At 71.2% G+C, this 86689-nt stretch carries 85 protein-coding genes, 1 tRNA gene, 2 pseudogenes and 1 riboswitch; of the genes and pseudogenes, 39 read left to right on the top strand and 49 right to left on the bottom strand.

What is annotated here, in order from left to right:
• From Q5762_RS26320 to Q5762_RS26260, 13 genes are all read right to left on the bottom strand, one after another.
• Nucleotides 1–108: adenosylhomocysteinase (locus Q5762_RS26320; protein ID WP_315894724.1), on the bottom strand; the 108-nt coding region annotated here is incomplete at its 3' end.
• 36 nt (nt 109–144) lie between these two features.
• Nucleotides 145–3615 carry a methionine synthase gene (gene metH / locus Q5762_RS26315; RefSeq protein WP_315894716.1) on the bottom strand — a complete coding sequence of 1157 codons (3471 nt, stop codon included), beginning with the start codon at nt 3613–3615 and terminating at the stop codon, nt 145–147.
• A complete protein-coding gene (locus Q5762_RS26310) occupies nt 3612–4595 on the bottom strand; it encodes a carbohydrate kinase family protein (protein WP_315894715.1) in 984 nt (327 codons plus the stop codon). Before Q5762_RS26310 ends, metH begins: the two co-directional genes overlap by 4 nt.
• A gap of 5 nt (nt 4596–4600) precedes the next feature.
• On the bottom strand, nt 4601–5767 hold the full coding sequence (gene metK / locus Q5762_RS26305) for a methionine adenosyltransferase (RefSeq protein ID WP_315894714.1): 1167 nt from the start codon (nt 5765–5767) through the stop codon (nt 4601–4603).
• Nucleotides 5764–6015, bottom strand: a complete 252-nt coding sequence (locus Q5762_RS26300) for a phosphopantetheine-binding protein (protein ID WP_315894713.1) — start codon at nt 6013–6015, stop codon at nt 5764–5766. Before Q5762_RS26300 ends, metK begins: the two co-directional genes overlap by 4 nt.
• Nucleotides 6016–6028: 13 nt before the next feature.
• Nucleotides 6029–6463 (bottom strand): holo-ACP synthase, encoded by a 435-nt coding sequence (gene acpS, locus Q5762_RS26295; protein WP_315894712.1) that lies wholly within the window; start codon nt 6461–6463, stop codon nt 6029–6031.
• Nucleotide 6464: 1 nt separating this feature from the next.
• The gene (locus Q5762_RS26290) at nt 6465–7352 is read right to left on the bottom strand and encodes a hypothetical protein (RefSeq protein WP_315894711.1); all 888 of its coding nucleotides are present in this window, start codon (nt 7350–7352) and stop codon (nt 6465–6467) included.
• Nucleotides 7353–7388: 36 nt separating this feature from the next.
• Nucleotides 7389–8282 (bottom strand): diiron oxygenase, encoded by an 894-nt coding sequence (locus Q5762_RS26285; protein ID WP_315894710.1) that lies wholly within the window; start codon nt 8280–8282, stop codon nt 7389–7391.
• Nucleotides 8283–8341: 59 nt separating this feature from the next.
• Complete coding sequence (locus Q5762_RS26280) at nt 8342–9385, bottom strand: class I SAM-dependent methyltransferase (RefSeq protein WP_315894709.1); 1044 nt, start codon at nt 9383–9385, stop codon at nt 8342–8344.
• Entirely contained in the window at nt 9382–10239 is an 858-nt protein-coding gene (locus tag Q5762_RS26275) for an SAM-dependent methyltransferase (RefSeq protein ID WP_315894708.1), read from the bottom strand. Before Q5762_RS26275 ends, Q5762_RS26280 begins: the two co-directional genes overlap by 4 nt.
• 120 nt (nt 10240–10359) lie before the next feature.
• A complete protein-coding gene (locus Q5762_RS26270) occupies nt 10360–10875 on the bottom strand; it encodes a MaoC/PaaZ C-terminal domain-containing protein (RefSeq protein WP_315894707.1) in 516 nt (171 codons plus the stop codon).
• Between the two features lie 95 nt (nt 10876–10970).
• Complete coding sequence (locus tag Q5762_RS26265; RefSeq protein WP_399495268.1) at nt 10971–12158, bottom strand: trans-sulfuration enzyme family protein; 1188 nt, start codon at nt 12156–12158, stop codon at nt 10971–10973.
• A gap of 80 nt (nt 12159–12238) precedes the next feature.
• On the bottom strand, nt 12239–13675 hold the full coding sequence (locus Q5762_RS26260; protein ID WP_315894706.1) for an MFS transporter: 1437 nt from the start codon (nt 13673–13675) through the stop codon (nt 12239–12241).
• Between the two features lie 99 nt (nt 13676–13774).
• Between Q5762_RS26260 and Q5762_RS26255 the strand changes: the two genes are divergently transcribed.
• The 3 genes from Q5762_RS26255 to Q5762_RS26245 all read left to right on the top strand — a co-directional run bounded on the left by Q5762_RS26255 (nt 13775) and on the right by Q5762_RS26245 (nt 18188).
• Complete coding sequence (locus tag Q5762_RS26255; protein ID WP_315894705.1) at nt 13775–14461, top strand: hypothetical protein; 687 nt, start codon at nt 13775–13777, stop codon at nt 14459–14461.
• 107 nt (nt 14462–14568) lie between these two features.
• Complete coding sequence (locus Q5762_RS26250) at nt 14569–16770, top strand: VCBS repeat-containing protein (RefSeq protein WP_315894704.1); 2202 nt, start codon at nt 14569–14571, stop codon at nt 16768–16770.
• 185 nt (nt 16771–16955) lie between these two features.
• Nucleotides 16956–18188 (top strand): Cmx/CmrA family chloramphenicol efflux MFS transporter, encoded by a 1233-nt coding sequence (locus tag Q5762_RS26245; protein WP_315894722.1) that lies wholly within the window; start codon nt 16956–16958, stop codon nt 18186–18188.
• Here the strand turns inward: Q5762_RS26245 and Q5762_RS26240 are convergent.
• Both Q5762_RS26240 and Q5762_RS26235 read right to left on the bottom strand, forming a co-directional pair.
• Nucleotides 18142–18411, bottom strand: a complete 270-nt coding sequence (locus tag Q5762_RS26240; protein ID WP_315894703.1) for a DUF4031 domain-containing protein — start codon at nt 18409–18411, stop codon at nt 18142–18144. The two genes, Q5762_RS26245 and Q5762_RS26240, sit on opposite strands and share 47 nt — an antisense overlap.
• Nucleotides 18408–18764 (bottom strand): hypothetical protein, encoded by a 357-nt coding sequence (locus Q5762_RS26235; protein ID WP_315894702.1) that lies wholly within the window; start codon nt 18762–18764, stop codon nt 18408–18410. Before Q5762_RS26235 ends, Q5762_RS26240 begins: the two co-directional genes overlap by 4 nt.
• A 312-nt stretch (nt 18765–19076) precedes the next feature.
• Between Q5762_RS26235 and Q5762_RS26230 the strand changes: the two genes are divergently transcribed.
• From Q5762_RS26230 to Q5762_RS26215, 4 genes are all read left to right on the top strand, one after another.
• Complete coding sequence (locus tag Q5762_RS26230) at nt 19077–19925, top strand: MurR/RpiR family transcriptional regulator (protein WP_315894721.1); 849 nt, start codon at nt 19077–19079, stop codon at nt 19923–19925.
• A gap of 26 nt (nt 19926–19951) precedes the next feature.
• Complete coding sequence (gene murQ, locus Q5762_RS26225; protein WP_315894701.1) at nt 19952–20908, top strand: N-acetylmuramic acid 6-phosphate etherase; 957 nt, start codon at nt 19952–19954, stop codon at nt 20906–20908.
• A 53-nt stretch (nt 20909–20961) separates the two neighbouring features.
• On the top strand, nt 20962–22437 hold the full coding sequence (locus Q5762_RS26220) for a PTS transporter subunit EIIC (RefSeq protein ID WP_315894700.1): 1476 nt from the start codon (nt 20962–20964) through the stop codon (nt 22435–22437).
• A gap of 130 nt (nt 22438–22567) precedes the next feature.
• Nucleotides 22568–22891: a deoxyxylulose-5-phosphate synthase gene (locus Q5762_RS26215; RefSeq protein WP_315894699.1), complete on the top strand. Its 324-nt coding sequence runs from the start codon at nt 22568–22570 to the stop codon at nt 22889–22891.
• Between the two features lie 7 nt (nt 22892–22898).
• On the opposite strand, the gene Q5762_RS26210 is transcribed toward Q5762_RS26215, so the two are convergent.
• A complete protein-coding gene (locus Q5762_RS26210) occupies nt 22899–24371 on the bottom strand; it encodes an alpha/beta hydrolase (RefSeq protein WP_315894698.1) in 1473 nt (490 codons plus the stop codon).
• Nucleotides 24372–24675: 304 nt separating this feature from the next.
• Nucleotides 24676–24891 (bottom strand): hypothetical protein, encoded by a 216-nt coding sequence (locus Q5762_RS26205; protein WP_315894697.1) that lies wholly within the window; start codon nt 24889–24891, stop codon nt 24676–24678.
• A gap of 120 nt (nt 24892–25011) precedes the next feature.
• Between Q5762_RS26205 and Q5762_RS26200 the strand changes: the two genes are divergently transcribed.
• From Q5762_RS26200 to Q5762_RS26185, 4 genes and pseudogenes are all read left to right on the top strand, one after another.
• Nucleotides 25012–25854: a helix-turn-helix transcriptional regulator gene (locus tag Q5762_RS26200; RefSeq protein ID WP_315894696.1), complete on the top strand. Its 843-nt coding sequence runs from the start codon at nt 25012–25014 to the stop codon at nt 25852–25854.
• Nucleotides 25835–26104 carry a DUF397 domain-containing protein gene (locus tag Q5762_RS26195; protein WP_315894695.1) on the top strand — a complete coding sequence of 90 codons (270 nt, stop codon included), beginning with the start codon at nt 25835–25837 and terminating at the stop codon, nt 26102–26104. Before Q5762_RS26200 ends, Q5762_RS26195 begins: the two co-directional genes overlap by 20 nt.
• A 242-nt stretch (nt 26105–26346) precedes the next feature.
• A pseudogene (locus tag Q5762_RS26190) lies at nt 26347–27169 on the top strand (hypothetical protein).
• A gap of 56 nt (nt 27170–27225) precedes the next feature.
• Nucleotides 27226–27903, top strand: coding sequence for a Uma2 family endonuclease (locus Q5762_RS26185; RefSeq protein ID WP_315894694.1), 678 nt, complete (start codon nt 27226–27228; stop codon nt 27901–27903).
• A gap of 32 nt (nt 27904–27935) precedes the next feature.
• Here Q5762_RS26185 and Q5762_RS26180 read toward each other — a convergent pair whose 3' ends face one another.
• Nucleotides 27936–28547 (bottom strand): cysteine hydrolase family protein, encoded by a 612-nt coding sequence (locus Q5762_RS26180; RefSeq protein WP_315894693.1) that lies wholly within the window; start codon nt 28545–28547, stop codon nt 27936–27938.
• A gap of 128 nt (nt 28548–28675) precedes the next feature.
• Between Q5762_RS26180 and Q5762_RS26175 the strand changes: the two genes are divergently transcribed.
• Together Q5762_RS26175 and Q5762_RS26170 are read left to right on the top strand one after the other, a co-directional pair.
• A complete protein-coding gene (locus Q5762_RS26175) occupies nt 28676–29680 on the top strand; it encodes a helix-turn-helix domain-containing protein (RefSeq protein WP_315894720.1) in 1005 nt (334 codons plus the stop codon).
• 169 nt (nt 29681–29849) lie between these two features.
• Nucleotides 29850–30161, top strand: a complete 312-nt coding sequence (locus Q5762_RS26170; protein WP_315894692.1) for a hypothetical protein — start codon at nt 29850–29852, stop codon at nt 30159–30161.
• A gap of 10 nt (nt 30162–30171) precedes the next feature.
• Here Q5762_RS26170 and Q5762_RS26165 read toward each other — a convergent pair whose 3' ends face one another.
• Complete coding sequence (locus tag Q5762_RS26165) at nt 30172–30675, bottom strand: DUF2000 domain-containing protein (protein WP_315894691.1); 504 nt, start codon at nt 30673–30675, stop codon at nt 30172–30174.
• Nucleotides 30676–30724: 49 nt separating this feature from the next.
• On the opposite strand from Q5762_RS26165, the gene Q5762_RS26160 reads away from it, so the two are divergent.
• Nucleotides 30725–31630 (top strand): AraC family transcriptional regulator, encoded by a 906-nt coding sequence (locus tag Q5762_RS26160; protein ID WP_315894690.1) that lies wholly within the window; start codon nt 30725–30727, stop codon nt 31628–31630.
• Here Q5762_RS26160 and Q5762_RS26155 read toward each other — a convergent pair.
• From Q5762_RS26155 to thrC, 7 genes are all read right to left on the bottom strand, one after another.
• Nucleotides 31594–32523, bottom strand: coding sequence for a hypothetical protein (locus Q5762_RS26155; RefSeq protein ID WP_315894689.1), 930 nt, complete (start codon nt 32521–32523; stop codon nt 31594–31596). The two genes, Q5762_RS26160 and Q5762_RS26155, sit on opposite strands and share 37 nt — an antisense overlap.
• 79 nt (nt 32524–32602) lie before the next feature.
• Nucleotides 32603–33157 (bottom strand): GNAT family N-acetyltransferase, encoded by a 555-nt coding sequence (locus Q5762_RS26150; protein ID WP_315894688.1) that lies wholly within the window; start codon nt 33155–33157, stop codon nt 32603–32605.
• Nucleotides 33154–33621, bottom strand: a complete 468-nt coding sequence (locus Q5762_RS26145; RefSeq protein ID WP_315894687.1) for an SRPBCC family protein — start codon at nt 33619–33621, stop codon at nt 33154–33156. Before Q5762_RS26145 ends, Q5762_RS26150 begins: the two co-directional genes overlap by 4 nt.
• 163 nt (nt 33622–33784) lie before the next feature.
• Entirely contained in the window at nt 33785–35413 is a 1629-nt protein-coding gene (groL, locus tag Q5762_RS26140) for a chaperonin GroEL (protein ID WP_315894686.1), read from the bottom strand.
• Nucleotides 35414–35735: 322 nt separating this feature from the next.
• Complete coding sequence (locus tag Q5762_RS26135; RefSeq protein WP_005315736.1) at nt 35736–35939, bottom strand: cold-shock protein; 204 nt, start codon at nt 35937–35939, stop codon at nt 35736–35738.
• A 432-nt stretch (nt 35940–36371) separates the two neighbouring features.
• Nucleotides 36372–36650 (bottom strand): MoaD/ThiS family protein, encoded by a 279-nt coding sequence (locus Q5762_RS26130; RefSeq protein WP_315894685.1) that lies wholly within the window; start codon nt 36648–36650, stop codon nt 36372–36374.
• A gap of 29 nt (nt 36651–36679) precedes the next feature.
• Entirely contained in the window at nt 36680–38002 is a 1323-nt protein-coding gene (gene thrC / locus Q5762_RS26125; protein WP_315894719.1) for a threonine synthase, read from the bottom strand.
• Nucleotides 37996–38153, bottom strand: a riboswitch (SAM riboswitch). It overlaps the preceding gene by 7 nt.
• 121 nt (nt 38154–38274) lie before the next feature.
• On the opposite strand from thrC, the gene Q5762_RS26120 reads away from it, so the two are divergent.
• From Q5762_RS26120 to Q5762_RS26110, 3 genes are read left to right on the top strand one after another with little or no spacing between them, the layout of a single operon-like run.
• Nucleotides 38275–39240, top strand: a complete 966-nt coding sequence (locus Q5762_RS26120) for a glucosyl-3-phosphoglycerate synthase (RefSeq protein ID WP_315894684.1) — start codon at nt 38275–38277, stop codon at nt 39238–39240.
• A 56-nt stretch (nt 39241–39296) separates the two neighbouring features.
• On the top strand, nt 39297–40355 hold the full coding sequence (locus tag Q5762_RS26115; protein WP_315894683.1) for a hypothetical protein: 1059 nt from the start codon (nt 39297–39299) through the stop codon (nt 40353–40355).
• Nucleotides 40356–40364: 9 nt separating this feature from the next.
• On the top strand, nt 40365–41810 hold the full coding sequence (locus Q5762_RS26110; protein WP_315894682.1) for a trehalose-6-phosphate synthase: 1446 nt from the start codon (nt 40365–40367) through the stop codon (nt 41808–41810).
• Here Q5762_RS26110 and otsB read toward each other — a convergent pair.
• The 3 genes from otsB to Q5762_RS26095 form a co-directional block, all read right to left on the bottom strand.
• The gene (gene otsB, locus Q5762_RS26105) at nt 41807–42655 is read right to left on the bottom strand and encodes a trehalose-phosphatase (protein WP_315894681.1); all 849 of its coding nucleotides are present in this window, start codon (nt 42653–42655) and stop codon (nt 41807–41809) included. The two genes, Q5762_RS26110 and otsB, sit on opposite strands and share 4 nt — an antisense overlap.
• A 78-nt stretch (nt 42656–42733) precedes the next feature.
• The gene (locus tag Q5762_RS26100) at nt 42734–42976 is read right to left on the bottom strand and encodes a DUF3263 domain-containing protein (RefSeq protein ID WP_315894680.1); all 243 of its coding nucleotides are present in this window, start codon (nt 42974–42976) and stop codon (nt 42734–42736) included.
• 12 nt (nt 42977–42988) lie between these two features.
• Nucleotides 42989–44260: an extracellular solute-binding protein gene (locus Q5762_RS26095; protein ID WP_315894679.1), complete on the bottom strand. Its 1272-nt coding sequence runs from the start codon at nt 44258–44260 to the stop codon at nt 42989–42991.
• 252 nt (nt 44261–44512) lie between these two features.
• Between Q5762_RS26095 and Q5762_RS26090 the strand changes: the two genes are divergently transcribed.
• The 5 genes from Q5762_RS26090 to Q5762_RS26070 all read left to right on the top strand — a co-directional run bounded on the left by Q5762_RS26090 (nt 44513) and on the right by Q5762_RS26070 (nt 50710).
• Nucleotides 44513–45451, top strand: a complete 939-nt coding sequence (locus tag Q5762_RS26090) for an ROK family protein (protein WP_315894678.1) — start codon at nt 44513–44515, stop codon at nt 45449–45451.
• A complete protein-coding gene (gene nagA / locus Q5762_RS26085; protein WP_315894677.1) occupies nt 45451–46596 on the top strand; it encodes an N-acetylglucosamine-6-phosphate deacetylase in 1146 nt (381 codons plus the stop codon). The genes Q5762_RS26090 and nagA overlap by 1 nt, the downstream gene beginning before the upstream one ends.
• A 125-nt stretch (nt 46597–46721) precedes the next feature.
• Nucleotides 46722–47648 (top strand): 1-phosphofructokinase family hexose kinase, encoded by a 927-nt coding sequence (locus tag Q5762_RS26080; RefSeq protein ID WP_315894676.1) that lies wholly within the window; start codon nt 46722–46724, stop codon nt 47646–47648.
• Between the two features lie 162 nt (nt 47649–47810).
• On the top strand, nt 47811–48947 hold the full coding sequence (locus Q5762_RS26075; RefSeq protein WP_315894675.1) for a hypothetical protein: 1137 nt from the start codon (nt 47811–47813) through the stop codon (nt 48945–48947).
• Between the two features lie 47 nt (nt 48948–48994).
• On the top strand, nt 48995–50710 hold the full coding sequence (locus tag Q5762_RS26070; RefSeq protein WP_315894674.1) for a glycosyltransferase: 1716 nt from the start codon (nt 48995–48997) through the stop codon (nt 50708–50710).
• Nucleotides 50711–50761: 51 nt separating this feature from the next.
• Here the strand turns inward: Q5762_RS26070 and Q5762_RS26065 are convergent, their stop codons facing one another.
• Both Q5762_RS26065 and cdgB read right to left on the bottom strand, forming a co-directional pair.
• Nucleotides 50762–51772, bottom strand: a complete 1011-nt coding sequence (locus Q5762_RS26065; RefSeq protein ID WP_315894673.1) for a CBM35 domain-containing protein — start codon at nt 51770–51772, stop codon at nt 50762–50764.
• A gap of 106 nt (nt 51773–51878) precedes the next feature.
• Nucleotides 51879–53510, bottom strand: coding sequence for a diguanylate cyclase CdgB (gene cdgB / locus Q5762_RS26060; protein ID WP_315894672.1), 1632 nt, complete (start codon nt 53508–53510; stop codon nt 51879–51881).
• Between the two features lie 326 nt (nt 53511–53836).
• Here cdgB and Q5762_RS26055 point away from each other — a divergent pair, with 326 nt between their 5' ends.
• Nucleotides 53837–54400, top strand: coding sequence for a flavin reductase family protein (locus Q5762_RS26055; RefSeq protein WP_315894671.1), 564 nt, complete (start codon nt 53837–53839; stop codon nt 54398–54400).
• A gap of 22 nt (nt 54401–54422) precedes the next feature.
• On the opposite strand, the gene arfB is transcribed toward Q5762_RS26055, so the two are convergent.
• Complete coding sequence (gene arfB, locus Q5762_RS26050; protein ID WP_315894670.1) at nt 54423–54851, bottom strand: alternative ribosome rescue aminoacyl-tRNA hydrolase ArfB; 429 nt, start codon at nt 54849–54851, stop codon at nt 54423–54425.
• A 145-nt stretch (nt 54852–54996) separates the two neighbouring features.
• Between arfB and Q5762_RS26045 the strand changes: the two genes are divergently transcribed.
• A complete protein-coding gene (locus tag Q5762_RS26045; protein ID WP_315894669.1) occupies nt 54997–55572 on the top strand; it encodes a TerD family protein in 576 nt (191 codons plus the stop codon).
• A 72-nt stretch (nt 55573–55644) separates the two neighbouring features.
• Nucleotides 55645–55980: an FG-GAP repeat domain-containing protein gene (locus Q5762_RS26040; protein ID WP_399495269.1), complete on the top strand. Its 336-nt coding sequence runs from the start codon at nt 55645–55647 to the stop codon at nt 55978–55980.
• Nucleotides 55981–56011: 31 nt separating this feature from the next.
• Here the strand turns inward: Q5762_RS26040 and Q5762_RS26035 are convergent, their stop codons facing one another.
• Both Q5762_RS26035 and Q5762_RS26030 read right to left on the bottom strand, forming a co-directional pair.
• Nucleotides 56012–57436 carry a M1 family metallopeptidase gene (locus tag Q5762_RS26035; RefSeq protein WP_399495267.1) on the bottom strand — a complete coding sequence of 475 codons (1425 nt, stop codon included), beginning with the start codon at nt 57434–57436 and terminating at the stop codon, nt 56012–56014.
• Between the two features lie 117 nt (nt 57437–57553).
• Nucleotides 57554–58096: a heme-binding protein gene (locus tag Q5762_RS26030; protein ID WP_315894668.1), complete on the bottom strand. Its 543-nt coding sequence runs from the start codon at nt 58094–58096 to the stop codon at nt 57554–57556.
• Between the two features lie 422 nt (nt 58097–58518).
• Between Q5762_RS26030 and Q5762_RS26025 the strand changes: the two genes are divergently transcribed.
• From Q5762_RS26025 to Q5762_RS26010, 4 genes are all read left to right on the top strand, one after another.
• Complete coding sequence (locus Q5762_RS26025) at nt 58519–59643, top strand: sensor histidine kinase (protein ID WP_315894717.1); 1125 nt, start codon at nt 58519–58521, stop codon at nt 59641–59643.
• Nucleotides 59640–60278 carry a response regulator transcription factor gene (locus Q5762_RS26020; protein ID WP_315894667.1) on the top strand — a complete coding sequence of 213 codons (639 nt, stop codon included), beginning with the start codon at nt 59640–59642 and terminating at the stop codon, nt 60276–60278. Before Q5762_RS26025 ends, Q5762_RS26020 begins: the two co-directional genes overlap by 4 nt.
• A 64-nt stretch (nt 60279–60342) precedes the next feature.
• Nucleotides 60343–61608, top strand: a complete 1266-nt coding sequence (locus Q5762_RS26015) for an FAD-dependent monooxygenase (RefSeq protein WP_315894666.1) — start codon at nt 60343–60345, stop codon at nt 61606–61608.
• 328 nt (nt 61609–61936) lie between these two features.
• Entirely contained in the window at nt 61937–62437 is a 501-nt protein-coding gene (locus Q5762_RS26010) for a hypothetical protein (RefSeq protein ID WP_315894665.1), read from the top strand.
• A 16-nt stretch (nt 62438–62453) separates the two neighbouring features.
• Here the strand turns inward: Q5762_RS26010 and Q5762_RS26005 are convergent.
• Nucleotides 62454–63187, bottom strand: a pseudogene (locus Q5762_RS26005) (pentapeptide repeat-containing protein).
• Nucleotides 63188–63315: 128 nt separating this feature from the next.
• Here Q5762_RS26005 and Q5762_RS26000 point away from each other — a divergent pair.
• On the top strand, nt 63316–64314 hold the full coding sequence (locus Q5762_RS26000) for a zinc-binding dehydrogenase (RefSeq protein WP_315894664.1): 999 nt from the start codon (nt 63316–63318) through the stop codon (nt 64312–64314).
• Nucleotides 64315–64833: 519 nt separating this feature from the next.
• On the opposite strand, the gene Q5762_RS25995 is transcribed toward Q5762_RS26000, so the two are convergent.
• Both Q5762_RS25995 and Q5762_RS25990 read right to left on the bottom strand, forming a co-directional pair.
• Nucleotides 64834–65313: a GNAT family N-acetyltransferase gene (locus Q5762_RS25995; RefSeq protein ID WP_315894663.1), complete on the bottom strand. Its 480-nt coding sequence runs from the start codon at nt 65311–65313 to the stop codon at nt 64834–64836.
• A 40-nt stretch (nt 65314–65353) separates the two neighbouring features.
• Entirely contained in the window at nt 65354–66265 is a 912-nt protein-coding gene (locus Q5762_RS25990; protein ID WP_315894662.1) for an aminoglycoside phosphotransferase family protein, read from the bottom strand.
• A 396-nt stretch (nt 66266–66661) separates the two neighbouring features.
• On the opposite strand from Q5762_RS25990, the gene Q5762_RS25985 reads away from it, so the two are divergent.
• The 3 genes from Q5762_RS25985 to Q5762_RS25975 all read left to right on the top strand — a co-directional run bounded on the left by Q5762_RS25985 (nt 66662) and on the right by Q5762_RS25975 (nt 69610).
• Nucleotides 66662–68080 (top strand): FAD-dependent oxidoreductase, encoded by a 1419-nt coding sequence (locus Q5762_RS25985; protein WP_315894661.1) that lies wholly within the window; start codon nt 66662–66664, stop codon nt 68078–68080.
• 113 nt (nt 68081–68193) lie between these two features.
• Nucleotides 68194–69174 (top strand): GNAT family N-acetyltransferase, encoded by a 981-nt coding sequence (locus tag Q5762_RS25980; RefSeq protein ID WP_315894660.1) that lies wholly within the window; start codon nt 68194–68196, stop codon nt 69172–69174.
• Nucleotides 69175–69223: 49 nt separating this feature from the next.
• On the top strand, nt 69224–69610 hold the full coding sequence (locus Q5762_RS25975) for a hypothetical protein (RefSeq protein ID WP_315894659.1): 387 nt from the start codon (nt 69224–69226) through the stop codon (nt 69608–69610).
• Between the two features lie 125 nt (nt 69611–69735).
• On the opposite strand, the gene Q5762_RS25970 is transcribed toward Q5762_RS25975, so the two are convergent.
• Nucleotides 69736–69812: transfer RNA gene (locus Q5762_RS25970), tRNA-Thr, on the bottom strand.
• Between the two features lie 184 nt (nt 69813–69996).
• Here Q5762_RS25970 and Q5762_RS25965 point away from each other — a divergent pair.
• The 3 genes from Q5762_RS25965 (at nt 69997) to Q5762_RS25955 (ending at nt 72512) form a co-directional block, all read left to right on the top strand.
• Entirely contained in the window at nt 69997–71094 is a 1098-nt protein-coding gene (locus tag Q5762_RS25965; RefSeq protein WP_315894658.1) for a sn-glycerol-3-phosphate ABC transporter ATP-binding protein UgpC, read from the top strand.
• A 205-nt stretch (nt 71095–71299) separates the two neighbouring features.
• On the top strand, nt 71300–71713 hold the full coding sequence (locus Q5762_RS25960; RefSeq protein ID WP_315894657.1) for a hypothetical protein: 414 nt from the start codon (nt 71300–71302) through the stop codon (nt 71711–71713).
• A gap of 82 nt (nt 71714–71795) precedes the next feature.
• A complete protein-coding gene (locus Q5762_RS25955) occupies nt 71796–72512 on the top strand; it encodes a nucleotidyltransferase family protein (protein WP_315894656.1) in 717 nt (238 codons plus the stop codon).
• 80 nt (nt 72513–72592) lie between these two features.
• Here the strand turns inward: Q5762_RS25955 and Q5762_RS25950 are convergent, their stop codons facing one another.
• From Q5762_RS25950 to Q5762_RS25925, 6 genes are all read right to left on the bottom strand, one after another.
• Entirely contained in the window at nt 72593–74182 is a 1590-nt protein-coding gene (locus Q5762_RS25950; RefSeq protein ID WP_315894655.1) for a DoxX family membrane protein, read from the bottom strand.
• Between the two features lie 154 nt (nt 74183–74336).
• Entirely contained in the window at nt 74337–75296 is a 960-nt protein-coding gene (gene rlmB / locus Q5762_RS25945; RefSeq protein WP_315894654.1) for a 23S rRNA (guanosine(2251)-2'-O)-methyltransferase RlmB, read from the bottom strand.
• A gap of 76 nt (nt 75297–75372) precedes the next feature.
• Complete coding sequence (gene cysS, locus Q5762_RS25940; protein WP_315894653.1) at nt 75373–76773, bottom strand: cysteine--tRNA ligase; 1401 nt, start codon at nt 76771–76773, stop codon at nt 75373–75375.
• A gap of 127 nt (nt 76774–76900) precedes the next feature.
• Entirely contained in the window at nt 76901–77404 is a 504-nt protein-coding gene (gene ispF / locus Q5762_RS25935) for a 2-C-methyl-D-erythritol 2,4-cyclodiphosphate synthase (protein ID WP_315894652.1), read from the bottom strand.
• Nucleotides 77394–78143, bottom strand: coding sequence for a 2-C-methyl-D-erythritol 4-phosphate cytidylyltransferase (gene ispD / locus Q5762_RS25930; protein WP_315894651.1), 750 nt, complete (start codon nt 78141–78143; stop codon nt 77394–77396). Before ispD ends, ispF begins: the two co-directional genes overlap by 11 nt.
• 346 nt (nt 78144–78489) lie before the next feature.
• A complete protein-coding gene (locus Q5762_RS25925; RefSeq protein WP_003953493.1) occupies nt 78490–78972 on the bottom strand; it encodes a CarD family transcriptional regulator in 483 nt (160 codons plus the stop codon).
• A 698-nt stretch (nt 78973–79670) separates the two neighbouring features.
• Between Q5762_RS25925 and Q5762_RS25920 the strand changes: the two genes are divergently transcribed.
• The gene (locus tag Q5762_RS25920; RefSeq protein ID WP_315894650.1) at nt 79671–80351 is read left to right on the top strand and encodes a DUF461 domain-containing protein; all 681 of its coding nucleotides are present in this window, start codon (nt 79671–79673) and stop codon (nt 80349–80351) included.
• A 207-nt stretch (nt 80352–80558) separates the two neighbouring features.
• Here the strand turns inward: Q5762_RS25920 and Q5762_RS25915 are convergent, their stop codons facing one another.
• Nucleotides 80559–81239, bottom strand: coding sequence for a response regulator transcription factor (locus tag Q5762_RS25915; protein WP_017242433.1), 681 nt, complete (start codon nt 81237–81239; stop codon nt 80559–80561).
• Complete coding sequence (locus Q5762_RS25910) at nt 81236–82465, bottom strand: ATP-binding protein (protein ID WP_315894649.1); 1230 nt, start codon at nt 82463–82465, stop codon at nt 81236–81238. The genes Q5762_RS25915 and Q5762_RS25910 overlap by 4 nt, the downstream gene beginning before the upstream one ends.
• 273 nt (nt 82466–82738) lie before the next feature.
• On the opposite strand from Q5762_RS25910, the gene phoU reads away from it, so the two are divergent.
• Both phoU and Q5762_RS25900 read left to right on the top strand, forming a co-directional pair.
• On the top strand, nt 82739–83419 hold the full coding sequence (gene phoU / locus Q5762_RS25905) for a phosphate signaling complex protein PhoU (protein ID WP_315894648.1): 681 nt from the start codon (nt 82739–82741) through the stop codon (nt 83417–83419).
• A gap of 112 nt (nt 83420–83531) precedes the next feature.
• Entirely contained in the window at nt 83532–83684 is a 153-nt protein-coding gene (locus tag Q5762_RS25900; protein ID WP_315894647.1) for a hypothetical protein, read from the top strand.
• A 77-nt stretch (nt 83685–83761) separates the two neighbouring features.
• Here Q5762_RS25900 and Q5762_RS25895 read toward each other — a convergent pair whose 3' ends face one another.
• From Q5762_RS25895 to Q5762_RS25885, 3 genes are all read right to left on the bottom strand, one after another.
• Nucleotides 83762–84232, bottom strand: coding sequence for a GNAT family N-acetyltransferase (locus Q5762_RS25895; protein ID WP_315894646.1), 471 nt, complete (start codon nt 84230–84232; stop codon nt 83762–83764).
• Between the two features lie 36 nt (nt 84233–84268).
• Nucleotides 84269–84643 (bottom strand): VOC family protein, encoded by a 375-nt coding sequence (locus Q5762_RS25890; RefSeq protein ID WP_315894645.1) that lies wholly within the window; start codon nt 84641–84643, stop codon nt 84269–84271.
• Nucleotides 84644–84971: 328 nt separating this feature from the next.
• Nucleotides 84972–86246, bottom strand: coding sequence for a VCBS repeat-containing protein (locus Q5762_RS25885; protein ID WP_315894644.1), 1275 nt, complete (start codon nt 86244–86246; stop codon nt 84972–84974).
• Nucleotides 86247–86689 lie beyond the last annotated feature (443 nt).

Genomic DNA, 86689 nt, shown 5'->3' with positions numbered 1-86689 from the left:
GTACTCGCGGCGGATCGACATCAGACCGGGCATCTCGTGCTCGGCCAGCGTGATCTCCTTGCGGCCGAACTCCGCCAACGACAGATCGGCGACCTTGAAGTCAGACATGTACAACGCTCCTTGAGATGATCGAAATGGTCAACGTCATCGCCTGCCGCCCGCGTTGAAGTAGCTCGCCTCCGGGTGGTGCACCACGAACGCGTCCGTCGACTGCTCCGGATGCAGCTGGTACTCCTCCGACAGCTCGACCCCGATCCGTTCCGGCCGCAGCAGCTCGGCGATCTTCGCCCGGTCCTCCAGGTCGGGGCAGGCGGGGTAGCCCAGGGAGTAGCGGCAGCCCTGGTACTCCGTACGGAACATGCCGGCCATCGACGCCGGCTCCGCACCGCCGATCCCCCACTCCCCACGCACCCGCGCGTGCCAGTGCTCGGCCAGCGCCTCCGCCAACTGCACCGACAGGCCGTGCAGTTCGAGGTAGTCGCGGTAGTGGTCGGCGGCGAAGAGCCTGGCCGTCTCCTCGCCGATCCGCGAGCCGACCGTGACGACCTGGAGCGCCACGACATCGACCTCCCGCGCGTCCTCGGCGCGGAAGAAGTCGGCCAGGCAGAGGCGGCGGCCCCGCTGTTGGCGGGGGAAGGAGAAGCGGGTCCGCTCGCCTCCGTCCTCGTCCAGGACGATCAGGTCGTCACCCTTGGACACACAGGGGAAGTAGCCGTACACGACGGCCGCTTCGGTCAGGGACTCACGCTCGACCCGGTCCAGCAAGGCACGCAGCCGGGCCCGGCCCTCCGACTCGATCGTCGCGGGGTCCTTCAGTCCCCACTGGCCCTTGAAGAGGGCGCCCTCGTCCAGCCACGACGCGTAGTCGGCGAGCGGGATGTCCTTGACCACCCGCGTGCCGAGGAACGGCGGCTCCGGTACGGGGTTGTCCGCGGCCACGTCCGAACGGCCGGCCGGCTCGGGCTCCCGTGCCTCGGGCCCCCGTACCTCCAGGACCGCCGTCTCCCGCTTCGGCACCCGCCGCTGCTTCAGCTCCGGGAGTACGGCCCCGGGCACGCCCCGCTTGACCGCCATCAGCGCGTCCATCAGCCGCAGGCCCTCGAAGGCGTCGCGGGCGTAGCGCACCTCGCCCTCGTACAGCTCGTGCAGGTCCTGTTCGACGTACGCCCTGGTCAGCGCCGCGCCACCGAGGATCACCGGGAACCTCGCAGCGAGCCCCCGGCCGTTCAGCTCCTCCAGGTTCTCCTTCATGATCACCGTGGACTTGACCAGCAGACCGGACATCCCGATGACGTCCGCCCGATGCTCCTCGGCCGCCTCCAGGATCGCCGAGACCGGCTGCTTGATCCCCAGATTCACCACGTCGTAGCCGTTGTTGGAGAGGATGATGTCGACCAGGTTCTTTCCGATGTCGTGCACATCGCCCCGGACCGTGGCGAGGACGATCCTTCCCTTCCCGTCCGCCTCCGACCGCTCCATGTGCGGTTCGAGGTACGCCACCGCCGTCTTCATCACCTCCGCCGACTGGAGCACGAAGGGCAGCTGCATCTGCCCCGAGCCGAACAGCTCGCCGACCGTCTTCATGCCGTCGAGCAGCACCTCGTTGACGATCTCAAGGGCGGGCCGGCCGGCCAGGGCCGCGTCCAGGTCCGCCTCCAGGCCGTTCTTCTCGCCGTCCACGATCCGGCGCTTCAACCGCTCTCCCAGCGGCAGCGCGAGCAGCTCGTCGGCCTTCCCCGCCCTCAGGGACTTCGCCGTCGCGCCCTCGAAGAGTTCCAGGAGGCGCTGCAGCGGGTCGTACCCCTCCCGCCGCCGGTCGTACACGAGGTCCAGCGCGACCTCGACCTGTTCCGGCTCCAGGCGGGCGATCGGCAGGATCTTCGAGGCGTGCACGATCGCCGAGTCGAGCCCGGCCTTCACGCACTCGTCGAGGAAGACCGAGTTCAGGACGATCCGGGCCGCCGGGTTGAGTCCGAAGGAGATGTTCGACAGACCCAGCGTGGTCTGCACGTCCGGGTGCCGGCGCTTCAGCTCGCGGATCGCCTCGATCGTGTGGATGCCGTCGCGCCGGGATTCCTCCTGACCGGTGCAGATCGTGAACGTCAGACAGTCGATCAGCAGATCCGACTCCCTGAACCCCCACTTCTCCGTCAGCTCCGTGATGATCCGCTCGGCGATCGCGACCTTCGCCCCGACCGTCCTGGCCTGCCCCTCCTCGTCGATCGTCAGCGCCATCAGCGCCGCGCCGTGCTCCCTCGCGAGCGCCGTGACCTGCGCGAACCGCGACTCGGGCCCGTCACCGTCCTCGAAGTTGACCGAGTTGATCACGGCCCGCCCGCCGAGCTTCTCCAGGCCCGCGCGGAGCACCGGCACCTCGGTGGAGTCGAGCACGATCGGGAGGGTCGAGGCGGTGGCGAACCGCCCCGCCAGCTCCGCCATGTCGGCGACGCCGTCCCGGCCCACGTAGTCCACGCACAGATCGAGCATGTGCGCGCCCTCGCGGATCTGGTCCCGCGCCATCTCGACGCAGTCGTCCCAGCGGCCCTCCAGCATCGCCTCGCGGAACTTCTTCGAACCGTTGGCGTTGGTCCGCTCCCCGATCGCCAGGTACGCGGTGTCCTGCCGGAACGGGACGTGCCCGTAGAGCGAGGAGGCGCCCGGATCGGCGACCGGCGTACGGTCCCGCACGGCCGCGCCGCGGACCCGGTCCACGATCGCGCGCAGATGCTCCGGGGTCGTACCGCAGCAGCCGCCGACCAGCACGGCGCCGTACTCCCGTACGAACCGCTCCTGCGCGTCCGCCAGTTCGCCGGGCGACAGCGGATAGTGGGCGCCGTCGGAGGTGAGCACCGGCAGGCCCGCGTTCGGCATCACGGAGAGGGGGATCCCCGCGTGCCGCGCCAGGTAGCGCAGGTGCTCGGTCATCTCGGCCGGTCCTGTGGCGCAGTTCAGACCGATCATGTCGATGCCGAGCGGCTCCAGGGCGGTCAGCGCCGCCCCGATCTCCGAGCCGAGCAGCATCGTCCCGGTGGTCTCCACCGTGACCTGCACGATCAGCGGCAGATCGAGCGCGCACCACTCCAGGGCCCGGCGGGCGCCGACGACGGCCGCCTTCGTCTGGAGGAGGTCCTGCGAGGTCTCGATCAGCAGGGCGTCGGCGCCGCCCCGGAGCAGCCCTTCGGCGTTCTGCTGGTACGCGTCCCGCAGCGGCTCGTACGTGATGTGGCCGAGGGTCGGCAGCTTCGTCCCCGGCCCCATCGAGCCGAGGACCCAGCGGGGCCGGCCGTCGGTGGCGGTGTGGGCGTCGGCGGCGGTACGGGCGATCCGGGCGCCGGCCTCGGACAGTTCGTACACCCGGTCCTCGACGCCGTACTCCGCGAGCGCCGCCAGGTTCGCGCCGAAGGTGTTGGTCTCCACGCAGTCCACGCCGACGGAGAAGTACGCGTCGTGGACGGAGGCGACGATGTCCGGGCGGGTCACGTTCAGGACCTCGTTGCAGCCCTCCAGACCGGTGAAGTCGTCCATCGTCGGATCGGCGTCCTGGAGCATGGTGCCCATCGCGCCGTCGGCCACGACGACGCGGCGCGCGAGCTCCTCCCGCAGGGCAGGTCTCATGACAACCCCCTGAGATGGACGAGGAGTTCGGCCGTGCAGCCGAGCCCGTACGTCGTCCTGATCCGGTCGAGGAGCGGCTCCCGGTGCAGCCGGTACTCCTGCGTCCCCACGTAGTCGAGGACGGTCGCGGCCACCGCGCAGCCCAGCTGCGCCGCGCACCGCTCGGGCACGCCCCACGCCGTCCCGGCGAGGAACCCGGCCCGGAAGGCGTCCCCGACGCCGGTCGGGTCGACGACCCCCGGCACCTCCACCGCCGGCACGGAGAGGGTGTCCCCGCCCGCGCGGCGGATCCGGACGCCGGACGCGCCGTGCGTGGTGACCCAGGCGCCGACCCGGCGCAGGATCTCCGCCTCCGACCAGCCCGACTTCTCGCCGAGCAGGGCCGTCTCGTACTCGTTGGAGAACAGCCACCGTGCACCGTCCACCAGCTCCCGCACCTCGTCCCTGCCGAGCCGCGCCAGCTGCTGCGACGGGTCGGCGGCGAACGGGATGCCGAGCTCGCGGCACGTACGGGTGTGCCGGACCATGGCCTCGGGGTCGTCCGGGGAGACCAGGACGAGATCCAGCCGGCCCGCCCGGGCGACGACCTCCCGCAGATCGATCTCGCGGGCCTCGGCCATCGCCCCGGCGTAGAAGGTGGCGATCTGGTTCTGCGCCCGGTCGGTGGTACAGACGAACCGGGCGGTGTGGAGCGACGCGCTCACGCGCACCGCGTCGGTGTCCACACCGTGGTCCTTCAGCCAGATCCGGTACGGCTCGAAGTCGGCACCGACCGCGCCCACCAGAACCGGGCGCAGCCCGAGGACACCGAGCCCGAAGGCGATGTTCGCTGCCACTCCGCCGCGTCTGACCTCCAGGTTGTCGGCGAGGAACGACAGGGAGACCCGGTCGAGCCGGTCGGCGAGCAGCTGCTCGCTGAACCAGCCGGGGAAGGTCATCAGATGGTCGGTCGCGATGGACCCCGTGACAGCGATCCGCATCTCCCCTACACCCCCGCTGCCTTCTTCAGCGCGTCCACCCGGTCCGTGCGCTCCCAGGTGAACTCCGGGAGCTCGCGGCCGAAGTGGCCGTACGCCGAGGTCGACGCGTAGATCGGCCGCTTCAGGTCCAGGTCGCGGATGATCGCGGCCGGCCGCAGGTCGAAGACCTTGCTGACCGCGTCCTGGATCGCCTCGTCCGGGAGCGTGCCCGTGCCGAAGGTCTCCACGAAGAGGCCGACCGGCTCCGCCTTGCCGATCGCGTACGCGACCTGCACCTCGCAGCGCCGCGCGAGCCCGGCCGCGACGACGTTCTTGGCGACCCAGCGCATCGCGTACGCGGCCGAGCGGTCCACCTTCGACGGGTCCTTGCCCGAGAAGGCGCCGCCGCCGTGCCGGGCCATGCCGCCGTACGTGTCGATGATGATCTTGCGGCCGGTCAGACCCGCGTCACCCATCGGGCCGCCGACCTCGAAGCGGCCGGTCGGGTTCACGAGGAGTCGGAAGCCGTCGGACTCCAGGTTGACGCCCTCCTCGGCGAGCGCCTTCAGCTCGGCCTCGACCACGAACTCCCGGATGTCCGGGGTCAGCAGCCCGTCCACGCTGATGTCGGCCGCGTGCTGCGAGGAGACGACGACGGTGTCGAGCCGGACCGGGCGGTCCCCGTCGTACTCGATGGTGACCTGCGTCTTGCCGTCCGGGCGCAGATACGGCACGGTCCCGTCCTTGCGGACCGCCGTGAGGCGGCGCGCGAGCCGGTGGGCGAGCGCGATCGGCAGCGGCATCAGCTCGGCCGTGTCGTCGCAGGCGTACCCGAACATCAGGCCCTGGTCGCCGGCGCCGCCGGTGTCCACGCCCTGCGCGATGTCCGGGGACTGGGCGCCGATGGAGACCGAGACCCCGCAGGAGGCGCCGTCGAAGCCCTTCATCGAGGAGTCGTAGCCGATGTCGAGGATCGCCTCGCGCACCAGCTTGGCTATCGGCGCGTACGCGGTGGTGGTCACCTCGCCCGCGATATGGACGAGACCCGTGGTGAGCAGGGTCTCCACCGCGACCCGGGAGTCCGGGTCCTCGGCGAGGAGCGCGTCGAGGATGGTGTCGCTGATCCGGTCGGCGATCTTGTCCGGATGCCCCTCGGTCACCGACTCCGAGGTGAAGAGACGGCGGCTGCTCATGCCTCGACCTCCATCTGGGCCTTGAAGAAGTGCTCCTCGATCGCGGCGAGGGTACGGATGGTCTCGACCTCCAGCGTCTCCATCTGGATCGCCTTCCCACACTGCTGCTCCAGCAGGAAGACGAACTCGACGAAGGACAGCGAGTCGATGAGCCGGTTCTCGATCAGGTCGAGGTCGTCGGCGATGTCGGACCGCTCGGGGTGCCGGTCCAGGATCCAGTTCTTCACCTGCTGCAGGCCGTCGGCCATGGTGCTTCTCCTTTTATGTCTGTAGGGGGGCGGCGATGATCGGGGCGGCGACCGCCACCGCGTAGTCCACGTCGTGGCTGATGGAGACGGTGATCTGGGTGATGCCGGACGCGGCGGCCATCTCGGCCGCGCTCCGGTGCAGCTCCACCAGCGGCCAGCCGCCTTCGGAGCGCCGTACGACGATCTCCGTCCAGGGCAGGAACCTGCCCCGGACCCGCAGGGTCTTGAAGGCGGCCTCCTTGGCCGCGATCCGCCCGCACAGGGACAGGACGTCGAGGCCGGTGGAGGTGCGGCAGTCGGCGAGTTCGCCGGGGGTGAGCATCCGCTCGAAGAACGTCTCGCCGTACTCGGCGAGCAGCCGGCGGACACGGGTGACGGACACGATGTCCATGCCGAGGCTCGCCCAGCCCAGACCGCCCGCCGGCGGGGCGACGGGACGGGCCGGCACGTCAGCTCACCGGCCCGGCCGCGAGACTCGCATCGGCCCGCAGGGGGGCGTTCGCGGCCAGGACCGCGCGGGTCGCCGCATCCCAGCCGCCGTGGCGGCGGGTCAGCGCGGACAGCCAGCGTTCGAGGCCGAAGGCGACGCAGCTGGTGAAGGCCGGTCCGCCGGTCGACTCCAGGGTGATGGCGCACCGGTCGCCGAAGAAGTTGCGGTGCGTGTTGACGGAGGCGATCGCCAGGTCCTCGTACAGGAACTCGTGCTTCACCGGGGTGAGGCGCTGGAGCACCGCCTTGGAGCCGCCCTTGTCGAAGAACGGGTCGCAGGCGGCCTCCTTGCGCAGCGGCAGGTCGAGCGCCGCCGCGAAGGAGTGGATCCGCTCGGTGAAGTCGCACAGGTGGGTCTCGGCGTGCTCGCGGCTGCCGATGGCGACGATCTCCCGCATACGGAAGCCGAGTTGGCGCCGCATGCCCTCGTAATGCGTCTCCTTGCGGAAGCACCACGAGCAGACGGTCACCAGGGTGTCGTCGGCGACCTGCCGGCCCTGGTGGTCGAGGTAGACGGCGTAACAGGACGCCGAGGGCAGTCCGAGCGCGGCGGGTTCGAGCGCGTCGCACGGAAAGCAGCCGGTGTCACGGCAGAGGGCGGAGGTCTCGCGGCGCTCCAGATCGAGCGGGGCGGCGACGACGGCCTGGTGGGGGAAGTTGTCGTAGTAGTCGAGCCGGGCCAGGTCGGCGACCGGCAGCAGGGGGGGCATGGTCATCGGGCGGGCGCCCGCGGTCACGCCCCAGCTCTCGAAGGTGTCGTCGAGGAGCCGCAGCAGGGCGGTCGCCTCGGGGCCGAGGGAGGGGAGCCCCCGGGTCTCCCCGGCGGCTGACGGGGTCGTCACGGTCATGATCGGTGCACCTCTCGGGTGGGAGGTTCCTGGGGCTCAGACGACGGGCAGGGTGTCGTCGGAGAAGATCCCGGTCTTCAGGAAGAAGGCGAGCGGCTTGCGGATGGCCTTGCGCTCGTACGGACGGCGGCGCTCGTCGGCGACCAGCGCGTTGCGCAGGGCCAGCGGGTCGGCGATGCCGGCGTCGCGGTAGACGTGCGGGTTGTAGAGGGAGTTGACGCTGTAGACGACGTACCGCTTGAGGTACGCCTCCACCTCCGCGACCCGCGCGGCGGGCACCGCCTCGCGCATCCGGGCGAAGAGCAGCGAGACGAGCTCGCGGCCGAAGGCGATGTGGCGGGACTCGTCCTGGTGGTGGATGCGGTTGACCTCGCGGATGGTGTGGCAGAGGGAGTCGTCCTGCGCCATCCGCATGTTGTAGTGGTCGACCAGCTCCTCGAAGAACAGGATCCGGGCGAAGACGAGGAAGTTCTCGACCTCCGGCTCCCAGGCGGAGTCGGCGCGCATGGCGGTGGAACCGTAGATCTTGTGGCCGTAGCGCCGGCAGAACTCGGCGAAGAACCACATGTGCTCGTTCTCCTCACCGATGAAGTGGTGGAAGAAGTCCGAGGGGACCTCGAAGCCGGGCATGTGGATCCGGCCGACGACCTCGATGAGCAGCTCGCGGATGCCGTGCACGTTGAGGCTGTAGAAGTTGATCGACTCCCACTTCGACAGCTTCTGGATCGTCTCCTCACCGAGCTCGTCGTAGTGGGGGGTGCCGTAGACGGTGAGCAGCTCGGGCGTCATCCACAGCTGCCTCTCCTCCAGCCGGTCCGGCCAGTCGAACTGCTGGTAGGGGTTGTAGTACTCCTCGATGGAGCGGGAGCTGAGCCGCTCAAGGACTTCCATGAACCGGTCGGTTACGGGCAGGGGGGCGCTGACGCCCATGACTACTCCTCGATGACTGTCGTCGGGACGCGGGACCTTGTCCGGGACCTCGTCCGGCGTTACGGCCGGACTTCGTAGACCGCGTTGACCGGGGTCTCGGTGGCGCGCCGCCAGCGGGTGAAGCCCGCCTCCTCGGCGATGGCGCGGAAGGCGGTCTCGCCGGAGTGGTTGCCGAGCGCGTGCGGGCCGCGCTGGGCGACGGCCACGGGCAGGCACATCACGGCGGACAGCGCCATGAACATGCGCGCGGCGGGGGTACGGGTGTCGATGTCGGCGGGCGAGACGTTCGACTCGACGAGCATCCACGTACCGTCCGCGTCCAGGGACTTGAGGACGTGCTGGGCCGCGGCGACCGGGTCGCCCATGTCGTGCAGGGCGTTGAAGAAGCAGACCAGGTCGTAGCCGGTGCCCGGGTAGTCGTCGGCGGAGGCGACCTCGAAGACGACCCGGTCGGAGAGGCCGGCCTCCTCGGCGAGCTGCCGGGCGATCGAGACGGCCTCCTCGGAGTAGTCGAAGCCGTGGACGGTGGCCTCGGGGAACGCCTTGGCGATGAGGAGGGTGGTGTGCCCGACCCCGCAGCCGACGTCGGCGACGGTCCCGCCGCCCGCGAGCCTGCCGGTGACGCCGTGCAGCGCCGGCAGCCAGTCGGGGACGAGCTTGTGCTCGTACGTGGGCTGGAAGAAGGAACCCATGCCGGTGTCGAGGGCCGCGTCGTGCTCGGCCCAGCCGACGCCGTCGCCGGTGCGGTACGCGTCGGCCAGCAGGTCCTCGGTGGCGTACAGGGCCTTGAGGGCGGTGAAGAACCCGGCGGCGAAGGTGACGGCCTTGGGGTCGGCGAGCACGGCGACGTGGTCGGCGGGGAGCGTGTACGTGCCGGCGCTCGGGTGGCGTTCGACGTACCCGGCGGAGAGCTGGGCGTGCAGCCACTCCTCGATGTAGCGGGGGTTGGTGCCGGTCTTCCCGGCGAGCTGCTCGGCGGTGACCGGGCCGTGTGCGGCGAGGGCCTTGTAGAGGCCGAGGCGCTCGCCGAGGGCGACGGTCAGGCCGCGGACGGCGGCGCCGGCGTCGGTGATGACCTGCTGGTGGAAGTCGTGGGCGGTCATGCGGCCTGGCCCTCCTCGGATGCGGGCCGGGTCGTCCCCGGCAGGTCACAGGTGAAGAGGAAGGACCTCGGCACCTGCGGGACGGAGCGCGGCGGGACCGGGTAGGGCCAGCGGCCGAAGTCGGCGCCCTCCTCACCGGGCTGCCTGACCTCCCGTACCTCCCAGCCGCAGTCGGCGAGCAGCGCCTCGGGCTCCTCGGTGCCGAAGAGCCACGGATTGCCGTCCGCCTTCAGGGCGTCGAGGAACTTCCGGGAGAGCGGGTTGTTCAGGGCGGCCCGGGAGATGACGTCGCCGAGGAGTACGGAACCGGGCGCGGCGTGCGCGGAGAGCGTCGAGATGAGGGTCCGTACGGCCTGCTCGGGCAGGAAGAACAGCAGCCCTTCGACCACCCACAGGACGGGCTCGTCGCTCTTCCAGCCCGCCTCCTTCAGGGGCCCAGTCCAGTCCTGCGTCAGGTCGACGGGGACGGTGACGCGGGTACGGCCGGCCGGCGGCGGCTCGTCGGCGAGCATGGCCGCCTTGGCGTCGAGGAGGGCCGGGCGGTCGAGTTCGTAGACGGTGACGCCGTCGGGCCAGGGCAGCCGGAAGAAGCGGGTGTCCATGCCGGCGGCGAGGAAGACGACCTGGCGGATGGAGCGCTCCTCGACCGCCTCGACGATCGCCCGGTCCAGGTAGGTGGTGCGGATGGCGAGGAACGGCACGGTGCCGGCCCCGGCGTAGCGATCGAGCAGCTCGAAGCCGATCAGGTCGGCGACGGTACGCGCGTAGGGATCGGCGAACAGCCGGTCCTCGCGCTCGGTCTCCAGGGCGCGCGCCGCGGCGGTCCACTGGGCGGTGCGGGATACGGCCTCCACAGGAGGTCCCCCTTCACTTGGGTGGGAGAGAGATGTGCCGGAGAGACATGTGCTGGTGAGACATGTGCTGGTGAGACATGCGCTTGAGAGACATGTGCTGGAGAGTGCGGACGGCCGTGCTCAGACGGTGACCCGTGCACAGGCGACCGGGTCCTCGGCCGCGGGCATCGACGACAGATGCGCGGCCTCGGTGCCGGCGGGGCGGCGCCGGAAGATGCTGTGCAGGATCATGCTGAACACGGCCGTCCCGTCGGCGGCCACGAGCGTGCACCGCGGTTTGACGGTGCCGGTGGCGGGGTTGAACGGCGACGGCGTGGCGCCAAGGATCTCCACGCGGGCGGTGAGGACGTCGCCGGGGCGGACGGGCCGCAGATAGCGGACCTCGTCGATGCCGGGCGAGCCCAGGCAGTCGCTGTAGGCGAGCAGTCCGTCCACGTAGCGGCGCATGAACAGCGCCTGGGTGTGGAAGCCGCTGGCGATCAGCCCGCCGAACGACGAGCGGGCGGCGAGCGCCTCGTCCGTGTGGAAGGGCTGCGGGTCGAAGCGGCGGCCGAAGTCCAGCACCTCCTGCGTCGTGACGGTGACGGTGCCCAGCTCGTGGATGTCGCCGGGCCGGAAGTCCTCGAAGTAGCGCATCGGGCGCCCCCCTTGACCTTGGAGTGATCGTTCCCTGGCAACACCCAATCTACGAATGGCTCGTTTCTTTTGTCAACCCAAAAGAACGGCAGAACTCAGGAACGCAGCGCGCTGTCGAAGTCGGCCCACAGGTCCTCGACGTCCTCGATCCCCACGGAGAGCCGTACGAGCCCCGGCGCTATCCCGGCCGCCGCCAACGCCCGTGCGTCCAGCTCGCGGTGGGACGTGGAGGCGGGGTGGGCGACGAGGCTCTCGACCCCGCCGAGGGAGAGCGCGAGCCTGGCGACCCGTACCCCCTCGATGAAGGCCCGGCCCGCCTCCCGGCCGCCGGCCAGCTCGATCGAGAGCAGCCCGCCGCCCCCGGCCAGCACCTTCCGGGCGGTGTCGTACGAGGGGTGGCTTCGGAGCCACGGGTAGTGGACGGCCGTGACCTCGGGGTGGGCCGCGAACCGCTCGGCGAGGACGGCCGCGTTGGCGCAGGTCTCGCGCATCCGCAGCGGCAGCGTCTGGATGCCGCGCAGGGTCAGCCAGGCCGCGAACGGGTCGGCGCAGGCGCCGAGTTCGACGGTACGGGGCCAGATCCGGCGCCGTAGCCCGTCGTCGGCGAAGACGGCGGCCCCGCCCAGGACGTCGGAGTGCCCGGAGAGGTACTTGGTGGTGGAGTGGACGACGACGTCGGCGCCGAGCTCCAGCGGGCGGCACAGGACGGGCGAGGCGAGGGAGTTGTCGACGACGGAGGTGATCCCGAGGCGCCGGGCGGCGGACAGCAGCGAGGGCAGGTCGGGGACGTGGCCGGTGGGGTTGGCGATGGTCTCCAGGACGAGCAGCTCGGGGAGGGTTCCCTCGGCCGCGGCTTCGATCTCGGCCGGGTCGTCACCGTCGACGTACGTGACCTCGATCCCGTACCGCGCGGCGAGGTCGGAGAGGACCGCGTACGTCCCGCCGTACAGACAGCGCTGGGCGAGCACCCGGTCGCCGGGGCACAGGAGGGCGAGGAGCACCCCGCTGACGGCGCCCATGCCGGACGCGAAGGCGAGCGCCCCGGCCCCGCCCTCAAGGCCGGCGAGGGTCTGCTCCAGGGCCCGTACGGTGGGATTGCCGCGCCTGCTGTACACGTACTGCCCGTCGGGGCCCGCCATGGCCTCGGCGAGCGCGTCGGCGGAGTCGAAGGCGAAGGCCGAGGACTGGACGAGCGGCACGGAGAGCGGCGCGGACAGCGGCCGACTGCCGGGCGGGGTCGGGTCGTTGACGACGTGGACGGCGCGGGTGCTGATGTGATGCACGGCGGCTTCCTTCTCGCGACAGAGGAAGGGGCCGCCCGAGGATTCGGACGGCCCCCGGGGGGTGGTGAGGTGACTGCGGGTCAGGCGGAGACCTTGTCGCCCTGCGGGGCGGACTCGGGCGCGCCGGCGCCGAGGGCCTTGTCGCTCTTCATGACGAGCAGGGTGACGACACCGCCGACGGCGGCGACGACCGCGGCGCCGATGAAGGCGGCCGAGAAGCCGTCGGTGAGCGCCGGGAGGTTGCCGAGCTGGTCGGCGCCCTGGGACAGGGCGAGGGCGGTGAGCGCGGCGAGGCCGAGGGCGGAGCCGACGTTGTAGGTGGTGTTGACGATGCCGGAGGCGAGACCGGCCTGCTCCTGCGGGGCGCCGGACATCGCGGCGATCATGGCCGGGATGTAGGCGAGGGACATGCCGAGCGCGGCGACCAGCGAGGCGGGCAGGACGTCGACCAGGAAGGTGCCGGTCGGCGGGACGGCCGCCAGCCAGACGAGCCCGGCCGCGAGGACCAGCAGACCGCCCGCGATCAGCGGCTTCGCACCGTAACGGCCCATGAGGCGGGCGGTGATGGCCGTCATGAAGATCATCAGGAGGACGGTCATCGGAAGCAGGGCCGCGCCGGAGGCGAAGGCGCCGTAGCCGAGGACCTGCTGGAGGTAGAGGTTGAGGAAGTACCACATCGGGATCCACGCGGCGCCGAGCAGCGTCATCGCCAGGTTGGCCGAGCCGAGGCGCGGGATCCGCCACACGCTGAGCGGCATGAGCGGCTCGCGGATCGACCTCTGGATCAGGAAGAAGAGGATGAGCAGGGCGGCGGCGCCGGCCAGCTGGAGGATCGTGCCGGTGGAGCCCCAGCCGACCTCGGGGGCCCGGACGACGGCGAAGACGGCGAGCGCGAGGCCGGCGGTGACGGCGACGGCGCCGAGGACGTCGACGGAGCCGCGGCGGGACTCGACGGACGGGAGGAGCTTGGTGGCGGCGAGGGTGGCGAGGCCGATCGGGATGTAGATGATGAAGACCCACTGCCAGCTCATCCACTCGGTGAAGACACCGCCGAGGAAGACGCCCGCGGTACCGCCGGCCGGGGCGGCGGCACCGTAGAGCGCCATCGCCTTGCCGAGCTCCTTCGGGTCGTGCATGAAGAGCATCATCAGCAGGGTCATGGCGGAGGGCGCGATGAGCGCGCCGCCGACACCCTGGACGGCGCGGCCGGCGATCTCGACCCAGGCGGTCTGCGCGGCGGCGGCGAGGACCGAGCCGGCGATCATCACCACCCAGCCGGTGACGAAGATCTTCCGGGCTCCGACGAGGTCGGAGAGGCGCCCGCCGAGCAGCAGCAGACCGCCGAAGACGATGACGTACGCGTTGAAGATCCACTGGAGCTCGCTCTGCGAGAAGCCCAGGTCCTTCTGCATCTCGGGCAGCGCGACGCCGATGATCGAGGTGTCCATGATGACCATGAACTGGGCGGCGGCGAGCACGACAAGTGCCCACCAGCGCCGGGGATTGACGGTTGACATTGCCCTGCTCCTTCGCTCGACGCATACCCCTAGGGGGTACCTTCGCGGAGCACCGTAGCATACCCATGGGGGGTATGTAAGGGTGAGATGATTCGACGCATGACCGCATTCGTGGACGACAACCTCCTCGCACGCTGGACATCGACTCTGCTGACGGCCCGCGCGGGCCACGCGGGTCCGGGCGGACCGGGCGGACCGGGCCACCCGGACCCGGCGCCGTACGGCCGGAACCTGCTGGCCCGCTGGTCGGAGCCGCACCGCAGGTACCACACGGTCGACCACCTGAAGGCGGTCCTCGACCGGATCGACGAACTGACCGACCAGGGCGGCGAGGGCGGGGAGTTGGAGCTGGTCAGGCTGGCGGCCTGGTTCCACGACGCGGTCTACCGCCCGGACCGCTCGGAGAACGAGGAGCGCTCGGCGACCCTGGCCGAGAAGGCCCTGACGGAGGCGGGCCTGACGGCGCACGAGGTCGCGGAGGTCGCCCGCCTGGTACGGCTGACGGTGACCCACGACCCGGCGGACGGCGACATCAACGGCGAGCTGCTCTGCGACGCGGACCTCGCGATCCTGGCGTCGGACGAGGATACGTACGGGGGGTATGTGCGGGCGGTCCGCGAGGAGTACGCCTTCGTCCCGGACGACGCCTTCCAGCAGGGCCGCGCGGCGATCCTGCGCCAACTCCTCTCCCTGCCCCGCCTGTTCCGGACTCCGTACGGGGCGGCGGTGTGGGAATCGCGGGCACGCCGGAACCTGGAGCGGGAGTTGGCGGGGTTGGGGGCGTGAGGGGTTGAGGGACTGAGGGCGGTTCTCGTACAACCTTTCGCCTGGTCGCTAGTCCCATCGGGTGTGGCGCATGGTGCGCCTGATGCATCTGAGGGAGAACCCGAAACGTGCCCCACTCTCGTTCGACCCGGCGGCGGCTCCTGGCCGCCGCCACCACCGTTCTCGCTGTCACGCTCGGCGCGGGGGCGCTGACGGTCCCGGCGTCCGCCGCCACGGTGGCGGACGGGGAGGCGACGGCGGACGCGGCGAACACCGCCGCGACGCCGATCCCCTTCCCGAAGGACGCCAGGCTGATGGGCGCCGGACTGACCGGCTTCCTCTCCCGTAGCGACGGGACCTCCGACCAGCGCTGGACGCGGTACGCGGACGGCTCCTCGCGTGTCTACGGATGGAGCACCTACCTGCGGTCCTCGCGGACGACGGACTACCTCGTCCTCGACGAGCAGCGCAAGATCACGCTCCGGAACCTGAGCACCCTCTCGGTGCTCGAAGTCCGCGTCGCGGACGCCACCGGCGCCGAGTACGCCGGCTCCGCGGCGAACGCGGTCTTCACCAGGTCCACCACGGACGGCACGACGCTGCGGATGCACCGGCACGCCACGGAGGGCGGCGCGGTGGACGTGACCGGCCTCCCGGCCGGCGCGACCGCCGTCTCCGTCGCCCCGGGCACGCCGGAGGACGCGCTCGTCACCTTCACCGACGGCACGGTGAAGAAGTGGGGCCTGCTCGACCTCGCCACCGGCGCGGTCGACGAGATCCGCAACCGCACGGCGGGCTCGGTCAAGGGCGACGTCGCCGTCTCGGAGACCCACGTCGCGTGGACGGACGGCGACGACCTCGACATGCCCGCGATCTTCGTCCTGGACCGCGCCACGGGCACGGTCCAGCAGATCCCGGTCGAGGACGGGTACGCGAGCGGCCTCCAGATCGGCCTGGTCGGCGGCTGGGTGGTGTACGGCGAGCCGGGCGGCATCTCCAGCATCCGCACGAGCCCGCTGCACGCCCTCACGGCCTACGACCCGGCCACCAAGGCGAAGGTGAAGCTGCTCGACCACCTGACCTCGTCCGTCGCCGCCCCCGACGGCCTGTACGTACGCGGCGGCACCGTCGCCCAGGGCGAGGGCCTGTACAAGATCGCGCCCGGTGAGGCCGGCGCGGCTCCGGTCGTCACCCTGGTGGCGACCACCGGCGAGCCCACCCACGTCGTCATCGGCACCAACGACATCCCCGCCACCGTCGACCTCGACAAGAACGGCGGAAGGGCGAGCCTCACCTGGCAGGTCTCCCGGACCAGCGTCGAGGCGACGATCACCCTGCGCCACGTCCGGACCGGACAGACCCGCGAGTTCGGCCGGAGTCACCCGTACACCCCGAGCGTGACGGTCGACTGGGACGGGCGGATCGGACCGGGCTTCATCAGCGCGTACAACGGCGACTACACGTGGGAGGTGACCGCGCGGCCGCTCAACGGAATCGGCCCGGCCACGTCCGCCTCCGGCACGTTCAAGGTCGTCCGCAAGACCGTGCCGCACGACTTCGACGACAACGGCAGCGCGGACGTACTCAACCGTGACGCCTCCGGCCGGCTGTGGCGGACGGACACCATCTTCTACAAGGAGTTCGGTCAGCTGACGGACACGTCCCGGCAGCTGATCGGTTCGGGCTGGAACATCTACGACCGGATCGAGGCGACGGGGAACCTCGGCGGCTCGGCGGTCGGCGACCTCGTGGCCCGGGACAAGGCCGGCGTGCTCTGGCTGTATCAGGGGAACGGCCGGGGCGGCTTCGCCACCCGTACGAAGGTCGGCGCCGGCTGGCAGACATACGACAAGATCGCGGCAGGCAGCGACCTGAACGGGGACGGGCGTCCCGACCTGCTCGCCACCGACAAGGCGGGCACGCTCTGGCTCCACAAGGGCACCGGCTCCGCCACCGCCCCGTTCGCCGCGCGGACGAAGATCGGCGGCGGTTGGGGGATCTACAACGACCTCACCGCCGTCGGCGACATCGCCGGCGGTACGGCGGGTGACCTGCTCGCCCGGGACAAGACCGGTGTCCTCTGGCTGTACACGGGCAAGGGCGACGGCACGTTCGCGGCGCGGACGAAGGTCGGCTCGGGCTGGGGCACGTACCAGCAGCTCGTCGGCATCGGCGACGGCGACCGTGACGGCCGCCCGGACCTGCTCGCTTTCCACCAGTCGGGCGCCGCGTACCTCTACGGGGGCACGGGCAACTGGCGCACGCCTCTGCGTGGCAAGCAGCTTGCCTCTCTGCCGTACGTCGGCGGCGCGGGTAACCACGTCCTCTGACGGACGGCACCGGACGGCGGCCTGCCCCTGGGGGGCGGGCCGCCGTTTCGTATGTTTCGTATGGCGAGAAACCTCCATCCATGGGAATGTCAGGCACAAACCCCAGGTTGACGCATGTCATGCCGTCAACCTCCGCCGAGCGCACCCCGCCGTCCGACACCACCCGACCCGGTACGCCCACCCGGATGCCACTGGCCGTCTACATCCTCGGCCTCTCGGTCTTCGCCCTCGGTACGAGCGAATTCATGCTGTCGGGCCTGCTCCCGCCGATAGCCGAAGACATGAACGTCTCGATACCGAGCGCGGGCCTCCTCATCTCGGCCTTCGCGATCGGCATGGTCGTCGGCGCCCCGCTGCTGGCGGTCGCGACCCTCCGGCTCCCCCGCAAGACGACGCTGATCGCCCTGATCACGGTCTTCGGCCTGGGCCAGATAGCCGGGGCGCTCGCACCGAACTACGCCGTCCTCTTCGCCTCCCGAGTCCTGAGCGCACTCGCGTGCGCGGGCTTCTGGGCGGTCGGAGCGGCGGTCGCCATCGCCATGGTCCCGGTGAGCTCCCGGGCCCGCGCGATGGCGGTCATGATCGGCGGACTCTCGATCGCCAACGTCCTCGGCGTCCCGGCGGGCGCCTTCCTCGGCGAGCACCTCGGCTGGCGGGCGGCGTTCTGGGCGGTCGGCGCGGCATCCGCGATCGCGCTAGTAGGCGTGGTCACCCGCATCCCCCACATCCCGGTCCCGGAGGAGAAGCCGCGCCTCAAGAAGGAGCTGGTGATCTACCGGGACCGCCAGGTGCTGCTGTCGATCGTCATCACGGCGCTCGCGGCGGGCGGCGTCTTCTGCGCGTTCTCGTACCTGGCCCCGGTCATCACGGACGTCGCCGGGATCGACACCCGCTGGGTCTCCGCGATCCTCGGCCTCTTCGGCATCGGCGCGCTGATCGGTACGACGATCGGCGGCCGGTTCGCGGACGCCCACCTCTTCGGCGTCCTGCTGACCGGCATCACGGCCTCGACGGTCTTCCTGGTCGCCCTGGCCCTCTTCGCTTCGAGCCCGGTCGCCGTGGTGACCCTCTCCTTCCTCCTCGGCGTCTCGGCCTTCTACACGGCCCCCGCCCTCAACGCCCGCATGTTCAACGTGGCCGGCGCCGCCCCCACCCTCGCGGGCGCCACGACGACAGCCGCCTTCAACCTGGGCAACACGGCGGGCCCCTGGTTCGGCGGCACGGTCATCGACGCCGACTTCGGCTTCGCGGCGACGGCCTGGGCGGGCGCGGCGATGACGGTGGTGGCGCTCGGAACGGTGGCACTGGCACTGCGCCTGAACAGGTCCCGTTCCCGGGTGGTGACGTCGTCGGCGGCTGCCGGTCAGCGCGTCACGGCGCCGGACGCCCCTTCGGTCTCCGTAGCCCCGCCTCAGTGATCAGCCGTACGAGTTCCTTCGAGCCGATCTCGATCGCGCCCGCCGACACCGCGTCGGCGTAGCGGTCCGACGGGATGTCGTAGTGGTCGCGCTCGAAGGCGCGGGGTGGGGCGCCGATGGTGGCGGCGAAGGCGTGGAGTTCGTCGTGGGAGACGTCGCTGACCAGGTGCGACCACATGCGGCCGTGGCCGGGCCAGGTCGGCGGGTCGATGTAGAGGGTCACCTCAGGCCGCCCACGGGAGCGACGACCACGCCCGCCTTGCCGCAGACCCAGTGCGGATCCGGGCCCAGTTCCGGTTCGACGTCCAGGGCGTGCGGGTCGCCCGTGGAGCAGACCGGGCACAGCGGCCAGCGGCCGTACTGTTCCAGGAGAGCGTCCTGAACGTCCTGGGCGACCAGGCCGGCGACGTACGTGATGCCCTCGGGCCACTGCTCGACCCACCAGCGCCGGTGGGTGACGGCGTCCTCCACCATCGACACGACCTCGGCGGCCGCCACGTCGCGCGCCGCCAGATCGGCGAGGACCAGGGCACGGGCGGCATGGAGCGCCTGCTCCAGCGGGTCGATGTCGTCCATGAACTCATTGTCACCCGACAAGCCTCAGGGGCGAAGGTCCCGCCCGCATCGGGGACCGAAGGGGGCTGATGGGGTCTTGACGGTCCCCACCTCCGAAAATATCTTTCAGGTGTGACCAATGACGTGAAGGAAAGTTTCAGCGGCCAGGCCGGGACCGCGCCCTCGCCCGGCACCCCGCCCTCCGCCGCGTCCGCGACCGCATCCGCGACCGCCCCCCGGTCCGCGTCCGCCCCCGGCCACCGGCACGGAACCGGCCCCACCCCCGGCCCCGCCGACGCGGCGCCCCCCGCCCCCGCCGCGCTCGCCGCCAAGGTGCGGACGCTCGCGCCGTCCATGACCCGGTCCATGCAGCGCGTCGCCGAGGCCGTCGCCGGGGATCCGGCCGGCTGCGCCGCCCTCACCGTCACCGGACTCGCCGAGCTCACCGGCACCAGCGAGGCGACCGTCGTCCGCACCGCCCGCCTCCTCGGCTACCCCGGCTACCGCGACCTGCGCCTCGCCCTCGCCGGCCTCGCCGCCCAGCAGCAGTCCGGCCGCGCGCCCGCCGTCACCGCCGACATCGCCGTCGACGACCCGATCGCCGACGTCGTCGCCAAGCTCGCCTACGACGAGCAGCAGACCCTCGCCGACACCGCCGCCGGCCTGGACACCGTCCAGCTCGGCGCCGCCGTCGCCGCCCTCGCCGGCGCCCGCCGCATCGACATCTACGGCGTCGGCGCCTCCGGTCTCGTCGCCCAGGACCTCGGCCAGAAGCTCCTCCGTATCGGCCTCCTCGCGCACGCGCACAGCGACCCGCACCTCGCCGTCACCAACGCCGTGCAGCTCCGCTCCGGTGACGTCGCCATCGCCATCACCCACTCGGGTTCGACCGGCGACGTCATAGAACCCCTGCGCGTCGCCTTCGACCACGGCGCGACGACCGTCGCGATCACCGGCCGCCCGGACGGGCCCGTGACGCAGTACGCCGACCACATCCTCACCACCTCCACCGCCCGCGAGAGCGAACTGCGCCCCGCGGCCATGTCGTCCCGTACCAGCCAACTCCTGGTCGTGGACTGCCTGTTCACCTGCGTCACCCAGCGTACGTACGAGACGGCGGCCCCTGCCCTCGCGGCCTCGTACGAAGCCCTCGCCCACCGCCACGCCCCCCGCACCCGCTGACGACCACAGCACCGAAAGAGCCGCACGTGTCTTCTGCTTCCTCCACGTCTTCCGCCACGTACTCCGAGCTCCGCGCCCAGCTCGACACCCTCGCCACCGAGGCGTTCCGGCCCGAGCTCGCGGAGATCGACCAGCTCCCGACGCTCGACATCGCCCGCACCATGAACGCCGAGGACCAGACCGTCCCCGCCGCCGTGGCCGAGCGGCTGCCGCTCATCGCCGCCGCCATCGACGCCACCGCCGCCCGCATGGCGCGCGGCGGCCGGCTGATCTACGCGGGCGCCGGCACCGCGGGGCGGCTCGGCGTCCTCGACGCCAGCGAGTGCCCGCCCACCTTCAACACCGACCCCTCGGAGGTCGTCGGCCTGATCGCGGGCGGCCCGTCGGCGATGGTGAAGGCCGTCGAGGGCGCGGAGGACTCGGCGGAACTCGCCGCCGCCGACCTGGACGCGCTCGGACTCACCGCAGACGACACGGTCGTCGGCATCTCCGCCTCCGGCCGCACCCCGTACGCCATCGGCGCCGTCGAACACGCCCGCGCGCGGGGCGCGTTGACGATCGGCCTGTCCTGCAACGCCGACAGCGCGCTCGCGGCCGCCGCCGAGCACGGCATCGAGGTCGTCACCGGCCCCGAACTCCTCACCGGTTCCACCCGGTTGAAGGCCGGTACGGCGCAGAAGCTGGTCCTCAACATGATCTCGACGATCACCATGATCCGGCTCGGCAAGACGTACGGAAACCTGATGGTCGACGTCCGCGCCTCCAACGACAAGCTCCAGGCCCGCTCCCGCCGGATCGTCTCCCTCGCGACCGGAGCGCCGGACGAGCAGATCGAGTCCGCGCTCGCCGAGGCCGACGGCGAGGTGAAGACCGCGATCCTGATGATCCTGGCCGACATCGATACCAAGACCGCCGACCAGCGACTCCGCGACTCCCAGGGCCACCTCCGCGCCGCCCTGACGCCTGACGCACTGACGCCCTGAGCCCCTGAGCCCCTGAGCTTCCCCCAACGCCCACGTAAAGGCACCACCGCACCATGAGCACAGACGACAAGAACCGCGCCATCGCCGCCGCGATCCTCCCCCTCGTCGGCGGCGCCGAGAACATCGACTCCGTGGCCCACTGCATGACCCGGCTCCGGCTGGGTCTGCGGGACCGCTCGCTCGTCCAGGACGAGGCGCTGAAGGCCCTGCCGGCCGTGATGGGCGTGGTGGAGGACGACACGTACCAGATCGTGCTCGGCCCGGGCACGGTCGCCCGCGTGACGCCGGAGTTCGAAGCGCTGGTGGCGCAGGCCCCGAAGCCGTCCGCCGACGACCTCGCCGCCCAGGGCGCCGCGATCAAGGCGGCGCGGAAGGCGAAGAACCAGACCCCCTTCAAGCTCTTCCTCCGCCGGATCGCGAACATCTTCGTCCCGCTGATCCCCGCCCTCATCGGCTGCGGCATCATCGCCGGCCTCAACGGCCTCCTGATCAACCTGGGTTGGCTGCCGTCCGTCACCCCTGCGCTCGCGGCGATGGCGAGCGGCTTCATGGCGCTGATCGCGGTCTTCGTCGGCTTCAACACGGCGAAGGAGTTCGGCGGTACGCCGATCCTGGGCGGCGCGGTCGCGGCCATCATCGTCTTCCCGGGCGTCGCGAAGATCGACGCGTTCGGCCAGCCGCTCTCGCCCGGCCAGGGCGGTGTGCTCGGCGCGCTGGGCGCGGCGGTGCTCGCGGTGTACGTGGAGAAGTGGTGCCGCCGCTGGGTACCGGAGGCGCTCGACGTCCTGGTCACCCCGACCCTGACGGTCCTGATCTCCGGTCTGGTGACGATCTTCGGCCTGATGTTCGTCGCGGGCGAGATTTCCACCGCGATCGGCGACTTCGCCAACTGGCTGCTCGCGAACGCGGGGGCGGGCGCCGGCTTCGTCCTCGGCGGCCTGTTCCTCCCCCTGGTGATGCTGGGCCTGCACCAGGCCCTGATCCCGATCCACACCACGCTCATCGAGCAGCAGGGCTTCACGGTCCTGCTCCCGATCCTGGCGATGGCGGGCGCGGGCCAGGTCGGCGCGGCGCTGGCCGTCTACTTCAAGCTCCCCCGCAACGGCTCCATCCGCCGCACCATCAAGTCCGCGCTCCCGGCCGGCTTCCTGGGCGTGGGCGAGCCGCTGATCTACGGCGTCTCGCTCCCGCTGGGCCGCCCGTTCATCACGGCCTGCGTCGGCGGCGCGTTCGGCGGCGGCTTCGTCGGCCTCTTCAACATGCTGGGCGACAAGGTCGGCTCCACGGCCATCGGCCCCTCGGGCTGGGCCCTCTTCCCCCTCCTCGACGGCAACAAGGGCCTCGGCGAGACGATCGCGATCTACGCGGCCGGCCTGCTCGCCGGCTACGTGGTGGGCTTCGTGGCCACGTACTTCTGGGGCTTCAGCCCCCGCCTCCTGGAGGAGTTCAACGTGGAGACGGACCCGGAGACCGCGGTGACCGGGGGCGGCCCCACCCCGGTACCCGAGCCCGAGCCCGTCAAGGTCTGACGTACAGCAGTACGTGTACGAGACGTACGAGACGGAGGGCCGCCCCCGGTACGGAACCGGCGGCGGCCCTCCGCCACGTCCGACAGAAACTCCCTGGCAGCACCGACCCCGGTATCCCTACGCTTCCCCCATGGGCCACGCCAAGACCTCCTACGTCTGCCTGCCGTGCCGTGCCTCGTACAAGCAGTCGTACGGAAAGGACCGCGAGCGGCGCTGTCCGCGCTGCACCCGCGTGATGATCCACGCCGGTTCGGCCTTCGCGCCCCCGCCCCGCCGCGACAAGGCCGCCTGGCGAACCCTCACGCTGCTGCTGAACGCCGGCGTCGGTTTCCACAAGAGCTGCTGCGGCGGCCCGGGCTACCGCCCCCGCGAACTCCGCGAGGCCCGCACATGGCTGGCGGAACGCCGCGCCGCTGACGTACGGCTCCGGGCAGCCCGCCTTCGGCAGAGGTGACCGCCGGCTAGCCGCAGTGCACGTCCTCGGCCGGCCGCGCCCCGTCCCGCAGGAACGCCGTCACCGCCGCGTTCCCGCACTCGTTGCCGTTCCCCAGGTACATCCCGTGCCCGCCCTGGCCGACCGAGACCAGGCGGGCGCGGTCGCCCAGGGCCTCGCGCATCTTCAGGCCGCTGGAGTACGGGGTGGCGGGGTCGCGCAGGCTCTGGATCATCAGGATGTTGGAGGGGCCCCGGTCGGTGATCCGGGTCGGCTGCTCGGTCGGGGCCTTCCAGAAGGAGCAGGGCGTCATGTTGGCCGGCAGTCCGGCCGTCAGCGGGTGGCGGGCCCGGTCGGCGGCGACGGCCCGCTCGTGGGCCCGCACCGAGCCGGGCCACTTCACGTCGTTGCAGATCACGCCGACGGCGAGCGCCGCGTCCGTCTCCGGCAGGGGCTCGGTCAGGGCCCCGGGCAGGACGGGCGTGGCCTTCGGATCCTGGGCGGCCACGACGAGCTGGGCGAAGGACACGAACGCGCCGTCGGCGTACAGGGCGTTCTGCAGCGCCTGCCGGAGCATGTTCCCGGTCAGCGGTACGCCGGGGGTCGTCGTCCCCTTCGGCTCCCGGTCCAGTCGGGCGGCGAGGTCGAGCACCGACGGCCGTACGTCCTCGGCCCGTTCGGCCAGCCGCAGCGCGCCGCGGTCGGGGTGAGCCGCCCAGGCCGCGAAGTCCGGGAACCGGTCCTCCGCGCCGATCGCCATGTCCGCGAGCCAGCCGCGCGCGACCCGCTTCGGATCCGGGTCGGCGCTGCTGTCCAGGACCCAACGGTCGGTGCGGTGCGGGTACTTCTGCGCGTACACGGCACCGACGTACGTCCCGTACGACACCCCCCACGCGGAGAGCTTCTCCTCGCCCAGCGCCTGCCGGAACCGGTCCAGGTCGCGGGCCTGGTTCGCCGTGGTGAAGCTGCGCAGCCGCGCGCCGCCGTTGCTCAGACAGGCCTCGGCGGTCCGTCGGGAGCGGGCGACGTTCTCGTCGATGGACCCGTCGGCGGCCGGCCACGACCGCAGGTTCACAAGCCGCCGGTCGTCCGGGTCGAGCCCGCAACTCGCGGTCGAACTCCCGCCGACCCCCCGCGGATCCATCGCCACCAGGTCGTACGCCCCACCCAGCTCCCCGACCAGCGCCGCCCCCTTCTGCGAGAGCCGCTGCACCCCGGAACTCCCGGGCCCACCCGGAATCACCACGAGCGTGCCGCGCCGCGCCTCGGGCCGCTCGCTGCGGATCCGGGAGACAGCCAGGGAGAGCCGCGGCCCGTCGGGGTCGGCGTAGTCCTGCGGCACGGAGAGCGTCGCGCACTCCTGGCTGAGCCCCGCCGGCCCGCACGCCTTCCAGGAGAGGCCGGGCGTGGCGGACGCGGTGGCGCCGGGGGCGACGGTAAGGGTGGCCGCGACGGCGGCGGAGAGGGCGAGAACCAGGCCGGCGCGTCTGTAAGTCGTCATGGGTGCAAGCCTCTTCGGTCAGGCGCCCACGCCCCATCCGGTCGGCAGGTGGATCGGAGGTGGGGTCACCCCCACCTGCCGCCTGGGGACCTTCAGGGCAGCCGACCCTCCCGGTTGACCGCCCGCACCCGGGCCCGGAGCACCTCCCCGGGCAGTGCGGGACTGAGGCACTCGGCCGGACAGTCCCACTCCCGCCCACCACCGGGCGGCCTCAGCTGCACGCAGGGCCCTACGCGCCCCATGACCCGACCGATCCGCCCGTCACGGGCGTCCACGACGTACGCCCCGACGTACGCCCCGGCGTTCACCGACGGACCTCGTTCAGGACGGCCGCGAGCCGCAACGCGGTGTCGAGGTTGCACCGCCCGAGCTCGACGAGCGGGTACGCCTCTCCGGTCCCGGCCATCGTGAGCGGGTCGACACCGAGGGAGGGCAGGGCGACGCCGAGGGCGTCGAACTCACCCTTGAGCTGGGTGACGGCTTCCTGAACGGCTTGCAGACGCTCAAGCGCAGTGGGCATTTTACGGGCCTTTCCACTGTGTGTATCGATTTCGCCTCCACCGAGTGTCCGGATGGAGAAGACTGGGGAACAGTGGTGGAGCCCCAACAACCCCAGATGTGCGAGCGGGAGTTGATGTCCATGGCCGAACAGAGGAAGCCAGACCCGTCGACCTCACCCCGAGCGATAATCGGCGCGGAACTACGCCACGCACGGGAACGGAAGGGCCTGAGCCAGGAGGCGCTGGGCGAGTTGCTCTTCGTGAGCGGCTCGTACATCGGTCAGATGGAGGCGGGTACGAGACGGATCCGGCCGGAGATCGCGTCCCAACTGGACGAGGTGTTGGGTACGGACGGCTTCTTCGCGCGGAACTGCAAGGCGGCGAACAAGTCGAAGTATCCGGACCATTTCGCGGAGGCGGCGGAAGCGGAGGCTGTAGCGGCGGCGATCAAGGAGTTCGAGCCGCTGCTGATCCCGGGCTTGCTGCAGACACCCGCGTACGCAAGGGAGGTGTTCCGGGCGTATCAGCCGACGGCCACCACGGAGGTGATCGACGACTTGGTCGCGGCGAGGCTGGCTCGGGGCCGGTTGCTGGACGACCCAACAAGGCCTTTGTTGTGGGTGGTACTGGGAGAGGCGGTGCTGCATCAGAGAGTGGGCGGGGCCGCAGTGATGGCGGAGGCTCTTGGATATGTGGCGGGCCTGGCGCGGCGGCACAGGGTGATCGTGCAGGTGCTCCCATTCAGGGCGGGAGCCCACGCGTCACTGGACGGTCCGGTCAAACTGATGACCTTCGAAGACGCCCCTCCCCTGGCGTACTTGCAGGGCCACGGATCAGGCCGCCTGGAGGACGATCCGGCGAGCGTGGCGCGCCACATGCTCACCTACGATCTCGTCGGGGCCGCCGCGTTGTCACCCCGTGAGTCCCTGGCCCTGATCGAGTCCGTGGTGGAGGATTACGCGCATGAAGACCAGCACTCCTGAGTACGACCTGAGCACGACAGTCTGGTTCAAGTCGAGCTACAGCGCCGGCGACGGCAGCGACTGCGTCGAGGTCGCCACCTGGCGCAAGTCCTCGTACAGCGGGGGCGATGGCGGCAACTGCCTCGAAGTCTCCGACGACCATCCCGGCATCGTCCCCGTCCGTGACTCCAAGAACCCCGACGGCCCGAAGCTCGCGTTTCGGACCGCCGCATGGGCCGCGTTCATCGAGGGCGTCGCTGAACCCCGTTGAGCGAAGCGACCGTCCAAGGGCCCGAAGCTCAAGTTCCGAGCTTCGAGCGCTGTTCTACGGAATGGGTACGGGTCTGGTTCAACCCACCCACCCACCCTCGGAGTTGACTCTCCGCGAGCGACTTGCCACCCAGCGTCATATGCCTCTACGGTGAGTGAACACGTGAATAAGAACGGCCCCCGCCGGTGCTCCAACACCTGCGAGGGCCTCACCAACCAGATCGAAAGCGAAATTCTCGATCCATGGCTGACGCCGAGTTTAGTGCTGAGCCCCACCCCCTCGCCAACCCCGGCTACGGGAAGCGTTCCGCGCCGCACCAACTCCCTCCCGCCCCCGCCGACTTCGCGCGCCTCCCGCCCCGCGAGGCCGCCGTCGCCGCGTACATCGACCGGCTCGCCGAGGGCAGCGACATCTCCGTGAAGACGCTGGCCAAGCACCTCCCCTACGGCCAGTGCGCGATGCGCACCGCGCTCACCCGCATCGCACGGGCCGGGCATCTACGCCGGGGCCGCGAGTGCGTCGACGGCCGCTGGATCACCCGAACGTGGTGGTCCCGTACGGCCCGTGACGACGCCTGGTGGTCGGCCTTCCAGCGCGGCGACGTCCCGAAGCAGCGGCCCACCCGCTCACGCGCCTACATCCTGCTCGCCGCCCTCGGCCGAGCCGACGCCGCGATGTCCCTTGTCCCACACCGAATGCCAGGCCCTGGCGCCCCTGGTCGACGAGTGGTTCGCCCGGGACGCGACCGAGGACGACGTCACTCGCGCCCTCACCACTGGTCTCCCGACCCCCGTCCACCACCCCGCTGCCCTCGCCCGCAGGCGCCTGACGACGAAGCTTCCGCCGGAACCGATCCGCCGCGACCGACCGCCGCTGCGCCTCCTGGAGTGCGCCAAGTGCGGCGCGCCGGCCTACGCCCACCTCCTCCGGGAGGGCGAGTGCGGCCCCTGCCACGGCGAACCCGCACCCACCCATCGCGACCCCGCCCTCCCAGCCGCCCGCGTCCGCGCCCACGCGGCGGCCATCCGCATCCGCGAAGTCGCCCGCGAAGGGACTCACACATGACCGTTCAGCTCATCCGCGCCGACGGCGGGGCACGATGGAGGGGAGGAGGCGATCCCATGACCCCCAGCACCGCCGACTACCCGGACGACATGTCGATCGAGGACTTCGAGGAGCTCGCCGACCGAGCCCCCGAAGGGGTGAAGCTCGAATTCCTCGGCGGACGGCTCGTCGTCAAGTACGGGCCGATCGACATCGACGACTTCGAGGAGCTCGCCCGCGTGGCACCCGAAGGAGTCACCCTCGAACTCATCAACGGAAAGCTGAGGGTCAAGCCCGTGCCGGACGGCGACCACGGCGAGATCTACATGTGGCTCATGCGCCAGTGCATGCAACACCGCCCCGAACTCGCGCTGTACCCGGAGCAGGGCCTGGCGATCAAGACGTACAGAGGGGGCCGAGCCCGCGCGGACGGATGCCTCGCTCCGGTCGGATACTTCGCCGGTCACGGCGAGTGGGCCGACCCTTCCGGCGTCCTGATGGCCGTCGAGGTCACCTCCCACGATTCCGACACGCACCGCCGCGACCGCGTCGAGAAGCGCGACGGCTACGCCGCCGCCGGCATCCCCGTCTACCTTCTCGTCGACCGCGACCGCGACGCCCTCACCGTCTTCACCGACCCGGAAGACGGCACCTACCACCAGCAGGCGTCCTACCCCTTCGGCGCCACCGTCCCCCTCCCCGGCCCCGTGGACATCACCCTCGACACCGAGAAGCTCAAGGACTACGCCCACTGAGACCAGCGGGACGTCGAGGCCCCTCGGCCCGGTCAGCTCAGCTCAGCCCCCGACGCGACGACGACCCCGTACAGGTCGCCGATGGTGGCCAGCGCGCTGTGGTGGAGCTGCTCGGCGGAGACCTCGGCGACCGCCGACCGCAGCGGCCGGGTCGCGCAGGCGTCGGCGACGACGGTGGGCCGGTTCCCGCGCAGGAAGGCGCCCTCGGAGGTGAACGTGACGCACATGTGCGTCATGAACCCGACCACGATGACGTCCTTGTGCCCGGCGGCGTCGACGTGCTCGCCGAGGTCGGTGCCGACGAAGGCGTTCGGGGCCTGCTTGACGACGACGGTCTCGCCCGCGACGGGCGCGACGCTCGGGTGGATCGCGCCGATCTCGGCCCCGATGTCGTACGGAGTGCCCTCGGCACCGTCGTTCATGACGTGGATGACGGTCGCGCCGGCCTCCCGGGCCCGCCCGAGCAACGCGGCGGCGGAGTCGAGCGCGGCCTGCCAGCCGGTCAGCTCCATCACGCCGCGCGTGTACGTGTTCTGGTAGTCGACCAGGATCAGCGTGGAGTCGGCGAGCGACGCGGGCGTCGCGTCGAGACCACTGACTTCGCGCAGAGTCGCGGACGCGGTCGTGGACGTGCTCGTACCCATGGAAGAACCCCCAACTCGGTGTCTTTCGCTACGCCTGAAACGCTATGGCCGACGACGACACGTCGGCAATGTCAGCCAACTTGCAGATACGGACATGGAGAGTGAGCCCGGTGAGCCCGGTGAGCCCCGTGAGCCCCGTGGAGCGCCTGATCGTCATCGTCCTCTTCGAAGGCGTCGACCTGCTCGACGTCACAGGACCGCCCGAGGTCTTCGCGCTCCTGCGCCACGAGACGGACGACGCCTCCGGCTACCGCGTCGTCCTCGCCGCCGAGACCATGGACCCGGTCACGACGTCCGCCGGGGTACGGATCCTCCCGGACGTCACCTTCGACGACGTGGGCACGGGAAGCATCGACACGCTCCTCGTCCCCGGCGCGGTCGAGGCCGGGACGGAGACCGACGGCCGGCGCCGCGTGCACGCCCTCGCCGACCCGGCGATCGTCGACCGGGTCCGTACCCTCGCCGCCCGGACCCGCCGCATCACCTCCGTCTGCGTCGGCGCGCACATCCTCGCGGCGGCCGGGCTGCTCGACGGCAAGCGCGCCACCACCCACTGGTCGACCGCGCGGCAGCTCGCCGCCGAACATCCGCTGGTCCAGGTCGACGCCGACCCGATCTTCATCCGCGAGGGCGACGTGTGGACCGGCGCGGGCATCAGCGCCTGCCTCGACCTCTCGCTCGCCCTCGTCGCGGAGGACTTCGGCGAGACGGTCGCGCTGCGCGTCGCTCGCCAACTGGTGATGTACCTCAAACGCCCCAGCGGCCAGAGCCAGTTCAGCGTCCCGCTCGAACCCGTCTCCACGACCCGGCGCGTGGAGGACCTCCGCCACCACATCACCCGCCACCTCGCCGAACCCCTCACGGTCGACGACCTCGCCGCCCACGCCCACGTCAGCAGCCGCCAGCTCACCCGCATCTTCAAGGAGGAGCTCGGCGTCACCCCGGCCGTCTACATCGAGGCGGCCCGCGTCGAGCGCGCCCGCGCCGCCCTCGAAACGACGGACGACACCCTGGACCGGATCGCGACGACATGCGGCTTCGGCACGACGGACACCCTGATCCGAGCCTTCCGCCGCCGCCTCGACACCACCCCGACGGAGTACCGCAGCCGCTTCCGTACGGACCGGCCCTAGAACCTGCCCCCGTCGAACGGAAAATCCGGGCGACCCCAGGGGGCTGCTCGACTACGGTCGCCGGGGAGGTGAACGCGTGTCCTGGCCATCCGTGATCATTCTTGTCGCCGCGGAGCGACGCCCGTCGTTCGAAGGGCGAATCCGTTCCCTCGAGCTCGAGCCGGATCCCGTGACGGGCGGCGAAAAGCTGCACCTGCACGGGTACTCGTACTACATCGACCTCTCGGGTGGGATCCTGACGGACTACGAGCCGGACGAGCTCGATCAGGTGGCGACCAGGATCGGCGAACCGTACGCGGTCTATGTGTCGTGCCAGTCCATGGACGCGGCCCGGGCCTTCCTCCGCGACGTCCTGCCTGGTGTCGACGGTCTTGTCGACACCAACCACCACGAGATCCTGCAGGCGAGCGAGTTCCTCACGCTGGTGGACCGTCACCCCGGATGGGACTGGCGTCGCCGGCCAAGCACAGACCTCCCGTAGGTGACCCGCCCTAGGGGTGCATCCTCGCTCCCTTGAGGACCTTGCCGACCGCGTTGCGCGGCCCGTACACGGCGAGCCCCACCACATCCAGCCGGTCCGTCCGCACCGCCCGCACCGCCGCGCGTTTGTCCCGGTCGTTGCCGGTGGCGAACAGATCGGCGGTGAAGACCGCGCGGGGCAGCGCGCGCGAGAGGGCGCGGCCGTGCGCGGCCGTCAGCGTCTCCTTCGTCCCCTCGAAGACGAGGACGGGCTGCCGGAACATCGGCAGATAGGGGACGTCGCCGGCGTCGGCGTACGGCTCCCCGATCACCTCGGGGAGCGCGGAGCCGAGGCCGCTGACCAGGAACGCGGTGACGTTGAGCCGCTGCCAGGTCTCCAGGTCCTCGCGCAGCAGCACGGCGATCTTGGTGTCGAACCGTACGGCGGAATCGCCGACCGGGCTCTCGGTGGCGGGCCCCGCGGTGGGCCGTGGGGCGGACCCTGTGGTCGCCCCGGTCACGTTCTCGATGTTCATGCCCTGAGACTGCCCGTCGCCCCTCGTCCCCCTCTTGTACGTTCTTTGCATGGTGGCGCGTCAGTCGGTGTCCGCGTGGCGCCCCGGTGTCCCGGGTGTCGTGGAGGTCTTCCACGCCCACTTCACCGAGCACGCGTACCCGATGCACGTCCACGACGTGTGGACGCTGCTGATCGTCGACGACGGCGCGGTCCGCTACGACCTGGACCGCCGCGAGCACGGCACCCCGCACGACACGGTGTCGCTGCTCCCACCCCAGGTCCCGCACAACGGCTCACCCGCCACCCCGCGCGGCTTCCGCAAACGGGTGCTCTATCTGGACCTGACCCAGCTGGACGAGACCTTCATCGGCCCGGCGGTGGACGACCCCGACCTCGCCGACCCGCTGCTGCGCGCCCGGGTGGCCCAGCTGCACGCGGCGCTGGCGCACCCGGGCGAGGAACTGGAGGCCGAGAGCCGCCTCGCCATGATCTCCGAACGCCTCCGCGCCCACCTGCGCCCCCACCCCACCACCGCCGGAACGGCGGACTCCGCGACGGCGGTACGGGGCGTCGCCCACACCCTGCGGGAGCTCCTCGACGCACGGTTGCGCGACGGCGTGACCCTGGCCGAGGCCGCGACGCTCGTCCACGCCCACCCCACCCACCTGGTACGCGCGTTCACCACGGCCTTCGGCATCGCCCCGCACCAGTACGTGACGTCCCGCCGCATCACCGAGGCCCGCCGCCTCCTCCTCACCGGCCACCCGCTCGCGGAGGTGGCCACGGCGACGGGCTTCTACGACCAGTCCCACCTGACCCGCCATTTCAGACGCCACGTGGGAACCACACCCGGCCGCTTCGCTCAGAAACGCTCGGCACAGAAACCCTCCGCACAGATTGGCTCCGCACAGATTGGCTCCGCACAGAATCGCTCCGCTCAGAACCCGCCCGCGCAGCTGAAGCCGCCGCTGTAGCCGCCCGTGCCGCTCGTCCCCGTGCCGCCGCCGGTCCAGCGCGAGGAGCGCGGTGGGGGCGGGGGCTCCGTGAGGGTGCGGTAGTTCTCGTAGAACAGCTCCTGCCACCAGTGCCGGAAGCCGAGGCCCGCCTCCCGCCGGGCCACCCGCAGCGCGGCGCGGTCCCACACCACGTCGGGCAGGTTCAGGTCCAGGAGCGCCCGGCGCAGGCCCGCCAGGTCGACGTGGGCGCTCCCTTCCGTCCGTACCGACGCGGGCAACTCCGCGCTGGGGACGTCGTGCCGGAAGACGTGGACCACCCGCCGGCCACCGCCCTCCGCCTCCTCCACCACGGACCAGCCCCAGACCGCCCGCTCCGCGAGCCGCGCCCTCCGTTCGCGCTCCTCCGCCTCAAGGCGGGCCCGCTCGCGCGCCTCCTCGGCCGCCTTCTCCCGCTCGGCCCGGATCGCCCCACGGATCTCCTCGCCCACCGGTGCGTACGCCTCATGGGCCGCCCGCAGCGCCCGCTCGTACCGCTCCCTGGTCTCCACCCAGGCGGCCAGCGCGCGCCGCATCGCCCACGGCTTCCACCACTCGACGGCGAGCACCCGGCGGTGGGCGGCGACGAGTTCCGAGCTGATCGCGTCCACCGTCGTCGCGTGCGCGACGGCGGCCCGCACCCAGCGGCGGCCCGCCTCCGGCGTGCACGGGACGACCGACCCCGTGGCGTCCCTGGGCCCCGGCGTGCGCACCAGGAAGAAGGAGCCGTCCCATCTCCGGCTGGCGAGGAGGTAGTCCGGGAACTCCTCGAAGACCCGCACCCGCCCGTCGACCAGTTCCACCTCCTCCTGCCCGGCCTGTCGGCGCGACAGCTCCGAGTAGTGGGAGAGGTACGGCAGTTCGTTGCGGCGCATCGGCTCCACCCCCGCGGGTCCGGTTCCCCCCAGGGTGCCCACGCCCCCGCGCCCCGCGCAATGCCCCGCGCAATGCCCCCTACCGAGAGACCTCGCCTCCCGTCCGCACCCGCCCGTACATCACCATGTCCCGCCGCTCGCCGCCCACTTCCTGCCAGGACCGGAGCAGTCCCTCCCGTACGAACCCGGCCCGTTCCGCCGTTCTCGCCGAGGCCTCGTTCCAGGGTTCGACGAGCAACTGGAGCCGTGGGATGCCCAGTTCGTCCAGCGCCCAGCCACTCACCGCCGTCAGCGCCGCCGCCGCGGCGCCCTCGCCCCGGCAGGACGGCGCGACCCAGTAGCCGAGGGTCGCCCGGCCCTCCGGGAGGTCACGCAGCCAGAGGCCGATCATGCCCGCCGGGCGGGCGTCCCGGCGGCGGACGATCACGAACGAGTAGCCCGCGCCCGTCTCGGCGCGGCTCCACTGCCGCCGTACGAACGCCTCGCCCTCCCCCTCCGAGTACACCGGCGGAACCGTGTTCGTCAGCGGGATGTACGGGTCCGACGACGCCTCCTCCACCAGCGGCAGGTCCGCCCGCTCCCACGGGCGCACCTCGAAGGAGCCCGCCGGGAGCCGCGGCACGACCAGGCTCACATCGTCTCCAGGTACACCGCGAGACGGTCGTACTCCTCCTTGACTCCCGCCTCCATCCCGGTCGCCAGCGCCTGGTCGCGCATCTCCGAGGACGGCCACATCGAGGTGCTGGTCAGCGCCGTGCCGCCGTCCGGGGTGTCGTCGAAGGTGAGGGTGACGTGGACCGGCGGGCCGGGCATGAGCTCGAAGACCTCCGTGTAGACGAGGCGCTCGTTCGGGAGGATCTCCTCGTACGTACCGGAGAAGACGATCTCCCGGCCGTCGGGCGCCCGCTGGCCCCAGCGCCACGCGCCGCCGACCCGCAGGTCGATGTCGCAGATCGTCGTGGGCATCGCGGCCACGCCGTACCACTGGCGGACGTGCTCGGGCCGGGTCCACGCCTGCCAGACCCGGGCGGGCGGGGCGCCGAAGGTGCGGGTGATGACCAGCTCGCGGTCGGCCGGTGTCGTCAGCAACGTGACCATGGCTCGCTCCCGCCTCTCGGGGCCCTCCTCCCAGCATCACTCCGAATCACCCCGAACGCCCGAGGGCGGCACCCCCCACAGGGAGTGCCGCCCTCAGTCGCGTACAGCTTTCGCGTACAGCTTTCGCGTACGGCGATACAGCGAGGAACTACCGAGCCGGAGCTCAGAAGTCCATGTCACCGCCCGGCATGCCACCCGGGGCGGCCGCGCCGGCCTTCTCGGGCTTGTCGGCGATGACGGCCTCGGTGGTCAGGAACAGCGCGGCGATGGAGGCCGCGTTCTGCAGCGCGGAACGCGTCACCTTCGCCGGGTCGATGATGCCCTCGGCGATGAGGTCCACGTACTCGTTGGTCGCGGCGTTCAGGCCGTGACCGACGGGCAGGTTGCGGACCTTCTCCGCCACGACGCCGCCCTCGAGGCCGGCGTTGATGGCGATCTGCTTCAGCGGGGCCTCGAGCGCCAGCTTGACGATGTTGGCACCGGTGGCCTCGTCGCCCGACAGGTCCGCCTCGAGCTTCTCGAAGACCGAGGAAGCCTGGAGCAGGGCCACGCCACCACCGGCGACGATGCCCTCCTCGACGGCCGCCTTCGCGTTGCGAACGGCGTCCTCGATGCGGTGCTTGCGCTCCTTGAGCTCGACCTCGGTCGCGGCACCGGCCTTGATGACCGCGACGCCACCGGCGAGCTTCGCCAGGCGCTCCTGGAGCTTCTCGCGGTCGTAGTCCGAGTCGCTGTTCTCGATCTCGGCGCGAATCTGGTTCACGCGACCGGCGACCTGCTCGCTGTCACCGGCACCGTCGACGATCGTGGTCTCGTCCTTGGTGATGACGACCTTGCGGGCGCGGCCCAGCAGGTCCAGGCCCGCGTTCTCGAGCTTGAGGCCGACCTCCTCGGAGATGACCGTGCCGCCCGTGAGGATGGCGATGTCGTTCAGCATGGCCTTACGACGGTCGCCGAAGCCCGGGGCCTTGACCGCGACGGACTTGAAGGTGCCGCGGATCTTGTTGACGACCAGGGTCGACAGGGCCTCGCCCTCGACGTCCTCGGCGATGATCAGCAGCGGCTTGCCCGACTGCATGACCTTCTCCAGGAGCGGGAGCAGGTCCTTGACCGAGGAGATCTTGGAGTTGACGATCAGGAGGTACGGGTCGTCCAGGGACGACTCCATGCGCTCCATGTCGGTGGCGAAGTACGCCGAGATGTAGCCCTTGTCGAAGCGCATACCCTCGGTGAGCTCCAGCTCCAGACCGAAGGTCTGGGACTCCTCGACGGTGATGACGCCTTCCTTGCCGACCTTGTCCATCGCCTCGGCGATGAGCTCGCCGATCTGGGTGTCGGCGGCGGAGATGGAGGCCGTGGAAGCGATCTGCTCCTTGGTCTCGACATCCTTCGCCTGCTCGAGCAGGGCGCCGGAGACGGCCTCGACGGCCTTCTCGATGCCGCGCTTGAGGGCCATCGGGTTGGCGCCGGCCGCCACGTTGCGCAGGCCCTCGCGGACGAGCGCCTGGGCGAGGACGGTCGCGGTGGTCGTACCGTCACCGGCGACGTCGTCCGTCTTCTTGGCGACTTCCTTGACCAGCTCGGCGCCGATCTTCTCGTACGGGTCCTCGAGCTCGATCTCCTTGGCGATGGAAACACCATCGTTGGTGATCGTGGGGGCGCCCCACTTCTTCTCGAGGACGACGTTACGGCCCTTGGGGCCAAGGGTGACCTTGACGGCGTCGGCGAGCTGGTTCATCCCGCGCTCGAGACCGCGCCGTGCCTCCTCGTCGAACGCGATGATCTTGGCCATGTGAAGTGGTCCTCCCGGACATGGGGTGGATAACGCTCCAGGACCGCGCCGACGCCCGCGACGGACGGCCTGCGTACCCGGCGGTTCCTTGCCCCACCTGGCCGCGGACCTCGTCTGCCCGATCCTCGTAAGCACTCTCACCTTCAGAGTGCTAACGCAATGATTAGCACTCGGCATAGGAGAGTGCAAGCGCCTCTCGGTGATCGGAACCCCTGTGCGCGCACCCGCCCGAACACGCACGAGGGGTCCGCATCCTGGTCAGGATGCGGACCCCTCGGCGTGAGAACGCGTGATGCGTACGTGGTGGCCGATCGCGCCGTGCTCAGACGGCGAGCTTGACCATGTCCGCCTGCGGACCCTTCTGGCCCTGCGAGATCTCGAACTCGACCCGCTGACCCTCTTCGAGGGTGCGGTAACCGTCCATCTGGATCGCGCTGTAGTGGACGAATACATCCGCACCACCGTCGACCGCGATGAAGCCGTAGCCCTTCTCCGCGTTGAACCACTTGACGGTGCCCTGAGCCATGCCTAACTCCCCTATTACTGGCCCTTGCGCGGGACCCGCACTTCGCGGACCCGGGTCAGACCCTGCGCCGGAACGCGTCGACCGCGGCTGAATGTATCTGCCCAACTGCCCTCTGCAACAGGTCAATCGGACGAGAATTCTGGGCACGGCGTAAAGGAGAATTCCGGAGAATTGAATGAATTCCGGGGCAAGTCGGGCCCGGCAAAGCGCGCAGAAGGTACACAACGTTCGTGCACTTTGGCTGCTTCTTGTCACGTGCGGACGCATTCTCATATGCGCCTGGCACGGAGCGGCGGAGTGGAGCCGGGGGGACTTCCCCAACTCTACCCCGCTCAACCATGCAGAATTGCCCCCTCCGCTTCTCCAGCGGGAGGGGGCAATTCGGTTACTCCGGGTAAAGCGAGCCCGCGGGCGCGCTATCGGTCAAAGCGCTCAGCAGCCGCCCGCGACCGCCGGGATGATCGAGACGCCCGCGCCGTCCGGCGTCGCCGTCTCCAGGCCCTGCTCGAAGCGCACGTCGTCGTCGTTCACGTACACGTTGACGAAGCGGCGCAGCTTGCCCTGGTCGTCCAGGACACGGGCGGCGATGCCCGCGTGGTTCTTCTCCAGGTCGGCGATGACCTCGGACAGGGTGGCGCCCTCCGCCGGGACCTCGGCCTGGCCGCCCGTGTAGGTACGGAGGATGGTGGGGATACGGACCTTGACGCTCATGTGGTGCTGCCTTCCGTGACGAGGGGTGGTCAGTGGGCGAGGCCCGCGTCGCGGAACGCGTCGAGGCTCGGCTTGATGGTGGCGGTCGCCTGCGAGGTATCGGCCACCGCGTCCAGGGTCTTGAGGCCGTCACCCGTGTTGAGCACGACCGTGGTCAGGCTCGGGTCGATGAGACCGGCCTCGATCAGCTTCTTCGTGACGCCGACCGTCACCCCGCCCGCCGTCTCGGCGAAGATTCCCTCGGTCCGGGCCAGGATCTTGATCGCCTCGACGACCTGCTCGTCGTTCACGTCGTCCACCGCGCCGCCCGTCCGGCGCGCGATGTCGAGGACGTACGGGCCGTCGGCCGGGTTGCCGATCGCCAGCGACTTGGCGATGGTGTTCGGCTTCTGGGGCCGTACGACGTCGTGGCCGGCCTTGAAGGCCGCCGACACCGGCGAGCACCCCTCCGCCTGCGCGCCGAAGATCTTGTACGGCTTGTCCTCGACCAGGCCCAGCGCGATGAGCTCCTGCAGCCCCTTGTCGATCTTGGTGAGCTGCGAGCCGGAGGCGATCGGGATCACCAGCTGGTCGGGCAGGACCCAGCCCAGCTGCTCGCAGATCTCGTACGCGAGGGTCTTGGAGCCCTCGCCGTAGTACGGCCGCAGGTTGACGTTGACGAAGCCCCAGCCCTCGCCCAGCGGGTCGCCGATGAGCTCGGAGCAGAAGCGGTTGACGTCGTCGTAGTTGCCCTCGATGCCGACGAGCTCACCGCCGTAGACGGCGGCCATGACGACCTTGCCCTGCTCCAGGTCGTGCGGGATGAAGACGCAGGAGCGGAAGCCGGCCCGGGCGGCGGCGGCGCCGACGGCGCCGGCCAGGTTGCCGGTGGAGGAGCAGGAGAGGGTGGTGAAGCCGAAGGCGCGGGCGGCCTCCAGGGCCTGCGCGACGACGCGGTCCTTGAAGGAGTGCGTCGGGTTGCCCGAGTCGTCCTTGACGAAGAGCTTGCCGGGCTCGACGCCCAGCTCGCGGGCGAGGTTGTCGGCCTGGACGAGCTTGGTCCAGCCGGGGTTCAGGTTCGGCTTCTCGGCGACGTCGGCGGGGACGGGCAGCAGCGGGGCGTAGCGCCAGATGTTGGCGGGGCCGGCCTCGATCTGCTTGCGCAGCGCCTCGGGGTCGCCGGCGGGGAGGTCGTACTTCACTTCGAGCGGGCCGAAACACAGCTCACAGGCGAAGATCGGGCCGAGCGGGAAGACTTCACCGCATTCCCGGCAGGAAAGGCCGGAAGCGGGACCGAGATCGACGGACCCAGTGGTGGAAGCATTGGTGGAAACAGTCTGTACAGCCATGGAGGCGAGGCCCTTTCTCCTCATCTTTCCCATGACGAACGTCGTCATGAGACGGATTTGGCACCTTCCCTAGCCGGGAGCCTCGCGGGCGCAGTACGGACGACTGCGGACGAGACCGGCTGGAGGGTTGCCGGGGCTTCAACGGGCCGTTTCCCTCTGCCCCTCTGGATGAGCGGTATTCGGTTGTGGAACACGGACGGCACCCCGACATGCATCGGGCGTTCGCGTTGTTCAAGACTGTAACCGAAGGCATGGACGGTTGAGATGGTCGTCCGAACCGCGAGATGGAGATCACGTTGCTGGATGAAGTGGAGCGCTGGCTGGCCCGGCGGTCCTGGTCCGTGGCGGACCGTTCGCTCGACCGGATCCTGGCGGCGAAGCACGGGACGAAGCCCGGGACCAGGCCCGGGACGACGGTCAGCGTCGTGCTGCCCGCGCTGAACGAGGAGGCGACGGTCGGCGACATCGTCCGCGTGATCCGGCGCGAGCTGATGACCGAGGCGGTCCCGCTCGTCGACGAGCTGGTGGTGATCGACTCCGGTTCCACCGACCGTACGGCGGAGGTCGCGGCGGCGGCCGGGGCGCGGGTGGTGGCGCGGGACGCGATCCTCCCCCGGATACCGGCCGTGCCCGGCAAGGGCGAGGTGCTCTGGCGGTCACTGATGGCGACCGAGGGGGACATCGTCTGCTTCGTGGACGCGGACCTGCGGGACTTCTCGGCGGATTTCGTCACCGGGATCGTCGGCCCGCTGCTCACCGACCCGGACGTGGACTTCGTGAAGGCGATGTACGACCGCCCCCTCGGTGACGCCCCAGGCCAGGGCGGCCGGGTGACGGAGCTGGTGGCGCGGCCGCTGCTCAATCTGCACTGGCCGCAGCTGGCCGGTTTCGTACAGCCGCTGGGCGGCGAGTACGCGGCGCGCCGCTCGCTGCTCGAACGGCTGCCGTTCCCGGTCGGTTACGGAGTGGAGCTGGGCCTGCTGGTGGACGCCCTGCACACGGTCGGCCTGGACGCCCTCGCGCAGGTGGACGTCGGGGTCCGCAAGCACCGGCATCAGGACGGGCGGGCGCTGGGCCGGATGGCGGCGGCGATCTACCGGACGGCGCAGCTGCGGCTCTCCCGGGGCCATCTGGTGCGGCCCCGGCTGACCCAGTTCGAGCGGGGCGAGGCGGGGTTCACGCCGCGGACGTACGCGGTGGACACGGAGGAGCGGCCGCCGATGGCCGAGATCGCGGAGTACGCACACCGCCGCGTGGCGTAACGCAGAACGATTGTCGTTTTTGCCTAAATTTCCGTTTCATGCGGTTCAAAAATCGAATGACCACGTCGCTGGCGGCGCTCGCCCTCGCCGCCGGCTCGCTCGGCTCGCTCCCGCTCACGCTCGCCGCCGCCGGTCCGGCCGCGGCGGACGTGGTGGAGCCCTTCGGCAAGCGCTACGACGAGTCGCTGTACGGCGACTTCACCACCATCGGCAACACGGTCACGGGCTGCCCCACGGCCCCCGCCGACCTGGCCGCGCGCTGCGCCACCTCGGCCGCCGGACAGGGCAGGGACAACAACAACACCTTCGTCATGGAGCGGATCAACACCGCCTCCATGGCCGCCGGTTACGGCTCCAGCACCGGCCATGTCGTGATCCCGGCGGGAGCGAGGGTCGCGTACGCCCGGCTCTTCTGGGGCGGCAACGACGGCACGCACAAGGGGCCGAGCGGGGCGCGGCTGAAGCGCTGCGACATCTCCGGCGCCGACGTGGTGACCTCGCCCGGCGACCACGCCACCACCGCGCCGCACATCAGGGTCGGGGCGGGGGCGGCGACGGCGGTCTCGATCGACAGCATGGTGACCGACCCGGCGGAGACGAGCGGCCCGCACTACTACACCGGCGAGTCGGACGTGACGGCCGCGTTCGCGGGTGTGACCGGCGCGGACGCGCAAGTGGCGGTCGGCAACATCTGGGCGCCGGACGGCAGGGGCTGTGTGGCGGGCTGGTCCCTGACGGTGGTGTACGAATTCGCGGGCCCCGAGCCGACCTTCGCGCCAAACCGGCGGAACGTGTACGTCTACGGCGGGCACGTCCTCCAGCGGTCCACCTCCCCCGCGACCACCATCACCGTCGACGGGTTCCACCGGACGACGGGCAAGGCGCGGGCGAGCGTGACGGCCTACGAGGGCGACTGGAACACGCCGGGCGACACGTTCCTGGTCGACGGCAGGAACGTCACCGAGGCCCACACCGGCAACACCGACAACTTCTTCGTCAGCGAGGACGACGGCGCCGTCTCGCCGAAGCAGGCGAACAACCTGTCCATCGCGGGCACGCGGCGAGGATTCGCCAGAGTCGTATACGTACGTTTGAGCGTTTACGCGACGGGCTAGGTTCGCCACATGGCTTCTGTGCTCGTGGCGTCCAACCGGGGTCCGGTCTCGTACGCCCTCGCCGCCGACGGCACGCTCAGTGCCCGGCGCGGCGGGGGCGGTCTCGTGTCCGGGCTGAGCGCGGTCTCCTCCGAGGACAGCGTGTGGGTGTGCGCCGCCCTCGGGGACGGCGACCGCGAGGCGGTCCGGCGCGGGGTCGCCGAGCCGGGCGTGCGGATGCTGGACATCGACCCGGGGGTGTACGCCGACGCGTACAACGGGATCGCGAACTCGGTGCTGTGGTTCCTCCACCACCACCTGTGGAACGTGCCGCGCGAGCCGGTCTTCGACGCGGAGTTCCGCCGCCGCTGGGAGTCGTACCGGAGCTACAACCGGGCCTTCGCCGAGGAGCTGGCGGCCCAGGCGGACGACGGCGCGGCGGTCCTGGTGCAGGACTACCACCTGGCCCTTGTCCCGGGCATGCTGCGGGACCTGCGGCCCGACCTGCGGATCGGCCACTTCACGCACACGCCGTGGGCGTCGTCGGACTACACGCGGATGCTGCCCGGGGACATCCGCGAGGAGCTGGTCTGGGGGATGCTCGGCGCGGACGAGCTGGGCTTCCACACCTTTGAATGGGCGTCGTCGTTCATGACCTGCGCAGACGTCGACAGCCCGACCGGGATCGCGCAGAGTTACTGGCCGGCCGGGAATCCCCGGCGCCACGTGGACCACATGAAGACGGGCGGGCCGAGGCGGAGCACCGAGATCAAGGTCTTCGCGCTGGGCGTCGACGGCGACGACCTCCGCGCGCTCGCCCACACCCCCGAGGTCGACGACCGCCTGGCGGCCCTCCGCGCCGAGGTCGGCGACCGGAAGACGATCGTGCGGGTGGACCGCACGGAGCTGTCGAAGAACATCGTGCGCGGCCTGCTGGCGTACCGGGAGCTGCTCCAGGAGCACCCGGAGTGGCGGGGCCGGGTCGTCCACCTGGCCTCGGCGTACCCCTCCCGCCAGGACCTGGAGGTCTATCGCGCGTACACGGCGTCGGTGGCGGAGCTGGCGGAGGAGATCAACGCGGAGTTCGGCACGGACGACTGGCAGCCGGTGCTGCTGTCGGTGAGGGACGACTTCCCGCGCTCCCTCGCCGCGTACCGGCTTGCGGACGTGGCGCTGATCAACCCGGTCCGCGACGGGATGAACCTGGTGGCGAAGGAGATCCCGGTGGTGTCGGAGACCGGCTGCGCGCTGGTGCTCTCGACGGGGGCCGGGGCCTACGCGGAGCTGCGCGAGGACGCCCTGACGGTCAACCCGTACGACGTCTCCGAGACCGCCCGCGCCCTGCACAAGGCCCTGACGATGCCCGCCGCCGAACGCGCGGACCGCTCGAAGCGCCTGGCCGCCGCCGCGACGGCACTGCCGCCGCAGCGGTGGTTCCTGGAGCAGCTGGAGGCGCTGCGCGGGCCGGTTTCCTAGCCGGCCCCCTCCCGTACCGCCTCCGCCAGGTCGGTCAGGAAGCGGACCACGCCCGCCGGACCCGGTACGGACAGGTCGGCGCGGTCGGAGAGTTCCTGGACCTCCGTGGAGCCGCTGGCCACCAGTAGGCCGGGGGTGCCGTTGGAGCGGAGTTTCTCCACGGCCGCGAAGGCCGGCAGGTCGCCCAGGTCGTCGCCCGCGTACAGGACGGATTCGGCGCCCACCTCCCGTACGTACTCCGCGAGCGCCACGCCCTTGTCCATGCCGGGCGGGCGCAGTTCGAGGACCATGCGGCCGGGTTCGAGGACCAGGCCGTGGCGGGCGGCGAGGTCGGCGAGCGGGGCCTTGAGCGCCTCGAAGGCCGCCTGGGGGTCGGCCGAGCGGCGGGTGTGGACCGCGACCGCGCGGCCCTTCTCCTCGATCCAGGTGCCGGGCCAGGCGCCGACGCCGTCCAGGAAGCCGGGCAGCTCGGCCCGGACGGAGGCCACGCCCGGGTGGACGGCGGCGGCCTGGACGGTCCCGCTCACCGCGTCCCAGCGCTCCGCGCCGTAGTGGCCGAGGACGACGAGGTGCTCCAGGCCGGGAACACCCGCGAAACCGCCGTACCGCACGGCCACGCCCGCCGGGCGGCCGGTCACCACCGCGACCGAGGCGATCCGGGGCGCGAGGGCGGAGAGCGCGGGAACGGCGCCGGGGTGCGCGCGGGCCTGTTCGGGGTCGGGGACGATCTCGGCGAGCGTCCCGTCGAAGTCGAGGGCGACGACGGCCTTCTCCGGCCGCGCGAGAAGCGCGGCCAGACCGTCACGGCCTGCGGATGTGGTCGGGTGCGGAAGGCTGCTGACCATACGACGACCCTACCGACGCGGCCTCCGCGGCGCTGCCCCTTCGCGGCGCCCCGGTCCGCTCCTCGGCGGCGCGGCCGGTCAGCGGCGCTGCTCCCGATCCGTACGGACCCGGCGCAGCCGGTTGACCGTCACCGGGTCGTGCGCGAGCGCGCGCGGGTCGTCGAGGAGGGCGTTGAGGAGCTGGTAGTAGCTGGTCGCGGAGAGGCCGAGCTGCTCGCGGACGGCCCGCTCCTTGGCGCCGGGGCCGGGCCAGGAGCGGCGTTCGAGAGCGAGCACGGCCCGCTCCCGCTCGCCGAGTCCGGAGTCGTTCGCGTCGGTCATACGAACAACCTATTACTCCGCGCTCTCGGCCGCCGTCGCCGTACGCGCGATCTCGCCCAGGACCTCGGCCGGCTTGGCGCCCGGGGTGACGGCCTTGCCGATGTTCTGCTTGATGGTGTCGCTGACCTGCGCCCAGGACGTCTTGCCGACCGGCGGGAGCTGCGAGTCCGGCAGCTCCTTGAGGAACTCGCGGAGGTCCTTGTGCTCCGCGTCGTTCTCCATCCGGGTGTACGCGCTGACCGTCGGCGGCAGCAGGTCGTTGCCGCCCGCGAACTTCAGCACGTTCTCGTCGCTGAAGACGAAGTCGAGGAAGTCTCCGATCTCCTCGCGGTGGCCGTTCTGCTTGAAGCCCATGATCCAGTCGGCGACACCCATGGACGCCTTGGCCTTGCCGTCGACGCCGGGCAGCGCGACCTTGCCGACCTTCACGCCCTTCTTCTCCGCCTCCTGCATCAGCGAGGGGTGGCCGTTGAGCATGCCGACCTCGCCGCGCGAGAACGCGGCGAAGGCGTCCTTGCGGTTGAGCTTGCCGGGGGCGACCGGGCCGGTCAGCTCCTTCTGGACCAGGTTCGTCCGCAGCCAGTCGAAGGTCTCGATGTTCTGCTCGGAGTCGATCCGGTAGCGGTCGGTGCCGTCGGTGTAGCCGTCGCCGCCGCTGAGCAGCCACATCATGGTCTCGGCCTGCGCCTCCTCCGGGCCGAGCGGCAGCGCGAACGGGTACTTCACGTCCTTGCCCTTCAGCTTCTCCGCGGCCTCGGCCAGCTCGTCCCAGGTGGTCGGCGGCTTGCTGACGCCGGCCCGGTCGAAGAGCGCCTCGTTGAAGAAGAGCAGCCGGGTGGAGGCGGCGAAGGGCAGGCCGTACTGGGTGCGCTTGTGCTCGCCTGCGGCGGCGAGCGGGGCGAGGAAGTTGGCCTGGACGGGGATGGAGAGCAGCTCGTCGGCGGAGTAGAGCTCGCCCTCGGCGGCGTAGTCGGCGTAGGCGCCGATCTGGGCGATGTCGGGGGCCTCGTCGGCCTTGACCATCTCGGCGACCTTGCGGTCGACGTCGTTCCAGGACTCGATCTGGACCTCGACCTGGACGCCTGGGTGCTTGGCCTCGTAGGCGGCGGTGAGCTCGTCCCAGTACTTCTTTGTGGTGTCGCCGCCGTTGAGGTCGTAGTCGGCCGCGACCAGCTTGAGCGTCACGTCACCCGAGTCGGCCCCGGTGAGTCCGCACCCTGAGAGACCCGCGGTCAGTCCCAGCGCGGCGATCGTCGCGGTCAGTCCTATGAATCGCCGCTGCACAGCGTTGCCCCACCCTCTGCTCTTCGTTGAGCTGTGATTTTCACAGGAGAGGAAGCATAAGGTCTACACCACTTGGGTAGAAGTCGGCAGGTGCGTGAAGACCTCGTGAAGCCTGTCGCGAGGGGACCGGGTGCAGGCGTCCCGACAGCCTCACCGCCCCGCACTCCGCCGTTCGCGCGAATTTGTATCCCAGCGCAACAATATCGGCCAGTGGACTAGACCTTTCGTGCACCGACGGGCGAGACTGTCCCCGTGAGACACGTCATCGCCCTCGATGTGGGCGGCACCGGCATAAAGGCCGCCCTCGTCGGCGCGGACGGCACCCTGCTCCACGAGGCCCGCCGCGCCACCGGGCGCGAGCGTGGCCCCGAGGCCGTGGTCGAGACGATCCTCGGCTTCGCCGCCGAGCTGCGCGGCTACGGCCTGGAGCGGTACGGCGAGCCCGCCGCGGCCGCCGGCGTCGCCGTCCCCGGCATCGTCGACGCCGCGAACGGCATCGCCGTCTACTCCGCCAACCTCGGCTGGCGCGACGTCCCGATGCGCACCCTGCTCAGCGAGCGCCTCGACGGCGTCCCCGTGGCCCTCGGCCACGACGTCCGCACCGGCGGCCTCGCCGAGGGCCGGATCGGCGCCGGGAACGGCGCCGACCGCTTCTTCTTCGTACCGCTGGGCACCGGAATCGCCGGCGCCATCGGCATCGACGGCGCGATCGAGGCCGGCGCCCACGGCTACGCCGGCGAGATCGGCCACATCGTCGTCCGCCCCGGCGGCCGGGAGTGCGGCTGCGGCCAGCGCGGCTGCCTGGAGCGGTACGCGGGCGCCGGCGCCGTCTCCGAGGCCTGGGCCGCCGCCTCCGGCGACCCGAAGGCGGACGCCGCCGACTGCGCCAAGGCCGTCGAGTCCGGCGATCCCCGGGCCGCCGAGGTCTGGCAGGAGGCCGTCGACGCCCTCGCGGACGGCCTGGTCACCGCGCTCACCCTGCTGGACCCGCGCACGCTCATCATCGGTGGCGGTCTCGCCGAGGCCGGGGAAACCTTGTTCACACCACTGAGGGCCGCGGTGGAGGAACGCGTCACGTTCCAGAAGCTGCCCGCCGTCGTACCGGCGGCCCTCGGGGACACCGCCGGATGCCTGGGCGCGGGCCTCCTCGCCTGGGATCTCCTCTCCCTCGACTCGGAGGTATCCGCCTGATGGCCGTTTCCACAGTTCTCGCCGGGGCCCGCGTGGTGCTGCCGACCGGGGTCGTCGAGAACGGACGGGTGATCGTCGACGGCGGTCGCATCGCGGGGTCGGCCCCCGCCGACGCGACGCCGCTCGACCTCACGGGCCACTGGGTCGTGCCCGGCTTCGTCGACATGCACAACCACGGCGGCGGCGGTGCCTCCTTCACCTCCGGCACGGTCGAGGAGATCCTCACCGGCGTCCACACCCACCGGCTGCACGGCACCACCACCGTCGTCGCCTCCTTCGTCACCGGCGAGATGGACTTCCTCAGCCGCCGCGCCGGGCTGCTCTCCGAACTGGCCGAGCAGGGCGACATCGCGGGCATCCACTTCGAGGGCCCGTTCATCGCCCCCTGCCGCAAGGGCGCGCACGACGAGACGCTGCTGCGCGACCCCGACCCGGCCGACGTCCGCAAGCTCATCGACGCCGCCCGCGGCCAGGCCAAGATGGTCACCCTCGCCACCGAACTCCCCGGCGGCATCGACTCCGTACGGCTGCTCGCCGAGCACGGCGTGATCGCCGCGATCGGCCACACCGACGCGACGTACGAGCAGACCGTCGAGGCCATCGACGCGGGCGCCACCGTCGCGACCCACCTCTACAACGCGATGCCCGCGCTCGGCCACCGCAGCCCCGGCCCGATCGCCGCGCTCCTGGAGGACGAGCGGATCACGGTCGAGCTCATCAACGACGGTACGCACCTGCACCCGGCCGCCCTGGAGCTGGCGTTCCATCACGCGGGGCCCCGGCGGGTCGCGTTCATCACGGACGCCATGGACGCGGCGGGCTTCGGCGACGGCCGGTACATGCTCGGGACGCTGGCCGTCGAGGTGAAGGACAGCGTGGCGAGGCTCGTCGAGGGCGGCTCCATCGCGGGCTCGACGCTCACCCTGGACCGCGCGTTCAAGCGCGCCGCGACCATCGACAAGCTGCCCGTCGACTCGATCGTCCAGGCCATCTCCGCCAACCCGGCCCGGCTGCTCGGCGTCGACGACCGCGTCGGCTCCCTGGAGCCCGGCAAGGACGCCGACCTCGTCGTCCTCGACGCGGACTTCGACGTCAAGGGCGTGATGCGCAAGGGCGCCTGGGTGGTTGAACCCAAGCTGGCGTGATATCGCCCCATCGGACAGAAGGCGGTTGGCCCGGGGACTGGGCCAACCGCCTTCTGTTTGGCATGATCGGGCGCGCGTTCCATGGCTGTTCCACGAACATTCCACGAGGTACGGGGGTACGGCAGGTGATTCTCACGGTCACCCTCAACACGGCACTGGACCTCACGTACCGGGTCCCCGCCCTCACCCCGCACGCCTCCCACCGCGTCACCCAGGTCATCGAACGCCCCGGCGGCAAGGGCCTCAACGTCGCCCGCGTCCTCGCGGCCCTCGGCCACGAGACGGTCGCGACCGGCTTCGCGGGCGGCCCGACGGGCGAGATCCTCCGCGCCCACCTGGCGGGCGGCCCCGTCGTCGACGCCCTGATCCCGACCGCCGGAACCACCCGCCGTACGGTCGCGATCGTCGACGCGACGACCGGCGACACCACGCAACTGAACGAACCGGGCCCGACCGTCCTCCCCGCCGAATGGTCCGCCCTGACCGCCCGCTACACCGGCCTGTTGGCCGACGCCCGCGCGGTGGCGCTCTGCGGCAGCCTCCCGCCCGGCATCCACGTAGGCGCATACGCGGAGCTGATCCGCCTGGCCCGCTCGGCCGGCGTCCCGGTCCTGCTCGACACCAGCGGCGAACCCCTGCGGCGCGGCATCGCGGCCCGCCCCGACGTGGTCAAGCCCAACGCCGACGAACTCGCCCAGCTCACCGGCTCCCGCGAACCCCACCGCGCCACCCGCGACGCCCGCCGCCGCGGCGCGCACGCGGTCGTCTCCTCGCTGGGCCCGGAGGGCCTGCTCGCCGCCACCCCGGACGGCCTGTGGCGCGCGACCCCGCCCGGCGCGGTCAAGGGCAACCCAACGGGCGCCGGCGACTCGGCCGTCGCGGGCCTCCTGTCGGGCCTGGTCGAGAAGCTCCCATGGCCGGAGCGACTGACCCGCGCGATCGCCCTGTCGGCGGCGACGGTCCTCTCCCCGGTGGCGGGCGAGTTCGACCGGTCGGCGTACGAGGACCTCCTCACCCGCGTGACGGTGACGGAGCAGGCGGAAGCGGCCTAGCGAAACGAAGAGCCACGCGGAACCGAAAGGTCCGACGGGACGCTCACTGCTGCCATCTTCCTGACGGGGCGCCACAAAAACAGCTCCACCCGCGAAGATGATCGGACCACATGCGCGATGTGAGGATGTGGGTGAGTTGATCGATCGTGAAGGAGAGTCGGGATGAGCGGCCAACTGGAACTTGCCGACGCATACGAAATGATCTATTCGGCGGCGTCGCGGATGATGTGGGTACAGAAGAACCGCGTCTGGCGACTGGACAGTCCGGGCGGGCGGTGGCCGGAGGAACGCCGGGCGGCATGGCGGGAGTTGGAGGCGGCGCTGGCTGCCTCTGAGGGCCCCGCGCCGCAGGCGGGGGAACCGTCGGATCCGGCGCGTCACCTGATCTCCCGGCGAGCTGCCGGGCCCGTCGACCGGCCGATCACCTTCGCGGAGGCGGTGGCGGAGTGGACGGCCCGGATGGCTGCGGACCCGGGTCCGTACGAGCCCCGGATGGAGCCGCGTCCGGACGACTACCTGGTGCCGGGGCGGGCGGTGGCCATCCCTGAGGGTCTCATGATGACGCTGACCTTCCCGTTCAACGACCTGGTCAACCGGCTGGCGCCGGGACGGCCTGCGCTGAGGATCGCCGGGGACACGGCGGAGCTGAGCCGGCTGGTGCACGGGGCGGCCGACGAACTGCGGGCGGCGATGGGCGCGAACGCCCCGACCCCGCACCCGGTCGGGACGGTCAGTGTGGCGCGGGTGTCCCACCGCCCGTCCGACGTGGACGACCTGCGGGCGCGATATGACGCACTGTTCCTGGCGGCCAAGCGCGCATCGGAGAACATGCCCACCCTGAAGTACATGCGGGAAACCTCGGATTTCTCGGTAAGCCCTCGCACCACGCTGGCGGCGCAGGATGTTCAGGATCTTCTAGCCGGGCGGTCGAGGGTGTTCTGGCGGGAGCAGCACGAGTTGATCGACCCGAGCGTGCACTCGACCGCAGGAGTGGACTGGCCCGAGGGGCAGCCGGTTCCCAGTCCGATCGGGCACGACGCGAAATTCTTCGCTCGCAGTGCGGAACTCGGACGGAAGCCGAGGGCGCCGCACCCCGGAGAGGTCCGCACCTTCCGCGAGAAGGGAAACCCGGATCACTTCGCCATCTCTGCCGTTCGCGCAGGAATTCTGGCGGAGATCCTGGACGAGTACGCCGCAAGGATCCACCCGGGTGCGGAATCCGGCATCATGCACCTCTCCGCCTTCGACCTGACGGACTTCATCTCCGAGGGAATCGGCCGCGAACTGCTGGAAACCTAAAGCTTCTGACACAGGAAAAGCGGTGATCGAAGAAACCGGGGGAATCAATGACTGAAGAGCGGTACAACATTCTCGTCGTGTCGGACAATAGCGGCAGGGGTGAGGGGGGTGTGGAGGTCTTCAACCAGGAGTTGTCCGAGGCCCTCGCCCGCCGGCACAACGTCACACTGTTCACGGCCAACCCTGACATGCCCCAGCACGAGGGCATACAGAGGGTTGTGCAGACGCAACCCCCGGAGGGGGTGGAGCGACGGGATTGGATCGAGCATCTCGCCGGCCAGGATCCCACGGCGCAAGGGCTGGAAGACCCGGCGAGCCAGCCCTACGACATCATCATCGGGCACTCGCGCTTCTCCGGACCGGCCGCTGCCGAGATGCGGGAGAACTGGTACCAGGACGCGCGCGTGGTGCACTTCCTGCACACCAGCCCCGAACGGCTGCCGTTCGTGAAAGGGCTTTCCCACGAAGAGGCGACGGAAAAGGCCGCCAAGGACTCTTCGATCGAACGCCTGACAATGGCGCGCGCGGACGTCGCGGCTGGAGTCGGCCCCCTCCTGTCGGAAGCGAGCAGACAGCTTTCCGCAGACGGGGCGAACATTCCCCATTCCCATGAAGTCATCCCGGGCACCCACATTTACGATCCGGTGCAACACGACCCCGCACCAGAGCGACTGAACCTCTTGGTCATGGGGCGGGTGAGTGACCCCCTCAAGGGCATGGATGACGCCGCAGAGGCGGTGGCCCTGCTGAACGAAGCCGGCCTTTCCGTCCATCTCACCGTCCGCGGTGTCAAGGATGAGGAATTGGCATCGGCGACGGCCAGAATCGCACAACTCAGTGGCGGAAACGCGACGGTCAAGGGCCGCACGAGGAACGTGGAAGAGCTCAATGAGGACATCAGGAACTCCCACGCGGTGATCATGCCCTCGAAGCACGAGGGTTACGGCATGGTGGCGCCCGAAGGGCTGGCCCATGGTGTCCCCGTACTGGTCAACGAGGAGAGCGGCGCCGCGCTGTTCTTCCAGGACACCGACCGGGTGCCGGCGGAGATCGGCCAGCGGTGCGTGGTGCCCGAGCCCACCGATGGAAACAGCCGTGCCAATGCATGGATGACGGCGATCAACCAGCTGAGCGAGGATCTCCCGCAGCGCCAGGCCGACGCACTCCACCTGCGGGAGGTGCTCCAGCAGTACTCCTGGGATCACGCCGCGGAGGCACTGGTCCAGACGACGATGGAGCAGACGCCGCTGCCGCAGCGGGGACCCGAGTCGATGCTCACGGTGCAGCAGCGGGACGCGGCCCGCACGGTCCAGGGGCCGAACGGGCAGGTCATCAGGCCCGAAGTGCCGGAACAGGGGCAACAGGCGCCGCAGCAGGGCGTGATCGGACAACAGCGGCAGGGGCCCGGACAGGAGAGTCCGGCGCAGCAGAGTCCCGGGCAGGAGAACCCGGCGCCGCAACAAGCCGCGCCGCAGCAACCCGCGCCACAAAAACCCGCGCCGGAGGCACCCCGGCCGGCGTGGCAGGCGGGATTCACCCACAACCAACCCGCCACCGAGAGCGCACCCCGCCCGGCCGCTCCCGAGAAGCCGGCGCCCTCGTGGCAGGCGGGCTTCACCCACAATCAGCCCGGCGCCGCCAACCGGCGCGGTCCCGCCTCCCCCGGGCCTGGTGCCGGAGGGAGCGGTCCTGCACGGCCCGGGCCCGAGCAGCAGGCGCCGCAGCCGCCGGCTCCTCGCGGCAACGACGGGATCGGCATGTGAGTCGGCGCCGGGATGGACGTACTGCTCGTCCACCCGGCGCCGGTGCGCGTCTCAGAGGTTGCTGATCTTCACCCAGTCGAAGATCACGTCACACTGGTTCCCCTGCTCGCAGGAGAGCATGATCGTGTTCTGCCCCTTCTGGAGAGACACCTGCGACCAGGTCGTCTGCCAGTTCTTCTCGGGGTTCGGGTCCGAGGAACCGATGAAGTTCTTCAGGTTCATCGGGTTCGTGTTCGCCTTGCCGTTGACGGTCACGGTGGCGTTGGCGTCCTTGGCGGGGATCGCGTACCGGACGGACATCTTGTACGTGCCCTTCTCGGGCACCTCGGTCTGCCAGGTGACGGACGAGCCGACCGCGTTGAACCCGGTCACGTACGCGCCGCCCGCGCCCTCCGCGCCCTTGATGTCCTTGGCCAGCAGCGCCGTGCCGCCGAGCTTGAGCGTGGCCGCGTCCTGCTGCGGCAGCGGGGCCTGGGACGGCTCGGTGCTGGGCGCGTCGGTCGGGTCGTCCTGGACCTGGGTGGAGTCTCCGGTCGGCTTGCCGCCCGCGGTGCCACCGCTGTCCTTCTCGCCGCCCGTGTTGGTGATCACGGCGGCGGTGATACCGATCACGACGACCGCGACGACCGCGATCGCGCCGATCAGCAGCCCCTTGGTGTTCGGGCCGCGACCGCCGCCACCGCCACCGCGCTGGTGCGGGATCGGCGACTGCCGGGTCTGCGAGCCGCCCGGGTAGGTCTCGGGCGCCGCGTACTGCGGGTGCGGCTGGCCGTATCCGGACTGGGGCGGGACCTGCGGGCCGGGCGGCGGCGGGTAGCCGCCGGGGGCGCCCTGCGCACCCTGACCGTACTGCTGCTGGTGACCGCCGTACTGGCGCTCGCCGACCGTTCTGACCTGGTTGTACGAGGTCCGGGGCACGCCCGGCTGCGCGGCCGGACCGGGGTAGCCGTAGCCACCGGCCTGACCCGGCGGCTGGGCGCCCGCCGCCTGGCCGTCCTCGTACAGGTAGCCGAACGGATCGTCGTTTTCGGGCGTATTCGCGCCGTCGTTTCCGGCAGCCATCCGGTCACTCCTATCCATGCTCGCCAGCCGTCGCCGACCGGCCGAGCCTACCCCGAACGGGGAAGCCGACGATCCGGACCTTGACAGGCGAGGGGTCCGCGTACCCCTATCCGGCGCGGCGGTGAACCTTGGCCCGGGACCGCTTCTCGATGTACATCCGCTGGTCGGCGGAGTTCAGGACCTCTTCGACGCTCATCCCGCATTCGGCCCAGCCGATTCCGAAACTCGCCCCGACCCGGACCGCCCGCCCGTCGACCCGGATCGGCGGAATGATCGCGTTGCGGAGCCGGACGGCGAGGTCGGCGGCGTCGGCGGCGCCGAGGCCGTCGGCGAGGACGACGAACTCGTCTCCGCCGAGCCGGGCGACGGTGTCCCCGTCGCGTACGCCGGTGGTGAGCCGGCGCGCGACCTCGATGAGGACGGCGTCACCGGTGTGGTGCCCGAAGCGGTCGTTGATCGACTTGAAGCCGTCGAGGTCGCAGAAGAGGACCGCGAGCCCCTTCGTCCCGTCGTCGATCTCCCCGCCGGCCGGGGCGACGGTGTGGACGTGGTGGTCGTACGGCCCGCCGGCGGCGCCGGGCCCGGCGTCGAAGCCGAAGCCGTGCTCGTGCCCGTGGCCGTACGGGGTGTCGTAGTCGGCCTCGGTGGCGGCGTGCGGGCGCTCGCAGAGCCGGGCGCTGAGCCGGGAGCGCAGCTCGGCGCTGTTGGGCAGGCCGGTGAGGGCGTCGTGCGAGGCGCGGTGGGCGAGCTGGAGCTCGTGGCGCTTGCGTTCCTCGATGTCCTCGACGTGGGTGAGGAGGAAGCGGGGGCCGTCGGCGGTGTCGGCGACGACGGAGTTACGGAGGGAGACCCAGACGTACGTGCCGTCGCGGCGGCCCAGGCGCAGCTCGGCGCGGCCGCCCTCGGCGGAGGTGCGCAGCAGGAGCCCTATGTCCTCGGGGTGGACGAGGTCGGCGAAGGAGTAGCGGCGCATGACGGAGGCGGGCCGGCCGAGGAGGCGGCACAGGGCGTCGTTGGTGCGCAGGAGCCGGCCGTGCTGGTCGCCGCCCATCTCGGCGATGGCCATGCCGGACGGGGCGTACTCGAAGGCCTGCCGGAACGACTCTTCACTGGCGCGCAGGGCCTGCTGCTCCCGTTCCAGGCGGACGAGGGCGCGCTGCATGTTTGCTCGCAGCCGGGCGTTGCTGATCGCAATCGCCGACTGGGAGGCGTACATCTGGAGGGCTTCCTGGCCCCAGGGTCCGGGGTGCCGGCCGTTGCGGGGCCGGTCGACGGAGATCACGCCGAGGAGTTCCTGGCCGGAGCCGGAGGAGTACATGGGGGCGTAGAGGCGGTCGTGGGGGTGCCACTCGTCCTCGAAGCGGGGCGCGGGGCCTTCGGTGTGCCACTGGGGAACGTCGTCCTCGATGAGCACCCAGCCCTCGGTGTGCGGTATGAACCGCAGGTCACCCCAGGCGACACCCATGGAGAGGCGGCGCTCCCAGGAGGCGCGGGAGCCGACGCGGCCGGTGATCAGCGCTTCGGCGGCGGGGCTGCCGGCGAAGGCGGCGACGACGAGGTCACCGTCGGGGCGGACGAGGTTGACGCAGGCCAGCTCGTAGTTGAGACCGGCGACGATGCCGTCGGCGACGGTCTGCAGGGTGTCCGCCAGACTGCGGGCAGTGTTGAGGTCGGCCACGACGTGGTGCAGCTGCCGCAGGGTCGCAAGACGGACGTACGGCTCCGACTCGGTCTCCATCGCTCGCTCTCCCCGAGACCTCGACAGCAACTCCAGGGTTCTCATCGGCACTCGTGCTGCATTGTCTCCGCCACTGAATCACAGCGAGCTGTGCACCCGGTACACAGGGTCAACAAATACTGCGCTCTGTGACTCAAGTCACAGGTGGGTGTGGGGGGTTTGCGGGTGGGTGCGGGGACGTGATTCCGCGCTTCTGGAACGCAAAGAGAACGCCCGCGTACGGCGTCGTACGGCGCCGGGGGCGGTGGTCCTAGGACCGGTGGCGGTACTCGGCCTGGTCCCGGGGCCCGATGTAAAGGGGTGCGGCCCGGAGCTAGCGTGCGGATGTGCTGACGACGACGCCCTCCCCGCCCCCCACCTCGGATCTGGCGATCCCTCATGCTGAGGGGGTGAGCAACGACGAGTTCCGGGCGGCGATGTCCCGCCTCGCGGCGGGTGTGGTCCTGGTGACGGCCCATGACCCGGACGACGGTCCGCGCGGTGAGGACGTCGGGATGACGGCGACCGCGTTCATGTCGGTCTCCCTGGACCCGCCGCTGGTCCTGGTGAGTCTGCGCAACGGCTCCCGGATGGACGACCTGCTCGCGGAGGTCCCGGTGTGGGCGGTCTCGGTCCTCGCCGAGCACCAGCGGCACATCGCGGGCCGCTTCGCGATGAAGGGCCGGGTGAGCGACCGCCTGCTCTTCGCGGACGTTCCGTACACCCGGGGCGAGGAGAGCGGCGCACCGCTGCTGACCGGGGCGCTGGCGACACTCGAATGCCGCACGGAGAACCGGGTGCTGGCGGGCGACCACACCCTGGTGGTGGCCCGAGTCCTGACGTCGACGGCCCCGACGACGGAGGACACCCCCCTGACCTACTTCCGAGGCAAATACCGCCACCTGGGCTGACCTGGCGCCACGCGGGGGCCGGTCACCCCCAGTCGCGGCCCTGGCGGCCGCGCTTCGTCTCCGCGCGTTGCTTCTTCACCCGGAGTCGGCGTTCGTTGATGCCCCGGGGGATCTTCGTCGCCCGGCGCGCCTTCGGCGGCGGGGCCGTCGCCTCCGCGAGGAGCGTGGCCAGGCGGACCGCTGCCGTTTCGCGGTTGCGCCACTGCGAGCGGTGTTCCGACGCCCGGACCGTCACCACCCCGCCGACCAGCCGCGAGGCCAGCCGCTCCAGGGCGCGCGCCTTCCAGACCTCGGGCAGCGCCTCCGTCGACGCCAGGTCGAAGCGGAGTTCCACCTGCGAGTCACTCGTGTTGACGTGCTGCCCGCCCGGCCCCGACGATCTCGAGAAACGCCACATGAGCTCGGCCTCGGGAAGCGAGACGGAGCCGCGGATGAAATAGGGACCGGACATACGTCCATGTTCCCCGGACAGGCTCCCGCACGTCATCCTGTTTTCGCACGAGTTTCGCACCATGGAACCGGCGGGGCACCGTCCGCGTTATCCCGTGTGACGACGCAACGCACGACATCACGAAGCACGAAGAAAGGGACTTCCCATGGCTGTAAGCCTGTCCAAGGGCGGCAACGTCTCCCTGACCAAGGAGGCGCCGGGTCTGACCGCCGTCACCGTGGGCCTCGGCTGGGACGTCCGTACCACCACCGGCACCGACTTCGACCTCGACGCGTCCGCCATCGGCGTCGACGGCGCCGGCAAGGTCGCCTCCGACGCGCACTTCGTCTTCTTCAACAACAAGGCGACGCCGGACCAGACCATCGTCCACACCGGCGACAACCGCACCGGCGACGGCGCCGGCGACGACGAGCAGATCAACGTCAACCTCGCGGCCCTCCCGCCGAACGTCGACAAGATCGTCTTCCCGGTCTCCATCTACGACGCGGTCAACCGCTCGCAGAACTTCGGCCAGGTGCGCAACGCGTACATCCGCATCCTCAACCAGGCCGGCGGCAGCGAGATCGCCCGTTACGACCTCTCCGAGGACGCCGCCGTCGAGACCGCGATGGTCTTCGGCGAGCTGTACCGCAACGGCACGGAGTGGAAGTTCCGCGCGGTCGGCCAGGGTTACGCCTCCGGCCTGGAGGGCATCGCCCGCGACTTCGGCGTCAACCTCTGACGTAAGCCTCCGACGTCCACCTCTGGCGTCACTCGCACAACCGGCGTACAACTACCGCCCCTCCTCGCACGTCTGACCGAGCGGTACGCCCCGACGGGCGTACCGCTCGGTTCATGCGGCCCGGAGGGCGACCTCGTCGCCCGCGACACCACTGGCGTCCTCTGGCTCTACCAGGGCAACGGCACGGGCAACTTCACCGCCCGCGTCAGGATCGGCGCCGGCTGGAACGGCTTCACCCACCTCGTCGGCGCGGGCGACGTCACCAACGACGGCCGCCCCGACCTGATCGCCTACGGCGCCAAGGGCACGTACGTCTACCGGTCCACCGGCTCGTCGTCGGCCCCGTTCAGCCGGCAGACCACCAGCCTGTACGCGGGCGAGGGCGGCACGTTCAACACCGTGGCGTAGCGGCCCTGGGGAGTCGGACCGAACGGGCGGACTACTCGTCCGGGCGGTCCGGCTTCCCGTCCCCGTACAGCCACACGTCCCACACGTCGTCCAGGTCCTCGCCCGCCGTCTCCTCCACGTACTCCGTGAAGTCGGCGGTGGAGGCGTTGCCGTGACGGTGGGTCGCCGGCCAGCCGGACAGGATCTCGTAGAAGGTCTCGTCGCCGACCCGCTCGCGGATCTTGTGCACCACCATCGCGCCGCGCTGGTACACGGGCGGGTCGAAGAGGTTCTCCGCGGCGGGCGGTTCGGCGGGCGGGAAGGCCCAGTTGGCGTCGACGGCGAACGCCGCCTCGAAGCTGCTGCGCGCCGGGAAGTCCTCGAAGTCCTCCGCGTACAGCCACTCCGCGTACACCGCGAGCCCCTCGCTCAGCCAGATGTCCTGCCAGCTCTCGGGCGTGACCGAGTTGCCGAACCACTGGTGCGCCAGCTCGTGCGCGAGGATCTCGGGCGTCAGCGCGTCCAGCGGGAAGACCGGCCGCGTCTGCGTCTCAAGGGCGTAGCCCGCGTCTCCGGTCCGCTCGACGATCGCGCCGGCGGCGGAGAAGGGGTACGGCCCGAAGTTCTCCTCCTGCCGGGCGAGGATCTCGGGGATACGTTTCAGCAGCGGCGCGCTCCTCGCGGCGACCGTCGGGTCGGCGGCGGTCAGTACGGGCAGCCCGGACGGGGTCGCCGAGACCTTCGTCTCGTACTGCCCGACGCCCACCGTCGCGAGATAGCTCGCCATCGGCTCGGCGACGTGCCAGACGGTCGTGGTCCGGCCGTTCGCGGTCCGCTCGGAGGTCCGGACGCCGTTCGCGACCGCCTCCGTCCCGGCCGGGACGGTGAGCGTGATGTCGTACGTCGCCTTGTCGGAGGGGTGGTGGTTGCCGGGGAACCAGGCCATCGAGCCGGCCGGCTGGCCGAGCGCGAGCGCGCCGTCCGCCGTCCGCAGCCAGCCCTCCTGCGAACCGTCCGCGTCGGTGATCGTCGCGGGCACACCGGCGTACGTGACCTTCGTACGGAAGGTCTCGCCCTTGCCGATGTCGTTCCGGGGCCGCAGCGTCAGCTCGTTCCCGGCGCGGTTGACGGCGGCCGGGGCGTCGTCGACGGAGGCGGCGGCGACGGTGAGCCCGGTGAGGTCGAGGTTGAAGGCGCTGAGGTCCTGGGTCGCGCGGGCCGTGATCATGGCGGTGGCGTCGAGCCGGCCGCGCTTCGGGTCGTAGCGGAGGTCGAGCGCGTAGTGGGTGACGTCGTAGCCGCCGTTGCCGAGCTTGGGGAAGTACGGGTCGCGCAGCCCGGCCGCGCCGGGTGTGCCGCGCACCCCGCCGACGTCCACGCCCAGGCCTTCGCCGTTCGCGCCGCCTCCGCTGCAGCCGGCGAGCACGAGCAGCGCGGCGAGGGCTGCCGCCAGGGCGCCTCGACTCCGTACGTCCACGAATCGATCTTAGGCAGGGGTACGCGAACGGTGCCGCCCGGCGGGGGTCCGGGCGGCACCGATCGGGTCTACGGGGAGGGGCGTGCCCCGGTGGTACGGGGAGGGGGTGCGGGGTGCTTAGTTGTTGAGCGCCGCGACGCCCGCCTGGGCGAACTTCTCGTCCAGGTCACCGCTCGGCGCACCGGCGACACCGATGCCGGCGACCGGGGCGCCCTTGACGGTCACCGGGGCGCCACCGCCGAGGAACAGCGTGCCGGGGATGTCCTTCAGGTTCGGGGCCTGGGCGAGGCGCTTGGCCAGCTCCGAGGTCGGGGCGTTCCAGGAGACGGCGGTGAACGCCTTGCGCTCGGCCGACTCGTAGGACTGCGGGCCGGCGCCGTCGCCGCGCAGGGTCACGATGGTGTTGCCGTTGCGGTCGACGACGGCGACCGAGACGCGCTGGTTCTCGTCCTCGGCGGCGTCCAGGGTGGCCTGCGCGGCCTTGGTGGCGGCCTCGATGGTCAGGTGCGTGGTCTGCTGGAGGTTCTTGTTCGACGCGTCGGCCTTGGCGGCGACGGCGGGCGCGGCAGCCGGGGCGGAGGCGTTCGCGGAGACGGCGCCGAAGGTACCGGCGGCGACGAGGGCGGCGGTGGCGGCACCGAAGACGATCTTCTTGTTCATGGCGGGCTCCAGAGTGTCGAGGCGTTGCGTCGTGCGAGGCGTTCGTGGCCGACCGGGGCGGGCGGTTCCTTCGCTCTGCCATCGATCCTCCGGCCGGATCCGGGCCCGTACGGTCCACGGACCGGCTGCCGCCGTCGCGCATGATGGACGACGGGGGTGTCAGCCGATCGGTTGATGCCCCGCTGGTCCTCCTGGGCCAGGATGCATACGTATCCCCAGGTCAGAGGAGCCGTACGGCAGGAGTCCGAGCGGCAGGAGTCCGGGTGACGGAGGAGTCGGAGTGACGGAGGAGTCCGAGTGACAGAGGAGTCCGAGTGACAGCGCAGCCCCGGCCCCCGGTCGCGGGACGCCACGCGGCGCCGGACCCCGACGCCGACCCGCACGCGGCCCCGGACCCCGATGCGTACTGGCTCGCGCGGGTCATGCACGTCGCGTTCTTCCTGCTCCTCGGCGCCGCGCTGGCCCGCTTCCTGCTGCGGCACCCGTGGGCGGACCGCAGCCCCTGGATCATCGCCCTCTCCGGTGCCCTCGCCGCCCTCTACCTCCTCGGCCCCGTGCTCGGCACCCGCGCCACCCCGCGCCGGATCGCCTGGCTCGTCACGGTCGTCGCGGTCTGGATGGTCCTGGTGCTCCTCGCGCCGAGCTTCGCCTGGTGCGCGGTGCCGCTCTTCTACACCGGCCTGCGCACCCTCCCGCCCCGCGCCGCCCTCTTCCTCGTCACGCTCCTCACGGCCTTCGTCGTCTTCGCGCAGGTCCAGCTCGCGAAGAACGGTTTCGACCCCGATCTCGTGGTCGCCCCGCCGGCCGTCGCCGCGATCGCCACCGCCGTCTTCGTCCACGCGCAGCGCCTGGCGGAGCGCCAGCGCGCTCTGATCGACGACCTGATCCGCACCCGGCGGGAACTGGCCGCGACCGAGCGCCGCGAGGGCACCCTCGCGGAGCGCCAGCGACTGTCGATGGAGATCCACGACAGCCTCGCGCAGGGCCTGTCCAGCCAGCAGATGCTGCTCCAGGCGGCCGAACGTACCTGGGACAGCGACCCGTCGACCGCCCGCCGCCATGTCCGTACCGCCGAGTCCATCGCCGAACGCAACCTCGCCGAGGCCCGCCGCTTCGTCCACGACCTCGCCCCCGCCGACCTCGCCGAGGGCGGCGGCCTGGAGGAGGCGCTGCGCGCGCTCGCGGGGCGGGAGTCGGCGGCGTTCCGGGTCGACGGGGCGCCGGTCCCGCTGCCCGAGCGCGTGCAGTCGGCGCTGCTGCGGATCGCGCAGGGCGCCCTCGCCAACGTCCGCGAGCACGCCGCCGCCGCCTCGGCCGCCCTGACCCTGACGTACCTCGACGACCAGGTCGTCCTCGACATCGCCGACGACGGACGCGGCTTCGAGCCCTCGGCGGGACGGGACGGCGGAAGCGGGGGCGTACGCGGTCACGGCCTGCCCGCGATGCGGGTGCGGGCGCAGCAGCTCGGCGGCACGCTGACGGTGGAGTCCGCCCCCGGCGAGGGCACGGTGCTGTCCGTCGCCATCCCCCTGGAGGTTCGCTCGTGACGGTACGGCCGACCGTACGGATCCTGCTCTGCGACGACCACGCCGTCGTCCGGGCCGGGCTGCTCGCGCTGCTCGGCAGCGCCGACGACATCGAGGTCGTCGGCGAGGCGGGCAGCGGCGAGGAGGCGGTCGCGATGGCCGCCAAGCTGCGGCCCGACGTCGTCCTGATGGACCTTCAGCTCGGCCCCGGCATCGACGGCGTGGAGGCGACCCGGCAGATCGCGGGGAAGACGTCCGGCGTGCACGTCCTGGTCCTCACGACGTACGACACGGACGCGGACATCACCCGTGCCATCGAGGCGGGCGCGACCGGGTACCTCCTGAAGGCCGAGCGTCCCGAGGAGCTGTTCGCCGCGATCCACTCCGCCGCCCAGGGCCGTACGACCCTGTCGCCGCCGGTCGCCAGCCGGGTCATGGACCGGATGCGGGGCGCGGCGGGCCCGACGCTCACCGACCGCGAGCGGGACATCCTCGGCCAGCTCGCGCACGGCCTCGGCAACCGCGAGATCGCCCGCGCGCTGTTCATCAGCGAGGCGACCGTGAAGACCCACCTGGGGCGGATCTACGCGAAGCTCGGCGTGGACACACGTGCGGGCGCCGTCGCCGTGGCGAAGGAACGGCGCCTGCTGCCCTGAGACTGCTACCCTGCGTAACCGTTCTATCGCAGGGTGTCAGTCGTCTCGTTGAGTGGGAGCGCGCGTGAAGATCGCCTGCGTCGGCGGTGGGCCCGGCGGCCTGTACTTCTCGATCCTGATGAAGCGGCAGGACCCGTCCCACGAGATCACCGTCTACGAGCGGAACCCGGCCGGTTCGACGTACGGCTGGGGCGTGACGTACTGGGCCGGGCTCCTCGACAAGCTGCGCGCGGGCGACCCGGAGTCGGCGGACGCGATCGGCGCGGCCTCGGTCACCTGGACGGACGGCGTCGCGATCGTCCGCGACGAGCGGACCGTCCACCGGGGCGACGAGGGCTTCGGCATCGGCCGGCGCCGGATGCTGGCGCTCCTCGCGGAGCGGGCGGAGGCGCTGGGCGTACGGGTCGAGTTCGAGCACGGGATTCCCGGCCCTGACGCCCCGGAGCTGTTGGACGCGGACCTGGTCGTGGCGGCCGACGGGGTCAACAGCGCGCTGCGCGAGGCGTACGCCGGGCACTTCGGCGCCGAGGTCGCCACCGGCCGCAATCACTACATCTGGCTCGGCACGACGAAGGTCTTCGACTCCTTCAGCTTCGCCTTCAAGGAGACGGAGCACGGCTGGATCTGGTGTTACGCCTACGGGTTCAGCGGCGAGCGGTCGACGTGCGTGGTGGAGTGCGGCCCGGAGACGTGGACGGGGCTCGGGCTCGACCGGATGGGCGAGGCGGACAGCCTGAACCTGCTGGAGAAGCTGTTCCACGACCTGCTGGACGGGGAGCGGCTGATCGGCCGCGCGCAGGACGACGACGCGGCGCAGTGGCTGAACTTCCGCACCCTGACCACCCGCACCTGGCACCACGGCAACCTGGTCCTCCTCGGCGACGCCGCCCACACCACCCACTACTCGATCGGCGCGGGCACGACCCTGGCCCTGGAGGACGCCCTGGCCCTCGCGGAGGCGCTGCGGGGGACGGGCGGGCCGGGCGTGGGTGGGGGCGGGGGTACGGACGGGACGGCTGAGCCGTGCGGTGCTCTGGACGACGCGCTCACGCGCTACGGCAGGCGGCGGCGCGCCGAGCTCCTCTCGGCGCAGAGCGCGGCCCGCTACAGCGCGCGGTGGTACGAGAACCTGCCGCGCTACATGCGGCTGCCCCCGGGCCAGATGTTCGCGCTCCTGGGCCAGCGCCACTCCCCTCTCCTCCCGCACATTCCGCCGCAGCTCTACTACCGGATCGACCGCGCCGCGGACGGCCTGGAACCCCTCCGCCGCCTGAAGCGCTGGCTGGGCCCGCGCCTGGCCCGCACCCTCCACGCCAGGTCACGGAGCTGAGCGAGCCAGGCAGGTCACGGGGCCGAGCGAGCCAGGCGCCGGTCACGGGCTGAGCGAGCCAGGCGCCGGTCACGGGCTGAGCGAGCCAGGCGCCGGTCACGGGCTGAGCGAGCCAGGCAGGCCACGGGGCCAAAGGAGCCAGGCCGGTCACGGGGCCCAGGGAGCCAGGCGCCGGTCACGGGCCGAGGGAGCCAGGCGCCGGTCACGGGGCCCAGGGAGCCAGGCGCCGGTCACGGGCTGAGGGAGCCAGGCCGGTCACGGGGCCGAGGGTGCCAGGCCGGGAGCCGGACGGCGGGGACAGGGCCCCGCCCGTGGGACCATCGTCTCCGTGCTCGACATCGGCTACTCCCTCTCCCGTCGCTTCCCCGACCCTCCGCAGACCGACTACCGCCGCGCGGACGTCCACGCGCTGCGGCACGACCTCTTCTGCGGGGACGTGTACCTCGCCGATCCCAAGACCGACCGCGAGGTGTCCACAGCCTGGGGATGGGTGCCGGTACTCGACTTCGCGTGGGCGCTCTGCGACATCGTCGAGCAGCTGGACCGCGACCCGCGTGGCAGCCGGTCCTCGCAGCGCCAGTACGCCGAGCTCGACTTCACCGAGTCCACGGACCGCATGCTCTTCGAGCGCCGCTTCGGCTGGGTGGACGTCGAGGCCGACTGGATGCCGGGCGACGAGCCCCCACTCACCTTCGGCCACCGCGAACTGCGCCGCGAGGCCCGCGACTTCCTGCACGACCTGATCGCCGACCTCACCGACATGCACGAGGGCCTGGGCGACAACCCGGCGATCTGGGACATCCAAGCCCGCTTCCCCCGCCTCCCGTAACAACCCCGGCGTGCGGTCAGTCCTCCACCCGCACCCCCAACTGCGCGGCGAACACCGGCGCCAGGTCGAGCAGCTGCGCCGTACTGATCACCGCTCCCGACAAGGCGTCCACCCCGCGCGCGATCTCCAGCCGAGCCACCGCCCTCAGGTCGACGTCCTTCATCCGGGCCCCCGTGAAGTCCGCGCCCGTCAGCACACAGTCCCGGAACTCCACCCTCCCCCTACGCCCTGGGGGCGTGGGGGGACCCCCACCAGGACCGCACCCCCGAAATCTGGCTCGGCGAGCACGCACCCCTCGAAGACGACGTCCTTCAGCTTCGCCGTCCGCAGATTCAGATAGTCGATCTTCCCTCCCCTCACCAGCACCCTCCCCCTACGCCCTGGGGGCGTGGGGGGGACCCCCACCAGCACCGCCCCGTGCAGCTGCGTCCCGCCGAGCCGCGCGTCCACGACCTCCACGTCCCGCAGCGACGCGTCCGCCAGATCCGTACCGACGCCCCGGATCCCGCTCAGGACGGAGTCCAGGACGCGCGCTCTGCTCAGCCGCGTCCCGTCCACCGCGCAGTCCCGCAGCGCGCAGTCCAGGAACCGGACCCCGGCCCCGCTCTGCCCCGCCAGATCGAGCCCCTGGAACTCCAGCCCGTCGTAGTCCCCGTCCGGCTCAAGCTCTCCCCCCTCGTACGGCACCAGCGGCGGCAGCCGCACCTCCGCCCGCCGTGCGGCCGCGATCTTCTTCCTGCCCGTCGTCATGTCCCCATGGTGACGTGCGCCACTGACAACGGCAGACGCCCGTCTTGACCTCAAGTTCGCTTGAGGTCGGAGGCTGTACGCGTCAGGCACGCGAAACAGACGTCATCGACGACTCCGGGGAGTCCACCATGCACGCGATCCGCCTCCACGCCTTCGGCCCGGCCGAGAACCTCACGTACGAGGAGGTCGCAGACCCGGCCCCCGGCCCCGGACAGGTACGGATCGCGGTCGCCGCGGCCGGGGTGCACCTCCTCGACACGGCCCTGCGCCTGGGCCAGACCGGCCCGTTCCCGGCCCCCGCCGAGCTACCCACGATCCCCGGCCGCGAGGTCGCGGGCACGGTGGACGCGCTGGGCGAGGGTACGGACGGGTCCTGGCTCGGCAAGCGGGTGGTCGCCCACCTGGGCATGGCGCCGGGCGGCTACGCGGAGCTGGCCGTCGTGGCCGCCGAGAAGCTCCACGCCCTGCCGGACCACCTCGGCGAGGCGGAGGCCGTCGCGATGATCGGCACCGGCCGCACCACGCTCGGCATCCTCCAGTTCACCGACCTGGGCCCGGACTCGATCGCGATCGTCCCGGCCGCGGCGGGCGGCATCGGCACCCTCCTCGTCCAGTACGCGAAGAACGCGGGCGCGACGGTCATCGGCCTGGCCGGCGGCCCGGGGAAGGTGGCCCTGGTGAAGGAGAACGGTGCCGACCTCGCGGTCGACTACAAGCTCCTGGACTGGCCGGACCAGGTCCGCGCGTTCCTGGGCTCGCGGACCGCCACGGTCGTCTTCGACTCGGTCGCAGGCGACACCGGCCGCGCGGCGGTCGACCTGCTCGGCAAGGGCGGCCTGCACCTGGTCTTCGGCTGGTCGAGCGCGGGCCTCCACGACGGCGAACCCCTCACCTTCACGGCGGAGGAACTCGCGGCCCGGGGCATCACCTCGGAGTCCGTCCTCGGCCCCGTGATGCTCCAGAAGGCGGGCGGCGACGTCCGTAACCTCGAACTCGCCTCCCTCGCCGCCGCCGCGGCCGGCACGCTCCGCCCGGCGGTCCACCGCTTCCCCCTCGCGGACGCCGCCGCGGCCCACCGAGCCCTGGAGACCCGGGGCACGGTCGGCAAGGTGGTCCTGGTCCCGTAACGCGATCCCGTAACGCACGGTGGCCCCGGTCCCGTGACGACGGACACGAAGCCCCCGCGCCTGGGGACGGCTGCCCCCGGCAAGGGGTTCCGGGGACAGCCGGACAGCTCGCCTCAGGCGTCGTCGCGGAGAGCCAGCCTCATGATCACGGCCCACAGTGCCTTAACTGCGAGCGCGATCGCGAACCGCGAGGCCAGTTCCTTGATCCACGACTCCTTCTCCTTTGCGGCCATCTTGCACCTCCTCCTCCGGGCGGTACGGCGGGCCGATGGCTCGCCGCCAAGGCGGCAAGGGGTTGCCGCCTTGCCCGAGTGAGTGACCGGCCCCGGCCAGACCCCTTATCTTGGCCGGGGCCGGTCCCCCTATGCGCCCGGATCGGTGAGGTGCATAGGGCCAAGGCTAACGGGTCACCTGAGGCAACTCCATTGATACGCATGCCCGTTGGGGCACACCTGACTGGCCGAAGCGGGCGGGTGAGGCGGGCGCCGCTGTACTGCCGTGACGCCCTACACGCCTGATCTACGCGGCGCCCGTCCCCAGCCTGTGGAGAGCGCCGTCCGTCAGCCGGTAGACCGTCCACTCGTCCTGGGGCCGCGCGCCCAGGGACTCGTAGAAGTCGATCGACGGAGTGTTCCAGTTCAGTACGGACCACTCCAGGCGCTCGTACCCGCGCTCCACGCAGAGCCGCGCCAGCTCCGCCAGCAGGGCCTTGCCGTGGCCGCCGCCCCGCGACAAGGGGCGGACGTACAGGTCCTCCAGGTAGATGCCGTGGACACCGCGCCAGGTCGAGAAGTTGAGGAACCAGAGGGCGAAGCCGACCGGCTCGCCCTCGGGGGACTCCGCGATGTGGGCGTAGGCCGCCGGGTGGGGGCCGAAGAGCGCCTCGTGGAGCTGTTCGGGCGTCGCGCGGGCCTCGTGCAGGGCCTTCTCGTAGTCGGCGAGTTCACGGACCATCGCGTGGATCACGGGCACGTCGGCGGGTGTGGCGGTACGAATCATGGCCACAGCCTGCACCGGGTCACGGGCCCCAGGTCAACCGTTATCGGCCGGCGCCGGCCGCCATCAGCGCCCGGGCGATCGACACCTGGTGCGGGTCGAGCGCGGGCTCGCCGTCCGACACGTCCCACAGACCGTTCTGGAGTACGCGGCCCAGCGTCCACGCCCGCGCCCGCTCGCGGTCGAGCCCCAGCCGCTCCGTCAGCAGGTCGAACCGCCATCGCGTCCCGGCCGCCGCCGCCTCCTCCTCCTGGCACAGATCGGTCAGCGCCGGAAGGAGCTCGAACCCCGGGTCCCCCGCCAGCGGCTTCGGGTCGATCGCCAGCCACGGCTCGCGCTCGGCCGCCAGGATGTTGTCGTAGTGCAGGTCCCAGTGCAGCAACCGGTCTCCCGGCTCGCCCATGACCTCCCGTACCGCCGCCGCGCAGTCCCGCAGCAGCGCCGCGTCCTCGGCACCGAGCCGGGCAGCCGCGTCCGGCGTCTCCGCCACCATCCGCGCCGCGATGTCGCCGAGCCGCCGCAGCCCCTCGGGCGCCGGCGCGGCGACCAGCCGGGCCAGCAGCTCCGCGAGGATCCGCACCGCCTCCCGGGCGTCGCCCAGGGTCGACAGATGCCGGCCCTCGTCCAGCCGCTCAAGCAGCATCGTGCCGGTCTCCGGGTCGTCCGCGAGCAGCCGTACGGCCCCGGCACCGTCCCAGATCCGCAGCGCGACCGCCTCGCCCGCGCTCTCCTCGTCGAGCAGCTGCAACTTCAGCGCCGCGTGCGTACCGTCCGCGCTCCGGACCACCGGCAGCACCAGCGACGCCACCCCGTGCATCGAAGGACCGGTCACCCGCAGCCCCCACCGATCCAGGAACTCCCGCGCCCGCGCGGGCAACGCGGCGACGAACGCCCGGCCGGCCTCCCCGTTGTACTTCGCCTGGGAAGCGGCCAGTTCAGCCGGAATCTCGATCACACGACGACGCTACACACGCGCGTGGCGGGGGCACGCGAGCAAACGCGGCCCACGCGCGCGTGGCGCGGCAGACCCGAGGGCAAACCGCGCATCCGCCACCGCGCGCAGCGCGTTCGCGGCGCGCGCCTCGCCGACGACGCTCTTCGGCCCGTCGACAACGGTCGTAAGGGGGACGGCGGATGGGGACGACGAGGCTGCGCGAACAGTCCTGCCTACGGGCATGAAAGGGTCCTTTCGGACCAGGGGACGGCAACGAAATCCGCAACGAAATCCGCAGCGAGACCCACGACGGAACCGCACCCCCGAACCTAGGCGCCACCCCCACCCCGCCCACCCCTCCGAAAGACCCGGATCCGAGGGCCCAAGGCCCCCACCCCATCCAGTACCCTCCCGCCCATGGTCAGCAGGAGCAGCAGCACCAGCAGGGTCGACACCGTCAACGGCGGCATCTCGTTCTGGTACGCGCAGGAGGGCACCCCCGCCCCGCGCGAGCCGCTGCCCGGGGACGCCACGGCCGACGTCGTCATCGTCGGCGGCGGCTACACCGGCCTGTGGACCGCGTACTACCTGAAGAAGGCCGTCCCCTTCCTCAACATCACCGTCCTGGAAGCCAAGTTCTGCGGCTACGGCGCCTCCGGCCGCAACGGCGGCTGGCTCTACAACGGCATCGCCGGCCGCGGCCGGTACGCCAAGCTGCACGGCCACGAGGCCGCCGTCCGCCTCCAGAACGCCATGAACGAGACCGTCACCGAGGTCATCGAGGTCTGCGCGGCCGAGGACATCGACGCCGACATCCACCACGGCGGCGTCCTGGAGATCGCGAACTCCCCGGCCCAACTGGCCCGCCTCAAGGCCTTCCACGCCGTCGAGATCGCGTTCGGCGAGAAGGAGCGCGAGCTGTACGGCGCCCGGGAGACGGCCGACCGGATCCGCGTCGCCGGCGCGGTCGGCTCCTCCTGGACGCCGCACGGCGCGCGCCTCCACCCGGTGAAGCTGGTCAAGGGCCTGGCCGCGGCGGTCGAGGCGCTGGGCGTCACGATCCACGAGTCGACGCCGGTCACGGAGATCACGCCGAAGCACGCGATCACGCCGTACGGCACGGTCCGCGCGCCGTACGTCCTGCGCTGCACGGAGGGCTTCACGGCCTCCCTCACGGGCCAGCGCCGCACCTGGCTCCCGATGAACTCCTCGATGATCGCGACGGAACCCCTCACCGACGCCCAGTGGGAGACGATCGGCTGGCAGGGCCGGGAAACCCTGGGCGACATGGCCCACGCGTACATGTACGCCCAGCGCACCGCGGACGGCCGCATCGCGCTCGGGGGCCGGGGCGTCCCGTACCGCTACGGCTCGAAGACCGACAACGACGGCCGTACGCAGCCCCAGACGATCGAGGCGCTGCGCGAGATCCTGGTCCGCTTCTTCCCGTCCCTCGCGGGCATCGGCATCGACCACGCCTGGTCCGGCGTCCTCGGCGTCCCCCGCGACTGGTGCGCGACGGTCACCCTGGACCGCTCCACGGGCCTGGGCTGGGCGGGCGGTTACGTAGGCTCGGGCGTAGCCACGGCGAACCTCGCGGCCCGCACCCTCCGCGACCTCATCCAGCAGGACTCGGGCCAGTCGGGCCCGACCGACCTGACGGCCCTCCCCTGGGTCAACCACAAGGTCCGCAAGTGGGAACCGGAACCCCTGCGCTGGCTCGGCGTCCAGACCATGTACGCGGCCTACCGCTCGGCCGACCGCACGGAGTCCACCACCCACACGGCCACGACGGCCCGCATCGCGACCCTGGCGGACAGACTGTCGGGCCGCTGACGAAAAGCGGGTGGCCTTCCTGCGCCTCGGTACCGGCGACTGCTGGACCCTTCGCCTCGCTTGCGGCGCACGCCCGTGGTGCGATGAAACAGGGGGTCGGGAAGGAGAGAGCGATGATCCCACCGCCAGGGGAGCGCAAGAGTGGCACGGGCCCTGTGTCGGTCCGCCCGCTGCGTGAGGCGGACCTGGACCGGGCCGACGAGGTCTTCAGGGTCGCCTTCGGGACGTTCCTCGGGGCTCCCGAGCCGAAGACGTTCTTCGGGACCGCCGACTACGTCCGTACCCGCTGGGCGGCCGATCCACAGGCGGCCTTCGCAGCGACGGTCGAGGGCGAACTCGTCGCATCGAACTTCGCCGTCAACTGGGGCAGCGTCGGGTACTTCGGCCCGCTGACCGTACGTCCGGACCTGTGGGACCAGGGCGTCGGCCGGCGCCTCATGGAGCCGGTCATGGACTGCTTCGAGACCTGGGAGAACCGACACCTGGGCCTCTTCACGTTCGCGGACAGTCCCAAGCACCTTGAGCTCTACCGCCGGTACGGTTTCTGGCCCCGATTCCTCACAGCCATCATGAAGAAGCAGGTCGCAGGCAGTGCCGCGGTCCCCGGCCGAGTACTGTACGGCGAGCTTCCCGCCGCCGAGCGGCATGACGCCCTGAGCCTCTGTCGCACACTGACCGGGGCCGTGTACGAGGGCCTCAGCCTGGAACGCGAGATCGTGGCCGCGCACGCGCAGGGACTCGGTGACACCATCCTGCTCCAGGGGGCCGGCTCAGAGCTCGACGGCCTGGCCGTCTGCCACTGCGGAGCCGGGTCGGAGGCCGGAGAAGACGTGTGCTTCGTCAAATTCGGCGCCGTGCGTCCTGGCCCGGAGGCGGCCGACCGGTTCGAACGACTGCTCACCGCGTGCGAGCGGCTCGCCGCCGAGCGCGGCCTGGGGCAACTGGACGCCGGAATGAACCTGGCCCGCCAGGATGCCTACCGGCGAATGGTCGACCGCGGTTTCCGCACCTGGTTGCAGGGCGTGGCCATGCACAGGCCCAACGAACCCGGCTACAGCCACCCCGACGCCTACGTGATCGACGACTGGCGCTGAGACCCCGCCACACTCGGCCCGCGAGGAAGGCCCGGCGCCGCCCGAACCCGTGAACGCGTCGGCGCCGACGCGCAGACACCTCCCGCACCACTGTCGAAGTGCTGTCCCTTCTCATGGACTCCTCCTCGCGGCCTTCACCACGCTCCGGTTCGGTGAGCCGACGTCGCTCCGCCGCCGGGACCTCGACCTGACCCGCTCCGTGGCCCTGGTCCGCCGTGCCCAGTCCGAGCTGCAGAACGGCACGCCGGCCGGCAAGGCGCCGAAGTCCACCGCCGGCGTCCGGCCGGTCGCCCTCCCTGCCGAACTCGTCCCCGAGCTCGCTCACCACCGGGACGACCGGACCGCCGCTCGCACCACCGCCGGCGTCTCCGATGACGTGCACTTCCACGACCTCCGCCACACCGGGAACACCCTGGCGCGTCCAGCGCCGGGCTAGTACGCGCGAGCTGATGACACGGGCCAGGAGAGCGATCCCCCGCCTCCTGGCACATAGGTGGCACGGCCGTGATCATGCCGAAGGGCCAGCCTCGGGGAAATGCCCCCGTGTGCCGGCCCTTCGTCTGGAGCCCCCTGTCGGGTTCGAACCGACGACCCCCGCTTTACAAGAGCGGTGCTCTGGCCAGCTGAGCTAAGGAGGCAGCTAGTGCAGTGTAGCCAAACACGCGCCCCGCCACGGTCGGGAATCTCACCGGGCCCGGACTGCTGACAGATCACGTCCCGGCAGGTAGCGTCGCCTCCAGTTCACTCAGGTGGACTAGACCTCAATCCTTCCTTTACTCGGATCGTCCGGCACGTTCCTGCCGGTGAAGGGACAACGCCACCATGGCTTCTGTCACGTTCGACAAGGCGACCCGGCTCTACCCGGGTTCCGACAAGCCCGCCGTCGACCAGCTCGAGATCGAGATCGAGGACGGCGAGTTCCTCGTCCTCGTCGGGCCGTCCGGCTGCGGCAAGTCGACCTCCCTGCGCATGCTCGCCGGTCTGGAGGACGTCAACGGCGGCTCCATCCGCATCGGGGACCGCGACGTCACGCACCTGCCGCCGAAGGACCGGGACATCGCCATGGTGTTCCAGAACTACGCGCTCTACCCGCACATGACCGTCGCCGACAACATGGGCTTCGCCCTGAAGATCGCCGGCGTCAACAAGGCCGAGATCCGCGCCAAGGTCGAAGAGGCCGCGAAGATCCTCGACCTCACCCCGTACCTCGACCGCAAGCCCAAGGCGCTCTCCGGCGGTCAGCGGCAGCGTGTCGCCATGGGTCGTGCCATCGTGCGTGAGCCGCAGGTCTTCCTCATGGACGAGCCGCTGTCGAACCTCGACGCCAAGCTCCGGGTGTCCACCCGTACGCAGATCGCCAGCCTCCAGCGGCGGCTCGGCATCACCACCGTGTACGTCACCCACGACCAGGTCGAGGCCCTCACCATGGGCGACCGCGTCGCCGTCCTCAAGGACGGGCTGCTCCAGCAGGTCGACTCGCCGCGCAACATGTACGACCGCCCCGCCAACCTCTTCGTCGCCGGCTTCATCGGCTCCCCGGCCATGAACCTGGTCGAGGTCCCGATCACCGACGGCGGCGTGAAGTTCGGCAACAGCGTCGTGCCCGTCTCCCGCGATGCGCTCTCCGCCGCCGCCGACAAGGGCGACACGACCGTCACGGTCGGCATCCGCCCCGAGCACTTCGACGTCTCGGGCGCCACCAGCAAGGAGGGCCTGGCCGTCTCCGTGAACGTCGTCGAGGAGCTCGGCGCCGACGGTTACGTCTACGGCTCCGCCCGCGTCGGCAGCGAGGACAAGGACCTGGTCGTCCGCGTCGGCGGCCGCGCCGTCCCGGAGAAGGGCTCCACGCTCCACGTCGTGCCCCGCCCGGACGAGCTGCACGTCTTCTCCACCTCCACCGGCGAGCGGCTCACCGGCTGAGCCGACGGCCGACACCCCTACCACTGCCGAACGGCCCCGCATCTCTTGCAGATGCGGGGCCGTTCGTCTATGTCGACAAATACCCCGGCATAGCTACCAATTCAGACACCATCGTCAACACGGGAATCGAAAAGCCGCCTCGAACCATCCCCCGCGAGAGTGACTAAATGTCGCCATATCATCACCGGCCGCTACGCTCGCCTGCGTGACGCACACTGCCCGCCGAATCGGCCGCTCTCTCGCCCTCGTCCTGCCCGTCGTCCTGGTGCTCTCCGGGACGCTCGCGGTGTCCACCGTCCCGTGGGCCGGCCAGGGCTCCGACACCAAGATGCTCACCGCATCCGCGGAGGACGTCTCCGTCCCCGCCAAGTCCCGCGCCCCGCAGGATATTCTCCGTGACCGGCTCCTCGCAGAGCTTCAGGAGAAGGACCCCGGCACGGCGTTGACGCGCCTCCAGCGCGAGGTCGAGAACAGCCCGTCCCTCGCCAAGCACTGCATGTCCATCGCCCGCGCCCTCGGCAAGGCCGCCGTCCGCCACTACGGCCCCACCCGCGCCCAGTCCTTCTCCCGCCCGGTCTGCGACACCTCGTTCGCGACCGGCGTCATGTACGCGAGCTGAGTCCCTGGCCCCATCGCGATCGCGACGCCGAACGGCTCGACACCGAGAAGCCGGCTCACCAGGTGCGCATATCGTTCCCGGTATGGATACCTTCCCGACGCAGGCCGTGGTCCTGGCAGGCGGCCAGGGCTCGCGCCTGCGCCCGTACACCGACGACCGCCCCAAGCCGATGGTCGAGATCCCCGGCACCGGGACCCCGATCATCGGCCATCAGCTGTCCTGGCTCGCCGCCGAGGGCGTGACGGACGCCGTCGTGTCCTGCGGCCATCTCGCCGAGGTGCTCCAGGACTGGCTCGCCTCCGCCGATCTTCCGCTGCGCGTGAAGACCGTCGTCGAGCCGGAGCCGCTCGGCCGCGGCGGCGGCCTCAAGTACGCCGCCGCGCACCTGCCCGAGCCCGCGCAGCCCTGGTACGCCACCAACGGCGACATCTGGACCCGCTTCTCCCTGCGTGAGATGGCCGCCTTCCACGCCGAACGCGACGCCACCGCCACCCTCGCCCTCGCCCGCCCCCGCATCCCCTGGGGCGCCGTCGAGACCGACACCTTCGGGCACATCACCGACTTCATCGAGTCGCCGCCGTCGCCGTTCCTCATCAACGCGGGCGTGTACGTCTTCTCCGCCGCGTTCACCGAGCTCCTCCCCGACCTCGGCGACCACGAGCGCACCACCTTCCCCCGGCTCGCCAGGGAGCGCCGCCTCGCGGGCTTCCCGCTGCCCCAGGGGGCCTACTGGCGGGCGATCGACACCGCCAAGGACCTCACCGAGGCCGCGAAGGAGCTGGCCGCTCAGAGGGCCTGAGAACCTTCCGCACGTACGTCAAGGGCGGCACCGCCTCTTCGCGGTGCCGCCCTTCTCCGTTCCGTACCCCCGTGAGCGCCTCAGCCCAGCAGGCCGCCGATCGGGTTCCTGTTCCCGCCGCCCGTCGGCGAGCCGCCGTCCGTCGGCTGGCCCGTGCCGGTGCCGCCGCCACCGCCGTTCGAACCGCCCGAGCTCGTCGGCCCGGAGCTGGTCGACGGCGGGGCCGCCGGACGCGACTGGGTCGGCGTGCGCGTGCCGCTGCCCTGTGTCGCCGTCGGCCGGCTCTCCCCGATCCGGCCCGTCTCCCGTACGGTCTCGCTCGGCGTGGCCGTCTCGTCGTCCTCGCGCTCACCGTTCGCGCCGGACGTCGCCGACGGCTTCGGCCGTGTCGACGTGGACTGGGACGGGGTGCGCTCGCCGGGCTCCTGCGTGAGGCCCCGGCCGGGCAGGCGGTTGATCGGGTCGTCGTTCGGGCCGGGCACGGTGACCATCTCCGTCGACCGCACCGCCCCGCCGAGCACCGAGCCGATGAGCAGCGTGAGACCGACGACGACCGAGGCGACGAGCGCCCCGCGACGCAGGACGCGGCGGCGCAGGTCCCACAGCTCCGAGCGCGGGCCGAGGGTGCGCCAGGCCTCGCCGGCGAGCCGGCCGTCGATCGAGTACACCGGCGCGCCCGCGATGATCAGCGGGGACCAGGCGGCGAGGAAGATGATGTCGGCGGAGTCGTAGACCGGGACGGTCCGCCAGCTGACGGTCAGGAGCAGCGCGGCCGACAGCAGGGCGCCGATGACGGCGGCGACCCGCTGCCAGAGGCCCAGGACGGTGAGCACGCCGACCACGACCTGGAGGAAGGCGACGGTCAGGCCGGCGCCGACCGGGTGCTGGAGGGCGAAGTCCCGGAGCGGTTCGGCCAGCGCCCAGGGGTGCAGCGAGTTGAGCCACTTGACCATGGAGCCGCGCTCGCCGCCGTCGAAGTAGACGGGGTCGCAGAGCTTGCCCATGCCCGCGTAGATGGAGATGAAGCCGAGGAAGACGCGGAGCGGGAGGAGGACGACGCCGAGGTTCATCCGGCGCCCGGGGTAGTAGGCGTGCCGGACCGGGTCGGCGCCGTGGCGCTGCGAGCGGCCGCCGTACGCGTCGCCGTCGGGGCCGAATCCGTCCGCGTCCGGACCGCCGTCCCCGCCCCCGTCCCCGTACGACCCCTCGTACGAGTTCGCGTAGGGCTGGTCGAAGGCTCCCTCGGCGCGCCGCATCGGGGGCAGCAGCGGCGGCTCGGCGGCGACGACCGGGGTCTCCATGGTGTCGTCGATGCGCGGGATGGCCTGCGTGGCGCCCGGGTCGAGGTGGCCGGGCGGCTCCAGGGTGGAGACGGAGGACTCGCGCACGGCCTGGAGCAGCCCGGTCGCTCCGGGGGAGGACTTCCCGGTCCACACGACGGGGCGGCGGCGCCCGGCGGTCCCGCCCGCCGCTGCTGCCGCGGCTCCCGCTCCGGCGAGGGCCTGGCCGCGAGAGGCGGCGGCGAACTTCGGCTGCTGCGCCGGCGCGAGCCGCACACGGAAGCTGGCGTGGTTCACGATGACCTGCGCGGGATCGGAATCCACTTTGAGCATGCTCAGCGCGGGCTGATCGTCGATCCCCGGCCGGGGCGTTCTGGTGTCCACACTCATCTAACCGAGTGACGCGGGGTTAGGACACTGCCTTGACGGGCCTTGAATGTCCGAGACCCGTCAAGATCGCGCCATCTGTGCCGTTACGCGGGATGGGGTACGCGAAAGGCCCAGCTCAGCGAGCTGGGCCTGTCCCGTCCGGCGTGCGGCGAGGTCAGTTCGAGCGGCGGCGGGCGACCTCGTAGAGGACGATGCCCGCGGCGACACCGGCGTTCAGCGACTCGGCGCCACCGGGCATCGAGATGCGGACGCGGTAGTCGCAGGTCTCGCCGACCAGGCGGCCCAGACCCTTGCCCTCGCTGCCGATGACGATGACGACCGGGCCGTCGAGCGCCTCCAGGTCCTCGACCGTGTGCTCGCCGTCGGCGGCGAGGCCGACGACCGTGAGGCCCTCCTTCTGGAAGCCCTCCAGCGCGCGGGTGAGGTTGGTGACGCGGGAGACCGGCGTACGGGCGGCGGTGCCGGCCGAGGACTTCCAGGCGCCCGCGGTCATCCCGGCGGCGCGGCGCTCGGGGACGACCACGCCGTGCCCGCCGAAGGCGGAGACGGAGCGGACGATCGCGCCGAGGTTACGGGGGTCGGTCACGCCGTCGAGGGCGACGATCAGCGGGTCCTCGTGGGCGTCGTAGGCGGCCGCCGTGAGGTCCTCGGGGTGCGCGTACTCGTACGGCGGGACCTGGAGGACGAGGCCCTGGTGGTTCAGGCCGTTCGTCATCCGGTCCAGCTCCTGGCGCGGGGCCTCCATCAGGTTGATGTTGCCGCGGTCGCCGGCGAGCTTGAGCACGTCGCGGACGCGCTCGTCGTTGTCGATGAACTGCTGGACGTACAGCGTGGTCGCGGGAACGCCGTCGCGCAGCGCCTCGAAGACCGGGTTACGGCCGACGACCATCTCCGAGGTGCCCTTGGGGCCGCCTCGGCGCGGGGCGGGGCGCCGGGTGGCGGCCTGCCTCGCCTGGGCGTTGGCGACGCGGTTCTTCTTGTGACCCTTGCGGGCGGAGGCGGGCGGCGTGGGGCCCTTGCCTTCGAGGCCCTTGCGCCGCTGGCCACCGCTGCCGATCGTCGCGCCCTTCTTGTTGGACGTACGGCGGTTCCTGCGCTGGCTGTTCCCGGCCATGACTACCTAATCCTCGGTGTTGCGTACATAGGTCTGTAAGTGAAGTGTGCCGCTCGGCTCCCCGAGGGGCACATCATCAGCGGTTGCCCAGCGTCCAGCGGGGACCGTCGGGGTTGTCCTCGATGGCGAGGCCGGACTGCGCGAGCTGGTCGCGGATCGCGTCCGCGGTCGCCCAGTCCTTGCGGGCCCGGGCCGACTCGCGCTGCTGGAGCACCATGCGTACGAGCGTGTCGACGACGCCGTGGAGCTCCTCGCCCCGGTCGGTCTCCTCGGCCCAGTGCGGGTCGATCGGGTCCAGGCCGAGGACGCCGAGCATGGCCCGGACCTCGGCCAGTCGGGCGATGGCCTCGTCCTTGTCGTCGGCGGCGAGTGCGCTGTTGCCCTGGCGGACGGTGGTGTGGATGATCGCGAGCGCCTGCGGGACGCCCAGGTCGTCGTCCATCGCCTCGGCGAAGGCGGGCGGCACCTCGGGGGCGGGCGGAACGGTCTTGCCCGCCTTCTCGGTGACGCGCTGGACGAAGCCCTCGATCCGCGCGAACGCGGCCTCGGCCTCGCGCAGGGATTCCTCGCTGTACTCGATCATCGAGCGGTAGTGCGGGGTGCCCAGGTAGTAGCGCAGGACGATGGGGCGCCAGTTCTTGACCATCTCGGAGACGAGCACCGAGTTGCCGAGCGACTTCGACATCTTCTCGCCGCTCATGGTGACCCAGGCGTTGTGCACCCAGTACGAGGCGAAGTCGTCGCCGTACGCCTTGGCCTGGGCGATCTCGTTCTCGTGGTGCGGGAAGATCAGGTCGAGGCCGCCGCCGTGGATGTCGAAGGCGGAGCCCAGGTACTTGTGGGCCATCGCCGAGCACTCCAGGTGCCAGCCGGGCCGGCCGCGGCCCCACGGCGTCTCCCAGTCGGGCTCGCCGGGCTTGGCCGCCTTCCACATGGCGAAGTCGCGCGGGTCGCGCTTGCCGGTGATGCCGTCCTCGGTGGGCTGGCGGAGGTCGTCGACGTCCTGGTTGGAGAGCTGGAGATAGCCGGGGTACGAGCGCACGTCGAAGTAGACGCTGCCGTCGGCCTCGTAGGCGTGGCCGCGCTCGATGAGGCCGCGCATCATCTCGACCATCTCGGTGACATGGCCGGTGGCGCGGGGCTCGTAGGTGGGCGGCAGGCAACCGAGGGCGTCGTAGCCCGAGTTGAACGCGCGCTCGTTCTCGTAGCCGATGGACCACCAGGGGCGGCCCTGGTCGGCGGCCTTGGTGATGATCTTGTCGTCGATGTCGGTGACGTTGCGGACGAACGTGACGTCGTAGCCGCGGTACTCGAACCAGCGGCGCATGATGTCGAAGTTCAGCCCCGACCGGATGTGCCCGATGTGCGGGGCGGCCTGGACGGTGGCGCCACAGAGGTAGATCGAGACGGCGCCCGCTGTGAGCGGGACGAAATCACGGATCTGCCGGGCGCTGGTGTCGTACAGGCGAATAGTCACCACTCCAGGGTAGTGGGCGTGTGATAGTGCCCCGCGACCGATGAGGGGTCGCGGGGCAAGTTGTTGTCTTGCACCCGCGGGGGCGGTGCCCGTTCCGGACCGTCCGCGTGGGCCGGGGCCCCGCCCGTCAGGCAGTCCGGTACACCAAGGCGGTCGCGATCGCGGCGAGCCCCTCCGCGCGCCCCGTGAGCCCGAGCCCGTCCGTCGTCGTGCCCGACACGGAGACCGGTGCTCCGGCCGCCGCGCTCAGCGCCTTCTGCGCCTCGTCGCGGCGCTTGCCGACCTTGGGGCGGACACCGATGACCTGGACGGCGACGTTGCCGATCTCGTACCCCTCGGCGCGGACGATCCGGGCGGCCTCCGCCAGCAGGGTGACGCCGGACGCGCCGGACCACTCGGGGCGGGAGGTGCCGAAGTGGGCGCCGAGGTCGCCGACGCCGGCGGCGGAGAAGAGCGCGTCGCAGGCGGCGTGGGCGGCGACGTCACCGTCGGAGTGCCCGGCGAGCCCGTACCCGTCGTTCTCGGGGCCGTCCCACAGCAGCCCCGCGCACCACAGTTCACGCCCCTTCTCAAAGGCGTGCACATCGGTGCCGATGCCCGTACGGGGGATCAGGGGGAGCTCAGAAGCCATCGTTGGCCCTCCGGCGGGCGAGTACGGCCTCGGCGAGTACGAGGTCGAGGGGGCGGGTCACCTTGAACGCCTCCTCGTGGCCGGGGACGACCACGACCGGCGCGCCGAGCCGCTCGACCATGCCCGCGTCGTCGGTGGCGCCGTCACCGGTGAGGGCGACGGTCGCGTGCGCGTTGACGAGGGTCTCGTAGTCGAAGCCCTGGGGCGTCTGGACGGCGCGCAGCCGGGACCGCTCGGGCGTGGCGACGACGCTCTCGGGGTCGCCCTTCTGCTCCGCGGGCTCGACCTCCTTGACCGTGTCGGCCACCGGCAGGGCGGGGACGACGGCGACGGCCCCGTCCCGGACCGCCTCGACGACCGCGTCGACGGTGTCGACGGGGACGAGCGGGCGGGCCGCGTCGTGGACGAGGACGGTGGTGACGCCCTCGGGGAGCGCCGCGAGGCCCAGGCGTACGGATTCCTGGCGGGTGTCGCCGCCGGGAACGACGAGGTAGTCGGTCCGCTCGGGCAGCGCGTGGTCGTCGAGGAGGCTCTTGACCTCGGCGGCGCCGTCGGCGGGAGCGACCACGACGACGAGGGAGACGGCGCGGGAGGCCGCCATCGCCCGGACGGCGTGGATGAGCATGGGGGTGCCGTTCAGCGCGCGGAGCGCCTTGGGGGCGCCCGGGCCGAGCCGTACGCCCCGGCCCGCCGCGGGAATCACCGCGGCGGTCCGCATGGGACGCGTTTCGTCTGTCATCGGTTGCACTCCGGCAGGTTTGTTTCCTCGGCCGACATGGGTATGGCCTGAGCGTGCTGGGCGCTCCGCCTTGACCGGGCCCTTTCCGTGACGACGGTCGGGGCGTGGCGTGTGGCACACGGTCCGTGGGACGCGAGGGGGCGGGGATACGGGAGTTTCGTGGACGGACGCGTCACGAGACGGACGTCACCCGTGGCGCACGCATCTCATGGGACGTGCTTCATGAGATGAAGCGCTCGGGATCAAGCGCTCGGGACGCAGCGCATGGAACGAAACATGCCGCAGCGCCCGGCGACAGCACTGTGTGGGGCACAGCACGCCAACGGGCACCGCGGCATCGCTTCATTCAGGACGCGAGGACCTCGTCGAGGAGAGCCTCGGCCTTGTCCTCGTTCGTGTTCTCCGCGAGAGCCAGCTCGCTCACCAGGATCTGCCGAGCCTTGGCGAGCATGCGCTTCTCACCTGCGGAGAGTCCGCGCTCGCGCTCCCGGCGCCAGAGGTCGCGGACTACTTCGGCAACCTTGATGACATCGCCGGAGGCGAGCTTCTCGAGGTTCGCCTTGTAGCGACGGGACCAGTTCGTGGGCTCCTCGGCGTACGGCGCGCGCAGCACCTCGAAGACCCGGTCAAGCCCGTCCTGACCAACTACATCGCGAACACCGACGAACTCCGCATTGTCCGCCGGCACACGAACCGTCAGGTCGCCCTGGGCGACCTTGAGCACCAAGTAGGTCTTGTCCACGCCTTTGATCTGGCGAGTTTCGATGGCCTCGATCAGCGCGGCCCCGTGATGGGGATAGACCACGGTGTCGCCAACCTTGAACGTCATGTGACAGGTACCCCTTCCGTGGCTATCCAGGGTAACACGGATACGGCTTCTTCTGAATGGCGTTTTCGCAGGTCAGGGCATATCTCGGGGCTTGACAACAGCGACGCGGACGTGCTGCGGAGGGCTTCCGGGAGGCGGTATTCGCAGGTCGGAGCGGCTCCGTGGGCGGAGAGAAACGCGCGCGTCACACCTGCCCGGCGTGCTCCAGAGGGGGCGTGATGCCCCGTTTTGCCAGGTTCAGAGTGACCATCTTGGCATACTCCGTTCGAGGATCGGTCACTCGTGCGGATGCATCCCGGACCGATTCCCGAATTGATCACCCGACGGTGTGAAGTGGGTTTTTCCGTGGGGCGGGCTTGGGAATGCGCGGACGGCCGTCGAATTGATCAAGTCGGTTATGTGAACGGAGCCTCAATGCGACGTGTTCCAGCCATGGTGATGCCGGTTGGGGACGGGCCTGGGCGTCGGTCGCGGAGGTCTGTCGGGGCGGGTCCGTCGGGGGGCGGTCGGGGCGGGTGTGGTGCGTGGTGGGTTCGTGGCGGGTGCGCGAAGGGGCGGGTCGGGTGCGGGACGGAGAGGGTGGCTCGGTAACCTAAGCGCGCTGACACACCTTTAGCTCGTCCTTAGCCGGTTGGTCCCGAGCACGACTCCAGCCGGTCGCCCATGCCCGTCCGTTCGTCCTAGGAGATGCCGCCGCCGTGAGCCGCAGCCTTCGACGCGGCGCCCTCGCCGCCACCGCCCTCGTGATCTCGATCGCCTCGCTGTCCGCCTGTGGGGCGGGCAATGACGCTCAGACGCTCGGCGTGCGGCCGGACAACGCCGCCGTCACGGTGGAAGACGTCAAGATCCAGAACGCGCTCGTGATCACCCAGCCGACCGCCGGTGCGGCGGGTCCGGCCGTGGTCTCCGCGACGGTGTTCAACAACGGCAGCTCGCCGCAGACGCTCGACTCGATCACGCTGGGCGGCTCCGCCGCGCCGGTGAAGCTCAAGGCCGCCACGGGTGCGGGGCCGATCACCGTCCCCGCGGGCGGCTCGGTCGTCATCGGCGGCAAGGGCAATGCCTCCGCCACGATCGAGAACGGCCACGAGGCCGTGCAGGACGGCGGGGTCCAGGAGCTCGTCTTCAAGCTGAGCCGGACGGGTGACGTGGCCCTCCAGGCCTTCGTCGTCCCGGCGAGCAACTACTTCAAGGACTTCGGCCCGACCGAGATCCCGCAGCCCCCGGCCGCGAAGCCGACGGCTACGGCGACGCCGACGGGCGAGGCCGGCCGCGGCACGGAGGCCGGCACCGGCTCCACGGCCACCCCGACGGGCCCCGCGACGCCGACCGGCACCGCGACCCCGACGGGCGGCGCGAGCCAGGCGGCCGGTAACTGACCGTACGTAGAAGGGGCGCCCCACCGGAGTGATCCGGTGGGGTGCCCCTTTCACGTACGCACGGGCACGGCTCGCGGTTTACGGCTCGAGCCCGATCCCGCGTGCGCACCTCGCGCGGCTCGGCCCCAGGGGGCCTCCCAGGCTTCGGCACGCTGTGCCGGCCTCCGACCGGCCGTGCCGGGCTCGGGCCGGTTCACGGCTCGCGGTTTACGGCTCGAACTTGTAGCCCAGGCCGCGGACCGTCACCAGGTAGCGCGGGGCGCCCGGGTCCGGCTCGATCTTGGCGCGGAGGCGCTTGACGTGGACGTCGAGGGTCTTGGTGTCGCCCACGTAGTCCGCGCCCCAGACGCGGTCGATCAGCTGCATGCGGGTCAGTACGCGGCCCGCGTTGCGCAGCAGCATCTCCAGGAGGTCGAACTCCTTCAGCGGGAGGTCGACCTTGCCGCCGGAGACCGTGACGACGTGGCGGTCCACGTCCATCCGGACCGGGCCGGCCTCCAGGGCGGCCGGGGTGACCTCCTCCGGCTCACCGCGGCGGCGCAGGACCGCGCGGATGCGGGCCACGAGCTCACGCGAGGAGAAGGGCTTCGTCACGTAGTCGTCGGCTCCTATTTCCAGCCCGACGACCTTGTCGATCTCGCTGTCCTTGGCGGTCACCATGATGACCGGGACGTTCGAGCGGCCGCGCAGCTGGCGGCACACCTCGGTGCCGGGCAGGCCCGGCAGCATCAGGTCGAGGAGGACGAGGTCCGCCCCGTTGCGCTCGAACTCGTCGAGGCCGTCGGGCCCGGTCGCGGCGACCGCGACCTCGAAGCCTTCCTTGCGAAGCATGTACGACAGGGCGTCGCTGAAGGATTCCTCATCCTCGACGACAAGCACTCGGGTCACGGAAGGACCTCCGGGGCAGGGAGCGGTTCGGTCATGAGATCGGGGGTGGGCGAGGCGGCGGGGCGGCGGTCCCGTACGGCGCCCGCCTCGGGCAGCCGCAGGGTGAAGGTGGAGCCCTGGCCTTCGGTGCTCCAGACCGTGACCTCCCCGCCGTGCGAGGCGGCCACGTGCTTGACGATGGCCAGGCCGAGCCCCGTACCTCCGGTGGCTCGGGAGCGGGCCGGGTCGACGCGATAGAAGCGCTCGAACACCCGTTCGCGATCCTTCTCGGAGATGCCGATGCCCTGGTCGGTCACCGCTATCTCGATCAGGTCTCCGCCGGGGGCCGCCACGCGGCGGGCGGCGATGCCCACCCGCGTACGGGCCGGTGAGTAGTTGACGGCGTTCTCGACGAGGTTACCGAGGGCCGCGGCGAGCTGGCCGCGACTGCCCCAGACGTGCAGGTCGGCGGTGCCGCCGGAGGCCATGGTGATCTGCTTGGTGGAGGCCGCGTGCCGCGAGCGGTCGATGGCCTCGGCGACCAGTTCGTCCACCCGTACCGGCTCGGAGTCCTCCAGCGGGTCGTCGTTCTGCACCCGGGAGAGGTCGATGAGCTCCTGTACGAGATTGGTCAGGCGGGTCGCCTCTATCTGCATGCGGCCGGCGAAGCGGGTGACCGCCTCGGGGTCGTCCGAGGCGTCCATGACGGCCTCGGAGAGCAGCGAGAGCGCACCTGTCGGAGTCTTGAGCTCATGACTCACATTGGCGACGAAGTCCCTTCGTACCGCTTCGATACGGCGGGCCTCGGTCAGGTCCTCGACCAGGAGCAGCACCAGGCGGGAGCCGAGCGGGGCCACCCGGGCGGAGACCGCGAGGGCCTCGCCGCGTCCCGTGCCGCGCCGGGGCAGGTCGAGCTCGACCTGGCGTATCTCCCCGTCGCGACGGGTGTCGCGGGCCATGTTGAGCATGGGCTCGACGGCCAGCTTCCCGCCGCGGACCAGACCGAGGGCGTACGCCGCCGAGCTGGCCTTGACCACGGAGTCGCTCTCGTCGAGCACGACCGCGGAGGAGCGCAGCACGGAGAGCACGGTGTCGACACCGGGTGGGAGCACGGCGTCGGTGTGCAGGGAGCTCCGGGTGGGTCGCGCCTGGTCGCGCTCGCTCCAGCGGAACGCCAGCATGGCGATCACGCCGGTGCACACCCCGGCGATCGCTGCCAATGCGGCAACCGCCGCGTTCACGTCCATGCCCTCAAGGTTATGCGGCCGGACAGACACTCTCCCAGCCGTCCGAGTGGCTGCTCGAACAGTCGTCGCCCAGAGTTCACCGTGGGGACCGGGTTGGTTCATTTGAAACGGACGGAACGAGGCTGGACGAAGGGGTAGGTCGCCCAGAGTTCACCGGGGTGAAAGGGCTCATTCACTTGAGGTGGAGACACCGGACGCGTACGAGGCCGAACGTGGGAGCGTGGGGGTCCGAGCACCACGGGGATCCCGGACATCTGTGAGAGAGGGACATCGATGCGCGACGCGTACCACGAGGAACTTGACTCGATCGGCGAGGGCCTGGTCGAGATGGCCCGCCTGGTCGGGTCCGCGATCGGGCGCGCCACGACGGCCATGCTCGACGCCGACCTGAAGCTCGCGGAGAGCGTGATCGCCGCGGACCAGAAGGTCGACGACCTGCAGCACGACCTGGAGGCCCGGGCGATAGCGCTGCTGGCCCGCCAGCAGCCGGTGGCGACGGACCTGCGGATCGTGGTCACCTCGCTGCGGATGAGCGCCGACCTGGAGCGCTCCGGCGACCTGGCGCAGCACGTGGCGAAGCTGGCGCGGCTGCGGTTCCCGGACACGGCGGTCCCGCGCGACCTGCACGCGACGATCCTGGAGATGGGTCAGCTGGCGCAGCGCCTGATGGCGAAGGCGGCGGAGGTCATCATCACGAAGGACGTCGACCTGGCGCTCCAGCTGGAGCAGGACGACGACGAGATGGACCTGCTGCACCGGACGCTGTTCCAGCACCTGATGGACGACCGCTGGAAGCACGGCATCGAGACGGCCGTCGACGTGACGCTGCTCGGCCGCTACTACGAGCGGTTCGCGGACCACGCGGTGTCGGTGGCGAAGCGTGTCGTGTACCTGGTGACGGGTGAGTACGCGGACGAGCTCCAGCAGACGGACGCGCCGGTCGAGGGCGCGTAGCGCTCGGCGCCGGCCGAGCCGGGCGGCATTCGCACTCCCGTGCGCCGTTGATGCGCCCGCGGGGCTGGGCATGCAATGGGGAGAGGCGACGTACGCCTCCGAGGAGGGACCCATGGCCGTTTCCGCCACCACCGAGCCCCAGCAGGCGATCCCGCGCGACGCGGTGTTCCTGCCCGTTCTCCGTCTCAGCGGCTGCTCATGCGGTCCGGGCTGCAGCTGCGGCTGCCAGTCCGGCGGGCCGTGCCAGTGCGGGGGCTGCTCCTGAGCGACGGGTCGACGCGTGGGCCCCGCCCGGGGTGAACCCGGGCGGGGCCGCGCGCCGTTTCGGTCCGTGACCGGGCCTCACACGTCGAGGACGCCGACGGTCTGCCGGCCGGTGGTCTCCCCGGTCGTACGGAAGCCGAGGCCGAGGTAGAAGCCGCCGGGCCCGGTCTCGCCCGGCTGCCAGGACACGTACATCGGTCCGCCGTCGCCCCGCCGCCGTATCTCCTCGCGTACGGCCTCGACGGCGAACCGCCCGTACCCCTTGCCCTGGTGTCCGGCCGCGATGTTGAGCCGCCAGAGCCCGCTCCGGCGGTCGTCGGGGTCCTTCTCGGGGTCCCACTGGAGGTCCAGGAAGGCCATCAGGAACCCGACGGGCTCGTCGCCGTCCAGGATGAGCCGGGGCCACGCGTTCTCCCCGAAGGCGTACGCCTCCGCGAGCGAGTGCGCGACGGGGGAGACGTTCTTCTCCTGGTCGGGGCGGACGCGCAGGGCGATCGCGGCGTCGACGTTGGCGGGGGTGATCTGCTCCAGACGGAGCGAGGTAGTCATGGCCCCGAGGCTATCGATGCCCCGACGACCGGCCGGCTACAGGTAAGGGCGGGTGATCAGCTCGAACGCGTGACCGGCGGGGTCCTTGAAGTACACGCCCCGGCCGCCGTGGTCGTGGTTGATCTCGCCCGGGCGCCGCATCTGCGGGTCGGCCCAGTGCTCGACGGAGCCGTCGCACAGCCGCTGGTACGCGCGGTCGAAGAGCTCGTCGTCGACGAGGAACGCGTAGTGCTGCATCTGGATCTCGACGGGCGGCGCGGCGAACTGGATCAGGACGCCGTCGGAGAGCTGGACGTTGACGAACGGACCCCAGGACGGGGCCTCGGGGAGTTCCAGCAGCTCGCGGAAGAAGCGGGCGGACTCGTTGCTGTCCTTGGCCGCGATGATGGTGTGGTTGAAGCTGACTGCCATGGGTGGGTGACCTCGCTGTTGGTTCGACACGGGTGAAGGGGCTTGCCTCTGGGGTGCGGAAACGCCCAGGGAGGCCCACGTGCCGAACTCAGGGGCTGCCGTACGCGCCCCTGCTGCGGGATCAGCCTTCCACCGGCTGACCCATCCGTGTGTGGCGAAGAGTCGCCGATCCGGTGATCACATTGGGGACCCTACGCGGTGCCCCATCCGGTCGCAACGGGTTTACGTCCTCCACGAGTTCGGGGTGAGACACCGCCTCACCAAGAAGCCCCACCCCCGCCGGACACCGGTTGGGGAGGGGCTTCCATGCGTCAGAACTACGCGCTTCTCACGCGACGTTGTTGAACTTCGAGCCCTCGCCCGCGTACAGCGGCGTCGACTGACGGCCACTGAACGGCGCGGTGGTGGAGCCCGTCGAACGGTAGAGGTACGTGCCGCCCACTCCGTACGCGATCAGGTCCGGGCGCCCGTCGTTGTCGACGTCACCGGCGCCGACGAGCTGGCTGTAGGCACCCCAGCCGCCGCCGACCCGCACGCGGGCGGAGAAGTTGCCGCGGCCGTTGCCCTGGTACAGCCAGAGCACGCCGTCCGTGTCGCGGGCGACCAGGTCCCCGGCGGCCGTACCGGCGATGTTCCCGACGGCGGTGAGCTGGTTGAAGACACCCCAGCCGGCACCGACGCGGGCGCGGGAGGCGAAGGGAGCGGCGACGGAGCCGGTGCCCTTGTAGAACCACAGCACCCCGGCGGTGTCCGTGGCGAGGAGGTCGGTGCGGCCGTCGCCGTCGAGGTCCGAGCCGCCGGTGAGCTTGTTGTAGACCCCCCAGCCGCCGCCGACGCGGGCGCGGGAGGAGAAGTTGCCGTCGCCCTTGCCGAGGTAGTGCCGGAGCACGCCCGAGCCGTCGAGGGCGACCAGGTCGCCGGCCTGGCTGCCCGCGAGGTCGCCGACGGCCTCGATCTGCTTGTACGTCTGCCAGCCCGAGCCGATCCGGGTGCGCTGGGCGGGCGTGGCCTGGCCGTTCACCGGCCGGTCCCGGAGGTCGTCGCGCCACAGCACGCCGGCCGCGTCCCGGGCGAGGACATCCGTGGAGCCGTTGTTCGTGTAGTCGTGCGGGTTGACCGAGCGGACCACGTTCATGAGCCAGCCCTGGTAGACCGGCTCGCCGGTGCCGTCGAGCAGCTTCGCCTCGGCCTCCACCCCGTACGAGCCGTTGGGCGCGTCCACTCCGTCGATGGTGCCGTCCCAGGTGAAGGAGAAGCGGGTGCCTTCGGCGGGGGCCTGCACGCGCGTGTGGAACGTCTGGTCCGTGGCGGTGTGGGTGAGCGTGACGTCCAGGTAGGCCTCGCGGTGCGACAGGGTCCATCCCAGCGTCACCTCGCCGCCGGTCTGGTCGAGGTTCACCGTGTCGGGGACGTGGGTCTGCTCGATCTTCAGGTCGACCAGCCGGCCCTCGTCGGCCACCTTGGTGACCGAGCCCGAGCCGGAGCCCGCGTCGGCGGCGAAGGCGGCCGGGGCGGTGGCCAGCGTGCCGGCGCCGAGGGCGGTGACGGCGAGAACGGCCGTGACGGCCAGAGCGGGACGGTTACCGGTGGAGCGGAACTGCAAAGTGAACCCCCACGAGAAGATCGGACACGGACGTGCCGCGCCCGATCAGACTCGTGATCGGGTCGAGTGGTTGTACGGGAGTTACGGGAGTTACGGGAGTTCCAGGCATCGGTGCTCAGTTGACCCGCGCACCGCCCACGCACGGCCAACGGAAACGGACAAGGCCCCCAACCGGCGGAGAAACCGCAGGTGGGGGCCTTGATCACGCAAGAAGTTACTTCTTGCCCTGGTTCTTGCTCCGGCCTGGGGCTCTGTCTGGCTGATGCCCTCTGACCTGCGGCTCAGCCGTCATCGGTTGTCACCGTTGGCCGCCCTCGATCGCCCTCCCACGGCCCAGAGACGGCCCGAGGACCCTGCTGGTTGGACCCTAGTGTCCTGAGTCTTAAGTTCCCATAGAGTTGGACGTATGACGCGTCCGGGACCGAAGCTTGCGCCGCTGGATC

Source organism: Streptomyces sp. P9(2023) (genome assembly GCF_032436795.1).
Classification (GTDB): Bacteria; Actinomycetota; Actinomycetes; order Streptomycetales; family Streptomycetaceae; genus Streptomyces.
The sequence above is the reverse complement of the archived record's forward strand: the minus strand, read 5'-3'. Positions and strand labels throughout refer to the sequence as shown.

Excerpts from the sequence above, each read along its gene's own strand:
- metH (WP_315894716.1), bottom strand. The coding sequence starts at position 3,615 with ATGAGACCTGCCCTGCGGGAGGAGCTCGCGCGCCGCGTCGTCGTGGCC.
- Q5762_RS26310 (WP_315894715.1), bottom strand. The coding sequence starts at position 4,595 with ATGCGGATCGCTGTCACGGGGTCCATCGCGACCGACCATCTGATGACC.
- metK (WP_315894714.1), bottom strand. The coding sequence starts at position 5,767 with ATGAGCAGCCGCCGTCTCTTCACCTCGGAGTCGGTGACCGAGGGGCAT.
- Q5762_RS26300 (WP_315894713.1), bottom strand. The coding sequence starts at position 6,015 with ATGGCCGACGGCCTGCAGCAGGTGAAGAACTGGATCCTGGACCGGCAC.
- Q5762_RS26290 (WP_315894711.1), bottom strand. The coding sequence starts at position 7,352 with ATGACCGTGACGACCCCGTCAGCCGCCGGGGAGACCCGGGGGCTCCCC.
- Q5762_RS26285 (WP_315894710.1), bottom strand. The coding sequence starts at position 8,282 with ATGGGCGTCAGCGCCCCCCTGCCCGTAACCGACCGGTTCATGGAAGTC.
- Q5762_RS26280 (WP_315894709.1), bottom strand. The coding sequence starts at position 9,385 with ATGACCGCCCACGACTTCCACCAGCAGGTCATCACCGACGCCGGCGCC.
- Q5762_RS26270 (WP_315894707.1), bottom strand. The coding sequence starts at position 10,875 with ATGCGCTACTTCGAGGACTTCCGGCCCGGCGACATCCACGAGCTGGGC.
- Q5762_RS26260 (WP_315894706.1), bottom strand. The coding sequence starts at position 13,675 with ATGTCAACCGTCAATCCCCGGCGCTGGTGGGCACTTGTCGTGCTCGCC.
- Q5762_RS26255 (WP_315894705.1), top strand. The coding sequence starts at position 13,775 with ATGACCGCATTCGTGGACGACAACCTCCTCGCACGCTGGACATCGACT.
- Q5762_RS26245 (WP_315894722.1), top strand. The coding sequence starts at position 16,956 with ATGCCACTGGCCGTCTACATCCTCGGCCTCTCGGTCTTCGCCCTCGGT.
- Q5762_RS26235 (WP_315894702.1), bottom strand. The coding sequence starts at position 18,764 with ATGGACGACATCGACCCGCTGGAGCAGGCGCTCCATGCCGCCCGTGCC.
- Q5762_RS26220 (WP_315894700.1), top strand. The coding sequence starts at position 20,962 with ATGAGCACAGACGACAAGAACCGCGCCATCGCCGCCGCGATCCTCCCC.
- Q5762_RS26215 (WP_315894699.1), top strand. The coding sequence starts at position 22,568 with ATGGGCCACGCCAAGACCTCCTACGTCTGCCTGCCGTGCCGTGCCTCG.
- Q5762_RS26210 (WP_315894698.1), bottom strand. The coding sequence starts at position 24,371 with ATGACGACTTACAGACGCGCCGGCCTGGTTCTCGCCCTCTCCGCCGCC.
- Q5762_RS26205 (WP_315894697.1), bottom strand. The coding sequence starts at position 24,891 with ATGCCCACTGCGCTTGAGCGTCTGCAAGCCGTTCAGGAAGCCGTCACC.
- Q5762_RS26200 (WP_315894696.1), top strand. The coding sequence starts at position 25,012 with ATGGCCGAACAGAGGAAGCCAGACCCGTCGACCTCACCCCGAGCGATA.
- Q5762_RS26195 (WP_315894695.1), top strand. The coding sequence starts at position 25,835 with ATGAAGACCAGCACTCCTGAGTACGACCTGAGCACGACAGTCTGGTTC.
- Q5762_RS26185 (WP_315894694.1), top strand. The coding sequence starts at position 27,226 with ATGACCCCCAGCACCGCCGACTACCCGGACGACATGTCGATCGAGGAC.
- Q5762_RS26180 (WP_315894693.1), bottom strand. The coding sequence starts at position 28,547 with ATGGGTACGAGCACGTCCACGACCGCGTCCGCGACTCTGCGCGAAGTC.
- Q5762_RS26165 (WP_315894691.1), bottom strand. The coding sequence starts at position 30,675 with ATGAACATCGAGAACGTGACCGGGGCGACCACAGGGTCCGCCCCACGG.
- Q5762_RS26160 (WP_315894690.1), top strand. The coding sequence starts at position 30,725 with ATGGTGGCGCGTCAGTCGGTGTCCGCGTGGCGCCCCGGTGTCCCGGGT.
- Q5762_RS26155 (WP_315894689.1), bottom strand. The coding sequence starts at position 32,523 with ATGCGCCGCAACGAACTGCCGTACCTCTCCCACTACTCGGAGCTGTCG.
- Q5762_RS26145 (WP_315894687.1), bottom strand. The coding sequence starts at position 33,621 with ATGGTCACGTTGCTGACGACACCGGCCGACCGCGAGCTGGTCATCACC.
- groL (WP_315894686.1), bottom strand. The coding sequence starts at position 35,413 with ATGGCCAAGATCATCGCGTTCGACGAGGAGGCACGGCGCGGTCTCGAG.
- Q5762_RS26135 (WP_005315736.1), bottom strand. The coding sequence starts at position 35,939 with ATGGCTCAGGGCACCGTCAAGTGGTTCAACGCGGAGAAGGGCTACGGC.
- Q5762_RS26130 (WP_315894685.1), bottom strand. The coding sequence starts at position 36,650 with ATGAGCGTCAAGGTCCGTATCCCCACCATCCTCCGTACCTACACGGGC.
- thrC (WP_315894719.1), bottom strand. The coding sequence starts at position 38,002 with ATGAGGAGAAAGGGCCTCGCCTCCATGGCTGTACAGACTGTTTCCACC.
- Q5762_RS26115 (WP_315894683.1), top strand. The coding sequence starts at position 39,297 with ATGACCACGTCGCTGGCGGCGCTCGCCCTCGCCGCCGGCTCGCTCGGC.
- Q5762_RS26110 (WP_315894682.1), top strand. The coding sequence starts at position 40,365 with ATGGCTTCTGTGCTCGTGGCGTCCAACCGGGGTCCGGTCTCGTACGCC.
- otsB (WP_315894681.1), bottom strand. The coding sequence starts at position 42,655 with ATGGTCAGCAGCCTTCCGCACCCGACCACATCCGCAGGCCGTGACGGT.
- Q5762_RS26100 (WP_315894680.1), bottom strand. The coding sequence starts at position 42,976 with ATGACCGACGCGAACGACTCCGGACTCGGCGAGCGGGAGCGGGCCGTG.
- nagA (WP_315894677.1), top strand. The coding sequence starts at position 45,451 with ATGGCCGTTTCCACAGTTCTCGCCGGGGCCCGCGTGGTGCTGCCGACC.
- Q5762_RS26075 (WP_315894675.1), top strand. The coding sequence starts at position 47,811 with ATGAGCGGCCAACTGGAACTTGCCGACGCATACGAAATGATCTATTCG.
- Q5762_RS26070 (WP_315894674.1), top strand. The coding sequence starts at position 48,995 with ATGACTGAAGAGCGGTACAACATTCTCGTCGTGTCGGACAATAGCGGC.
- Q5762_RS26065 (WP_315894673.1), bottom strand. The coding sequence starts at position 51,772 with ATGGCTGCCGGAAACGACGGCGCGAATACGCCCGAAAACGACGATCCG.
- cdgB (WP_315894672.1), bottom strand. The coding sequence starts at position 53,510 with ATGGAGACCGAGTCGGAGCCGTACGTCCGTCTTGCGACCCTGCGGCAG.
- arfB (WP_315894670.1), bottom strand. The coding sequence starts at position 54,851 with ATGTCCGGTCCCTATTTCATCCGCGGCTCCGTCTCGCTTCCCGAGGCC.
- Q5762_RS26045 (WP_315894669.1), top strand. The coding sequence starts at position 54,997 with ATGGCTGTAAGCCTGTCCAAGGGCGGCAACGTCTCCCTGACCAAGGAG.
- Q5762_RS26030 (WP_315894668.1), bottom strand. The coding sequence starts at position 58,096 with ATGAACAAGAAGATCGTCTTCGGTGCCGCCACCGCCGCCCTCGTCGCC.
- Q5762_RS26025 (WP_315894717.1), top strand. The coding sequence starts at position 58,519 with ATGCACGTCGCGTTCTTCCTGCTCCTCGGCGCCGCGCTGGCCCGCTTC.
- Q5762_RS26000 (WP_315894664.1), top strand. The coding sequence starts at position 63,316 with ATGCACGCGATCCGCCTCCACGCCTTCGGCCCGGCCGAGAACCTCACG.
- Q5762_RS25995 (WP_315894663.1), bottom strand. The coding sequence starts at position 65,313 with ATGATTCGTACCGCCACACCCGCCGACGTGCCCGTGATCCACGCGATG.
- Q5762_RS25985 (WP_315894661.1), top strand. The coding sequence starts at position 66,662 with ATGGTCAGCAGGAGCAGCAGCACCAGCAGGGTCGACACCGTCAACGGC.
- Q5762_RS25980 (WP_315894660.1), top strand. The coding sequence starts at position 68,194 with ATGATCCCACCGCCAGGGGAGCGCAAGAGTGGCACGGGCCCTGTGTCG.
- Q5762_RS25965 (WP_315894658.1), top strand. The coding sequence starts at position 69,997 with ATGGCTTCTGTCACGTTCGACAAGGCGACCCGGCTCTACCCGGGTTCC.
- Q5762_RS25955 (WP_315894656.1), top strand. The coding sequence starts at position 71,796 with ATGGATACCTTCCCGACGCAGGCCGTGGTCCTGGCAGGCGGCCAGGGC.
- Q5762_RS25950 (WP_315894655.1), bottom strand. The coding sequence starts at position 74,182 with ATGAGTGTGGACACCAGAACGCCCCGGCCGGGGATCGACGATCAGCCC.
- rlmB (WP_315894654.1), bottom strand. The coding sequence starts at position 75,296 with ATGGCCGGGAACAGCCAGCGCAGGAACCGCCGTACGTCCAACAAGAAG.
- ispF (WP_315894652.1), bottom strand. The coding sequence starts at position 77,404 with ATGGCTTCTGAGCTCCCCCTGATCCCCCGTACGGGCATCGGCACCGAT.
- ispD (WP_315894651.1), bottom strand. The coding sequence starts at position 78,143 with ATGACAGACGAAACGCGTCCCATGCGGACCGCCGCGGTGATTCCCGCG.
- Q5762_RS25925 (WP_003953493.1), bottom strand. The coding sequence starts at position 78,972 with ATGACGTTCAAGGTTGGCGACACCGTGGTCTATCCCCATCACGGGGCC.
- Q5762_RS25910 (WP_315894649.1), bottom strand. The coding sequence starts at position 82,465 with ATGGACGTGAACGCGGCGGTTGCCGCATTGGCAGCGATCGCCGGGGTG.
- phoU (WP_315894648.1), top strand. The coding sequence starts at position 82,739 with ATGCGCGACGCGTACCACGAGGAACTTGACTCGATCGGCGAGGGCCTG.
- Q5762_RS25900 (WP_315894647.1), top strand. The coding sequence starts at position 83,532 with ATGGCCGTTTCCGCCACCACCGAGCCCCAGCAGGCGATCCCGCGCGAC.
- Q5762_RS25895 (WP_315894646.1), bottom strand. The coding sequence starts at position 84,232 with ATGACTACCTCGCTCCGTCTGGAGCAGATCACCCCCGCCAACGTCGAC.
- Q5762_RS25890 (WP_315894645.1), bottom strand. The coding sequence starts at position 84,643 with ATGGCAGTCAGCTTCAACCACACCATCATCGCGGCCAAGGACAGCAAC.